Raw genomic sequence first — 115067 nt, 5'->3', positions numbered from 1 at the left:
CGACCAGGCGCTGCCAGTCGGCGTCGAAGTTCGGCGAAGGGCTCGAGGTGTTCAGCCGATAGATCGCGTACGTGTCCACGAGCACGACGTTTCGGCTGCTCAGCACGGCTACCGCGGTGTCCGCCGTGCCGGGGTGGGCCGGGTCGTACTTCTTGTGCCGGATCACCGCGAAGCCCTTCCAGCCCGACTCGTCGAGTGTCTTGATCGCGACGGTTTCGGTGTACGCCGGTTCCGACTTCTCGTCGTTGACGGTGGCCGGCACCGACACGTCGGCCTGGCAGCCGTCGGCGACCGCTCGCAGCGCCGTCTGGGCCGCGGTGGCCAGCGACTCGTCGCCGTAGACGAGCGCGGTCTGCTCCAAGGTCTGGGCGCCCTTCTGCCCCTCGTCCACGAAGGACGCCGCCACCACCTCGCCGCCGGGCGGCACGGAGGGGGCGGTGGTCGTGCCGCCGCAGATGCTCACCAGCCGGTTGGGGTCGGCGCTGGTCTGCGGCGCGGCCCAGGTCGGTCCGATCTCGTCGGCCTGCAGCAGGGCGCCGCGCATGGTGGTGGCGGTGATCAGCCCGGTCGGTTCCGGGGCCGGGTCGTCGTCGCCGGAGCAGCCGGCCACGAGCAGGAGGGCACAGGTCCCGATCACCAGAGCGCGCGCGAACATCGGGCCATAATCCCAGACCCGCGGGCCCGTCCGAGCGCGGTGCCGGAACTACTACGGGACCGATCGACACCATCGCGCTCAGTGAGCGCTCGGGTTAGGTTGTCGGGAGGGAGGGCTCCATGGCTGACATCGACGCGCTGGTCCGGCGGCTGCGCTCCGAGCTGGGCCCCGACCAGGTCATCACCGACCGGCAGGAGCTGCGGACGTACGAGTGCGACGGCCTCGCCCACTACAAGGTCGTCCCGGCCGTGGTCACGTTGCCGCACACCGCCGCTCAAGTCGCGGCCGTGGTCAAGGCGTGCGTGGCAGTGGGCGTGCCGTACGTGGCCCGCGGCTCGGGCACCGGCCTGTCCGGCGGGGCGCTCCCCCACGCCGAGGGCGTGCTGATCGTGACCGCCCAGATGCGCCGCATCCTCGAGGTGGCGCCGCAGGACGAACGGGCCGTCGTCGAGCCCGGCGTGATCAACTTGCAGGTCACGAAGGCGGCCACCCCGCACGGTTACTACTACGCGCCCGACCCGTCGAGCCAGCAGATCTGCTCGATCGGCGGCAACGTGGCGGAGAACTCGGGCGGCGCACACTGCCTCAAGTACGGCTTCACCACCAACCACGTGACCGGGCTGCAGATCGTCGCACCCGGCGGCGAGCTCGTCCGGCTCGGCGGGCGGGCGCCCGACCCGCCGGGTTACGACCTGATGGGCGCGTTCGTCGGGTCCGAGGGCACGCTCGGCATCGCCACCGAGGTGACCGTCAAGCTGACCCGGCTGCCCGAGACCGTGCGCACGCTGCTGGCCGCGTTCGGCAGCGTCGACCAGGCGGGCGCGGCCACGTCGGCGATCATCGGGGCGGGCGTGGTGCCGGCCGCCGTCGAGATGATGGACGCGCTGGCCGTCGAGGCCGCCGAGGCCGCGGTCGCCTGCGGTTACCCGCCCGGCGCGGCGGCCGTGCTGATCGTCGAACTGGACGGGCCCGCGGCCGAGGTCGAGGCGCAGTTCGAGCAGGTCACCGCGTTGTGCGAGGCGAACGGCGCGTTCGAGATCCGGATCGCGGCCGACGATGCGGAACGGGCACTGTTCTGGAAGGGCCGCAAATCGGCGTTCGCAGCCGTGGGCCGGATCAGCCCCGACTACATCGTGCAGGACGGCGTGATCCCGCGGACGGCGCTGCCCGAGGTGCTCCGGCGCATCTCGGAGGTGGCCACGGCCCACGGCGTACGGGTGGCCAACGTCTTTCACGCCGGGGACGGCAACCTGCATCCGCTCGTGCTGTTCGACGCCCGCGTCGAGGGTGAGGCCGAGCGGGCCGAGACCGTGTCGGGCGCGATCATCGACCTCTGCATCGAGTACGGCGGTTCGATCACCGGCGAGCACGGCGTGGGCATGGACAAGGCGAAATACATGCCGCGGATGTTCGGGCCCGCCGACCTGGAGACGATGCAGCTGGTGCGGTGCGCGTTCGACCCGCTGACCCTGTCGAACCCGGGCAAGATCTTTCCTACGCCACGGTTGTGCGGCGAGAAGCCCGGCTCCGATCTGCGGGAGCGTTTCCCGGGCGTGGAGGTCTTCTGATGATCGAGGATCTCACGCGCCCGGCGACCGGGGACGATCACGTCGGCGGGGTGCCGGCCCGCCTGGTCGCCGAACCGGCCACGACCGAGGAGGCGGCCGCGGTGGTGGCCGCCGCCCGGGATCTGACAGTGGTGGTGCGGGGCGGCGGCACGAAGATCCACTGGGGTCCTCCCCCGCGCGCGCTCGACCTGATCATCGACACGCGGCGGCTGGCCGGGATGGTCGAGCACGCCGCGGGCGACCTGATCACCGTGCTGCGGGCGGGCACACCGCTCGACGATCTCGACCTGGGCGATCAGCAGCTGGCCCTGGACCACCCGCCGGGGGCCACGGTGGGCGGCACGGTGGCCACGGCGACCAGCGGGCCCCGCCGCATGCACTACGGGACAGCGCGCGACCTGCTGATCGGCATCACCGTGGTGCGGCCCGACGGCACGATCACCAAGGCCGGCGGCAAGGTCGTCAAGAACGTGGCGGGCTACGACCTGGGCAAGCTCTACACCGGGTCGTACGGGACCCTGGGGCTGATCACCGAGTGCGTGTTCCGCCTGCACCCGCGGCCGCAGGCGCACGCGTACGTGCGGTCGACCGCCCCGGCCCAGGCCGTGCCCTCGATCCTGGCCGCCCGGGTGGCGCCGGCCGCGATCGAGGTCGACTCGGCCACGGGCGAGCTCGCCGTCCTGATCGAGGGCACGCCGGAGGGCGTACAGGAAAGGGCCGCACTGGTCGGGAAGCTGCTGGCGGGAGAGATCGCCGAGCAGCCGCCGGGGTGGTGGGGCGTGCCGCCGTGGAGCGCGGACGGGATCGGCATGAAGCTGTCGGTGCCCCTGTCGAAGGTGCCGGCGCTGCTCGACGCGGATGCGGACGTGCGCGGGTCGGCCGGCACGGGGGTGCTGTACGCCGCGGCGCGCGACATCACCGACGTGGAACGGTTGCGGGCCTTGTGCGTGCGCGGGGGTGGGCACGCGGTCGTGCTGACGGCGCCGGCGCCCGTCCGCGACATCCTGGACATGTGGGGACCGGTTCCGGGTCTCGCGCTGATGCGAAGGGTGAAGGACCAGTTCGATCCCGGGCACCGCTTCGCTCCGGGGCGATTCGTAGGAGGCATCTAGTGGTCGACGCGACGTGGGGAACCGGGGAACCGCCGCGGGATGTGCTCGGCCCGCTGGAGTCCGGGGCGTTCGACGACCACCATCCGCCGCGGGCCGAACTGGTCGCGGACTGTGTGCACTGCGGTTTCTGCCTGACCACCTGCCCTACGTACGTGCTGTGGGGCGCCGAAGCCGATTCGCCGCGCGGGCGCATCTACCTGATCAACGAAGGTCTCAACGGGGAGCCGCTGAGCGATTCGATGGTGTCCCACTTCGACAAATGCCTGGGCTGCATGTCGTGCGTGACCGCGTGCCCGTCCGGCGTGCAGTACGACAAACTCATCGAGGACACCCGGGCCCAGGTCGAACGGCGCTATTCGCGCGGACCGGCCGATTCGCTGCTGCGGAAGGCCATTTTCGCGGTGTTCCCCTATCCCCGCCGGCTGCGGCTGCTCCGCGGGCCCCTACGGGCGTACCAGAAAACAGGTCTGCAGAAACTGGTGGCCCGCAGCGGTTTGCTGGACCGGCTGGGCCCCACACTGTCCACCCTGGAATCGCTCGCGCCGCAACTGCGCAAAGTGCCCTCCCCACCGCGCCGGGTGGCGGCCCGCGGCACCCGGCGCGCAGTCGTCGGCATGCTGACCGGCTGCGTGCAGGGCGCATTCTTCCCCGAAGTCAATTCGGCCACCGTACGCATTCTGGCCGCCGAGGGCTGCGACGTGGTGATCCCGGCCGGTCAGGGCTGCTGCGGCGCGCTCAGCGCGCACAACGGGCGCCGCGAGGAAGCGCTCGGATTCGCCCGCCGGCTGATCGACACCTTCGCCCGTACGGGCATGGACTATTTCGTCGTCAACGCGGCCGGCTGCGGCTCGTCCCTCAAGGAATACGGCGAACTGCTGGCCGACGACCCGGTCTACGCACCCCGCGCCGCGGCTTTCGCAGCCAAGGTGCGCGACCTGGCGGAACTGCTGGACGAACTGGGCCCGGTGGCCCCGCGGCACCCGCTGCCGATCACGGTGGCCTATCACGACGCCTGCCATCTGGGGCACGCCCAGGGCATCCGCGCCCAGCCGAGGGCGCTGCTGCGCGGCATCCCCGAACTCGAGCTGCGCGAAATCGCCGACCCCGAGCTGTGCTGCGGCTCGGCCGGCATCTGGAACATCCTCAACCCGGTGCCCGCAGCCGAACTGGGCGACCGCAAAGCGGCGAACATCCTGGCCACGGGCGCCGCACTGCTCGTCACGGCGAACCCGGGTTGCCTGATGCAGGTCGCCGCCGCGCTACGCCGCCAAGGCACCGAGCTGGCCATGGCCCACACGGCCCAGGTCCTCGACGCCTCGATCCGCAACCTGGGCGCCGCCACCTTGGTCCAAGCCCGGAGCACATGATCACATTGGTGGGCGCCGATCACCTCCCCCTATGCTCCCAGCATGACCGACCCGCTGCCGATCATTGCTGGGCTCCACGCCGGTGAGACTTTCTCGTCCGGCTGGCGGGCCTTCGGACCGGCATCCGGTCAGCACCTCGCCCACCTCGAATACGAGATCGCCGGAGCGCTCGAGATCCGACTGGACACTCATCGGCTACGCAGCCTCGAATCAGGCATAGACATCGTCCTGGACGAAGCTGCCGGCACAGCTCCGCTCGCGGTGGAGATAAAGGTCTGGGGAACCAGGTCCTTCGGAAAGAACTGGCGCAACCGGGTGAACGAGCTGCTCGGCACGTCAGTCCGGGTCCGGCGCAGCTTTCCCGGCGGCACGCGCCTCGCCCTCGTGGCAATCCTGATCGACGACGAGGGGACGGCTTCGTCCGAGCGGCTGCCCTCGGGGGCGTCTCGGTCATCTCATGTCGCCCAGCAGCTTTCGGGAGTCCTGTCCGAGAGACGTGACGGAGCCGGCTTTGATCGAGTGATCCTCGGTTTGGCAGTCGAGCGCGGCTCGAGATGGGTCTCGGTCACGTCGGACGGCGCTCCCGCAGAACTGCGCGATTTCGCTGAAGCGATGGATCAGATCGCCGAGACCGCACGAGTCAAGAGCGATCAAGCTGCGCCGGATCCCTCCGGACCAGGAAACGAGGGTACTGGTCTCTCCCCGCGCATCCTGCTGGTGGCAGGCGAGTGGAAGTCGTCCAAAGGCGGCATATCAACCTTCAACCGGGACCTGGCGGTAGCGTTCGCCGAAGCTGGCTGCGAAGTACACGTCATGCTGCCGCAAACCGATCCCACTGAACGAGATCTCGCCCTGAAATCGGGAGTCACCCTAGTGGTACCGCCCACGGTGCCCGGACTCAGAGGAACCGAGGCGCTGCTGACTCGTCCCCGGTTCGAGTCCGATGAGTATGTGCCGGATGTGATCGTCGGGCACGGACGAATCCTGGGGCCTTACGCTTATGCCCTGCAAAGCTCGTTCTTCGGACAGGCGAAACGCGTGCATTTCGTCCACACCGATGCCGAACTGCTGGAATCGGCCAAGGAGAAATCCGGCGGCCCGTCGCGGATGCTCACCGCGGAGGAGCGGCAGCGTGTCGAGACCGAGTTGGCAGTCTCAGCCGACCTCGTCGCCGGCGTCGGGCCGTTGCTTGCCGAGTCCATCGAACACGCCATGCGAGGGTGGCCACACACAAGGCCGCGCGTCTTGAACTTCCTCCCCGGGTTGCGCGATTGGGGCGCGACAGTGGATCCGGCCGACGTCTCGCCCCGGCGACAAGTTCTGCTCGTCGCCAGGGCCGAGGACATGCATTCCAAGGGCATCCACATCGCCGTGTCGGCCATGTTGAAGGTTGTCGAACGCCTCCAGTCGAATCGGTACGGGAGACCGATCCTCGTGGTCAGAGGTGTACCCGCGGATGAGGCCGACGCGGTGAAAGCTCGGATCGACGAGATCCTGTCGCCTCACGTCGAAGTCGTCCTTCGCCGATACTCGACCGACGAGACCGCTCTGAAGCTGGATTTGTGGCAGTCGCGCGTCGTTGTCATGCCCTCCCGCCATGAGGGCTTCGGCCTGGCCGCCTACGAGGCGATCGCTGCCGCTGTTCCCGTCCTCGTCAGTGCGGACAGTGGACTCGCGAGACTGCTGATCGAAAAAGTCCACGACGGCGAGAGAGGTCTGCCGCGAGAAGTGTTGCCTGTCCGCGGCGACGACGACGCGATCGTTGAGACCTGGGCGAACGCGCTGGTTGAGACACTCCGTGATCCGGAGGCGGCATTCTCGCGAGCAGCTTTCGTACGCCGGGCGCTGGCCGCCGACATCAGTTGGGAAGACTCCGTGCAACAGGTCCTGTGCGCTTTGGGCAGTCACCGATCGCACAACTGCGCGGTATCGGCGGCTACCAAGGTGTAGCGCCGGGGTGGTGCTTACGTGCAGCACCCCGGTTGCTCACGTCATGCCCGCTCGATGGTGCTTCGTTCGACGCAGAACTCGTTGCCCTCGGGGTCCTGCATGGTGACCCAGCCCAGGCCGTCGGGGGTGCGGTGGTCCTCGAAGAGCTTGGCGCCCAGGGCGGTCAGACGGTCGACCTCCTCGTCGCGGGTGCGTTCGTCGGGCATCCAGTCGATGTGCAGGCGGTTCTTCACCGTCTTGGCCTCGGGCACCCGGATGAACAGCAGGCCGGGCACGGGCGCGGGGGCCTCGATCAGCACCTCGTCGTCGCCGGGCTCGTCGTCGTCACCGAGCGGCCAGCCGGTGACAGCGCTCCAGAAGCGGGCCAGCTCGTAAGGCTCGGAACTGTCGATCGTGAGGTGTCGCAGGATCATGGTCCCGATCCTAGAGATCCGGCTCCGCTCGTGTCGGCTGCGCTGTGAATGGCGAAGCACGGATACCGCAGTCCGAGCCACCGGCCGCCCGGACGGACTTGGGATCAGCGGCCCAAGGGGCGGTGACGGACGCGCCGGGCCCAGTCAGGGGCGCACAACGACGGGTTCCCCCGCCGCGCCGGCGTAGGCGCTCCGGCCGCCGGGGACGTCTCGCGGGCTGTGGCCAGACGTCCCCGGGCGACCGGAGCCGGGAGGAAACTCAGCCGATGGCGAAGCTCGGGTGCGGCGGCTGGTTGTAGGCGGTGTTCTGCCAGGCGAGGGCCTCGCGGTACTGGATGTCGTGCAGCAGTGTCAGTACCCGGCGGTCGGTCGGGATGGGGGTCGAGTAGATGCGCAGCGCGGTGTTGTCGGACGTGGGCCAGATGACCTCTTCGCGCCAGTCGCCGAGCAGGTCGCCGCTGAGTGACGGGGTCGCCTTGGTGCCGTTGCTGGAGTGCACACCCGACGCGGTGAGCAGGCGGGTGTCCGACGACGTGCCGTACTTGTCGATCCGGGTCTGGTCGAGCAGTTCGCGTTGCGCGTCGCCGTCCCACCAGATCACGAAGTTGGCCGAGCTCGGTTTGCGCGAGGACACGACGGCACCCGAGGGACTCCGTACGCCGTCGGCCGCCGACGACCACGACTCCGCGCCGGGGCTTGCGGCCCAGATATCGGCCGACACGCCGCGCCCGTTGTCCCCGTTCGCCGGTGTGCTCCACAGGATCTGTCCCGTACGGGCGTCGGCGAACCACGACGACGGCTTGCTGGAGTCCTCGTCGACTTTGAAGACCTCCAGGCCCGTACGGGACGGGTCGAGATCACCGACGTGCAGCGCGTCGCCGTGCCCGTACGTGGTGTTCCACAGTTTCGCGCCGTTGTCGTCGATGGCCAGCGACCCGTACACGATCTCGTCCCGGCCGTCGCGGTCCACGTCGGCCACGGAGAGCTGGTGGTTGCCCTGGCCCGCGGTGCCGCTGTTGGTCGAGCTGTTGCTGTCGAACGTCCACCGGCGGGTCAGCGTGCCGTTGCGGAAGTCCCAGGCCACGACGACGCTGCGGGTGTAGTAGCCGCGCGCCATGATCAGGCTGGGGCGGCTGCCGTCGAGGTAGGCCGTGCCGGCCAGGAACCGGTCGACCCGGTTGCCGTACGAGTCGCCCCAGCTCGACACCGTGCCGCGCGGGGGCACGTAGTCGACGGTGGACAGCGCGGCCCCGGTGCGGCCGTCGAACATCGTCAGGTATTCGGGGCCGGTGAGCACGTAGCCCGACGAGTTGCGGTGGTCGGCGCTCGCCGAGCCGATCACCTGCCCGGTGCCCGAGACGGTGGCGTCGGCGGTCTTCATGGCCACCTCGGCCCGGCCGTCGCCGTCGTAGTCGTACACCTGGAACTGGGTGTAGTGGGCCCCGGCGCGGATGTTGCGGCCCAGGTTGATGCGCCACAGCCGGGTGCCGTCGAGCTTGTAGCCGTCGACGTAGACGGGGTCGGTGACGCCGGACTGCGAGTTGTCCTTGGCGTTGAGCGGCTCCCACTTGAGCACCAGGTCGAGCCGGCCGTCGCCGTCGAGGTCACCCGTGCTCGCGTCGTTGGCGGCGTACAGGGAGCTGTTGGGGTTCTGGATCGGCACGTCCAGGTAGCCGTTGGCGAAGCTGAGCGACGGGCCCTCCGCGGCCTGCTCGGTGCCGCCGAGAACAGCCCGTACGGTGTAGGACGCGTTCGCCGCGGCGCCGGAGTCGAGGTAGTTGGTCGAGCCCGTGATCGGCGCCGCGTTGAGTTTGGTCGTGCCGCGGTAGACGTTGAAGCCGATGCCGGAGGGGTCGGTGGCCAGCCAGCGCCAGCTGACCAGGTTGGCCGAGCCGGAGCGGACGCTGATCACGCCGCGGTCGAGGCGTTCCCGCTGCTTGCCGTCCGCGGGTGCGACCGTGGTGGGCGGTGTTGTGGGGGGTGCAGTCGTGGGGGCCGTGGTGGGCGGTGTCGTCGGCGTGGTTCCGCCTGTGCAGGCGACGCCGTTGAGGCTGAACGAGGCCGGGGGCGTGGCGTCGCCGGTCGCGTTGAAGCCGAAGCTCACGGAGCCGTTGGTCGCTATTGAAGCGTTCCAACCGGCGTCGCGCACCGACACCTGGGCGCCGTTCTGGGTCACCGAGCCGTTCCAGAGCTGGCTGATCGCCTGGCCGCCGGGGAAGGCGAAGGTGAGCGTCCAGCCGTTGACGGGGTCGCCCAGGTTGACGACCTCGACGCCGGCGCCGAAGCCGCCCGGCCAGTTGCTCGCCACGGAGTAGCGCACCTGGCATCCGGCGGCCGCGTCGGCCCTGGTCGCGACCATGATCCCCGCGCCGGCGGTGGCGACGGCGAGGACGGCCGCGATCTTTCCTCTTCTGGCCACGAGTGGTGTCCTTAGATCGAGGGGGATAAATGGGAGCGTTCCCAGGGTGGCTTGTTGCCGCGCTGTGGTCAAGGTTGGAATGGGAGCGCTCCCATGTCATCATGCGGAAATCCACCGTTATCAATCAGCCCCCGAGGTGCCCATGCTCCGACTCCGAACGGCCCTCCCCCGCCGGTCCCGCCCAGCCGTCGCGCCCGCTCCGGCCGCCGCCCGGCCCCACCGGCCCGGCGAACAGCCCGGGCGGGCCGATGGTCGCCGGCGGCGGCTGGCCGTACTGGCCGCCGCGACCGCCCTCCTGTCCACCGGCGCGGTCAGCGCCGCCAGCCGGGCCGACGCCGCGGTCGGATGTCAGGTTCGCTACACGGTGTCGAACTCGTGGCAGGGTGGCTTCGGCGCGGCCGTCGACATCACCAACCTGGGCGACCCCGTCAACGGCTGGGCGCTGACCTTCGCCTTCCCGGCCGGCCAGACGATCACCCAGCTGTGGAACGGCACCGCCACCCAGTCCGGAGCCGGGGTCACCGTCCGCAACGCCTCCTGGAACGGCGCGCTGGCCACCAACGGCACCGCGAGCTTCGGGTTCAACGGCTCGTGGACCGGCAGCAACCCCGTACCGTCGGCGTTCGCCCTCAACGGCGTGGCGTGTACTGGCGCAACCGTGCCCACGACACCCCCGCCGACCACTCCCCCGACGACGCCACCGACCACCCCGCCCACCGGTTCCGCGGTCAAAATCATGGCGCTGGGTGACTCGATCACCGGCTCACCCGGCTGCTGGCGCGCCCTGCTCTGGCAGAAACTGCCCGCGGCCAAGGTCGACTTCGTGGGCACGCTCCCCGGCCAGGGCTGCGGTTTCCCGTACGACGGCGAGAACGAGGGTCACGGCGGCGCACTGGTGTCGGCCGTGGCCGCCCAGGACCAGCTGGTCGGCTGGCTCGCGGCGAGCAAGCCCGACGTCGTGCTGATGCACTTCGGCACCAACGACGTGTGGAGCAATTTCGCACCCGAGACGATCCTGGCCGCGTACACGAAGCTGGTCGGTCAGATGCGCGCGTCCAACCCCGGCATGAAGATCCTGGTCGCTCAGATCATCCCGATGAACGCTTCCAACTGCGCCGAATGCGGCCGGCGCGTCGTCGACCTGAACGCGGCCATCCCGGCCTGGGCCGCGGGCCTGTCCACCGCGGCGTCCCCGATCAAGGTCGTCGACCAGTGGACCGGTTTCGTCCCGGCCACCGACACGTACGACGGCGTCCACCCCAACGACGCCGGCAACGCCAAGATCGCCGACCGCTGGTACCCGGCCGTCAGCGCCCTGCTCCCGTAGGGCCGAGCCCGGTCCGGGCGGGTGCGGGTGACCGCGCCGACCTCCGGGGGCCCCGGCCTGTCGCCCCGGCGGCAGGCCGGGGGTCACCGCTCGAGCGATGTCACGGCCGGCCCGGACTCAGCGCCAGGCGCAGGTGACGTCCAAGTAGGGCGGGGCCGCCGCCGAGGAGGCCTGCGGGCCGGAGAGCTGGCGGCGGATCGTCTCGCCCTGCTGCAGGCTCTTCCCGCTCCACGTCCACCGGGTCTCCACCGTCGCGGCGGCCACGATCGCGCCGGTGCGCGGGTCGCGGGTGAAGCCGGCCGAGCCCGACACCAGTTCGGGGCGGCCGTCGCCGTTGCTGTCGGAACAACCGATCCCGGCCGTACGGGCCAGGGTCGACGCGGTCGCGAAGCTCTGCTCGATCAGGACCAGCCCGTCGGAGGTCAGCGAGAGCAGGCGCACCGCGGGGCCGGTGCGCAGCGCGACCTCCTCGCCCGGCTCACCGTCCAGATCGAGGCTGTCCAGCAGTTCCGGGCGGTCGAACGGCAGCAGCACGTCGGAGGTGCGGCCGGCGGCCAGCACCGCGCGCGCCGTCCAGCGGTCACCCCGCTGGTAGACGACCAGGGTGTCCGTGCGGCCGTCGCCGTCGAGGTCGGTGCGGGCGATGCTGCGGCAGACCGAGTCGGGCGGGACGAACGCGTTGGCCGGTGTCTCCCCGCAGGTCACCGGGCCCAGCCCGGCCAGTCTCCGGGCCTCCGCGGCCGGGAAGTCGCCGGGCGGGATGCCCGCGACCAGCGACGTCCAGGTGCCGTCGAGCGCGATGCACAGGCGGTAGTCGGTGCCGCCGGCCGCCGTCTGGCGCACGATGCCGACGTCCTCGGGTGGCAGGCCCAGGTCGGCCAGGCGGGCCGGATAGGTGAGCAGGCCGGAGTCGGCCAGGCCGTAGACGTAGCCGTCGCGTGAGGTCTCGTCGCACGGCCAGCGCAGCGGCGGGGTGGTCACCAGCGCGGCCACGGCGCCGGTCACGCGCGGGCCGGTGAGCCCGGTGCCGGCGTACGTGAGGCCGCTCGGCGGGAGCGCGTCGGTCAGCGTGTCGCGCTGGGCCGCCGCGTACAGGCGCTCCTGGGTGGAGACGACGGCCGCGGGAATGGACCCGCCGGGCTCGTTGAGGGCCTTGCGCGGGATGACCGGGCTGCGCCGGGCCACGACACGCCACTCGTCGGGCTCGGCCGGGCGGGACGCGACGACCCCGGTCAGGCCGCGGATCGCCGCGATCACGGACCCCCGGACGTCGGCCCGGTCGGCTCGGGCCTGATTCTCCGGGGCGCCCTCGCCGAGGACGGGCACGGCGTCGAAGGCGTCGCTCACGCAGGAGGCCAGCCGCCCGTCCAGCCCGTCCGGGGGCAGAGCCAGAGCGCACCGCACGGCGGTGACCGTGACCTCGGCCGGGACGAACGCGGAGCTCATCACGTCGACGAGGTATTCGGCCCGGGTGACGTCGGGCCCCGTACGGGCGACGAAGTCGATGCTGTCGTAGTTGCCGGGCAGCGACACGTCGAGCACGCCGTGACCGGGCAGGAACGTGTAGTCGCGGTCGGCCTCGGCCAGTTTGCGCCACGCGGTCTCGGCCGCGCTGGCCCGGTTGGGCTGGGCCACGGCGAGCGGGGGATAACCACCGAGCCGGGCGAACCGGCCGGATGCGGAACCGTTGGCCACGCGCATCAGGGCCGACCGGTCGGCGGCGCCCGCGGCCACGCAGGCCCTCGCGGCGGCGCCCTCGACGTGGGCGGTCCAGCGGTCGGAGGGGGTGGTGCCGCAATCCGGTTCGGGTGCTTCGTAAGCGCCTCCGCCTTCGCCGGTCGGGTCGGGCGCCGACACGACGGCCCGGCCCGCCGAGAAGATCGACAGGTGCCCGACGGTCGTGGTGATCGTGCCCGCGGTGCGGTCGACGATCCCGCCCTCGCTGCTCCACACCCGGTGGCCGTCGCGCGACACGACGGTGACCAGGCCGCCGTCCTCAGCCTCCGCGCGCAGCGGCAGGGTGATCGTGGCCGAGGTGCGCAGCGTGCCCGCGCCGAGCGTGATCGCGACCGGCTCGGCCAGCCAGGTGAGCCCGTCCGGGGCCTCGATGCTCGGGCGCGGCACGATCCGGACCTCGGTGTCGGCGGTGACCGCGCCCGGCGCGAACCGGACCGACACCCCGTCGCCGGTCATGACCGTGCCCCCGGCGGCCGCCGTGATCCGGGCGATCGTCGCCGGCGACCGCAGCGACCAGACGATGACGCCGCCCGCCGCCAGCAGCACGACCGCCGCCAGGGCGGCCAGGGCCACGCGCACGTTGCTCCTCCAGGATCCCGGGGGACCCACGGTAGGAAGCGCGCTCAAGTGCGGTGAACCTCCGGTCGGGCACGACCGTGCGTCTATTCGACGGCAAGTTCTCCCAGTTCGGACCAGCCGTCCTGATCAACAGTCTGACTGACGATCTTGGGTGTTTCCGACAGATACTGTGGCAGATCCCGCTGGGCCTGCTGGAAGTGGGCCGACCCGACGTGGGCCGCGCCCGCGTCGCCGTCGCGGAACGCCTCCACCAGCACGTACTCGTTGGCGTCGTCGAGGCTGCGCGACCAGTCGAACCAGAGGCAGCCCGGCTCGGCCCGGGTGGCCTCGGTGAACGCCCGGGAGATCTCGGGCCAGCGGTCCGCGTGCTCCGGCTTCACCGGGAACTTGGCGGTAATGAAGATCATGGTGATGCCTCCCCAGGTGGATCCCGTCCAGGGTGCGTAGCCGACGGCTCAGTGCGTGAGTTCGGGTTCCGATGATGACAGCGGCGTTTCGTCTTCCTCTCGCGGGCCGCGGTCGAGCTTCGACGGCCACCACATCCACCGGCCCACGTCCAGGTTGAGCGCGGTCACCAGCACCGAGCGCACGATCAGCGTGTCGAGCAAGACGCCGAAGGCCACCGCGAACCCGATCTCGACGAACGCGACCAGCGGCAGGCTGGCCAGCGCGGCGAACGTGCCGGCGAGCACGATGCCGGCCGAGGTGATCACGCCGCCGGTCGCGGCCAGGCCGATCAGCGCACCGCGCCGGGTGCCGTGCTGCACCGCCTCCTCCCGTACGCGGGTCATCAGGAAGATGTTGTAGTCGATGCCCAGGGCGACCAGGAACACGAAGACGAACAGCGGGAACGACGTGTCCTCGGCCGGGAAGTCGAACAGGTAGCGGAACGCCAGCACGCTCACGCCGAGCGCGGCCGCGAACGACAGCACCACCGTCGCGATCAGGATCAGCGGGGCCACGATCGCCCGCAGCAGCAGGCCCAGGATGACCAGCACGACCAGCAGCACCAGGGGAATGATCAGCCGGTTGTCGTGCCGGTTGGCGTCGTTGATGTCGACCACCACCGCGGTGTAGCCACCGACCTTGGCGTCGGCGCCGGGTATCGCGTGCAGCGTTTTCCGGGCCTGTTCGACCGTACGCTGGGCGGCCGCGCTGTCGGGCGGGTCGGCCAGCGTGCCGTCGATCAGCGCGAGACCGCCCTTCTGCACGGGCTGGGCGACCTCGCTGATGCCCGGCACGGCGGCGAGTTCCCGGCTCACCTGCTCGGCGCTCGACGCGTTGGCGACGACGGAGACGGGCTGGCCCCCACCGGCGGGGAAGTGCCGGGCCAGCGCCTCTTCGGCGACCGTGGACGGCTGCTCGGTGGTGAACTGCTCGGCCGAGGTCAGCCCGACCGCGTTGGACTGCAGCAGGCCCAGCGCCATCGCGCCCAGCACCACCGCGGTGCCGATCCAGACCGCACGCGGGCGGCGCGCGACCCGGCCCCCGAGCCGGGCCCACAGACCGGTCGCGGTCGGCTCGGCGGTGCCGTAGCGGGGGCGGACCGGCCAGAACAACCACCGGCCGCAGATCACCAGCAGGGCCGGCAGCAAAGTGACCATGGCGCCCAGGCCGACGGCGATGCCGATCGCGGCCACCGGGCCCAGACCGGCGGTCGAGTTGAGCTCGGCCAGCGACAGGCAGAGCATGCCGACGACCACGGTGGCGGCGCTGGCGATGATCGCGGGACCGGCCCGGTGCAGGGCGAACTGCATCGCCTCGTGCCGGTCGGAGTGGCGGCGCAGTTCCTCCCGATATCGGGCGACCAGCAAGAGCGCGTAGTCGGTGCCGGCCCCGAAGACCAGCACCGTGAGGATGCCCGCGCTCTGCGCGTTCACCGCCAGGCCGGCGTACTTGGCGAGCAGGTAGATGACCGCCTGCGAGCTGGTCAGGGCCACGCCCGCGGTGATGATCGGCAGAAGCCACAACACCGGGCTGCGGTACGTGACGAGCAGGATGATCGCCACGACGGCGAGCGTGGTGTAGAGCAGGGTGCCGTCGATGCCCGCGAACGCCCCGGCCGAGTCGGCGGCCGACGCCACCGGGCCGGCCAGGTAGACGTCGAGGCCCGGCGGTGCGCCGTTCTCGGCGGTGGCGGTGATCGCGTTGGCGATGTCGGGCAGCGCGTCCCAGCCGTCGTCGGTGATCTTGACGGGCACGATGACCTGGATGGCCGCCTTGTCCGTGCTCGGGACCGGCCCGATGATGCTCTCGTCGACGACGCTGTCGACGGTCTTCATGCCGGCCACGTCGGCCCGGGCCTTCGCGAGGTCGGCCGGCGTCAGCGGGCCGCCCGTCCGCTCGTAGACGACGATCGCCGGGGCGATGTCGTCCGGCTGGAACTGTCTCTGCAGGTCGGCGACCTGGGTTGCCTCCGCCCCACCGGGCAGCCATGCCGAATTGTCATTTTTCTCGACGCTGGTCAGCTTTCCCGCCAGCGGCGCCGTCAGAAGAAGAATGCCGATCCACAAGGCGAGCACGATCCACTTCGACCTACGGCCGCAGACCAGTCTCGCCACCCCACCCGTAGCCATCTCGAATCCCCCCGAGACACCGGTGCATGACGGGCGGAGCCTAAGCCCGCCCCGGTCACCGGCCAACACTTCTCAGGGTTAACTCAGGGGAATTCCAGCTCCGCAGGTCCACTGTGTCCAGCCAAAACGGCATACGTCCCTGGGTCGCGGGGGCCAAGGTCATTTCGGCATAATCTTTCGGGTGACCAATTGGGAATTCGCGCGGCTCGAGTACCGCGCCGCCGGCACGCTCGGCGCGGACCGGTTCATGGACTGGACGGCGACCTTCCACCACCCGGGCGGCGTGCTGCGCTGGGGAACCGACGAGCGCTTCGACGACCTGCGCCACCTGAACCGGGCGGGCGCGGCCGGCTGGCAGGCCTACGACCGGGCCGCCATGCACGTGCACAACGAGCCGCACCGGCTGAGCAGCGTCACTTATTCCATGCGGCGGCCCGTGCCGTAAAGCTAGTGTCTCCTGCGTGAGCAGGGAGACCGGACGCAAACTGATCGCCTCGAACAAGAAGGCGCGGCACGACTACGCCGTTCTCAAGACGTACGAGGCGGGTCTCGTGCTGGCCGGCACCGAGGTGAAATCGCTGCGGGAGGGCCGGGCGTCGCTGGTCGACGCGTTCGCCCAGGAGCACGAGGGCGAGATCATGCTGTACGGGCTGCACATCGCGGAGTACGGCTACGGCAGCTGGACCAACCACGCGCCGCGCCGCACCCGCAAGCTGCTGCTGCACAAGGCCGAGATCGTGAAGATCCTGGCCCAGCTGCGCGACGGCAACGGGCTCACTTTGGTGCCGCTGTCGATGTACTTCAGCGAGGGCTGGGCCAAGGTCGAGCTCGGCCTGGCGCGCGGCCTCCGGTCGTACGACAAACGCCAGGTGCTGGCCGCGAAGGACGCGCAGAAGGAGATCGCGCGCGAGATGGGCCGCCGTCTGAAGGGCCGCACCCGCTAACACCTACAGTGATCAAGTGGAATTCGGACTCGATACCTTCGGCGACGTCACCGTCGACGAGCACGGCCAGAAGCTGCCGTACGCGCAAGTGATCCGCAACGTCGTCGAGCAGGCAGTGCTCGCCGACCGCCTCGGCATCGACGGCTTCGGCCTGGGCGAGCACCACCGCGACGACTTCGCGGTCTCCTCCCCCGAGGTCGTGCTGGCCGCCATCGCCGCCCGCACCGAGCGCATCCGGCTGGGCACCGCGGTCACCGTGCTCAGCTCGGACGACCCGGTCCGCGTCTTCGAGCGCTTCGCCACGCTCGACGCGGTCTCGAACGGCCGGGCCGAGATCATCCTGGGCCGCGGCTCGTTCACCGAGTCGTTCCCGCTGTTCGGCTACGACCTGACCGACTACGAGCGGCTCTTCGAGGAGAAGGCCGACCTGATGGCCAAGCTGCTGTCCGAGGGCCCGGTCACCTGGTCGGGCACGGTCCGGCCGCCCCTGACCGAGCAGCAGGTCTACCCCAAGACCGAGTCGGGCCGCATCCGTACGTGGATCGGGGTCGGCGGCAGCCCCGAGTCGGTGGTCCGCGCGGCGCAGCACGGCCTGCCCCTGGTGCTGGCGATCATCGGCGGCGAGCCGGTCCGGTTCGCGCCCTACGTCGAGCTCTACCAGCGTGCGCTCAAGGAGTTCGAGCAGCCCGAGCAGCCGGTCGCCGTGCACTGCCCGGGCTTCGTGGCCGAGACGGACGAGGAAGCCGTCGAGCTCCTGTGGCCGCACGCGCGGAACATGCTCAACCGGATCGGCCGCGAGCGGGGCTGGCCGCCGCTGAGCCGCGACAAGTTCGAGATCGACGTCCGCGACGGCGCCTGGCACGTCGGCTCGCCCGAGACCGTCGCCCAGAAGGTCGCGCACACGATCAAGCACCTCGGCATCCAGCGCTTCGACCTCAAGTACTCGGCCGGCACGCTGCCCCACGAGCACATGCTGAAAGCCATTTCCCTGTACGGCGAGCAGGTCGTCCCGCGGGTGAAGGAGCTGCTGGCGTAGCCGCGCACGAGAAAGGGCCGGCTGAGCAGCCGGCCCTTACTGCTACGCGGTGTTACTCGTTGTCGGCGTTCTTGTCGTCGTCCTCGGCGAACTTACCGACCTTGTGCAGCTGGCACAGGGGGAGGTACTTGCCCTTGCACAGGTCGGCCTCGGGAATGTACTTGTCGTCCACCACGACCGCGTTGATGTTCTTGAGCGTGATCGGCTTCGGCGTCAGGCTGATGAAGGGGACGTAGCCGCCGGACTCGGGGTCCTTGATGACGCCGTCGACGCCCGGGTCCTCGCCCTTGAACAGCTGGATCGCCACGCGAGCGGCGTTCTGCGCCTCGTCCCGCACGGCCTTGTAGACCGTCATGCACTGCTCGCCGGTCAGCAGGTTCTGCAGGCCCTCGAGCGTGGCGTCCTGGCCGGTGACCGGCACGGCGCCGCTGCGCTTGTACTTGCGGAGCACCTTGATCACCGCGTCGGCGATGCCGTCGTTGGCCGCGAGCACACCGCTGATCTGCGGCGTCTGCTGCAGCATCTGCTCGAAGATCTTGCCGGCTTCCTCGGGGTCCCAGTCCGGCACCCACTGGGCCGGGCCCTTGGTGTACGACGCCTTGTCGTAGTTCTGGTTGAGCACGCTCTCGTAGCCCTGCTTGAACAGCGTGGCGTTGTTGTCCGAGGGGGAGCCGTTGAGCTGGGCGATCAGCGGGTTGCGGGCCCCCTTGGCGGTCAGGCACTTCTGCAGCCCGTAGCCCTGGTACTCGCCGACCTGCACGTTGTTGAAGCTGACGTAGTAGTTGGCGTTGCCGTTGAGGGTGAGGCGGTCGTAGTCGATCGTCGGGATCTTCTTCTCGCGCGCCTTGGCCAGCACCGCGCGGCCGCTCTCGGAGTCGAGGTTCGCGATCATCAGCACCTTGACGCCGCCGTTGATCATGCCGTCGGCGATCTGCTGGAACCGCGCGCGGTCACCCTGAGCGTTCTGGATTTCGACTTCGACCTTGGCCGCGTCGAACGCCGCCTGGAGGTACTTCGGGTCCTCGTCGCGCCAGCGGTTCGAGCTCTCGGTGTCGGGCAGGATCACCCCGACCCGGGCCTTGCCGTTACCGCCGCCCGTAGTGCCCCCGCCACTACTCGCGTCGCCGGAATCGCCGGAGTCGGTACACGCAGTCATGGTGGCCGACGCCATCAGGCCGACGACGGCGACGGCCAGCAGTTTCTTGCGCATTTGCGGAAGCTTCCTCTCCGGGTGGAACTTCGACCTGTGTAAGGCTCCGCACGGGTCGCCCAAGTATCAGGCAGACGCGGCGCGCCCGACAGGGGGTACGGCACCGGAGAGAAAAATAGTTCATTTCCCGTCCGTAAGCACCCTCGCGTTACGTTCGGTATCGGTAATTGTGATCTTTTGCTGGTCAGCGACCATGCCCGGGAGGAAAAACTGTCCATCAGGACGTTCACCCCGACCGGACGCCGCCCGAGGTCGTCCATTCGGTCTGGTGCGGCCTTAGAACGGAACACTTTCCGCCCGGCTCGAATACGCAGAGCAAATTAACGACTACCAGGAGCTAATTCCCGCGGCGCCGTTTCTACCAGGGGACGACGGCGTAGTTCTTCAGCAGCACCCCGTGCACCGGCTGCCCGGCCTCCCCCAGCCGTACGGGGTGATAGATCCGCGCCGCGGCGTCGACCACGTCCAGGGGTGGACGCCACCCGGCGGCGGCCCGGCGCACCCGGACCTCGGCCGGGTTCTCGTCGGTGATCCACCCGGTGTCGACGCCGCACATGTGCACGTCCTTGCGGGCCAGGTCGGGCGCGGCGACCCGGGTCAGCATGTTGAGCGCGGCCTTGCTGACCGACGTGTGGGGGTGCCTTTCCGGCCCCGGGTCACCGGCGGCGAACCAGCCCTCGCGACCGGTCACGTTCACCACGTACCGGCGCTGCTCGCCCGGCGCCGTCAATGCCCCGTGCAGCCGATCCACCAGCAGGAACGGCGCCACGACATTGACCAGCTGCACCTCGAGCAGCTCGACCGGATCGATCCCGCCGATCCGCGCGTTCCACGAGTTCGTGGCGCCGGCGACGATCAGCGCGCCGGTCGCGTCGGTGCCGGCGAGTTCGAGCGCGGCACCCCACTCCGGCGGCGCCGCGCCGGGGCGGTAACCCGGCACGGTCTCGACGGCCCGGCGGTCCCGCGCGGCCAGCAGTTCGGCCGCCACCAGAGGCTGGTAGGCCCAGTCGGGCCGGCGCACGGTCTGGGCCGCGTTGTTGACCAGGACGTCGAGCCGGCCGCCGCCCGCCAGCAGCTCCGCCAGCGCCAGCACCTGCCGCGGATCGCGCAGGTCGGCCCCGATGACGCGCAGCCGCGACCGCCAGTCACCGGCGTCCGGCTCCCCCGCGTACCGGCGCCGGGCATCGGCCGGGAAACGGGTCACCACGGTGACCGCCGCGCCGTCGCGCAGCAGCTTCAACGCCACCTGAAAGCCGATCTTGACACGGCCGCCGGTGACGACGGCCCGCCGGCCCGTCAGGTCGGTGCGCGCCTCCCGATGCCGCCGGTGCTCGTTGGCGCACTCCGGGCAGAGCGCGTGATAAAAGGCGTCGACCTCCCGGAACCGCCCGCGGCAGGCGTAACACCGGCGATCCCGCCGGGTCCGGCCGTTCCGCTCCGAAGCCGTCGCGGCCACGGGGACACCGTCGCCTCGATCCGGCGCCGCCGTCGCCGCGCCCGCCACGACCGCCCTGTCCCCCGCCGCGGTCCGCCGCCGCCGCTCGGCCCGGCGCAGCCGCTGCGCGTCCTTGACCAGCCCGTCCACCGCACGCTGCACCCGCAGCCGCACCGGGTCGTCGACCGGCAGCCCGCGAACCTCGTCCAGCACCCGCAGCGCGGCCTCGATCTCGTCGCCGTCCATCGCCACCCCCGGGTCGTCGCGGACGGTGGGCCGGGCCGGACTCGAACCGGCGTCCTCCGCATGAGCAGTGCGGCGCGTCAACCTCTGCGCTACCGGCCACCTCGCAGGGGTGGGACCCGACCGGACTCGAACCGGCATCCTCCGCCTTGACAGGGCGGCGCGACTACCCCTGCGCTACAGGTCCCACCTTGCGCGAGATCGTACCGGGCCCGCTCGGCGCCCTGCGAACGATTAACCACCCGTGTGGATCGCTCACCGGCCTCGCGCGTGGGTCACAATGCGGGGATGTCACTGACCAGCCGGGCGGCCACCCGCGATGATCTGGACGTGCTGAAGGCGATCATGGAGCCGGCCATTGCGGAGCTGCTCAAGGGCTTTCTCGACGCCGACCAGATCCGCAGCAGCGAAGCGATCATGGGGCTGGACACACAGCTGATCGACGACGGCACGTATTTCGTGATCGAGGTGGACGGTGTGCCGGCCGGGTGTGGCGGGTGGAGCCGGCGGGCCACGCTCTACGGCGGTGATCATTCGGCGAGCCGGGATGCGGCGCTGCTCGACCCAGCCCGGGATCCGGCCCGGGTCCGGGCCATGTACACGCATCCGGGGTTCGCCCGCCGCGGGGTGGGGCGGACGATTCTCGGGTTGTGCGAGCGTGCGGCCGCGGCCGAGGGGTTCACGCGGCTGGAGCTGATGGCCACGCTCGCCGGCGAGCCGCTCTATCGCAGCTACGGCTTTGTCGAGGTGGAGCGGACCGAGGACGCCCGTGGGGGCGTCCCCGTGCCGATCGTGCGGATGCGCAAGGACATTTACCGCCATGGTTCCGGGGTATGCCGCCACCCATGACCTTCCTCGGGCAGCCCCGCCCCCTCGCGAACATCTTCGGCGTGGAACTGTGGGAGCGGTTCTCGTTCTACGGCATGCAGGGCATCCTGCTGATCTACCTGTACTACGAGGCCTCGCGGGGCGGGCTCGGCATCGACGAGGGCACGGCGACGAGCGTCGTGGGGGCGTACGGGGGCTCGGTCTATCTGGCCACGGTGGTCGGCGCGTGGCTGGCCGACCGTTTGTTCGGCCCGGAACGGGTGTTGTTCGGCAGCGCGGTCCTGGTGATGGCCGGGCACGTCGCGCTGGCGCTGATCCCGGGGGTCGCCGGCGTGGCGGCCGGTCTGATCATGGTGGCGCTGGGCAACGGCGGCGTGAAGGCGACCGCGACCACGATCGTCGGCCTGCTCTACGAACCCGGCGACGAGCGGCGCGACGCCGGGTTCTCGATCTTTTACCTGGGCATCAACCTGGGCGCGTTCGCCGGGCCGCTGCTGACCGGGCTGCTGCAGCAGGAAGCCGGGTTCCACTGGGGGTTCGGGCTGGCCGCGGTCGGCATGGCGATCGGGCTGACCCAGTACGCCGTCGGTCGTCGCCGGCTGCCGGCGTCGGCGCACGAGGTCGCCAACCCTCTGCCTCGGGCCCGCGTGTGGCCTTTCGTGGCCGCGGCGGTCGTGGTGGCCGGCCTGATCGCGCTGCTCGCCGCGGCCGGGATCATCCGGGCGGACCGCCTGTCGTCGATCGTCGTGGTGCTGTCCGTCCTGGCCGCCGTCGCCTACTTCGTCGTCATTCTGTCCAGCCGGCGCATCGACGCCGGGGAGCGGAACCGCGTCGTGGCCTTCATCCCGATGTTCGTCGCCAGTGCCGCCTTCTGGTCGCTCTACCAGCAGCAGTTCACCGTGGTCACGATCTACTCGGACAAACGGCTCGATCGGAACCTGGGCGGCTGGGAGATGCCGGTCTCCTGGGTCCAGTCGATCAACCCGATCTTCATCATCGTCCTGTCCGGTGTCTTCGCCGCGCTCTGGACCCGCCTCGGCGACCGCCAGCCGTCGACCCCCGTCAAGTTCGCCGCCGGCACCGCCACCATGGGCGTGGCCTTCCTGCTGTTCCTGCCGTTCGCCGGCTCGGCCGGCGTTCCCCTGCTCGGCCTGACCGGCATCCTGTTCGTCTTCACGATCGCCGAACTGCTGCTCTCGCCCGTCGGCTTGTCCCTGTCGACCAAACTGGCCCCGGCGGCCTTCCGCACCCAGATGGTCGCGCTGTTCTACCTGTCGGTCGCCCTCGGCACCGCGCTCTCGGGCACGCTGGCCGGCTTCTACGACGAGGACCACGAGGTTCCCTACTTCGGCATCCTCGGCCTGATCGCCATCGTGCTGGGCGCCGCCCTGCTCACCCTGTCCCCGCTGCTGCGCCGGTTGATGGGCGGCATCCGATAACCCTTTCCCCGTACGTCCCGGGCCTTGGGTCAGCTCACTTCGAGCTGGGCAAAGAGCACGTGGATGTCGGAGTTGACCCAGTACTCGGCCAGCCGGTCGCCGGCGATGCGCAGCGTGTCGGTGCCGGTGAAGGCGATCGGCGTGCCCGGCTCGGCCGTGGCGCCCGGGAAGCCTCCGCCGTACGTGCCGGTCGCGGTCCAGCGGACGGCGAGCAGGTCGTCCTGCGCGATCGGGCCCACCTCGACGGCGAACGTGAGGCTGGTGAACGCGGCCCGGGTCTGCGCGATCCAGCCGGCCAGTCCCTCGGGGCCGGACAGGGCCGAGCCGTCGCCACCGCCCATCAGCGCGGCGTGCACCCGGAAGTCCGGCGTGAGCAGGCCGGCGGCCCGGTCGAGCTCGCCGTTCCAGAGCCGCAGCCAGCCGTCGACGAGCTCGGAAACGTTGGTGGTCATCGCATTCTCCCTGCTGTTCGAGGTCTTGTGCCACGAACGTAGCGAGATCGACGGGCACTTTGGCAGTGCCAGATTTACCTAACACTGTTAAGCAGGCCGTACACTGCCGCCATGAGCTCGCCGTTACGTCAGCGCCGCCGCACCGCGGCCACCCGCGAGATCCTCGACGCCGCACGCGAGCAGATCGGCGTGAGCGGGCCGGCCGGGCTGTCGCTGCGCTCGGTGGCGCGCAGCCTCGAGATGACCGTGCAGGCGCTCTACCACTACTTCCCGAGCCGCGACGAGCTGATCACCACGCTGATCACGGAGGCCTACCTCGACCTGGCCGAGACCGTGGAGGACGCGGTCGCCGCGGCACCCGGCTTCATCCCGGCGGCGACGGCGTTCCGCGCCTGGGCGATCGGGAACGCGCCCATGTTCCAGCTCATCTACGGCACCCCACTGCCGCACTACGAGGCGCCCGACAACGGCCGCACCACCGACGCCTCCCGCCGCCTGGCCTCGGTCTTCGTTCGTGAGCTGTTCGGCCCGTACGCTCCTGAGCAGCTCGCCCGGGCCGACGTGCCGCCACTGAGCGCCGCGCTACGCGACCGGCTGGACGATCTGCCGCCACCCGGCATCGGCACCCTGCCCGCCCCGGCCGTGGCCCTGTTCGTCAGCGTCTGGGGTCACCTGCACGGGCTGGTGACGCTGGAGGCGTTCGGGCACACGGCGTTCATCGGCCCCTTGCAGGCCGAGCTCTTCCAGGGCGCGATGCAGTCGCTGCTGGCCGACGTCCGGCGGCGCATCCCCGCTTAGGCCTCCGGCGGGGCGGCGGCCCCGGCCATCTCGGCGATCGCGACCGCGGCCCGGATGAACGGGTTGGCGGCCAGGTCGGCGATCGTGTTGATGCCGAAGGCCAGGCTCAGGCCCTGCGCCTCCTCGTCGCTGACACCGGCCAGGGCGGCGACCGGGGCGTTGATCAGCTCGCCGATCGCCAGGTCGCGGAAGGGCTCGTCGAGGAGGGCGTCGAGGTTCACGGACACGGGCATGGGCTGGCCTCCGGTGAAATCGAGTAGACGCAGCATTTCACAGTCCACAGTGGCGCGGAAGCGGGGCCACGACAGCGGAATTGGCTCCGGCCGGCCGGGGCCGGAGACCTTACGGTGAGCGGCATGACCGTGGGGTTTATCGGGCTCGGCGTGATGGGGACGCCGATGGCCGCCAATCTGGCCCGGGCCGGCGCCGGCCCGATCGTGTGGAGCCGTACCGACCGGGGCAACACGCCGCCGGGCGCGACCCGCGTGGGCACGGCGGCCGAGGTGTTCGAGCGGGCCGACGTGGTGATCCTGATGCTGGCCACCGAGCGGGCCATGGACGAGGTGCTCGACGGCGTCGACGTACGCGGGACACTGGTGGTTCACATGGGCACCACCGGCCCGGAGTATTCGGCCGCACTGGGCGAGCGGATCCGGGCGCGGGGCGGACGGTACGCGGAGGCCCCGGTCTCGGGCTCCCGCGGGCCGGCCGAGGCGGGTGAGCTGATCGCGATGATCGCCGGGGACACGTCGGGCCTGACACCTGTGCTGGAGCCGATGTGCAAGCAGGTCGTGGACTGCGGCGAGGTCCCGAACGCCCTGCTCATGAAGCTGGCGGTCAACACGTTCCTGATCAGCATGGTGACCGGGCTCGCCGAGGCGTTCCACTTCGCCACGGCGTACGGGCTCGATCCGGCCCTCCTGCGTGAGGTGCTGGACGCGGGACCGATGGCCAGCACGGTCTCCCGGGTCAAGGCGGCCAAGCTGGTCACCGGCGACTTCGCGGTGCAGGCGGCGATCCACGACGTGCTCAAGAACAACGAGCTGGTGGTGGCGGCCGCGCGCCGCGCCGGAGTTGCCTCCCCGCTGCTCGACGTCTGCCTTTCCCTGTACGCCGAGACGGCCGCCCAGGGCCACGCGGAGAAGGACATGGCGGCGGTCGTGCACGCGATAGCGGGGAGTCGATCACGCCCGTGACGGCGACTCACTAGGCTTTGCGGGTGGCGAAGTATTTCGACGTGCATCCGGACAATCCTCAGCCGCGCTCGATCCGGCAGCTGGCCGACATCGTGCGCGGGGACGGGCTGATCGCCTATCCGACCGACTCGCTGTTCGCGCTGGGCTGCCGGATGGGCAACAAGGACGGACTGGACCGCATCCGCGAGATCCGGCACCTCGACGACCGGCACCACTTCACGCTGATGTGTCATGACTTCGCGCAGCTGGGGCAGTTCGTGCAGATCAACAATGCGTCGTTCCGGGCGATCAAGTCGGCGACCCCGGGTCCGTACACGTTCATCCTGCCCGCCACCAAGGAAGTGCCGCGCCGCCTGCTGCACCCGAAGAAGAAGACGGTGGGCGTGCGCATCCCCGACCACGTCGTCGCGCAGGCGATCCTGGCCGAGCTGGGCGAGCCGCTGGTGTCGAGCACGCTGCTGCTGCCGGGCCAGGAGGAGCCGATGACGATGGGCTGGGAGATCAAGGAGGCCCTGGACCACGTGGTCGACGCGGTCGTCGACTCCGGCGAGGGCGGCACCGAGCCGACGACGGTGATCGACCTCTCCGGCGGCGAGCCCGAGATCCTGCGCGTGGGCGCGGGCGACCCGGCCCGGTTCGAGTAGGCCTTAGTTGTTGAGCGCGCCGTCGGCGCCGAGGGCGAGGATGACCAGCTCGCCGCGGTGGTCGGTGGCGGTCAGGCGCTGCTCGTCGAGGCGCTGCAGGGCGGCGATCCCGGCCCCGAACTCCCCCACCACTCCCGGCCCGATCGGCGGCCCCGTCCAGTCGACGGTCCACGAGTAGAGGCGGAACTCGTACGACGCGGCGACCACGACTGTCGTCTCGGGCGTGCCGAGCAGCGCGACCGTGCCCACCGGCTCGGGGGCGCGCAGAGTGATGCCGCGTTCCACCTCGTAGCCCGCCGGGTCGAGCCGGGCCACCCGTACGGCGTGGTGCGCCGCCGAGACGATCACCCGGTCGGCCAGCGAGTCGATCGCCCCGACGCGCAGGTCGTGCTCGACCACGACGGTGCGGTCACCCGCGTGCGGCGGCCCGGCGGTCACGACCCGGCCCTCGGCGGCCAGCACGCCGTCGCGGAACGGGCGGGTCGGCGCGGGCAGGGCGGGCAGCGACAGCCCGGCGGTGAGCGGGGTGCCCGAGGTGGCGTCGAGCAGGTAGGGCCGCCCGGCGAAGGTGGCCGTGGCCAGCACCGGGCCGCCGACCGCGAGCGAGCGGGAGCGGATGGTCGGGTCGGTGAGCCGCCAGTGCGGCCGGCCCGCCGTGTCCAGGGCGGTCACCGTGCCGTCGTACGCCCCGGTCAGCACGTGCCGCCCGTCGGCCGACCAGGTGATCGAGCGCAGCGGCGCGTCCCCGGCGCGCAGGGTGCGGATCGGGTCGAGGTGGGCGTTGCGCAGCTCGACCGCGCCGTCGCGGCGGGCCAGGGCGAGCGTGGTCGCGTCGGGCGACCAGGCGCAGGCCTCGACGGCGGGCGCGGCCCGGCCGGCCAGCGGCGAACGGTCCTGGGCGAGGTCGCGGACGGCCACGAAGCCGTTGACGCCGACCGTGGCGACCAGTCCGGTCGAGCTGACGTCGAGGCGTACGCAGTCGTCGAGCTCGCCCAGGTAGGTCTCGGCGAACGCCCGCCACACGGCCGCGCGCCCGTCGGCCAGCTGGCACAGCAGGTGCTGGCCGTCGGGCATCCACGAGACGCCGGTGACGGCGGCCGGGTGCCCGCCGAGCACCTTCATCAGATGCGGCGGGCGGTCGTCGACGACGCGCCACACCGCGGCGGTGCCGTCGGCCGAGCCGATGGCCAGCAGATCGGACGCGCCCGGGTTCCAGGCCGCGGCCAGCACCGCCGAACGATGGGCAAATTCGGTCATCGCCACGGGGCGGGACGGGTCGCTGGTCTCCCTGACGGTGACCTGGCCCCCCTCGGTGCCGCTGGCCAGCCGACGACCGTCAGCGCGGAACGCGACGCAGCTGACCGGCGCAGCCTGCGCCGACGAGGTCCCGGGAGTCACGCGACATATGCTGGACATCCGAACGCAACGAGTCAATACCGTAATCGGTCCTAAACGGTCGCTAGTCCAGGGCGTCAGGGCACCAGGCGCAGTCCGAGTGACTCTACTCGACGGTAAGGTCGCGGCCCCGCGGAGGGCAGGTCGCCGATCGCCCGCTCGATCGCCGCGCGCAACCGGGCCTCCTCCCCCACCCGGTCGCGGTGCCACGCCGCGCCCCAGATCCGGTGCAGCTGCCAGCCGAGTCCGGTGAGGACCTCGCCGGCGAGCCGGTCCCGGTCGCGGGCCGAGCCGATCGAGCCGTAGCGCGGACCGTCGCACTCGATGCCGAGGATGTAGCCGCCCGCGGGCGTGGGGTGGCGCACCCCGACGTCGATGCGGTAGCCGTCCAGGCCGATCCGGGCTCGCGCGCGATACCCCCACGAGCACACCGTCTCGAGCACCGCCACCACGAACGGGTCGGGGGCCGGCACCCGGCCGGGCAGGGCCGCGGCCCCCCGCTCGGCGTAGTCCAGGTAGGCGGCGAGGTGGCGTACGCCCTCGTTCGCCGACTCCGGGATGTCGCGCGACCGCACCGACGAGACGATCTCGACGCGGCGCCGGGCCCGGGTGATCGCGACGTTGAGCCGGCGCCAGCCGTTGGGCTGGTTGAGCGCGCCGAAATGGGAGCTGATCCGCCCGTGCTGGTCGCGCCCGTACCCGATCGAGAAGACCATCACGTCGCGCTCGTCGCCCTGCACCGACTCCAGGCTCTTGACGAAGAACCCGGAGAGCCGGTCCCCGTCGAGCAGCCGGTCCAGGCCCGGGTGGCGGGCGGCCGCGCGGTCCAGGGCGGCCTCGATCGCCTCGGCCTGCGCCACCGAGAACGTGACCACGCCGTACGAGAGCTCGGGCCGGGTCGTCAGGCACGACACGATGCGCTCGGCGACCATCTCGGCCTCGACCGGGTTGTCGCGCGACGTCCCCCGGCGGTAGACACCGCGGGCCGGGATGAGCTCGACGCCCGTCTCGGGATCGGCGTTCGCGCCCGGGAACGTTCGCAGCCGGCCCTCGTAGAACTGGTTGTTGGCGAAGGCGATCAGCGCCTCGTGCCGGCTGCGGTAGTGCCAGCCGAGCCCGCGGCTTTCGAAGGCACCGCACCCCTTGGCCAGTTCCAGGATGGACTGGAAGTCGTTGACGTCGCTGCCGTCTTCGTCGGAGTCGGTGCGGGTGAAGAACGACGTGGGCGGCAGCTGCCGGTCGTCGCCGGCCACGACCATCGCGCTCGCCCGGTACAGGCAGTTGATCGCGTCGGCCGGGGCGATCTGCGACGCCTCGTCAAAGACGACCACGTCGAATTCGAGGTCGGCCGGCAGGAACTGGCTGACCGCGAGCGGCGACATGAGGAAGCAGGGCTTGCCGGTCTGCACCGTCCGCCGGGTCCGCCCGATCAGGTCCCGTACGGCCAGATGGCGGGTCTCCTTCATGCCCTCCCGGCGCAGCAGCGTCACCTCGGCGGGCACCCGCCCCGCGGCCCGCCGCTGCTCGACCGCCGCCACGATCGTGGCCGGCGCCCGCCCGGTCAGCGCCGCGTCCAGCTCCCGGAACTCCTCGACCAGCCGATCACGTTCCGGCCCGCCGTACGGGTGCAGACGCTCGTCGTCCCGGATCACCGCGTCGGCCCAGGCCGCCAGCAGCGCCCGGTGCAGGGCCGGCCGCACCTGCTCGGTGGGCAGCCCGGCGCAGAACGCGATCGCCTCCGCGGTCAGCACCCGCCGGGCCCGGTCGTAGCCGAGCCACTGGTCCTGGCCGCCGGGGTCGTCGAGCAGCTCGGTCAGCAGCGGGCCGGCGTAGTCGTCGAGCAGCTCGCCGACCTCGGTCCGGCGGGCCGGCGTGAACGCCCCGACGACGACGTCCCGGGCGTCCTCCCAGGCCCCGAACCGTTCGGTGAGGGCCGCGGCGCCGCCGTCCGAATGCAGCGCCGCGGCCTGCTCCCCGGTGAGCGGCCGGTCGATCCCCGACGTGAGCCGCCGGGCCGCCCGGGCCCACCCCACCGCCTCTTCCAGGGCGTCGTCGTGCACGGCGGCCACGCCCAGGCCGGCCACCGCCGTCGCGTAGTCGTCGGCCAGCACCCGTTCCTCGTCGGCCGCGGCCCGGCGCAGGCGGGCCAGGCGCCGGACCTCGGCCACGTCGGCGTCGCGGCCGAGCGCGCGGGCGTAGGCGTGCAGCGCGGTGGCCGCCTCTCTCAGCGGACCGAGCTGGGCGCGGCGGCGGGCCGCGGCGTCCTGCGGCGTGTCCGCGGCCGACTCGCGCCGGGCCAGGGCGCGGACCTGGGCCGCCGTCCGGGCCAGGCGCGGGTCGGGCACGGGGCGGCAGAGCTGGTCGGCCACTGCCGGCAGCGCGTCGGGCGGGGTGAGCCGCACGATCTCACCGGCCAGCCGCAGGGCCTCGTGCAGCGGGGCGTCGCCGCGCCAGTACCGGCCGAGCAGGGGCGCGTACTGGTGCTCGGCCGCGGCCCGTTCGCGCCGGGCCCGCTGCCAGGCCACCGCGGCGCCGACGTGGGCCACGGCCTCGGCCGTGGGCACGGACGGCCTGCAGTACGCGGCCACGGCGTCCCAGTCGCGCCGGTACGCCCCCAGCAGCTTGCGCAGCCCGCGGTGCTCGTGGGTGAGACGGTCGGCCAGCTGCTCCACCGGCTGCTCGACGATCCCGTCAAGGAACCAGCGGCGGCACTCGGCCTCGGCCGCGGTCACCGCCTCGGCGCAGCGTTGCAGGGCGGCCGCGGCCACCGACACCCCGGCCAGCAGGCCCGGACCGAACCAGAACGGCTCCGGGCGGTGCGGGCGGCTCGCCAGCTCGGCCAAACCGGCGAAGCGGGTCAGGTCGGCGAACGTGACCACGGCGGGCAGGCCGAGCCGGGCCACCGTGGCGGCGACCTCCGCGCGCAGCTCGTCGAGGGCGTCCGCCTCCCCGGCCAGCCGGCGCACCGACTCCTCGGCCCCGGCCGCGGTCAGCGTACGGGGCTCGACCGCGGGCGGATCCAGGTCGGGCAGCTCGTGCCACTCGACCCCGGCCGCCTCCCGCACCGCGGCCCGGGCCCGGCGCGCGTCGGCCAGCCGGCGGGCGCGGCGCTCGGCGGCCCGCCCGATCGGTTCCAGGCTGCCCGCGGTCAGCCACTCGTCGGCCACCGCGGACGGCCGCCGCGCGGCGTGGGTCACCAGCATTGCCAGCGTGCCCACGGCCGACGGCCGGGTCACCGCGAACGCCTCGGCGATCGCGGTGTGCTTGTGCGCCTCCGCTGCCAGCGCGTGCAGCGCGTGCCCGGCCCGCCGCAGCGGCTCGCCCAGCGGCGCCCGCTCGGTGACCCCGCGCCACGCGAACGTCTGCGGCCCGGCCGCGGCCCGGCGGCAACGCGCCAGGTCGTCCGCCGCCTCCAAGGCGTCGTGGACGGCCTGCGCCGTCAGCTCCCGCGGCCGTTCGCACGGCGCCGGCACCTCGGGCAGGCCGGTGAGGCGGGCGCAGTCGCCCAGCACCTCGTGCAGCGTGCGGCCGAGCGGTTCGCGGCGCTCGTTCATCGCCGTCGCGTAGCCGTTGAGCAGCCCGCGCAGCTCCCGCAGCCGCCCGTCGTCCCGCGCCGGGGCCGGATCGATCGCCCGCGGGTCGAGCGAGCCGGCCAGCGCACGGGCCACTTCCTTACGGGTCGCCTTGTGGCTGTGCAGTTCCAGCAGATACGCCTCCAGTCCGGCGCCGGCCAGCCGGTTGCGCACGACCTCCAGGGCGGCCGCCTTCTCGGAGACGAACAGAACCGTCTTCCCGGCGTGCAGCAGACAGCCGATCATGTTTGCGATGGTCTGCGACTTGCCCGTGCCGGGCGGGCCGTCGAGCACGAAGCTCTGCCCCGCCAGGGCCGCGTTCACGCAGGCCCGCTGGGTCGCGTCGGCGTCGAGCACAAGCGGAAGATCTTCGCCTGTGTGCTGCTCAGTGGTTTCCCACCCGCCACCCCTCCACCCACCCGGGGAGATGCCTGAAGAATCTACATCTGCCAAGAGGGCCGGAGCGGGTTGTCCACAGGCGGAAACCGCGCCCGATTTCCCGGACAGTGCCTCCACCAACGGATGAACCACGATCCGGGCCTCGTTGTCGAGCAGGTCCCGATACATCGCCTCCTTGTGAAAGGTGAACCGCGACAGCAGCACGGTCTCCTCGACCACCCACCCGTCCCGGTTGTCGACGACGTCGCGCAGCTCGGCCAGGTAGGCCCGCACGTCCAGCCCCGCCAGCCCGTCCACCCCCGGCATGGCGATGCCCATCTGCCGCAGCCGGAGCATGAGGGCCGGGTTGACCACCGGGTCCTCCCCCCGCACCCGCAGCCGGGGCACCCCCGCCGGCCCGGGTGCCACCAGTTCGGCCGGCAGCAGCAGGACGGGGCTGGTCAGCGCCACGTCGTCGGGGTCGCGCCAGTGCAGCATCCCGATCGCCAGGTGCAGCGCGGCCACGCCCCGGTCGAGGAAGTCCTGGCGTGATTTGCGCAGCAGCCGCCGCAGCTGGGCGCCGAGCGTGACAGCGGTCAGACCGGTGCGGAACAGGCCGCCGGGTTCGGGCCGGGCGTCGGCGGGCAGGAATCCGTAGTCGCGGTCGCCGCGCAGGGCGGAGACGATGTCGGGGGCGGCCGGCCCGGCGATCTGCAGGGTGCCGCTCGTGGTGGGGCGGAAGTTGAGCAGGCGGTTGCCGGCGTCCAGGTTGACCAGCCCGTCACGCCAAGCGCGTACGGCTGCTCTGGGGGTTTCGGCCACCATGGTGGCCATTCCACCAAGTCGAGCCGGTATCGCGCAGGATAATCAGAAGTATCGCTCCTCGTCCGTTTTGTAATAATCATTCATGTCGGCGTGACGTCCCGCGGCGGCCAGCGTGACCCAGGCCGGGTTGCCCAGCAGCACCCGGCCCAGCCCGATGAGGTCGTATTCGCCCCGCGCGCGGCGGTCGAGCAGCTCGGCCATGCGCGCCGAGGAGGCGAAGTCGCGGGTCAGCCCGATCGAGCCGACGGTGATCGAGGGCAGGCCGGTCAGGTGTTTGGCCCAGCCGGCCAGGTTGAGGTGGCTGCCGTCGAAGATCGGCTCCCAGAAGCGGCGCTGCGAGGCGTGCAGGACGTCGGCGCCGGCCGCGCGCAGGCCTTCCAGCACGGTGGCCAGCTCGGCGGGGGTCTCGGCGATGCGGGCGCTGTAGTCGCGTTCCTTGAACTGGGAGAACCGGACGATCAGCGGCATGCACGAGGGGATCTCGGCCCGGATCGCCCGCACGACCTCGGCCGGGAAGTCGCGGTGGGCCAGTGTCGGGTTGGTCACCGGCCAGAGGAACTCGTCGAGCAGGTAGCCGTGGGCGGCGTGCACTTCGACGGCGTCGAAACCGGCCCGTACGGCGACACGCGCGCTCTCGGCGTACGCGGAAAGGAGGGTGTCGAAGTCGCGGCCGGTCATCGTGGCCGGCGTCCACGAGGCGTAGCCGTCGACGGGTTCGCGCCGGCTGCCCAGGTGCCAGAGCTGCGCGGCGATCCGGCCCCCGGCCGCGTGCACCTCACTCGTCACCTGCTTCCACCCGGCTTCGGCGGCGCCTTCGGTCAGCCGCGGCACGTCCGTCTGGTGACCGGCGCTGGGGTGGTCGACCAGCACGCCCTCGGTGATGATCAGGCCGATCCCGTGCTCGGCGCGGCGGCGGTAGTAGGCGGCGTTCTGCGCGGTCGGGATGCCGCCCGGCGACCGCTCGCGGGTCATCGGGGCCATCACGAACTGGCTGGTCAGCGGGAGCCCGACCAGGGTGACCGGCTGGACGAGGGCGGCGGTGGCGGCTGTCATGCGGTTACGCTAAAACTTGACATCCGTGTAAGGGTCAAGGCTTTTCCGGGAGGATTTCCGATGCGGATCGGCGATCTGTCCGCGGCCACCGGGGCGAGCGCCCGGAGCCTGCGGTATTACGAGGAGCAGGGTCTGCTGGCCAGCGCGCGCAGCGGCGGCGGGCAGCGGCACTACCCGGAGGGGGCCGTCGAGCGGGTCTCGCTGATCCAGTCACTGCTGTCGGCCGGGCTCAACAGCGCGACCATTCAGGACGTGCTGCCGTGCATCAACAACGAGGCCATCCGTACGCCGTGGCTGGCCGAGCGGCTGACGACCGAGCTCGACCGGGTGACCCGGCAGATCGACGACCTGACCCGTACGCGGGAAATCCTGTCCGGTCTGGTGGAGCAGTATCGCGTCGATTGACGAGCGGCCCGGCTGGGCATGGGGTGGGGGTGCCCGAGTCGATGGAAGCCGTTCGCAGACTGCTCGATCTGCGGCATCGGGGACGGGCCGAGGACCTGCCCGCCCTGCTGCACGACGCGGCCCCGCTGCTGGGCGCGGCCACCGCCACGGTGCTGCTGGTCGACTACGGGCAGTTGCGGCTCTATCCGCTGCGCGGGCGCGGCATGACGGGTGCGGCGCCGATCCCGGTCGACGGCACCGCGGCCGGTGAGGCCTTCCGGACCGCGCGGGTGACCACCTCGGACGAGTGTGTGTGGTTGCCGCTGCTGCACGGCGCGGAGCGGCTCGGGGTGCTCGAGCTGCGCACCCGGGCCGCCGACGTGGACGAACTCGAGGTGATCGCGGCGCTGGTGGCCGAGCTGATCGCGAGCCGCCGCGGTTACGGCGACGCGGTCGAGCACACCCGCCGGCGGGAGCCGATGCAGCTGGCGGCCGAGATCGTCTGGAACCAGCTGCCGCCGCTGACGTTCGCGGTGGACGGCACGATGGTCACGGCCGTCCTCGAGCCCTGTTACGACGTGGGTGGGGACGCGTTCGACTACGCCGCGAACGGGGACGTGCTGCACGTCGGTCTGTTCGACACGGTGGGTCACGGCATCGCGGCCAGCGCGCTCACCACGCTGACGCTGAACACGTACCGCAATGCGCGGCGCTCCGGGCTCGGGCTGACCGACACGTATCAGTCGATCGACAAGTGGATCCGGGCGCAGTATCCGGGCAGTTTCGTCACCGCGATCCTGGCCGAGCTGGACACGGTGACCGGCCTGTACCGCCGGATCAGCGCGGGCCACCCGGCGGAACTGCTGCTGCGCGGCGGCGAGGCGCGACCGGGACTGCCCACGCCGACAGCGCTGCCGCTGGGGCTGGGCACCATGCTGTCGCGGCCGCCGGGCGTGACGACCGAGCAACTCGCGCCGGGTGACGCGCTGGTGCTCTACACCGACGGGATCACCGAGGCGCGGGACAGCTCGGGGGCGCTGTTCGGTCTCGATCGGCTGACGTCCTTCGTCATCGAGCAGCTCGCCCTGGGGTTGCCTTCGCCCGAGATCATGCGCCGCCTGATCCACACCATCGTCAGCTATGAGCAGGGCGAACTCCGCGACGACGCCAGCGCCGCGATGATCAGGTGGAAGGGATAAGACTCAGGGAACCGTCAGCGTGGTCACAGGGAGTGCTGGACTTGACCACTTATCGTGGTAGAGGAGCCAGCCAAGGAGGCAAACGTTGAGCGGTTCCGTCAAGAGGTTCCTGCTGTCGATGCTCGCGTCGAAGTTGAACAAGCGGGGTCATCACGGCGGCTACGGCCACGGCGCGTACGGGCATCCCGGCGCCTACGGACACCCGGGCTACGGCCACCACGGTCATTACCGTCACCACGGGCACTATCGCCACCACGGTCACTATCGGCACCACGGGCACTACAAGCGCCGCCGCCTCTGGTAAAGCGCGGCCGAAGCGGGTAGTCCTGAAGAGAGCAGGGGCCGTCCGTCCGCTGTCCCCCGGCTTCGGACGGGCGTGCCCTGACACCTCCCCGGTGCGCAGCGCCAGCGCGCACCGGGGTCATTCTTGTTCAGAGCCCGAGCACCTCCACCGACACGGTCGCCACGTCGCCCGGCTCCAGATGCTGGGCCAGGCGCACCGCCCGCTTGATGGGCAGCACGTAAGCCCCGCCCCCGCCGCCCGGGAAAATGGACGTCTGCCAGTGGCTCGTGCCGACGGTGACCTTCACCCGCACGGAGCCGAAGCCGCGCCGGGTGCCGTCGGTGAGGTCACGGATCACATCGGACTCGGCCACCGGCAGGCTGACGAACGTCCAAGTGTCGCCCTTGCGCGCATCCCAGATCCACAGCTCGCTCTCGAAGTCGACGATCACGCGAGCCAGCATGGCATCGGGGTACGACAAAACGACGACTGCGGTCACAATGATCGCCATGCATCTGACGCCGCTCATCGACCCCGCCCGCCGCGAGCGGCTGGCCTGGCTGGCCGCGGGCGACGACGGGCGGCCCCTGGGCACCGCGTTCCTCTGGCTGCCCACCGCCGGGCACACGGCGGACGTGCAGCTCACCGTGCATCCGGCCGAGCGGCGCCGTGGCGTCGGCACCCGGCTCCTGCAGGCGCTGACGGCCGCGGCGGCCGAGCACGGGATGCACACGCTGCTCACCGAGCCGGTCCGGCCCGGCGAGGACGGCTTCTGCCTGGCGCACGGCTTCCGGCAGGTGCTCGCCCTGACGTACACGCGGCTGGCCCTGAGGGACGCCGCGCCCGTCGCCGAGCCGGTGCCGGGCTATCGGCTCGTGCACTGGGAGGGCAGGGTCCCCGGGGACCTGGCCGAGACGTTCGCCCGGGCCCGGCCCGCACTGGACGACATGCCGATGGGCGACGCCGCGTACGAGCCGCAGCCCTGGGACGTCGCCCGGCTGCACACGATCGCCGACGCGGTGGCCGGGCGCGGCGAGACGCTCTGCACGACGGCCGCGCTCGACCCGGACGGCGAGATCGCGGGTTTCACCGAGCTGGTGATACCGGCGTCCGGGTCGGGCGACGCCCAGCACTACGGAACCGCGGTGCTGCCCGCGCACCGCGGCCACGGCCTCGCGCGCTGGATGAAGGCCGCGCAGATCACCCTCGTACGGGAAAGGTTTGCCCGCCTGGACGGCCTGCTCGCCGACACCGCCGACGACAACACCGCCATGCGCCGCACGAACGAGTCGCTCGGCTACCGGCCGACCCACCGCAGCCTGCTCTACCAGCTCGCGCTGGCTACAGCAGCGTCCCCCACAGCGGCGCGGCCGGCCTGACCCGCAGCGGCATGCGCGCCTCGGCCGGGGTGCGGTCGCCCTTGCGCTGATTGCAGGCATAGCAGGCGGCGACCGTGTTGAGCCAGCTGTTGGCGCCGCCGCGCGAGCGGGGCAGCACGTGGTCGACGGTCGTCGCCGCACGGCCGCAGTAAGCGCAGCGCCGCCCGTCGCGGTTCATCACGCCGGCCCGCGACCACCCCGGTCCGCGGCTGTGCCGCCAGCGGGTGACCACGTACGAGACCAGGCGCACCACAGTCGGGACGGGCCAGACACCGATCACCCGATCGGGCCGCGCCTCGTGCACCTCGGCCACCTGCCGCACCAGCATCCGTACGGCGTGCCGCAGGCTCACCCGGTGCAGCGGCCCCAGGTCGGCGTTGAGAACGAGCACATCACTCACCGGGTCACCTCCCTCTACGACCGGTCAGGTGATCTCTACGGTAGGGACGACATCGACCTGGGACAACGCAATAACTCGGTGTGCGGGCCTCCCCTGTACGGGCCGGCTCGGTTCCTCCCGTACACCGGCCGCCTTGCTCTGCTGCCGGGTGCCGGAGAACGCGGCCACCAGCAGCAGGCCGAAGATCAGCAGGTTGAGCACCCAGCGCGGATCGCCGACGTGCAGGGCCGCGGCCAGGCCGGCGCGCTCGGTGGCGGTCAGTGGGGTGGTCGAGCGTTCGGTGGCGGCGAAGTCGAGGCGGTCGCCGGCAAAGGTGAGGTACGTCCAGATCCGCAGGACGAAGTAGGCGGCCGCGGCGGCGGCGATCAGGATGTCCTCGGTCCGGGGGCTGCGGCCGGCCCACCGCATGAGCAGCGAGATGGCCGTGGCCCACGCGGCGCACGGGCGCTGAGCGGCTCGGCCGGGGGAAAGGGCCGCGCTGAGGCAACAGCGCGGCCCCGGTCCTCAGCCCTTGACGGCGCCCGCGGTCATGCCGGCGACGATGCGCTTGTTGAAGAACAAGAACATGATCAGCGGCGGGATCGTGATCAGCAGGATGTCCATGAAGAGCAGGTTGTACTGCGTCGAGTACGAGCTGGAGAAGTTGTAGAGCGTCAGCTGCACGGTGGCGTTCTGGTCGCCGGGCAGGAAGTACAGCGGGTTGACGAAGTCGTTGAAAACCGTCACCGACTGCACCACCACGCACGTGATGATGACCGATTTGAGCAGCGGCAGCACGACCCGGAAGAACAACCGCAGCGGCCCGGCGCCGTCGATGATCGCCGCCTCGTCGAGCTCACGCGGGATAGTGGCGATGAACGCCCGGAACAGCAGGATGCAGAACGACAGGCCGAACGCGACCTCGACCAGGATCAGCCCGGGCATCGTCCGGAAGAGCCCGAGTTTCTGCAGCACCCAGATGGTGGGCACGACCGCGGGCGGGATGATCAGACCCGACAGGACCAGGAAGTTGATCAGGCCGGTCCAGCGGGTGCGCCGCCGTTGCAGCACGAACGCCACCATCGCGGCCAGCACCACCATGATGGTCACCGAGGCCACCGTCAGGATCGTGCTGTTGATGAAGGCGATGATCAGCATGTAGTCGCGGGCCTGCACGACGTCCACGAAGTTCTGCACGAACTGGAACTGTGTGGGCCACGAGAAGTCGAGCCGCGACGCCTCCTGCCGGCTCTTCAGCGCGGTCAGCACGATGAAGGCGAACGGCACCAGGAACACCACGACGGACAGCAGGATCGCGACCAGGCTGAGCGCGATGTTCTTGCGCGGCCGCCGATTCTCCACCACGGTCACAGATCCACCTCCTTGGAGTTCAGGTAGCGCGAGAGCGGGAAGATGATTGCGGTCACCAGCAGGAACAGCACCACGTTGCCCGCCGTCGACAGGCCGTAGAAGCCCGCTTGGTACTGCTTGTAGATGACCGACGCGATCACGTCGGAGGTGAAGCCGGGACCGCCCCGGGTCATCGCCCAGATCAGGTCGAACGACCGCAAGCCGCCGATCAGCGACAGCAGGATCACCGTGAACGTGGCCGGCCGGGCCAGCGGGAGCACGATGCTGCGGAAGTTCTGCCAGGCGGTGGCGCCGTCGACGCGGGCCGCCTCGAAGTACTCCTGCGGGATCGACACGATGCCGGCGATGTAGATCAGCGTGGCCAGGCCGACACCTTTCCACACGTCGACCAGCGCCACCGACACCAGCGCGTAGCCGGGGTCGGTGAGCCAGCCCGGCCCCTGGATGCCGAGCAGCGACAACGATTCGTTGATCAGGCCTTCCTCCGGGTCCATGAGGATCGTGAAGGTCAGGCCGACACCGATCGTGCTCACCAGCACGGGGAAGAACACCACCGAGCGCAGGTAGCCGCGGCCGATGATCTGCGAGGTGAGCAGCACGGCCAGGCCGAGACCGAGCACGACCTTGAGCCCCGAGGTGAGCACCGCGTAGACCACGGTGTGCCACAGGCCGGAGACGAGCGCGGGCTCACGGAAGAACGTGACGTAGTTGTCGAACCCGATGAACTGGGAGTCGAAGATGCTCCACCGGGTCAGGCTGAAGTAGAACGACGTCACCGTGGGCACCAGGAACAGCACCGCGTAGATGATGGCGGCCGGCAGGTAGAACCAGGAGGAGTACGGGCTCCGCTTGCGACCGGCGGCGGGGGCCGGCCCGGCCGCGCGGGTGCGCGGCCGGGCCTCCAGGCTTACCAACCCTCGAGTCCGAGCTGCTGGGCCTGCTTCTTCACGTCCTCGTCGTAAAGCTTGGCGGCCGCGTCGGCCTTGCGGATGCCGGAACCCACCTCGACGCAGATCTGCTCGAGGGCCGGGCCCTTGACCGGGGACAGGAACTCCAGGGCCAGGCTGGACGCGCCCTGCTTGTCGATGTAGGTCTGCATGTCCTTGACGGCCTGCGGCACCGAGTCGGGCAGCTTGCAGCCGGTGACCGCGTACGGGCCGGTCGGGGTGGACGCCTGGCCCATCGAGGCACAGCCGTCGGGGCTGGCCACGAAGCCGAGGAACTTCTTGGCCGCTTCGAGCTTGTCACCGGTGGTGCTGCTCGGGATGTAGAGCCCGTTGGGCGCCCACACGGTCAGGCCGTTCCTGGCGGCGTCGCTGCCGGGGATGGCGAACAGGCCGATCTTGTTCTCGCTGCCCGGGTTGTCGGCGATCAGCTGGCTGACCATGGCCGACAGGATCGGGTACTGCGCGCCCTCACCCTTGGCCAGCTTGTTCAGGCCGTCGGTGAGCTTGGCCGACGCGAAGTCCTTGTTCACGTACCCGGCGTCGTGCACCTGCTGCAGGTGGTCGAAACCGGCCTTGGCGGCGGGCGTGGTCGCGTACTTGGCCTGGTTCTTCGTGTACTGGTCGGCCCAGCCGGGGCTGGCCGCCTCGACGTTGTGGTAGTCGCCGAGGATGAACAGCTGCGAGGTCCACGTCTCGCCGTACGTCTGGATGACCGGGTCGACGCCGGCCGCCTTGAGCTTGGCGTTGTTGGCCTGGAACTCGTCCCACGTGGTCGGCACCTTCAGGCCGTTCTTGTCGTACACCTCCTTGTTGTAAAGGATCGCGCCCGCCATGTAGTTGCCGAACGGCACGCCGTAGATCTTGCCGTCCGAGCCGACCGCCTTCTTGAAGTTGTCGTCGAGCTGCCCGGCGAAGTCGTCCACCGCGGTCAGGTTCTTCTGCGGGGCCAGGGCCTGCATGAGCGAGCCCGAGTTGTACATGAACACGTCGGTCATGTCGCCGGTGGAGAGCCGGGTCTTGACGATGTTGTCGCCCTCGGTGCCCTGCGGCCGGGTCTCCACGTTGACCGTGATGTCGGGATTCTTGGCGGTGAAGTCCTTGGCCAGCCCTTCCGCGATCTTCACCGTCTCGGGCTGGTTGTCGGTCAGGAACGAAAGGGTGACCTTGCCGCCGCCGCCCTCCTCGTCGCTGCTGCCGAGACTGCCGGCGCTGCACGCGCCGAGGGCCAGCGTCGCCGCGGAGAACACGGCGAGACCTATCTGACGTCGCTTCATGACGTTGACTCCCTTATTCGTGATCGGAGGAGAGGAGGGTCTGCAGGCGGGCCGCGAGCACGTCACCGCCGGGGATGAAGCCGTGCGCGGTGGCGGCGCCGGCGAGCTCGGTTGCGGGGGCGCCCAGGTAGCGCTCGAGCCGCCCGGCCAGGTCGGCCTCGTCAGTGGCGACACCGGCCTCGGCGGCCAGCGCGACGACCTTGTCCCAGCTGGGCTTGTGGTCCATCAGCTGCCGGATGCTGGGCTCGGCGGGTCGTGCGCCTTCCTGCCCGTACGGGTCCTGGACGGTCCAGTCGTGCCGTCCGTGGCCCACGACGATCGGCTCGGCGCGCCCCGGCACGTGCACCGTCGCGGTCGCGCCGACCGGCACCACCACGTCCAGGCGCAGCTGACCGCCGTCCCGCGTCCAGGTGACAGAGGCTTCCCCGTACGGGGTGAGGTGCCGCGCCGTGGCCCGGTTCAGCTGCCCGGTGGGCAGGGGCCGCACCTCGATGCGCCGGTAGCCGGGCTCGGCGGGGGCCAGTCCGGCCACGCGCCGGTGCAGCCAGTCGGCGACCGCCCCGAGCGCGTAATGGTTGAAGGACGTCATCTCGCCCGGGTTGATCGAGCCGTCCGGGAGCATGCTGTCCCAGCGCTCCCAGACCGTGGTGGCGCCCATCGTCACCGGGTAGAGCCAGCTCGGCACGCCGGTCTGCAGCAGCAGCCGGTACGCCAGTTCGGGCTCGCCCGCGTCGGCCAGCGCGTCGGTCATCAGCGGCGTGCCGACGAAACCGGTGCTGATCCTGAACCCGGCCACCCGTACGAGGTCGGCCAGCCGCTGCCCCGCCTGCTGCCGCTGCTCCGGGGTGGGCAGCAACGCCCACTGCAGAGCCAAGGCGTACGCGGTGGGGGCGTCGCTGAGCACCCGGCCGCCGCCGGTCACGTACTCCCGGGCGAACGCCTCCCGCACCCGGCCCGCCAGGTCGCCGTACTCGCGGGCCACGTCCCCGTCGCCGACGGCCAGCGCGGCCTGCGCCACGACCTGGGCCGAGCGGGCCAGGTGGGCGGTGGCGATGACGTCAGGGTCGGCCTTGGCCCGGAACGGGTCGGCGGGCGGCGCCGTCGGGTCGAGCCAGTCGCCGAACTGGAAGCCGCCCGCCCACAGCAGATCCGAGCCGGCCAGCGCGGCCATCTTGTCGACCCAGGCCCGCATGCTGGGCAGCTGACGCTCCAGCAGGGCGCGGTCGCCGGTGCGCTGATAGATCACCCAGGGCACGATGGTGGCGGCGTCGCCCCAGGCCGCGGTGGCCGGGCCGGGCTGACGCAACACATCCGGCACCACGTACGGGACCGAACCGTCTTTCTGCTGCTCGGCGGCCAGGTCGGCGAGCCAGTTGGTGAGGAAGCCGGCCGAGTCGAACAGGAACGAGGCGGTGGGCGAGAAGACCTGGATGTCACCGGTCCACCCGAGGCGCTCGTCGCGTTGCGGGCAGTCGGTGGGGACGTCCACGAAATTGCCGCGCATGCCCCAGACGACGTTCTCGTGGAAACGGTTGAGCAGGTCGTGGTCGCTCTCGAACCACCCCGTACGGCGCAGGTCCGACCCGACGACGACGGCCTCGATGTCCTCGGCCCGCAAGTCGCCCACGCCGGTCACCTCGGCGTACCGGAAACCGTGGAACGTGAACGTCGGTTCCAGGATCACCGTGTCGGGGCCGTCGACGATCCACTCGTCAGTGGCCCGCGCGGTGCGCAGCGGACGAACACCCAGCTCGCCGTCCTCGAGCACCTCGGCGTGGCGAATCACGACCGGGTGGTTGCCGGGCGCGCCGCGGACGGTCAGGCGGACCCAGCCGACCACGTTCTGCCCGAAGTCGACAAGCGTCCTGCCGGACGGCGACCGGAAAACCTCGACGGCGGGCAGAACGTCGGTGACCCGGATCGGCGGGCCGTCCGGCGCCACGAGCAGGCTCAGGTCGGCGTCGACCACGTCGACCGGCGACTCCGGGCCGAGCTCGCGGCTCAAGTCGGCGCGCTGTCCGTTGTAGAGGTCGTCGTCGACGATGGTGCCTTCCCGCGCGGTCCACGTCCCGTCGCTGGCCAAGGTGTGCACCTGGCCGTCGGCCGTCTCGGCCTCGAGCTGGGCCAGCGCGGCGAGCCGGTCGCCGTAAAGGCTGTGCTGGTTGCGGAAGCCCAGGTAGCCCCGCCACCAACCGTTGCCCAGGTTGACCTCCAGCCGGTTCTCACCCGCGGTGACCAGGTCGGTGACGTCGTACGTCTGGTAGCGCAGCCGGTGCTGGTAAGCCGTCCAGCCGGGAGTGAGCACCTCGTCGCCGACCCGCTGGCCGTTGAGGCTCGCCTCGTAGAGACCGTGCGCGGTGATGTAGAGGCGGGCCTTGACCACGTCGCTGCCCAGCGGGAAGGTGCCGGTCAGCATCGGGGCCGGGCGGCCGAAAGCGCCGATCTCGCGGGGGCTGACGAAGCGGGCCGTCCAGTCGGCGGGCTCGAGCAGCCCGGCCTCGGCCGTCGCCGGCTCGCTCCACTCGCTCCAGCTCACGCCAGTGCTTTCGCCAGTTCCGGCGTCGCCCTCGACCAGGCTGTCGGCGGCGCTACCACCCGCGTTTCCGGCGCTGCCCGCGTTTCCGGCGGCGCTGCCACCCGCGTTTCCAGCGGCATTGCCACCCGCGTTTCCGGCAGCGCCACTGGCCGCGTGTCCGGCGGCGCTGCCACCCGCATCTCCGGCGGCGCCACTGGCCGCGTCTCCGGCGGCGCCACTGGCCGCGTCTCCGGCGGCGCCACTGGCCGCGTCTCCGGCGGCGCCACTGGCCGCGTCTCCGGCGGCGCTACTGGCCGCGTCTCCGGCGGCGCTGGCTACGCGGACTCGTACGGTGGCGGCCTCTCGGCTCTTGAGGGGCGCGGCGGGCCATGGCACCAGCACCTGCTCGGCCGACTCGGTCTCGAAGGTCTCGGTTTTGCCACCGCGGATGATCTCGAGCTGGTAGCGGGTCTGACGGTAGCCCTCGGGGGCCCGCGCGACCTGCCAGGAGATGCGCGGAGTGGGCGTGCCGAGGCCAATCATGCTGCCGTGATGGTGGTCGAACCGCAGAGCGTGGGGGGCGGTAATGTCCGGCATGTCACTCCTGTTGCTTTTACCGTCTTTGCCCGTGAAACGATTCAAGAACCGACGGGGCACCAACGCGGTCATTTTGTTTCGGCTTGGTGGCGAGAACGTTTCGCCGTGTCCCCGATCCTGCGTTTCGGTGTGGCCCACGACATAGCCCGAGATGAACCGGAGCTAGCACGAAATTCACCTGAGCACCGCTCAGCCCAGCTTGGTGATGGCCGGGGCAGGGCCTACGGTGAGGCATGACCGACGACCCCCCGGTCGAGAACACCCGGACATTGCTGCACTTCATCGACGGGTCACTGGCCTACGCGGGCCACTACCTGCACGAGGGCCTGCATCCGGTGCACACGCACAGCTTCGTCGAGATAGCCGTGGTGATGTCCGGTTCCGGCGTCCACCACAGCCTGGCCGGCCGCCGGCAACTCCGCGTGGGCGACGCGATGCTGCTGCGCCCGGGCGTCTGGCACGGCTACGAGGATTGTGACCACCTCGACCTCTACAACTGCTGCTTCTCGACCGAGCTGCTGCGCCGCGAACTCTCCTGGACCAGACAGGACCCCCAACTCGGCCACCTGCTGTGGACCGGCCCGTACGCGGGCCAGCGCCGCGGCATCCTGACCACGCACCTACCCGGCGACGCCTTGACCGCGTGCCTGGAACACCTGGACGGCCTGCAAAAACTCCGCACCCAGCCGGCCCCCGACCACCGCGGCGACGTGGTCGGCCGCCTGACCCTGTTCCTGAGCATCCTGGCCCGCGTGGTCGCCGCCACCGACGCACGCTCCGACGCCGCAGCCGGCACCCACGCCGCGGTGCTGGACGCAATGCACATGATGGAGGACCGCCCCGCACACCAGTGGACGCTGACCGAACTGGCCGCCGAACTGCACCTGGCCCCCGGCTACCTCGTCCGCCTGTTCAAGGCGGCCACGGGCCTCCCGCCCATGGCCTACCTGTCCCGCTTCCGCGTCGAACTGGCCGCAGCCCGCCTGCTCCACACCGACCAGCCGATCAACCGCATCGGCGAGTCAGTCGGCTGGCCCGACCAGAACTACTTCGCCCGCCGCTTCAAGTCCCACTACGGCCTGACCGCCTCGACATACCGCACCCGCTTCACCCAAGCCCACAAGTCCTGAGCCACCCGCTGCACTCCCGCAGCCCCCACCCACCCTCGCGCGGCCCCGCCCACCCTCGCGCGGCCCCGCCCACCCTCGCGCGGCCCCGCCCACCCTCGCGCGATCCCCGCCCACCCTCGCGCGGGACCGCCCACCCCACGCCACCACCGCGCAGCGAACGCCAACTTCGCACAGCCATCGCCAACCGCGCTAACCCCGCTCCCGCACGATCGTCGGCCACCGCACTCCACACGAGGCGCATTCAACGCCACCCTGCGCGATTTCTGCGCACCCAACGCCCTTACTCGCGCAGCTAACGCCATCCCCGGCGGCCAACGCCATCCCCGCGCAGACACGCACACCTGACGCCCAGACTCGCGCGACCAACGCCCACACTCGCGCAGCCAAGGCCAGCACTCGCGCAGCCAACGCCCACACTCGCGCAATTGACGCCCACACTCGCGCAGCCAACGCCCACACTCGCGCAGCCAAGGCCAGCACTCGCGCAACCAACGCCCACACTCGCGCAACCAACGCCCACACTCGCGCAGCCAAGGCCAGCACTCGCGCAACCAACGCCAACACTCGCGCAATTGACGCCCACACGCGCGCAACCAACGCCCACACCCGCGCAACCAACGCCGACTCCGGCGCAGTCGACGTCATCCCCGTGCGGCTGACGCCAACTTCGCGCAATCAACGCCAACTCTGCGCAGTCACCGCGGGGCTGTGCCAGGAGCGGTGTTTCCGGCCCGACACGCCGGGCTGAGGTTCGCGCAAGATGGCGTCGACGATCGGTTTGAAGTCGTCCAGCCTCGACGTCCGCGGCGGCGTCGGCTCGCGCGGCTGGGGCAGAGCTGACTGCAAAGCCGCGCGGATCGTGCGCCGCCTCACCTGATAGTTGCCGGCCTCGCCCGCACCGACATGCCAGCGCCCGAGTCGCGGGCGGATCGCCGCGAACAGGTCGACCTTCGGCAGCAGCGGGCTCCCGTCAGACCTGCCGATGCTCCACCAGGTCAGGTGGGTCCGAAACTGGTGAGCGTCGAATCCACCCGATCGAGGTGGGGCCGGAACTGATCAACAAATCGCTGGCCTTCGACCGTCCAACCACACCTAGCGAGGTAGCTGATGCGACTCGCGATGTTCGCGCGAACGGTTGGGACGCGGTGTGCTGAAGCGTCAGCGGAACCGGTCGACGGTGACGGGAATCAGTCCCTGCTGCCGCATCTGCGCCGTCAGACCACGCAGCAGGACACCGACCGCCTCGTCGCGCTCGCCAGCCAGATCGCAGGTCACATCCAGGCCCCAGGCAGCGCCGGCGGCGACTCGACGGAGGTCCCAGCGGAAGCAATCGCCGGACACCTGGCGATGCACCGCTCCTAGGATCCGAACCTCGGGATCGACAAGGTCACCGACAACCGGCATTTGCCACCCGCTGCTGAGCGCATCAAGGCCGTCTTGAGTCAACTCATTGACAAACAGGATCCTATAAACCCGCGTCTCGCGAAATCCCGGGGCGGCCTCCGGCCCGCTCAGACGCAGCGGACGCGGCGGCTGGGCAGGAAGTTCACCGAACTGTGCCCGCAACGCAGCCTCGTCCGGCAGACCGACACCACAAACGCTTCGATAGAACTCCGCTGCTGCCGCTCGGCCAACAGCGACTACCTGGAGCCGTAAGGCGGCATCAAGCCGCAACCTGCGGCTGGTGTCCGCGCCGTCGCGCCAGCTGCTCTCCCGCCGGCTTCGGACACCACTCACCAGCCCCGCCGAGGAGTGGTCCGGTGCTGGCAGCAACTCCTCAACCAGCAAACTGTCCGGTTCGCCGATACGGTCGTGGACCAGGTAATAGTGCAGGGTCGGTGAAGCATCGACTGGCTGCCGCGCGAGAGTCGTCGTCACAGGTCGATGTTCCGGCACGGCGGCGCGTCAGCTCGCGCAGGCTCGCCGGGCACTTCCAGATCAACAAAGTGGTGGGTCCCTAGCCGGTGGTGTCCGAGGTGGGCGTGGGTGCGGTTTCGAGCAGCTCGGGGTGGGGCGGGACGGCGGCCAGCAGCAGCGACAACGCGGCGAAACTCGTGCCGGCCACGAACAACAGCAGAAACGCCGGTTGCCCGATCCAATCCCACAGCTGCGGCCCGCTCGCCCGCGGCCAGCCCTCTGTTTGCGAAGCCACCCGCCGGATCGCCGCCAGTGCCGGCCCCCACCAGAGCAGCAGACCGACCGCGAACGGGAACATCACGGCGAGGCGGGCCGGATGGCCGGGACGACCGGTGCGGCGGCTGGCCCAGCCGAAGACCAGGAACGCGGCCACCGCCGCAACCAGTCCGCCGAGCGCGCCGCCGACCCTGGCCCCGGCCGGGGTGACACGCTCCAACGCCACTGACACCGTCGCCTCCTGCGCGTCGGGGGCCGGGTAAACGTCGAGGGTCAGCACCAGGTCGTCCCGGGCGGCCGTGAAGTTGTTCCACGGCTGGCACCTCTCGGAGCCGCAGCCGTCCACTTCCGTGCGTGTCGGAGTGTGCACCGTCCAGCCGGTCGCGGCCAGCCGGTTGGCGGCGTACGCGGCCTGCGCCTCCAGGTCCGCACCGCGGGGCAGCCCGGCCCATCCGGTAGCAACCGCCGCCTGGTATTCGCCGCCGCGCCCCAGCAGCAGGTCGTCGGTATCCGCCCAGCGCAGCGGGCGGCCTTCGAACACGAACGGCGACGACGGCGGCGGCTCGCCCGGACCCACCGCGGCGCCGGGTGCCACGTCGGTCAGCAAAGCCCGGGTCCACGACGGCGACGGCAGCGAACCGCCCGTGTGCCAGCCCACCCACGAACCGGCCGCCGCGCCGAACATGCCCCCGATCACGGTCACGAGGAGCGCCCAGACCACGACCGTACGGCTCGCGGATCGCCCGAGACGGGTCCGCAATCCATGGATCGCCAGGTTCGCCATCTCCCCAACCGTCGGCCGCCGGTTCTCCGTGAGCAGCGGTTCGAGCAGTTCGGCACCGTGCCGCCGGCGGTAGTCCTTCGGATAGGCGGCGAGCATCCACCCGTACGGCATCAGGCCACCCCCGGCCGCATTGCCACGCCCAGACGCTTCTCGGCGGCGGCCGCGAGATCGCGCAGGCGCACGGTTTCCGCCCGTAACGCGGTAAGCCCGTCGGAGGTGAGCCGGAAGTACCGGCGCCCCCGCCCGTCGACCAGTTCTTCACGGTCGAGCACGACCAGCCCTTCGGCGGCGAGGCGTTCCAGCGCGGTGTAGAGCGTGCCGGTCAGCAGTTTGACCCGCCCACCGGAGACCGCGCCGACCTCCTGGATGATCCCGTAGCCGTGCCGTGGCCCCTCGGCCAGCGCGGTCAGGATGAGAAAGGTCGGCTCCCGCATCGCTTTCATGATGCGGAAGCATAGGTAAATGATCAACCTATGGCAAGAACAGCACGTCGAGCTGGGCGTCGAGCGCCGCCAGAGCCTGGTCGGGGGTCAGCTGGCCGCCCAGCAGGTAAACTCCCAGACCCTCCATCAGCGCGAGCAGCGCCGTCGCGGCGGGCGTGCCGTGCGGGTCGGGCAGCAGTCCGGCGATGAAGTCGACCAGTTGCGCCGTGCCCGGGCGCAGGCCCTGCCCGGCTTGGGGACGTACGGCGGCATAGGCCAGGAAGGCCAGCGCCACCCGGCCGTCGTCGCGCGCGGCGCCGGAAAGCGGCAGCAGGGCCGCGATCATCGTGCGCAGCAGCAGCCGCGGGGGCGGAGAATCACCCAGCGACGTCACCGCGGTGCGGATCCGGGATTCGGCGCGGTCGGCCACGGCGGCCAGCGCGAACGCCATCATCTCGTCCTTGGTGTGGAAGTAGTGCTGCACCATCCCCACCGAGACGCCGGCCGCCGCGGCCACGTGGCGCAGGCTCACGGCCTCCAGTCCCTGGTCGGCGGCTACCTTCATGAGCGCGTCGGCGATCAGGCGGCGGCGGGCGTCGTGGTCGACGATCTTCGGCATGGCGCGCGGCTCAGGCGGCGACGGCGTCGAGGTGCGTACGGGCAACCCGGACCAGACCGTCGGCGTCGTCGGCGTACAGGCGCAGTTCGGAAACCGGCTCCCCCGGGCCTCGCGGCACGTCGAACGTCAGCGGGCGCCGCAGCCGGACGTCGATGCTGGTCTGGCTTCCGACCACGATGTGCAACGCTCCCTCCTCGAACTGCACCGCGCGGCTCGACGGCATCGAACGATAGCGCTTGCCGATGGACTCGATGTCCGACCACGGCACGGTCAGGTCGATGCCGGGGCCCATCCGCACCCGCAGCCCGTCGTCGAGGAGCAGGTGGGGGTGCCGGATCAGGCCGCCGAGGAAACCGAGCATCCACAGCAGACCCCACACGCTGATGGCCAGCATGATCCAGCGGGCCGGCCCCCACGGCACCACGTGTTTGATGATCAGGTCGAGGACCGGGATCTCCACGATCGACAGCACGAGGAACACCCCGAGGATCGGCTTGACGACCCCGAGATACCCGTACGCCTGACCGCCGTGCCGATCGACCGGCCGGCGCGTCACCCACAACGCCAGGTTGCGCCAGGTAGCGGCCTCCGCAGCCGCGGCGCGCCGAAGGATACTCATCGTGCCTCCTGAACAGTGACGGTGCCGGCCGCCGCGTCGACCGTGACGATCTGCCCCGTACGCAGGCGGGTCGTGGCGCCGGGCACGCAGATGACCGCGGGCAGGCCGTATTCGCGGGCGACCGTGGGCCCGTGCGCCATCACCGCCCCCGTCTCGGTGACGAGCGCGGCCGCCGAGAGGAACAGCGGTGTCCACCCCGGGTCGGTGGTCGCCGTGACCAGCACTTCCCCCGGTTCGAGGCGGGCCGTGGCCGGATCGTGCACGACCCGTACGGGACCAGTGGCCCGCCCCGCCGAAGCGCCGACGCCGGTGAGCGCGCCGGGAGTCCCGGGCGTCGTGATCACGGTTTCGACGTCGGTGCCGTCGGAGAACAGCGCGACCGGCACGGATCGACGCCGGCACTCGCGCTCGTACCAGGCACGACGCTCCGCCACCAGCTCCCGCAACCTGCTCGACGTGCCGCCCGCGCCCGCATCCGCCTCGTCCAGCGTCAGGAACATGATGTCGTCGGCCCGGTTGAGCTGCCCGGACGCCACCAGATCGGCCCCGGCCGCGAGCAGGTGCCGGCGCATCTCGGCGAGCCGGTAAAGCCCCGCGAACTTTCCGGCCTCGCGCAGCCCGGCCAGCCGCCGCGCCCGCCCGAGCAGAAAGATCGCGAGCCTTCCCCGTACGGGCCGGCGCCGCCGAGCCCGCACAGCCAGCTCACCCAGGGTGGCCTCAGCCCGCTCGGCGGCCCGGGCGAACCGCACGTCGGGCGCCTGCTCGGGATCGGTCACCCGCATCAGGTTGCCCAGCGCCGCCCGCACCGGCGCCGGATCCTCCGCCCACCGCGGCACCCCCAGATCCACCTCGGCCGCAGCCCGATGCCCGTACGTGCGCAGAAACTCCGTCAGATCAGCATCGTCGGCGTTGGTTGCCGTACGGGCCACCGACCACAACGCGAGGTCCATCTCGATCGTCACGTTGTGCGGCATCCCACCCAGCACCGCATGAATCTCCCCCGGCCGCGCCACACCTCCCAGCAACCGCGGCGGCAACGCACTGGCCACCATCCCCGCCACGATCGGCCAAACGATCGCGTCCGCCCCGTGCCCCTGATCGTCGTGCTCGCGCACCAGCCGCAACCGCTCAGCAGCGCTCAACACCCGCCCGCCGTCCCGCGTCCCGAGCCGGATCCGCTCAACTTCAGCCAGCAACCGCACACGAGCCTTGTCCGGATCGACCAGCGCCCCGAGCACCCCACGCACCGCCCGCGCCACCGGCGGCACCCTCCGCCCCGATCGCTTGTCCGCCACTTTCCGCGCACTACCACTCGACTGCGCACCTTTGCTCGACTGTGCGCGTTTGTGCGTTCGCCGCCGGTGCGGGGCGAAGCGGGGGTCGTCGAGCACGTGTCGCATCACCGCCTGGGCGCGCGGGCCGAAGTCGACCGCCATGAGCGGGATCAAGCGGCGGCGGGCGACCGGGTCCCGTACGAGGTCGCTCATGTCGCCGTAGAGCCGGCCGCCGATGCCGGTGATCTCGACGCGCAGACCGAGCGGCACAAGCATGGCCTTCACCAGATCTTTCAGCGTGTCCAGGCCCATCGGGGTGACCGGCTGCAGCATGCCCTGCACGTGGCCGAACTCGAGATAGACGCGCGGCGGGCCGTCCGTCCGGGGCGGCTGGGCGAACAGCGTGGTGATCGGCCGCGACTGCAGGATCCACAGCTCGCCGTCCTTGTCGCTCGCCCACTCGACGTCCTGCGGCGTGCCGAAGAGCGTTTGGAGTCGTTCGCCCAGCCGGCGCAACCGGTCGCCGTCGTCGAGCACGCGCCGATCCACCTCGGTCGTCCCGCCGACAACCGCCTCACCGCTGGCCGCCGACTCCACCAGCATCTCGGTGCGGTTGCCGGTGACCGGATCGGCCGTGAACAGCACGCCGGCAGTCTCCGCGGCGACCATCCGCTGCACGACGACGCCTATGACAGTCCCGCCCGCCCCGACGTCCGACCCGCCCGGGTCCGCTGTGACGCCCCGCCCCACTGCCCCGCTCGGCTCCGCCGCGACACGCCACCCGGCCCCGGCACTCGGCTCGCCCGGCGCGGCCCCGGTGCTGCGCCCGGCCGACGCCATCCCGGTGAGCGGCTCGGGCGGTGCGGACCCAGGGGTTGTCCCGGTTGCTGCAGGGAGGTTGCGGGGGGCCGGTGCTTGCGGGCCGGTGTTGTTCGCGTATGCGGTGGCTCGCGCGGTGGTGGCGGAATTGCGGCAGTGCTCGATTGCGGCCAGCAGTTCGTCGGGGCCCCGCACGTCGAGGACGGTGTCGAACATTCCGGCGTAGCTGGCGTCGGGGGCGTCCTCCACCGCCGCGCTCGAGCGCACCGCCACCAAGCCGGCGCCCAGGGCCTCGTACGCGGAAAGTATGTGATCGCGGTCGAGCGGGCCGGTTGTCACGCAGAAGCCGGGTGGCACGTGCTCGCCGGCTCGGATCAGTGCGCCCAGGCCGACCGCCTTGCCTCCGGCCTCGCTCAGCATGTCGGCGGTGACGTCCCGCAGGTCCACGATCGGCATCGGCCCTCCCCGGTTGGCAATACGACTGCACCGTAAAGATAGCCGCTTTACAATACGACTGCAACGTAAAATCATCGCCTCAATTCGTGACAGAGCCGGAACCACGGGCGGAGCCGGATCGTCAAACCGGACATGACTCGTCTCCGCGGCACCCTGATCGCCGCCGCCGTTCCCCTTTTCCTGCTCGCTGCCTGCGCGCAGCCCGGCACCGACGCCGGCGCTCCCGTGTCCAGTTCCCCCGAGAGCGCCTCCCCCAGCGGCGACGGTCTCGTGGCACGCGTGGAGTCCTTCGGCGGTTTCGTGCCGCCCGACAGAACCATCGGCACCCTGCCCGCGCTCAGCATCTACGCCGACGGGCGGGTGATCACCGAGGGCCCGGTCCCGGCCATCTATCCCGGCCCGGCGCTGCCCAACCTGCAGGTGCTGACGTTCGACGCCGCCCAGGTCCAGCAGATCGTCCAGGAGGCCTCGGCCGCGGGGGTCAAGCCCGGCACCGACTTCGGCCGGCCCAATGTCGCCGACGCGCCGACCACCCGGGTCACCGTGACCACCGACCAGGGCGTCCAATCGGTCAACGTGGTCGCCCTCAACGAGGCCCAGGTCAAGGACCCGCTGCTGACCGACGCGCAGCAGAAGGCCCGGGCCACGCTGGCCGCCTACGTCAAGAAGCTGCAGGATCTCGCCTCGGGCGACGGCTACACGGCCTCGAAGCCGTACGAGCCGACGTCGCTGGCCGTGCTGGCCCGCCCGTGGACCAAGCAGAGCGGCGGCGAGCCCGCGCAGGCCGACGCCGCGTGGCCCGGTCCGGCACTGCCCGGCGACTACGTCAACCCCGCGATCAAGATCGGCTGCGTGGTCGTGACCGGCGCCGACCTCGACAAGGTGATGACCGCGGCCAGGAAGGCCAACCAGATGACCCCGTGGACCGCCGGCGACCAGAAATACCTGATCAACTTCCGGCCGCTGCTGCCCGACGAGAAGGGTTGCGCGGAGTTCAAGGGGAACCGATGACTCCTCTCGGAGAGCCGTTCGATTCCGGCCGCGACGCGGTCGCGGGGGACGACGGAATCGATCGCGGGCCGGGGCGGGCCGAGCCCGTTCCGGCCCGTCAGGGCTGCCGCCCCACCCAGACCGCTCCACGCGACCCGCGCCGCAACCTTCCCTGATCGACGGGAACGGGCCCGTATTGCGGACGGGAAGTGGCCTGAATCGATCCTAGGCTGAGCGTATGGACATGAAGATCGAGCTGATTCCCGTCCCGGTGACCGATGTGGACCGGGCCAAGGCGTTCTACGAGAAGGTGGGCTTCAACGCCGATCACGACCATCGCGTGCAGGAGGGGCTGCGGTTCGTGCAACTGACGCCGCCCGGGTCGGCCTGCTCGATCGTGATCGGCGACGGCATCACCGAGAAGACACCGGGCACGCAGGAGATCCAGTGCGTGATCGCCGACGCCGAGGCCGCGCGGGCCCGCCTGGTCGAGGCCGGCATCGAGGTCAGCGACGTCGACAAGCAGCCGTGGGGCAGCTTCGTGTATTTCCGCGACCCGGACGGCAACAGCTGGTCGTTGCAGGCCATGGAGTCCCGCCCCAACGGATGAGCCTGGCCGGAATCCGTCGGCATCTGGCAATCGAGGTTCTTCTGCGGTGACGGTGGCGCTTCTACGGTCGTGCGCATGCTCCGATACGTCATGCCGGTGGTCATCGCCCTGGTCTTCATCGTCGTCAACAGCCTGATTTCCGAGCCCCACCGGCAACGCTTCAACGCGCTGCTCATCGCGGGCGCGGGCGGCACCTACATCAGCGGGGGCGAGTTCGGGCTGGGGGAACTGGCGTTCGCCGCGGTCATGGTCGCGGTGGCGTACCTGGGCCTGCGCTCGTGGACGTTCATCGGGGCCGGCTGGCTCCTGCACACGGCGTGGGACATCCTGCACCACCGGCGCGGCGCTCCGCTGATCCCGTCGTTGCACGACTCGTCGTTCGGCTGCGCCATCTGCGACCCGGTGATCGCCCTGTGGTGCTTCACCGGCGGCCGCTCGGTGGTCAGGTAAGCCCGGACCCGGCTGATCGCGGACCGCCGGTCAGTCCGGGGTTCCGAGGCCTAGCGCGGACCGCCGGCCAGCTCGGCCTCGATGGTCTTGCGGGTGGCCTCCGGGTCCAGGGACTGGGCGGCCACCTCGTCGAACAGGCTGCGGTAGCGGGTGACCTCGGCCGGCTGTTTGAGCAGCTGGTTGGTGGGGCGCAGGCCCTCGACGAAGACGACGTTGAGCTCGTCCGCCTGGTCGAACTGCAGGATCGTGGTGGACATGCGCAGCGCGCAGTGGCCGTACGGGAAGAGGCGAACCGTCACGTTGGGCCGCTCCGACAGGGCCAGCACGTGACGCAACTGGTCGTCGCGGACGGCCCGGCCGCCGATCTGGCGGTGGATCACCGACTCGTCCAGCAGGGCCACCATCTGCAGGGGGCGGTCACCGGTGAGGCGGCGCTGCCGGGCCAGGCGCAGGGCCACCGCGCGGTCGACCCGGGCCGCCGAGCGGGTCATGGCCAGCACCGCCCGCATGTACGGCTCGGTCTGCAGCAGACCCGGGAAAAGCATGGGCTCCCAGGTCAGCACGGCCGCCGCCTCCGACTCGAGGCTCACGTACGAGTCGGGCTGCACCAGGTCGCGATACTCCGACCACCAGGCACGTTGCCGGGCCGAACGGGCCAGGGCGAGCAGCGCGTCGCCGTAGCTGCGGTCGCTCACCCCGTACAGGGAGAGCAGGTCTTTGACGTCGCGCGGGGTGACGGTGACCCGGGCCGTCTCGATCCGGGTGACCTTGGCGGCGTGCCACTCGAAGCGCTGGGACACCTGTTCCTGGGTCAGCCCGGCGGCCTCACGGCACCGCTTCAGCTCCGCCCCGAGGCGTCGGCGGCTCAGCGTGGGTCCGGGCACCGCGCCATGGTAGAGCGCCGGATGACCGTCCGGCACAGCGGGCGTGGCGCCGCCCGGAAGCGGCGCCACGCGACGTCGTCACTGCACGCCGAGGAGATCCACCACGAAGATCAGGGTCTCGTTCGGCTTGATCACACCGCCGGCGCCCTGCGCGCCGTAGCCCAGGTGCGGCGGAATGGTGAGCCGGCGGCGACCGCCGACCTTCATGCCGGCCACGCCCTGGTCCCAGCCGGCGATGACCTGACCGCCGCCGAGCGGGAAGGCGAAGGGCTCGCCACGGTTGTAGGAGGCGTCGAACTCACGGCCGGTCGAGTGCGACACGCCCACGTAGTGAACGTTGACGTACTGACCGGGCGTCGCTTCGGGCCCCTCGCCGACGGTGATGTCCTCGATGACGAGGTCGGCCGGGGGCGCGCCCTCGATCGGGCCGACGTCGGGCTTGTCCATGGGGAAACTCCATTCTTTGACAGTCGAGCCCCATGCAATCACAGCGCCGGTCACACTCGGTCGCCGACGTGCTGAACGACTCAGGCGTGTTCTGCGTACTACGGGGACGTGAGAATCGATCACCTGGCCGCCGGAGCGCTCGCGGTGGCCGCCGCCACGGCGCTGAGCCCCACGGCGGCGCATGCTCACGGGGCTCCCACGACGCCGATCAGCCGCACCGCGGCCTGCGCCGCCGGCGGCGAGGAGACCGGCAGCGCGGCCTGCAAGGCGGCCCGCAAGGCCAACGGGGGCGGGTTCGGCACCTTCGACAACTTGCGCATCGCGAACGTGGGCGGCAAGGATCGGCAGGTCGTGCCGGACGGCAAGCTGTGCAGCGGCGGGCTGGCCGACTTCCAGGGTCTCGATCTGGCCCGTGACGACTTCCCGGCCACCAAGGTCACTTCGGGCCAGACCTTGAAGATCAACTATCGGGCGACGATTCCGCACGCGGGCGAGTTCCGGGTTTTCCTGACCAAGCCCTCGTACGATCCGGGGCAGCGTCTCACCTGGGACGACCTGGGCAGCAAGCCGCTCGCGACGGTCACCGACCCTGATCTCGACGACGGGGCGTACCGGCTCGAAGCGACTCTGCCCGAGCGCACCGGGCGGCACATGCTCTACATCGTCTGGGAGACGTCGAAGACCCCGGACACGTATTACTCGTGCTCGGATCTCGTCTTCCCGGAGAAGGTGGCGGCTCAGCCCTCGGTCACAAAAGCGGCCAAGGTGACGCAACCGCCCTCGCGGAAGCCGACAACAGGACCGACGACAGGACCGACGACACCGACGACACGACCGACTGCCGAGGCCGGGCCGGAGACGAGCGAGGCGCCCCCGGCCGCCCTCAACCCGGTGAGCATCCAGAAGAACGACACCAGCAAAGTGACGCTGGGTCACTGGATCGTCGCCGGAGCGCTACTGGTTGGTTTCGTCACTGTTGCGTGGGCAGGCACCGGAGCATTTCTCCGCAGACGACGCGAAAACCGTTGAACCGTAACGGCTGACGTCTCGTACTGATGGGCGTCGACATCGCACACAGCATTTTCCCAGCCTCCCCCCAAGGATTCAGGAAAGGCCGAGATGAGCCGAGTTCGTTACGGTCAGCGAGGCGTGAACCGCCGCCGTGTCCTGGCGATCGCCGCCACCGCCGGTGTGGGCGTCTCCGTGGCCGGCGTGGCCGGGCTGAGCCTGGCCGGCGAGAACGACGAGACGCCGAAGGGCGCCGGCCCGCTGGTCCTGTCGCTGCGCGACGCCGAGAAGGGCACGTTCGACGTGTTCGTCGGCGGCTCCAAGAGCACGCTCACCGACAAGAAACTCGCCGCCAAGCTGCTCAAGTCGGCCAAGGCCTGAGGGGAGACAACACCGTGTCATCGCACCGCGAAGCTCCCGAGATCAGCAAGGACCCGGTCGCCGACAGCTCCGACCTGTACGCGTTCGTCAGCCCGGATGCCCCGGACACCGTGACGATCATCGCGAACTACGTCCCGCTGCAGCTCCCCTCGAGCGGCCCGAACTTCTTCGAGTTCGGCGACGACGTGCTCTACGAGATCCACATCGACTCGAACGGGGACGCGCGCCCCGACCTGACGTATCAGTTCCGGTTCCGCACCGAGCTGCGCAACGACAAGACGTTCCTCTACAACACCGGCCCGATCGACGCCCTTGACAGCGAGAACTGGAACCGGCGCCAGTTCTACTCGGTGACCAAGGTCGACGCGTACGGCAAGAGCACCGTGCTGGCCAAGAAGGTGCCCTGCCCGCCGTGCAACGTCGGCAAGCTGTCGATCCCGGACTACGACGGTCTGGCCGCCGACGCCGTGGCCAAACTGAAGACCGGGGAGAAGGTCTTCGCCGGTCAGCGCGCCGACGCGTTCTTCGTCGACCTGGGCGCCATCTTCGACCTGGGCACGCTGCGGCCCTTCCAGGACAAGCACCTGGTCGGGCAGACGCTGTTCAACTACGCGGGCAAGGCCGTCAACGCCACCGACAAGCTCAACGTGCACAGCATCGCGATCCAGGTGCCCCTGAGTGCCGTACGGCGGGACGGCAAGAAGAAGGTGCGCGGGCGTGACCCCGAGGCCGTGATCGGCGTGTGGACCTCGGCCAGCCGCCGGCAGGTGCAGGTGCGCAACGGCGACAAGCGGAACGACGACGTCGTGGTCGGCCCGCAGGTGCAGGTCTCGCGTCTCGGCAACCCGCTGTTCAACGAGGTCATCGTGCCGATGGCGGAGAAGGACAAGTGGAACAGCCTGTCCCCCGCGGAGGACAAGCGGTTCGCCCAGTTCGTCGAGAAGCCCGAGTTGCAGACGCTGTTGCCGGTGCTCTATCCGGGCCTGTTCGACAACTTGGCGGCGCGCGACAAGACCGGCAAGGCGCGCGCCGACCTGGTCGCGATCCTGCTCACCGGCATCCCCGACGGGATCATCGAGAACTTCCAGAACAACACGGGCGAGGTGCAGGCCGACATGCTGCGGCTCAACACCGCGATCCCGCCGTCGAAGGAGCCGAACAAGTTCGGTGTGGTCGGCGGCGACCTGGCCGGTTTCCCGAACGGGCGGCGCATCGCCGACGACGTGGTGTCGATCTCGATCCGGGCCATCGCCGGGGTGACGCTGCCGCTGGTGGAGAAGGACTTCGAGCCGGACGCCGCGGCCGCGCTGGTCGAGCAGGGCCTGAGCATCAAGGACGCCAGCGCCGGCCTGCTCAAGAAGTTCCCCTACCTCGGCACCCCCTTCGACGGATTCGGCAACCCCTCATGAGCACCCACACGCACACGCACGAGACCACCGGGCACTCCTGGCACAGCATGACCCCGTCGGGCCAGGGCACGGTGATGCTCAACATCGGCAACGGCATCGGCGCGCTGATCATCAACACGCCGGGCCGGATGCACGGCCGCGAGATCGAGGTCAGCCCGGTCGACGACCCGGCCCGGCGCACGCACGCGGCCGTCCGCGCCCGCTACGTGTGGGGCGGCGTCTGCTACAGCGTCGTGCTCGACAGTCTGCCCGAGGGCCGTTACACGGTGTGGGACAACCCGGTCACGCCGATCGGCGAAGTCGATGTCCCCAGCGGCGGCGTCGCCGATTTCACCTGGCCGGTGACTGCCGCCGTCGGCTAGAAGGTGCCCGCGCCCGTTGGGGTCTAGTCTGGACGCCATGGCTGGCGGCCTGCAGACCCGACCGGACGCGTCCGCCCACTTCTCGCTCGCCACCACCGATGTGGACGAGGCCAGGGCGTTCTGCCGTCGCATGTTCTACGGTCCCCTCGAGGTGAACCCGGTCGGTGACCGGTCCGGGTTCGCCTTCCGAGGGGACGTCGTGTCGCTGGGCCCGATCACGGTGGGCGAGATCAGTTACGGCTGCGACATCCACGTCGCGATCGCCGATCTCGAGACGTCCTATCACGTGCTCGCGCCGCTGACCGGCATGTTGCGCTCCCGGCATCGAGGCACGACCGTGCTGGCCGACGAGACACGGGCCGCGGTCTACCGGCCCGTCGGCGACATCAGCCTGGACTGGCCGGGTGACTGCCGGCTGCTCAGCGTCAAGGTCGACCGGGGTGCCCTGGAGCGTGAGCTCGACGCCGCCCTCGATCAGCAGGTGGTGACGCCGCTGCTGCTGGGCGACAGTTTCAACGTGATCGACGCCCCGGGCCGGACGTGGGTCGCCCTGGTGCGCCTGCTCTTCGGCGAGCTGCGCCGCGGTGACGGGCTCTCGTCGCAGCCGCGCATGGCCACCCGGTGGCGCGACATGGTGGTCAGCGGCCTGGCCCTGACCGTCGAGCACCCGTACGGCGAGGAGCCCGCGGGCATGCAGGGCCCCAACCGTCCCCGTACGGTGAAACGGACCTTGGACGCCATGCACGCCGAGCCGTGGCGGCCGTTCACCGCCACCGATCTCGCCTCGATCGCCGGGGTGGGCGTGCGCGTGTTGCAGGAGTCGTTCCGGCAGCACGTCGGCATGTCACCGCTGACGTATCTGCGCCGAGTACGCCTCGACGGGGTGCACGCCGAACTGTCCCGCTCCGACCCGTGGCAGGTGAACGTGTCCGAGGTGGCGTACCGCTGGGGGTTCACGCACCTCGGACGGTTCGCCGGGGCCTATCGGGACCGGTACGGCGAGTCCCCGTCGCAGACCCTGCGGGACCGCAAATAGCTGAAGCTCGACTCGCCATCCGCAGCCCCGAACCGGAGTCACAGTTCGACTTTCTGCCCCTTGCCGATGACGACCACTCCCCCGTCCGACACGGTGTAGAGCTTGCGGTCGCGGTCGAGGTCGACGCCGATCTGCGCGCCCTCGGGGATGACCACGTTCTTGTCGATGATCGCGTTGCGGATGATCGCGCGCCGGCCGACCGACACGCCCTCCATCAGCACCGAGCCCTCGACGTGGGCCCACGAGTTGACCCGCACGTTGGGCGAGATGACCGAGCGCTCGACGAGCGAGCCCGACACCACGACCCCGGGCGAGATCATCGACTCGATCGCGCGGCCCTGCCGGTCGTCGTAGCCGTGCACGAACTTCGCGGGCGGCCACGAGCCGTAGTTGGTGAAGATCGGCCAGTCGTGGTTGTAGAGGTTGAAGATCGGCTCGGTCGCGATGAGGTCCATGTGGGCCTCGTAGAACGAGTCCAGCGTGCCCACGTCGCGCCAGTAGCCGCGGTCGCGGTCGTGGCTTCCCGGCACCTCGTTGTCGCGGAAGTCGTAGACGTTGGCCTCGCCCCGCTCGACCAGCATGGGGATGATGTTGCCGCCCATGTCGTGCTTGCTGTCGGGGTCCTGCGCGTCGGTGGAGACGGCGTCGATCAGCGCGCGGGTCGTGAAGATGTAGTTGCCCATCGACGCGTAGATCTCGTCGGGCGAGCCGGGCAGCCCGTCGACCTCTTTCGGCTTCTCACGGAAGGCCCGGATGCGCTTGCCGTCCTCGGCCACGTCGATGACGCCGAACTGGTCGGACATCGACTTGGGCTGCCGGATGCCGGCCACCGTGACGGAGGCCCCCGAGGCGATGTGGTCGTTGACCATCTGCCTCGGGTCCATGCGGTAGATGTGGTCGGCGCCGAACACGATCACGTAGTCCGGCTTCTCGTCGTTGATCAGGTTGAGGCTCTGCCAGATGGCGTCGGCCGAGCCGGCGAACCAGCGGGGGCCGAGCCGCTGCTGCGCGGGGACGGGGGTGACGTAGTTGCCGAGCAGGGTCGACATGCGCCACGTCTTGGAGATGTGCCGGTCCAGCGAGTGCGACTTGTATTGGGTCAGCACCACCATTTTGAGGAATCCGCCGTTGGCCAGATTCGACAGCACGAAATCGATCATGCGGTAGATGCCGCCGAAGGGGACCCCGGGTTTGGCCCGGTCCGCCGTCAGGGGCATGAGGCGCTTACCTTCACCACCGGCCAGAACGATCGCAAGCACCTTGACAGCCATGGAAGGACGCTAACTTTCCGCCAGCCGGAGCGCCAGCCGAAGAAGGGAACTCGCCGTGGGCTTCCCGGCGACGCACAGGGTAACTGATCTTGGTCCCCGAGCGCGAGAGTTCGGTTCAGGGATTAGGCTGCGGACGTGGCCCAGAGATTGCGCGTTGACCTCATTTCCCGCGAATATCCGCCGGAGGTGTACGGCGGCGCCGGCGTCCATCTGGAGTATCTGACGCGCGATCTGCGCAACCTGGCCGACGTGCGGGTGCACTGCTTCGGCGCACCCCGCGACGAGCCCGGCGTGACGGCGTATCCCGAGCCCGCCGGGCTGGCCGGGGCGAACGCCGCGCTGCGCACGATGGGGGTCGACCTCGAGATCGCCGCGGGCGCCCGGGGCACCGACATCGTGCACAGCCACACCTGGTACGCGAACTTCGCCGGGCACACGGCCAAGCTGCTGCACGGGGTGCCGCACGTCGTCACCACGCACAGTCTGGAACCGCTGCGGCCGTGGAAGGCCGAGCAGCTGGGCGGCGGTTACGCGCTGTCGTCGTTCTGCGAGCGGGTGGCCATCGAGAACGCCGACGCGGTCATCGCCGTCTCCGGCGGCATGAAGCGGGACGTCATCACCGCCTACCCCTCGGTCGACCCGGACAAGATCCAGGTCGTCTACAACGGCATCGACACCTCGATCTACGCGCCTAACCCGGGCACCGACGTGATCGAGCGGCTGGGCATCGACCTCAATCGGCCCAGCGTCGTCTTCGTCGGCCGGATCACCCGCCAGAAGGGCCTGCCCTACCTGCTGCGAGCCTGCCGCTCGCTGCCCGCCGAGACGCAGATCGTGCTGCTGGCCGGGGCGCCCGACACCAAGGAGATCGCGGCCGAGGTCGAAGGGCTGGCCGACGAGCTGCGCGCGGCCCGCGACGAGCGCGGCGTGATCTGGGTGCAGGAGATGCTGCCCAAGCACGAGGTCGTGCAGGTGCTCACGCACGCCACGGTGTTCGTCTGCCCCTCGATCTACGAGCCCATGGGCATCGTCAACCTGGAGGCGATGGCCTGCGAGACGGCAGTGGTGGCCACGGCCACCGGCGGGATCCCCGAGGTGGTGGCCGACGGCGAGACCGGTCTGCTGGTGCCGATCGAGCAGCTGCAGGACGGCACGGGCACGCCGGTCGACCCCGACAAGTTCGTGGCCGACCTGGCCGCCGCGATGACCGAGCTCGTGCAGGACCCGGCCCGCGCCCGTGAGCTGGGGCTGGCCGGGCGTCGCCGCGCGGTCGAGAAGTTCAGCTGGGCCCGGATCGCCGAGGAGACCCTGGCGGTGTATCGGACCGTTCTCTGACAACAGGGCACACTGGTCCCATGCTCCGCCTCCCCCGCCCACCCGTGAAGCTGACCCTCGCCCTCGCCTCGGTGCTGTTCGCGACGGCGGTCCTCGGCCTGGGGTTGCTGCGGGCGGCCACCTACAAGCCCACCGCGGCGGCCGGCGCGCCCTGGCCGTCGGCCTCCTCGGCGCCCGCTCCGGGCACCCCCGGCAAGTGCGGCACGGTGCCGGTGAAGGCGGCCCGCGAGCTGCGCGGCATGTGGCTGACCACGGTCAACAACATCGACTTCCCGAGCCGCAGAGGGCTGTCGCAGGCGCAGGTCAAGGCGGAGTATCAGCGCTGGCTCGACCTGGCCGTGGCGCAGCGGCACAACGCGATCTTCGTGCATGTGCGGCCCAGCGGTGACGCGTTCTGGCCTTCGGCGTACGCGCCCTGGTCGGAATGGCTGACCGGCAAGCGCGACGGCAAGTCGCCCGGCTGGGACCCGATGGACTACATGATCAAGGAAGCGCACGCCCGCAATCTGGAGTTCCACGCCTGGTTCAACCCGTATCGGGGCACCCAGCCCGGTCCGGCCGGCCCCGGCGCCGACTTCGCCAAGCTCGCCCCCAACCACCCGCTGATCAAGCATCGGGAGTGGGCCGTCGCGCACCCGGCCGGCCAGAGCACGGCCCGGCTCTACTTCGACCCGGGCATCCCGGCCGCCCGCAAGTTCGTCGAGGACTCCATGCTCGAGGCGGTGCAGAAGTACGACGTCGACGGCGTGCACTTCGACGACTTCTTCTACCCCTACCCGGCCGGGGGCGACTTCCCCGACGACGCCAGCTACGCCAAGTACGGCGGCGGCAAGCCGCGGGCGCAGTGGCGGCGGGACAACGTGGACACCCTGGTCCGCGAGATGGACGAGCGGATCAAGGCGCTCAAGCCGTGGGTCAAGTTCGGGATCAGCCCGTTCGGCATCTGGCGCAACTACGCCACCGACCCCGACGGTTCGCAGAGCAAGGGCCTGGAAGCGTACGACGCGATCTTCGCCGACACCCGCAAATGGGTGCAGCGGGGCTGGCTCGACTACATCGTGCCCCAGCTGTACTGGACGATCGGCTTCGACAAGGCCGATTACGCCAAGCTGCTGCCCTGGTGGACCAAGCTCACCAAGGGCACGCAGGTGCAGCTCTACATCGGCCTGGCCGACTACCGCATCGGCGAGGAGGGTGACTGGAGCGATCCGGCCATGCTCGACCGCCAGATGGTCCTGAACGACAAGTTCGGCGTGCAAGGTCAGGTGCACTTCAGCGCCAAGCAGATCCGGGCCGACCGGCTCGGGGCGGTCACCCGCTATCGCGACAAGCACTACGCCTCGCCGGCGCTGCTGCCCCGCATGGCCCGGCTGCCCGTCGCGGCCCCGCCCGCACCCCGGCTGGCCTCGGCCGCCCGCTTCGACAAGGGCATCCGGTTCCAGGCCACCACCGACGACGCGACGAGCTGGGCCCTCTATCGGGTCGCGGGCGACTCGGCCGCCCTGGTGGCCACCGGCCGGGCCGGCATCGAGGTGGTCGACCCGGCGCCGCCCGCGGGCCCGGTGACGTACTGCCTCAGCGGTCTTGACCGTTCCGGCAACGAGGGGCCGATCAGCACACCGCTCACCGCGTCCTGACGGCCTCTTCGGCGAGCTCCCACAGCCGGTCGGCGGCGGCGGGGTCGACCGACCACTCGGCCACGCCGGTCGACGGCTCGGGGCCGCCCGGCACCACCGCGGCCTCCTGGTTGTCCTCGTCGAAGTAACGCCCGGTGACGCCCTCGAGCAGCGGCGACACGGCCAGCAGGACCTCGCCGGCGGCACCCTGCTCGGGTGTCTTGAAGCCCTCGGCGTGGATCAGGTTGCCGTCGTCGTCCATCGCGCCCATCGCCCGCATGGTCGCGGGGTCGAGGTGACGCTGCAGGTTGGTGTGGATGCGGCCGGGCGTCATGGCGTTGGCCGTGACACCGGGCCGGTGGCGGCCGAGCGCGACCGCGAGCAGCACCTCGGCCGCCTTCGACTGGCTGTAGGCGACCCAGGGGTCGTACGGGCGGCTCTCGAAGTGCAGGTCGTCGAAGTCGACGCCCGCCCGCAGCTGGGCTCCGGAGCTCACCATGACGATCCGGGCCTCCGGCTTCAGGGCAGCCTTGCTGATCAGCCGGAAGTGGCCGAGGAAGTTGATCGCCAGCTGCGACTCCCAGCCGATCTTGGTGAGGCGGCGCTCCGGAACGGCCATGACGCCGGCGTTGGCGATGATCACGTCGAGCTCGTCCGTCGAGAACGCTTCCACCGAGTCCATATCAGCAAGATCAAGTTCCCCTCGTACGGGGGTGACGACCTCGGCGCCCCGCTCGCGCAGCGCTGTCGCGGCGGCGCGGCCCAGACCGGACGTGCCGCCCGTGATCAGGATGCGCCGGCCGGTCAGGTCGAGGCCGGCCAGCACCTCGGCGGCGGTGGACTCGGCGGTGAAGGGAGTGCGGATCCGTGTCATGACTCGAGAATGCGTCACCGTCGTTGGACTGTGAATGGTTCAGGGTCCAAGATAGTTGCGTGAGCGTCCACGCCGATCCCCTCGAAGACGTGCTGGCCCTCGTCGGCGCGAGCAGCAGCTTCTCCGCCGGACTGGTCGCGGGTGGCGACTGGGCGGTGTCGTTCGCGCCCACGCCCGCGGTCAAGTTCAATGCCGTACGGCGGGGACGGTGCCTGCTGCTGGTGGCGGACGTGACCTACGAGCTCAACCCCGGCGACTGCTTCCTGCTGACCCGGCCGGTGGCGTTCACGCTGGCCAGCGACCTGACGTGGCCCACGATCCCGGCCGCAGTGATCTTCGCCGGGGGCACCGGCCGGGCCGGCACGGGCGACGACGTGTTCCTGCTCGGCGGGCGCTTCGACTTCGGCGAGCGGGCCCGGGAGCTGCTGCTCGACGCGCTGCCGCCGGTCGTGCACGTGCCGGGGGCCAGCCCGTCGGCGGCCACGGTGCGGTGGGCGCTCGAACAGATCGAGACCGAGATGCGGGAGCGTCCGCTCGGGGCGGCCCTGGTGGCCGAACATCTGGCGCTGGTCATGCTGATCCACGTGCTGCGCCTGCACGTGTCGCTGGCCCCGCCGGACTCCGGGTGGCTGGCCGGGCTGGCCGACCCGGTGGTCGGCCCGGCGCTGCGGCTGCTGCACGGCGAGCCCGCGTACGCGTGGACGGTGGCCGAACTGGCGTCGCGCGCGTCGGTGTCCCGCTCGACCATGGCCGCCCGCTTCCGCCGCGTCGTCGGGCAGGGGCCGCTCGAATACCTGACCCGCTGGCGGATCGAACTGGCGGCGGCCCGGCTGCGCCGCGACGACGGCACCGTGGCGGCGATCGCGCGATCGGTGGGGTACGGCTCGGAGAGCGCGCTGAGCAACGCGTTCAAGCGCCTGACCGGGTTGTCGCCGCGGGCCTACCGCGCTTCCCGCACCCCATGAGCGCACGGTCCAGCCGGGATACTCGACGCATGAAGTCGATGAGCATCCGGCTACGCGAGATCGCCCACGAGACCGTGGCCATCACCGAGCGCGGCGACTATCCCGGCGTGGAGCGCGCGGTGGCGGGGACCCGGCTCTACCTCCCGGACACCCCGCTGCCGCCTCCGCCCGGCCCGCGGACGGCTGCCATCACCGTGACCGGCGAGACGACCCTGGCCGCGGCGCGCCGGCTCGGCGGTGACGTGGCGGCGCTGGTCTTCGCGTCGGCCCGCAGCCCGGGCGGCGGCTTCCTCAACGGCCGGGAAGCGCAGGAGGAAAGCATCGCGCGCAGTTCGGCGCTCTACCCCTGCCTCCGGGCGGCGGGCGACTTCTACTCCTACCACCGTGCGCACAAAGACCTGAGCTACAGCGACCGGGTGATCTACTCCCCGGGCGTGCCGGTGTTCCGCGACGACGACGGCGAACTGCTCGACCAGGCGTACGAGGTCTCGTTCCTCACCGCGGCCGCGCCCAACCTGACCGAGATCGTGCGGCAGCAACCGTCGCTGGCGCCCGGTGTGCCCACCGTGCTCGAAAGACGGGCCGCGCGGATCCTCGCGATCGCCGCCGCCCACGGTCACCGGCGGCTCGTGCTGGGCGCCTGGGGGTGCGGCGTCTTCGGCAACGACCCGGCCGTCGTGGCCGACATCTTCGCGCGGGTGCTGCGCGAGTGCGCGTGGTTCGACGAAGTGGTGTTCGCGGTGTACGGCCCGGACCGGATGCGCGCCGCCTTCAGCTCAAGTCTGCGTACATGATGTGCAGACCCACGCGACCCTCGACGGGGTGGGCGAAGGCGCCGGGGACCGTGCCCACGACGGAGAAGCCGAGACGCTCGTAGATCGCGACGGCCGACTTGTTGGACTCGGCCACGGCGTTGAACTGCATGCCCGCGTACCCGTGCTGCTTGGCCCACTCGAGAGCGAACCGGCACAGCGCCGTGCCCACGCCCCGGCCCCGGCTGACCGGGGCGACCATGAAACTGGCGGTGGCCACATGCGAGCCCGGGCCGGGCTTGTTGGGGCCGACCTTGGCCGTGCCCAGCACCTCGTCGCCGTCGACCGCGACCACCGTCTCGCCCGGCGGCGCCTCGAGCCAGATCGCGCGGGCCTGCTGCTCGGTCAGCGCAGGGTCATAGGTGAACGTGTCGGCGGCGCGGACCACCGCCCGCACGATCTCCCACACCTGCGGCCAGTCGGACTCGGTGAACTGCCGGATCAGCACGATGCGCACGATACCCAGTCTTCTCCGTCGCGGTGGGTAATTTTCTCAGGCCCCTGTCAGCCCGCGCCGGGCACGATCCGGGGCATGACAGCAGCCACTCTGGTGGTCGCGGTGTCGCGGCCGTGGTTCTGGCCCGTCTCGTGGGTGCCGGCCTACCTGGGCCTGGTGCTGGCCGACCGGCAGCTCACCCCGGTCGACCCGCCCCGCACGCTGCTGGCCCTGCTCGTGCTGGGCCCGCTGGTGTGGGGGGCCGTGCTGACCCAGAACGACCTGCACGACCTGCCCAGCGACCGGGTCAACCCGCGCAAGGCCACCGCGCCCCTGGTCACCGGCGAGGTCGGCCCCGCGACCCTGCGCCGCTGGTACCGCCGGATCGCAGCCGCCGCGCTGCTCACGGCCCTGTTCATCGGCCCGCTGTTCGTGCTGGGCGTGGCCGGGGTGCTGCTGCTGGGCTGGGCGTACAGCGCTCCCCCGCTGCGCCTGAAGACCCGCCCCGGCTGGGACGTAGCGGTCAACGCCCTGGTCGTCGGCGTGGTCTCACCCGCCGCGGGCTGGGCCGTCACCGGCGACCCGCTGGACTTCCCGTGGCAGTTCGCGCTGATCGGCCTGCTCTTCGCGGCCGCCGTCTATGTGCCGACCACGGTCACCGACCTGCCCGCCGACACCGGCGCCGGGGACACCACGTTCGCCGTACGTTTCGGAGCCCGTACGGCGTACGGGGTGGGTCTGGCTCTTTGGGTCTCGGCCCTGGCAGTCGCGCTGCTGTGCGCCGCCACCGACACTGTGGTCCCCCGCTCGACCCTCGGGCCGCAGCTGGTCACCGTTCCCTTGCTGGTGACCGCGTACGCGATCCTGACCCGGCGCCCCACCATCCCGCGGATGGCCGCCCTGTCCCTGGTCTTCGCGATCCCGACGGCCGGTTTCGCGCTCGCCATCACCTGACCTCGGCGGGACTTTCCCCCACGTCACCGCGGCGCCTGACGCGGTGAGCCGGGACCACGGAGGGCCGATGCACCCGTGGACTGACAAGCAGCACAGCAGCTGCACATCGCGCTGACCCAGCTCTTCCCCACCAGCGCGCTGATCCGTCGGGTGGCCGGGACCGCTGGGGTCGACCAGGCCGATGTCAATGCCGAGCAGGCGAACGCCCACGCCTGCTCGGAGGTTCTCGACTACACGGGTCGCAACGGGCTGACGCGGAACCTGGTTGCGGCCGCCTTGGAGGAGACGCACGAAACCAGTCCGCACGCGGGCTCCTGAACGACCTCGCCACGACACCGAGCGCGACGCCGGCTGAGCGTTGACCAGAGCGGTGGCCGGTCCGCCGGCAATGCGGGCCGGCCACCCTTACACGGGGGCGGAGTTGATGCTTATTTGACCGAGCCCAGGGACAACCCTTGCACGAGTTTGTCCTGGGCGGCGAAACCCGCCACGAGCACCGGCAGTGAGACCACGAAGGCGGCCGCGCACAGCTGGGCCAGGAACAGGCCCTGGCTGGTGACGAACGAGGTCAGGAAGACCGGCGCCGTCTCGGCCACCGTGGCCGTCAGGACGCGGGCGAACAGCAGTTCGTTCCAGCTGAAGATGAAGCAGATCAGCGCGGTGGCCGCGATCCCGGGGGTGACGACGGGGGCGATGACCGAGCGCAGGGTCTTGGTCAGGCCGGCCCCGTCCATCGATGCGGCCTCGAGCATTTCGACGGGCACTTCGGACAGGAAGGAGCGCATCATCCACACCGCGATCGGCAGGTTCATCGAGGTGTAGAAGAGGATGAGCAGCCAGATGTTGTCGAGCAGGCCGGCGTTCTGGGCGAACAGGTACAGCGGCAGCAGACCGGCTACGACCGGGAGCATTTTGGTGGACAGAAAGAAGAAGAGCACGTCGCTCCACTTCTTGACCGGTTTGATGCTCAGGGCGTAGGCGGCGGGCAGGGAGAGCAGGAGCACCAGCAGGGTGGAGACGACGCTGGCGGTCAGCGAGTTGAGCAGCGGCGGCCACGGGCTGGCGCCGCCGGAGAAGAACTCGCGGTAGCCCTCGAGGGTGAGCGGCGCGAAGACGGCCGGCGGGTTGGTGGCGGCGTTGGCCTCGGAGTGGAACGAGGTCAGCACCATCCAGACGACCGGCAGCACGAAGAGGATGCCGACGACCCACGCGAGCAGGCTGAGCCAGACGTTGGCGCCTTCGCGGCGCTTCTTGACCGGGCGGCCCCGCTCGTCGCGGGTGGCCGGGACGGGCGCGGTGTCGGTGACGCTGCTCATCGGCCGGCCTCCTCCTTGAAGAGCGACGAGACCGTACGCAGGGCGAACGTCGCGATGATGATGGTGCCGAGCACGACGACGACCGCGGCGGCGGACGCCCGGCCGTAGTCGTGGGCCTGGTAGAAGATCTGGTAGATCGTGTACGGCAGGTTGGCCGTGCCCAGGCCGCCGGACGTGATCGTGAAGACCGCGTCGAAGTTCTGCACGATGTAGATCGAGCCCAGCAGCGCGCCCAGTTCCAGGTACTGCCGCAGGTGCGGGAGCGTCATGCTGCGGAAGATCTGCCAGTTGTTGGCGCCGTCGATGCGGGCCGCCTCGATCACGTCGAGCGGGCGCCCCTGCAGGCCGGCCAGCAGGATCAGCATCATGAACGGGGTCCACTGCCAGACCAGGGCGAAGATGACCGCCCACAGCGGCATGTTGCTGATCCAGTCCGGCTGCGGCGGGTTGTCCGAGCCGAACAGGCCCCAGATCCAGGTCAGCGCGCCGTTGAACAGCCCGTACTCGGGGTTGTAGAGGGCGTGCTTCCAGATCAGCGCGGCGGCCACCGGGACCACCAGGAACGGCGCGATCATCATGGTGCGCACGGCGCCCCGGCCGCGGAACTTGCGGTCGAGCAGCAGCGCGATGCCCAGGCCGAGCAGCAGGCTGATCAGCACGACACCGGCGGTGAGCAGGATCGTGGTCCAGACCGCGTCGCGCATGTTGACGTCGGTGAAGACGCGGGCGAAGTTGTCGAACCCGGCGAAGCCGACCTCGTCGGGGTAGTAAGCGTTCCAGTCCATGAACGAGATGACCAGCGTGGCCACGAACGGCAGCTGCGTCACGATGATCATGAAGATGAGCGCGGGCAGCAGGGGCGCGCGGCGGGCCCAGGCCGAGGCCCGGCGGGCGACACCCGGTGGCGGTGTCTCCGCGGCGCCGACCTCTGACTTCTCGGCAACCGAAGTCATGGCTAACCCTCCTCCCGGGACTTGTAGCGTTCGGCGACGTCCTCGGCCAGCCGCTGGCCGCGGTCCAGCGCCTCGTCGACGCTCATCTGGCCGGCGATCGCCGAGCTCACGTACTGCGACGCCTGGGTGCCGAGGTCGGTGAACTCGGGGATGTCGATGAACTGGATGCCGATCGCGGGGCGTTCCTGCAGACCGGGGTTGCGCGGGTCGGCGGACTCGATCGCCGCCTTGGTCGGTTCGGCGAACGAGGCCGCCACGCCGAGGTAGTCCTGGTTCTCGTACGTCGAGGCGCGCTTGCCGGCGGGGACGCTGGACCAGCCGACCTGCCGGCCGACGAGTTCCTCGTACTGCCGGCTGGACGCCCACGAGATGAACTTCCAGGCGTTGTCCTTCTTGTCGCTGGCCTGCTGGATGCTCCACGACCAGGCGTACAGCCAGCCCGAGCTGTCGGTCTTGACCACCGGGGCCGGCGCGTAGCCGATCTTGCCCTTGACCGGTGAGTCGTCGGCCTCCAGAGAACCGGCGGCGCTGGTGGCGTCGTACCACATCGCCACGTTGCCCTGGATCAGGTTGTTCAGGCACTCGGTGAAGCCGGCCTGGGGGGCGCCGTTCTCGCCGTGCGCCCGTACGAGGTCCACATAGAACTTGGTGGCCTCGGTGAACTCGGGCCCATTGACCTTGGGTGTCCAGTCCTTCTCGAACCAGGTGCCGCCGAACGTGTTGACCACGGTGGTGAGCGGCGCGAAGATCTGACCCCAGCCGGGCTGGCCGCGCAGGCAGATCCCGCGCATGCCGGGCTGCTTGTTGTCGACCTGAGCGGCGATGTCGGCCACCTGCTGCCAGGTCGGCTTCGCGGGCATCTGCACGTTGTTCTGGTCGAGCACGTCCTTGCGGTACATCAGGAACGAGGACTCGCCGTAGAAGGGCTCGCCGTAGAGTTTGCCGTCGTCAGCGGTCAGCGACTGCGTCATCGGTTTGAGGATGTCGTCCTGGTCGAACTGGGTGTCGGCCCGGACGTAGTCGTCGAGCGGGGCGATCCACTTCGACTTGGCGTAGATCGGGATCTCGAAGTTGCTCAGCGAGGCCACGTCGTACTGCCCGGCCTGGCTGGAGAACTCCTGGCTGATCTTGTCGCGGACGTCGTTCTCGGGCAGCACCGTGAAGTTCACGTTGATGCCGGTTTCTCTGGTGAAGTTGTCCGCGGTGAGCCGCTGCAGATCGATCATCTGCGGGTTGTTCACCATCAGGACGTTGATGCTGTTGGGTCCTCCGCCGCCCGGCCCACCGCCCCAGCCGGCGCACCCGGTCAGGGTGAGCACGACGGTGGCGGTGGCGGCGAGCACGGCGCGCGTGCGCCTGCGTGACATCCGGCCTCCCCGGCGAGGCTTGATCGGTTTCGGCGCCACCACCCGAGAGTGTGACGCCAGTAACACACCGGCCTCAGTAGATGCCTGAGATCGACAGGATGTCAACCATTCGTCACGCTGTGTCGGGCCGAACGGGCATCGTCGCTTCCCCCGAACGTCCTATGTGGAGACCACCCGGGCCCGGTTGCCGAGGACCTCGACGACGTCGCCCGGGTGCAGCTGGCGGCCCCGGCGGGTGTCCACCTCGCCGTTGACCGCCACGTCGCCCGAGGCGATGAGGATCTTGCCCTCGCCGCCGGTGTCGATGAGGTCGGCCAGCTTGAGGAACTGTCCGAGTCTGATCATGTCGCCGTCGATCGGCACGTCACGCATCCCGACATCATCCGGCAAAACTTTTCCGTGAGCGTTGAACCTTTGCCGCCTGTGATCCGAACTACCCCTCGTGAGGTACTCCCAGCTGGCCCGCCGCGCGGGCGTTCCGGTCGCCGCCGCTGTCCTCGGTGCGCTCGTCGCCACCCCGGCCCTGGCCGACGTGACGGTGTCGCCGACGACCGCTTACCAGGGCGGCGCAGAGAACCTGACTCTTCACGTCACGAACGACGGCGCCCAGCCGATCCATACGATCACGGTGAAGTTCCGCGACGACACCCCGCTGGCCGAGGCCTATCCGCTCTCCGTGCCGGACTGGGCGCCGAAGATCACGATGCGCAAGATCTCGACGCCGCTGACGACCGTGCACGGCGACAACAAGACGACCGACGTCGCCGCTTCGATCACCTGGCTCGCGATGCCCGGCAAGGACCTGCAGCCCGGCAAGAGCACCGACCTGGCGGTCGCGGTGGGGCCACTGCCCCAGCTCAGCTCGATCCAGCTCGACGTGGCCACCACGCTGCCCGACGGCAAGGCCGGCCCGGCGCTGACCTCGCCCACGCTGACGCTGACCCCCGACCCGACCGGTCAGAAGGCCGCGCACGCACACAGCATCAACGGTGGCTCCGGCACGACCGCCGGCGAGCAGGCGGCGCAGGAGGCCGAGCTCTTCCAAGCCGCCATCGAGGAGGCCGGTCGCGGCCCGTCGATCTGGTCGATCGGCGGCTGGGTGGTCGCCGGCCTGGCCCTGCTGGGTGGCGCTTTCGTGATGTGGCGCAGCCGGCACCGCGCCGACGAGGAGCCCGACGACTCCGCGCCGGAAGAGGAGCCCGCAACCGAGGAGAAGGAGCCCGTCGCCGCGGGCAGCGGCACCAGCAAGTGGGCCTACAAGGGCTGACGCAAAGACGCTCCCGCGCTGGTGGACGCGGGACGACAGTCGTGTTGACGCGCGTGGGGCGCGGCGCACGACCGGCGGGTGGGGTCAATGGGCATGATCCACGATCCGCGAACGGGGGGCGGGAGTTCTTCTTCCGCCCCCCAATACTGTGCTCAGACCGAGACCGTACGCGGGGAGTTCAGCGCCTCGACGATCTCGCGCTGGACCCGCTCGGAATCCTCGTGCGGCACCTGGCACGTGCCGGCCGCGATGTGCCCGCCCCCGCCGTAGCGCAGCATGACCTCGCCCACGTCCACCGGTGACGTGCGGTCGAGGATCGACTTGCCGCAGGCGAAAACGGTGTTGAGCTTCTGCCGGCCCCAGATGATGTGCACCGACACGCGCGAGGTGGGGAACAGCGCGTACACCATGAACCGGTTGCCCGCGTGGATCACCTCCTCCTCCCGCAGATCGACCACGACGACGTCGCCCTCGAGGTGACTGACCCGCTTGAGCTGCTCCACGAAGAGGTCGTGCTGCGCCCGGTAGAGCTCGGCGCGCTCGGCCACGTCGGGCAGCGCGAGGATCTCGCGGACGTCGTTGTGCTGGATGCAGGCGTCGATGAGCTGCATCATCAGGTCGTAGTTGGAGATCCGGAACTCGCGGAACCGGCCCAGCCCTGTCCGGCTGTCCATCAGGAAGTTCAGCAGCGTCCAGCCCTGTGGTTCGAGGATGTCCTCGAGGGCGTAGTCGGCCGAGTCGGCCTGATCCACCGCGTACATGAGCCCGTTGGAGACGTCCGGGAAGCGCTCGCGGCCGCCGTAGTACTCGTAGATCACCCGGGCCGCCGAGGGTGCGTCGGCATCGATGATGTGATTGCTGAGGTCACCCTCGTTGCGCAGCGTCTCGGAATGGTGGTGGTCGAACACCATGTGAGCGCCGGGTGCGTACGGGAGGTTGGTGAGAATGTCGTTCTCGGTCACCTCGACCTGGCCGTCCTGCACATCCTTGGGGTGCACGAACGTGATGTCGTCGATCATGTCGAGGTGGCGCAGCAGCACCGCGCAGACCAAACCGTCGAAGTCGCTGCGGGTTACGAGCCGGTACTTCACTGAGTCCCCCTCTGTGCCGGTGGGTACACCCCAGTTTGCCACTTATGTCGCTGTATTCCGGGTCGCATCGGGGGATGGATGTGAACCTTTCCGGCTCGACGCTGCGTAGAGTTTTCCCGGACGGTCCCAACGGTCGGAGGACACGCAATAACCATGGACAACGCCCCTCAGCTCATCCAGGAGCGCAGCGCCCCGCCCGCCACGCTGGTGATCTTCGGCGCCTCGGGTGACCTCACGCGCCGCAAGCTCCTCCCGGCCGTGGAGAGCCTCGCCCGGCACAATCGCCTGCCCAGCCAGTTCGCCCTGGTCGGCGTGGCCCGCACGCCGATGGGCGACGAGCAGTTCGCGGACAGCGCGCTGGGCGACCGCAGCCTGCTCGACAAACCCCAGCTTCAAGGCGGAATCCGGTATGTTTCGGGCGGCTACGACGACCCCGACACCTACAAGCGGCTGGCCGAGACCCTCGACGGGCTCGACGCCGAGCGCGGCACCTCCGGCAACCGCCTGTTCTACCTGTCCACCCCGGCCGAGGCCTTCGAGCCGGTGATCAACGGGCTGGCCGGCGCCGGGCTCAACCACGCGCGTGAGGGCTCCTTCTCGCGGCTGGTCATCGAGAAGCCGTACGGGCGGGACCTGCCGAGCGCCCGTGAGCTCGACGCCGTCGTGCACGGCTCGTTCGACGAGCCCCAGGTCTTCCGCATCGACCACTACCTGGGCAAAGACACCGTGCAGAACGTGCTCGCGCTGCGCTTCGCCAACTCCATCTTCCAGCCGATCTGGGACCGTTCCTGGGTCGACCACGTGCAGATCACCGTGGCCGAGACCCTCGGCGTGGGCACCCGCGGCGGCTTCTACGAGCACGCCGGCGCGATGCGCGACATCGTGCAGAACCACGTGCTGCAGGTGCTCGCGCTCGCCCTCATGGAGCCGCCGGCGTCGTTCGAGGCCGAGGGCCTGCGCAACGAGAAGGTGAAGCTGCTCCAGGCGATCCGGCTGCCCACCAACCGCGACATCGCCGACCTCGCCGTGCGCGGGCAGTACACGCGCGGTGGCACCCGGAACGACCTGATGGCCGGTTACCGCGAGGAAGTGGGCGTCGACCCCCTTTCCCGTACGGAGACGTACGCGGCCATGCGGCTCAACGTCGACAACTGGCGCTGGGCCGGCGTGCCGTTCTACGTGCGTACGGGAAAGCGGTTGCCGGCCCGGGTGACCGAGGTGGCCCTGCAGTTCCAGCGGCCGCCGCACCTGCCGATCCCGCAGGACCAGCTGACCGGGCTCGAGGCTGACGCGCTCATTCTGCGGATCCAGCCCAACGAGGGCATCTCGCTGCGCTTCGGGGCCAAGGTGCCGGGCCACTCGTTCCGGGTGCGCACGGCGTCCATGGATTTCTCGTACGAGCAGACGTTCGCCGAGGAGTCCCCCGAGGCCTACGAGCGGCTGCTGCTCGACGCGCTGCTGGGCGACCCCACGCTGTTCATCCGCAGCGACGAGGTCGAGCAGTCGTGGCGCGTGGTCGACCCGATCATCGAGCACTGGGCGTCGGACAACTCGCCGATCCCGACCTACGAGGCGGCCTCGTGGGGCCCGGCCGACGCCGACCGGCTGATCGGACGCTCGGGCCGGGCCTGGAAGAACAGCATTTAAGCGGACTTGCGCGCGGCGAGGGCTTCCAGAGCTCTCGCCGCGTGGTCGTTCATGTTCGTCTCGGAGTGGATGACCTCGAGGACGCGGCGATCCGTGTCGATCACGAAGGTCATCCGCTTCGTGCTGAGCGGGCCCAGCGGCAGCTTGCGCTTGACGCCCATGGCCGACGCGACCTTGCCGTCGGGGTCGCTGAGCAGCGGGTAGTCGAAGCTGTGCTTGTCGGAGAACTGCTTCTGCTTCTCCGGCTTGTCCCGGCTGATGCCGACCCGCTGCGCGCCCGCCTCGCGGAACTCGGCCCCCAGATCGCGGAAGGTGCACGCCTCGGCGGTGCAGCCCGTGCTGAGCGCGGCCGGATAGAAGAACAGCACCACCGGGCCCTCGGCGAGCAGCGCGCTCAGCCGGCGCGGGACGCCATTCTGATCTTCCAGCTCGAAGTCTTCGACGACGTCACCTGCGTTAATGCTCACAGCAGCAACTTACTCCCCAGTAGCCGATTCGGCCATCGGGGCACCACTCCCCTAGGCTGAGACTCACCCCCCGACAGCTACACCGAAGGCGACACCACGATGCAGGTCTCGGTCGCGCACCACCCGCCGAACACGGCCGTGCTGGTGCTGCGTGGTTCACTCGACATCGACACCGCGCCCGTTCTCAAGGCGAACCTGACCCGGCTCGTCGACCGCCCCTCACCCCGGGTGGTCGTCGACGTCTCGGGGCTGGATTTCTGCGACTCCATGGGGGTCGGGGTGCTGGTCACCGCGCACGGCCGCGCCACCGAACGCGACGGGTGGGTGCGACTGGCCGCGCCGTCCGGCTTCCTGCGCCGCCTCTTCGACACCCTGGGCCTGACCGACTACCTGGCCCTGTTCCCGGACGTGGAAACGGCTCTCAAGGACTGAGCCTCAAGAGCCGTTACTGATCCCGTGCGCTCGATCGCGCGTGGCCGCTCGAAGCGGCCACGCGCTCCTCGTTGAGACGGGTATTAGCTGGTCACGCCGAACACGATGCGGCCCAGCGTGTCCTCGATGCCGGTGAAGCCCTCGGCCGGCAGGAACGTGCTGTCGCCGAAGTCGACGTCGACGTCGTCGGCCGTGCCGCCGACACCGTCCGGTCCGACACCGAACAGCGTGCCGAAGCCGGTGCCGCCCGCGTCCATCAGGTTGGGCAGCTCATCCTGGTTGTCGGTGTGGAAGTTGCCGAAGAAGTGCCCGGCCTCGTGCGCGATCACGTTGCTCAGGCCCTGGGCCACGAACGCGAGGCGGTTGCTCTCCGGCCCGATGTACGTGTTGAGCGAGGCCGGCGTCGAATCGGCCGGTGAGCTCAGCACGTCCAGCAGCACCAGAGCGGTCTCCTCGGTCTCGAAGTTGCCCGGGTCGATGCTCTGCGCGATGCCGATGGTGTCGACACCCGACTCGTCGATCGTGCCGCCCACGACGACCCGGCTGACGTTGGCCTTGCCCCACGTGTCGGCGTTGTCCTTGCTGTTCGCGATCTTGATTTTGAACTTGCTGTTGAGGCCGCTCTCCTCGAGGTCACGCTTGATGTTCTCGGTGACCCCGGCCACGACGGCGTCGATCAGCGCGTCCTCGTCGGCACGGGTCAGACCCCAACTGGTCAGGAACGCCGCGAGCGGGCTCAGGTCCCGGTTGCCCGCGCCGCCGAACACGCCGGTGTTGACCCGCGCGCCGTCGAAGTCCAGGTAGAGCGTCTGCACCGGCTTGGCGCCCTGCAGCACCGGGCGGTAAGCCTCGACCGTGATGTCGTACGCCCCGGAACCGCTGGCCACGCCGACGTAGTGCCAGCCGGCCTTGGTCGCGACGTAATCGGTGACCGCGTTGCCACCGGCGGGCAGCGGCGAGTCGACCGGGTAGATGTACGACGCGTCCTGACGTGAACCGTGCGCCTCCCGCGGCACGGTGTCGTAGACGGTCAGGTACGTAGCCGAGCCGGTCACCGACGCGCCGAGCACGTCGCCCGCCTTCAGCTTGATCGCGAAGAAGTCCTCGTCGACGCCGCCGACGGTGGTGGTCAGCGTGTACGGGCCCTCGGTGGGCGGGGTCGGGTCGCCGATGCCGCCGCCGCTGCCCGAGTCGAACGGGTCGGCGGGCAGGCCACCGTACGCCGCGACGGCCGCGTAGAAGACGCCGGTCGCGGGCACCCGGTATGTGATCTTGCTGTCGAAGCCGCCGAAGTCGTCGTTGACCGCGAGCAGGGTGCCGTCCGGCGCGAACAGCTGCAGGACGGTGTCCAACGGCCCGGTCGGGGTCGCGGTCTGGATCGTCAGGACCTTGCCGGCCTGTGCGGTGATCTTGAAGAAGTCGAAGTCGTTGCTGCCGTCACCGGTCTGCCGCCCGTGCGGCCCGTCACCGATCTGCGAATTGACCACGGCGCCGCGCCGCGTGCCGGCGCCGATCCCGGTGTCACCGGCCAACGTGATCGAACCGTCGTCCTCGGGCGCCGGGGCGACCGTCGGCGTGGCCACTGTCTCATTGTCCAAGCTGCCCAAGATGCGGATCTTCGAGAACTGACCCGAGCCGGTGCCGTAGCCGGTGATCCGCTGCGCGTTGACGGGGATGTCGTTGCCGCCGGAGGTGCCGGGCAACTCGTCCTCGTCGACCACGACCGCCGGGGTGGCGGCGGCCTTCGCGGCCTTTGCCTCCTTCGCCTTGGTCCGGGTCGCGGCCTTGGCCTTGGACTGGGACTTCATGTAGTTGACCCAGCCCGAATAGTCGACCTTGGCCGGGTCGGGCACCTCGGCCAGGAACGGGTTCGGCCCCTTGGGCTTCGCCCCGTACGGCGCCTTGGGCGCGATCCCGACACCCGCGGCGAGCGAGGCCTGATCGGCCGGGCTCAACTCGGTGGGCGCCGGTTTCGGTTCGGCCTGAGCGGCCCCCGGAGCCATCAGAGCAAGCCCCAGAACGGCGACAGAGACGGTCGCGATGCTTCTTCGCATCAATTCCCCCTTCAGCCCATCGGCGGCCCCCCGGCCGCGGACGGCACCACCGAACCTACTGAAGAAGATCGTCGATATCTACATGTGTCTATAAGATGTAACGACTCTTTACGAACCGTCAGGGTGGGGCTTGCGAGAACCCAGGACCGGCCGCACCGCACCGCTCGCCGCCGCCGGACGACCAAGGACTGACGGCTGTTGCCGACCGTGACCGCGGGGGGCCCGAAAACTCCGCGCGCAGCCGAACCTGCTGATCCTGCGTGAACGCAGCCGGTTCCGGCACCGGCCTTCGGCGCCTGCTTTCCACGCCCGAATCCGCGAACTCATCATTCGGCGGATCAGGCCGGTTTCCTGGGTGACGCTTCGGCGGCTCACATTTGCTTGGCGGGCTTCAATGATGACTTTGGTTGCCGTATGACTTCGGTTGCGGTGACCACTTGCGGCCGCTTCGGGCCTGCGGCTAGCTGCAACTCGCCATTCGGTGGTTGCGGTCAGATCGGGGAAATTGAGCCGCTGCGCGGGATCGAGTCGGGCATGGGTCGAAGGCGGAGTTCGGAACGGACTTAAGCAGAGGCCGACAGGTCTGGGTTGCTGAGAACGGGCATCGAGGGGCGAGCGGCGACAAAGGCAATGGCACCTGTGGGAAGGGCTGAGAATCTCGCGGTGGGCAGCGGCAGGCGGCGGGCGGCGGCCAACGGGCAGCGGGCAGCGGGCAGCGGGCATCGGGCGACGAGCGGCGAGCGACGGGCGACGGGCGACGGGCGACGGGCGACGGCGGCAGCCTCACGAGGCCTGGTCAGGCCGGCCGAGCCTCAGGCAAGTTCGGCCGGCAGAATTCCCTGGCGTACGGCCGCGACCAACGCCGCGTGGTCGCTCTCCACCTGGTCGGCGTAGGAGCGGGCGAAACGGCACAATGCGTCGGCCATCTTGTCGCTGCTGCCGATGTAGCCGGAGATCATCGAGGCTCCGCTGGTGCGGGCGTGGGATTTGGCCAGCAGGTAACCGCAGATGCCGGCGTAGTCGGCCAGGGCGCGGGCGTCGATGTCCTCGACGACGATGGCGCCTTTCATGTCGCGGAACTGCCGTACGTAGAACTGCTGGTCGCCCACGGTGGCCCAGCCCAGCAACGGGTCGGAGACCGTCTGCAGGGCCTGCTGGTATTCGACCACCCGTTGGCCTTGGTGGCGGTGCCAGGCGGCGTCGCCGTGCTGGTGGTGGGCGATCACTGAGCGGCGGGCCTGTTTGAGTTGCAGGAAGACCACGTCGGAGGGGCTGCTGCCTTCGCACAGGGCCACGTAGGCGCGCAGGCCGACGGAGCCGACGCCGACGACTTTGTGGGCGATGTCGACGATGCGGTAGCCGGCCAGGATGCGGGCCCAGTGGGGTGGCAGCGTGTTCAGGTAGCCGTCCAGGGCTTCGGCCAGCTGTTCGGCTTCCAGCTCGCTGGGCCGGGTGATCAGCGGTGGTTCCTCGACGAGCTTGGCTGTGCCGTCGCGGCGTTCGGTGAACCGGGGTAGCGCGCGGTCGCTGGTGCGGCGGCGGGCGCGGCGGGCGGCGCGGTCGATCTCGGCGCGGAAGCTGGCCCGGGTGGCCGCGGAGCGGAGGCGGTCCACGTCCATCTGGTCGAACGAGCGGGCCAGCAGCGGCAGTTCGGCCAGGTGCCCGATCTGGTCCTGGTATTCCTCGACGCAGTGGTGCACGGCTTCGGCGCAGGCGCTCTCCTTGAAGCCGTTCTGCCGGCCGGCCACGTACACGCTGGTCACGAGCCGGCGCAGGTCCCATTCCCAGGCGCCGGGGTGGGCCTCGTCGAAGTCGTTGAGGTCGAACACGAGCTCGCGTTCGGGTGAGGCGTAGAAGCCGAAGTTGCCCAGGTGGGCGTCGCCGCAGATGACGGGGGTGATGCCGGTGGCGGGCAGGGAGGCGAAGTCGTCGGCCATCACGTTGGCCGAGCCGCGCAGGTACGCGTACGGGGATTGGATCATCCGGCCGACGCGGACGGGCACGAGCCAGGCCTGGCGGCCCAGGTTGGCGTGCATGATCTGGGTGACCGGGTCGACCCGGCCGTCGGGAACCGCCCAGTGGGCCATGTCCGAGCGGTGTGCGCGTTCGCGCAGCGACCGGCCCACCTCGTACCGCTCGGCGCGGGGCCGGGCCTGCATCCGCAGGGAGGCGAAGCCTTCGTCGACGGCGGCGTCGAGGACGACATGTCCAGTTGCTGGTTCCATCACGGCCACCATAGAGGGACGCAGTTGAGACTTCAGTACCTCCCAGGTGGGTTAACGCTCGTTCAACGGATGGTGTCAGCGCGCCGACACGAGGCCGAACGTCGAAGGCGGGACCGACGGGAAGACCTGCGACAACGAGCCGAAGCCGCAGCGCTTCTGCAGGATCTCACCGATCACAGCCCGGTAGTCGGTGGTGGCGGCGAGGTCACCCGCCACGAGCGCGGCCGGGGCCAGCCCGGGCCACTTGGCGTACACCCGGCCGCCTTTGACCCCGCCGCCGAGCAGCAGCATCGCGTTGCCGTGCCCGTGGTCGGCGCCGCGGGAACCGTTCTCCTGGACGCGCCGGCCGAACTCGCTGATCGTCAGCAGCGTCACCGACTTCATGCCCTCGGGTCCGAGGTCGGCCGCGAACGCCGCCAGGGCCGTGGCCAGGTCGGTCAGGTTGTCGTACATGCGCTGGCCCTTGGCCGCCGTGCCCAGACCCTCGTGCATGTCCCAGTCGCCGCAGTCGACCGCGGCCGTGGCCAGGCCCACGCCGGCTTTGATCAGCCGGGCCACGTCGCGCAGGGCGTTGCCCAGCTCGGTGGCCGGGTAGGTCGCGGCGGGCGTGTACGGGGTCGCGCGCACACCCGCGGTCGCGGTCAGCGCGCCGTCGGCGGCCAGGGCGGGAGCCGACAGCAGCTGGGGCGCGTCGGCGTACATGGCCCGCAGCGCCGCCGCCACGGGACGTTTGGCCGAGTCGCCGGCCAGCGTGAACTTGTCGACCGCGGCCATCGACACCGCCGGGGTGGGCCCGGCGAACAGGCGGTTGGGCATGGCGTGGCCGACCGACACCCCGGCCAGGGCGCCCGCGGCACCGGACGCGCCGAGCATGCGCTCCAGCCAGCCGCTGCGGATCGAGGTGCCGGGGGCCGCGTTCTCCATGGCCTCCATGGCGGCGAAGTGGGAACGGGTCGGGTTGGGCTGGCCCACCGCGTGCACGCCGGCGAGCTGCCCGCTCTGCCACAGCGGCAGCAGCGGGGCCAGCGCCGGGTGCAGGCCGAACGTGCCGTCCCCGGCGATGACCTGCGCCTTGGGCACGCCGATGGTGGGGCGCGCCTTGTAGTAGTCGGGGTCGCCGATCGGGGCCAGCGCCGACAGCCCGTCGAAGCCGCCGTGCAACGAGAGCACCACGAGCGTGTCGCCGGTGTAACCCGGGGCCGCGTACGCGAGCTGGGTCGACACGCCCGCACCGGCCAGACCGGCCAGGGTGGCCGCGCCGAGCAGGCCCCGGCGCGACAGGGTCGCCTCTCCGCAGTCGAACATGATGGTCACCTCACCTGGAACGAGGGCGCGTCGAGGACCAGCGCGATCAGGTACGGCGCGTGGCCGGCGAGCGACTTGTCGGATGCGGTCAGAGGACTGGTCGGCAGCTTGCCCGCGACACTGAGCACGGCGGCCGTGTGCGAGGCCGGCAACTTGGCCCCGATCAGCCGTACGGCCAAAGCGTCGACCAGCGCCCCGTAGCTGCCCGGCAGCGTCGGAACCAGCGACTTCAGCATGTCGGCGGGACGGGTGAACCAGCTCGGGTACCAGCCCGCGGCCAGGTTCAGGTGGTTGTTGCAGCGCATCAGGAAACCGGACGGCGACGCCCAGGCCGCGGCCACGTCGGGGTAGCCGTTCGGCGGGGCCCACCGGAACGGCGCGTTGCCCGCGTAGACCAGGCCGTTGTAGAGCGCGTCGAGCAGCTGCAGGCCCGACTTCTCCGGTCCCAGCCCGAGCGTCCGGATCGTGGCGGTCAGGTCCTCCAGGGGCGTACGGGTCTTCTGACCGATCGCGGCCGCGAACTCGGGCGAGGTGAACAGGGCCTTGAGCACCGGCTTGATGGCCGTCTTGTGGTCCAGGTAGACCTTCGCGAGCTTGGTGACCAGTGAGGCCGGCGCGACGTCGGCCACGAACCGCTGGCACAGCTTGGTGGCCAGACGCTGCGCGGTCGCCGGGTGCATGGCCAGGTGGTCGGCGAACGCCATGGCGGCCGACTCCCCGGCCGCGGCGGTGGCGTTGGCGTGCTTGAAGCCGAGGATCGACACCTCGCCGGTCATGTGCAGCTTGGGGTCGTACAGGAAAAGGCCGTTGGTCTTGTTGACGGTGAGACCGGTGAGCAGGCGCGCGCCGGCGTAGACGTCGGCCTCGGAGTAGACCAGCCCGACGGTGTGCAGCTCCATCAGCTCGCGCGCGTAGTTCTCGTTGGGACGCGACTTGGTCGACGAGCGGTTGTCGAGGTAGCTGAGCATCGCCGGGTGCTTCATCGACGCCTTGAGCATGTCGGCGAAACGACCGAACGCGTGCTTGCGGATGACCTGGGCGTCGTAGTCGGAACGGCTGTCCCAGGTCTGGCTCGACGGCGCGGCCACGTGCAGGTGGTTGGCGAAGAACGCGACGGTCATTTCGAACAGCTGCCGGTTGCTCCACGCGGCGCGGGCCACGGCGGCCCGGCCCAGCTGCTTGAAACCGTCGTACGAGTTCTTGGCGATCCTTCCCCGTACGGCGGGAATGCTCGCACCGGCCAGCGGCAGCCGGCTCATCAGCTCGTCGCAGACCGGGTCGCTGATCCTGGCCGGGTCGAGCTGGCGGTCCAGCCAGGCGGAGGCGCCGAGCGTACGGGCCTCGGCCAGCAGCTCCGGGGTGGGACCGAACGTGGCCCGGCGGACGAGGTGCGCGATCGGGTCGTCGCTGACCAGGGAAGCGGCGGCGAGCGGGGCGGTGGCAGCCTCGGCCGGAGCCGCGACGGCGATGGCGGCGACAGTGGCGGCACCGGCGGCGGCGAGGAGCGTGCGTCGGGTCGTCATGCCCGACCCTTCGACCCGTACGGGGTCCGTGTGTGCTCCTGCAACCATGACTAACGGAGCCGCAATCCGCCCGCACCCGTACCGCGGGGACGAACTCGGACGTACGCTCAAGCCTGTGGATCAGGCTGAATCGGTACGCACCCCCGCCTCCTGGGTCGTTGTCGGGCTCGACAACGGCGGCACCTGCAACAACGCCACCGTCCTGGACGCGACCGGTCGATATCTGGTCGACAACCTGGTCGAAAACCCCAGCCTGGTCACCGAGGGCCCGGAGTCGGCGATCGAGCAGCTCGCGGCGGCCTTCCACAACATCCTCGACCTGACCCGCACGCCGCTGACCCTCGTACGCGCGGTCGGGCTCGACACGCCCGGCCCGGCCAGCGCGACCGGCGTCATCTCGTCCAAGGGCGCGACCAACTTCAGCATGGTCTCGTGGCACGGCTTCGACATCCGCAGCGCGCTCGAGGCGCGGATCGGCCTGCCCGTCTTCTACCTCAACGACGCCAACGCCGCCGCCCTCTACGCGCACCACCGGCTCTTCGGCGCCGAGGCGATGACCAAGTCGTCGGCCGCCGCGATCGTCGGCACCGGCCTGGGCGGCGGCGTGGTCGTCGACGGGCGCGTGGTCAGCGGCGCGGCGGGCATGGCGGGCGAACTCGGCCACGTGCAGATCCCGCTGCACGGCGTGCTCGAAGTGGGCCAGCCCGTCCCCGAATGCAACTGCGGCTTCGCGGGTGACGTGGAGAGCATCGCCTCGCTCACCGGCATCAAGAAGAACCTGCTGCCGTACTGGCTGACCCGCTTCCCCGACCACCCACTGGCGGCCCTGCCCCTGCCGCAGGCGGCCAAGCAGCTGCGCTCGTACGCCGAGAAGGAGGACCCGCTGGCCCTGGCGGTCTTCGAGCAGCAGGCCAAGGCGATCGGCAAGCTGTTCACCATCGCGGCCAACTTCACCGACCCCGACGCGTACCTGCTGGGTGGCGGGGTCGTGGAGGCCGCACCCAAGTTCCGGCAGTGGTTCCTCAACACGGTCCGGGACAACACCCAGCTGCGCGCCGAGCAGTCCGCCGCGGCCACGTTCGCCCTGGTCGCCGACCTCGACATGGCGGGCGCCCGGGGAGCCGCCGTGGCCGCCCTGGAAGCCGTGCAACCCGCCTGATCTTGCCGCGGGAGGCCGGGTACACCATCCTGTCCCGATGACCGGTGGACGGCGGGCGTTCTTCATCGCCGGCGGCTACGCGGCCCAGGGCCTCGGCTACGCCGCCCTGGTGACGGCGTTGCCGCAGCTCAAAGAACGCCAAGGCGTCGACGACACGTTCGTCTCGGTGATCCTGCTGCTGGTCTGCGTGGCCGCGGCCGGCGGCTCCGTGCTGGCCGACCGGGTGGCGGCCCGCCTGGGCAGCCGCTACGCCCTGGCCGGCGGTCTGCTCACGGTGGCCGTGGGGCTGGGCCTGACCACCGTACGGACCCCGGTCGTGCTTTTCACGGCGGTGCTCATCCTGTACGGGGTGGGGCTGGGCGCGGTCGACGCCAGCCTCACCATGCAGGGCGTCCTGGTGCAGGCCAGGCTGGGCCGCAGCGTGCTCAACCGGCTGTTCGCGGCGTACACGGCCGCCGCCATCGCCGCGGCCCTGCTGATGTCCGCGTTCGCGGCCGGCGGGGCCGGCGCCTCGGTGGCGGTCGGGGTGGCCGCGCTCTTCGCTCTCCTCTACGTCGTGTCGGCCTGGCGTTTCCTGGAACCCGCGCGCACCGTCCTCGAAGGCGTGGAACGTCCCGCCGAACGCACCCGCCCCATCATCTGGATCTGCGGCGCGTTCGTCCTCACCGGTTTCCTGGCCGACTCCGCGGTCAGCACGTGGAGCTCCATCTACCTGGACGACTCGCTGGCCGCCCCGGCCGCCGTGGTCCCCCTCGGCTACGCCGCCTACCAGGCCACGGTGCTGCTGTCCCGCCTGGCCGGCGACCACCTGGTGCCCCGCATCGGCCGCACCGTGGCCGTGACCGGGGCGCTGCTGGTCTGCGCCTTCGGATGCGCCCTGGTCACGGTCGTGCCGACCATCGGGGCGGCGATCACCGGGTTCGCCCTGACCGGCCTGGGCGTGGGCCTGCTGATCCCGCTGGCCTTCAGCGCCGCCGGCGAAGCCACCCCCGGCCACAGCGACGCGGTGCTGGCCCGGGTCAACCTGTTCAACTACGCCGGGGCGCTGCTGGGCGCGGTGGTGATCGGAGCCCTGTCCGAACCGATCGGGCTGCGGTGGGCGTTCCTGGTCCCCGTTCTGGGCCTGCTGCTGACGCTGCCGGTGGTGCGCGCCCTGCGCCACCTGCCAACCGCGGCGTCGAGCCACCCGGCCATCGTCCCGAACTGACCGCCTCCTCGGTGCCTGCTCCCGGCCAGTGATTGTTGCCTTCGCTTACTCGTACCTGTTTGCTCGGCAGGCCGGACGACCCGAACGGCGCATACGGTGCGCGGGCGTCCCGGCTTGACCGGGCCGGTCTTGCCGGCAGGCCCAGCGCTCCACCTGCTGGAGCGGCTCGCGTAAGCCGCCCTCGCCCTACCTGGGCCGCGCCGCCGACCTGCTGGACACGCTCGTGGTCGTGTCGGCGACAACCCGGACGCAGGCTGGTCCGGCCCCGGTTCGGGAGCGGATGATCACTGCGCGCATGATGGGCGGATGGGTGCGTCGGAGGTGAGGCGGCGATGAGCGGCCGGGTGGACATTGCCAATGCTGAGTTGTCCGAGTTCTGGACGGAACGGCACCTCTGCACGTTCACGACGTTGCGGGCTGACGGGTCGCCGCATGTGGTGGCGGTAGGGGCGACGCTGGATCCGGCGGGCGGGCTGGCCCGGGTGATCTCGTCGGCCACGTCGGCGCATGTGCGGCATGTGCGTAACGGGCAGGTACGGGTGGCGATCTGCCAGGTCGACGGGCCGCGGTGGACGACCGTGGAAGGGCTGGCCGTCGTACGGGACGAGCCGGAGGCGGTGGCCGAGGCCGAGAAGCGCTACGCCGCCCGCTACCGCCAGCCGCGGCCCAACCCGGCGCGGGTGGCCATCGAGGTGACGATCACGAAGATCCTCGGGTCGAGCCGGTTCGTGTCCTGAGCCGCCGCCCCAGCCCGAGCACCGCGTTCGCCGACGGCAGCAGCACCTGTGTCGCCACCGCGTACGGGAAAGGGTTGGCCAGGCGTCTCTGCCAGCGCAGCGGCGGGCGCGCCTCGTTGACCGCCCGGGGTGCGTACGAGAGAAGTCTCGCCTGGTAGATCATGAGTGCCCGGTCGATCGGGTGGGTGGCGAGGTCGTCGGCGAGGTGGACGGCGTCGAGGATCGCGGTGCTCGCCCCGGCGCCGGCGGTGGGTGGCATGGGATGAACGGCGTCGCCGAGCAGCGTGACCCGGCCCGGCGGCCACGGTTCGAGGGCCGCCGGGAAGTGGAACGGGAAGGCCGCCACGCTGCCGGGCTCGGCGTTGTCGATCAAGGTGTGGAAGTCGGCGGTCCAGCCTGCCGCCAGCCGGTGCGCCGACGCGATCAGGTCAGTGCCCCCGGCTTCGGCCGCGGCGAGCGACCAGACCACGTACGGGGCTTCGGCCGCGGCGTCATCGACGCGCCGGGCGTGGTCCTCGTGGGGCCGGCCGCGGTCGTCGCCGGACCGGTCGTGCAGGCTGAGGAAGGCACCGACACCGTACGGGCCGATCATGAAGGCGAGGCCGTGACGCAGGTCGGCCGGGATGCGCTGCGGCAACGGTGAGCGGCCGGCGATCGCGGCGACGCCGGCGGGGCGCGCGGCCGGGCGGCCCAGCAGGTGCCGGGCGGTGCGGGAATGAGTGCCGTCGGCCGCCACCAGCAGGTCGGCCTCGGTGCCGTCGTCGAGCCGGACGCCGGTCGGCGAGGACGTGAAGCCGGTGACCGGAGTTCCCCAGCGGACGGTGTGCTCGAGGCCGCGGGCGAGCACGGTCCGTAACGGACGCCGGCCGATCATCAGGATGTCCCCGGAGTGGCGGACGGGCAGGCGAAGGCGGGTGTGGCCGCGATGGTCGAGGACGGCGAACTGACGGAACGCGTCGTTGCCGGACCCGCACTCACGCAGCGCACGCAGCGACGATTCCGGGAGCACCTCGGCCAGGGCGGTGAACGCCTCCTCGGTGAGGTGCAGCCGATAGCCGTCCGTGTCCTGCGCGTGCCGGTCGCGTTCGAACAGCACGCAGTCGAAGCCGCGGCGGCGCAGGGCATGGGCCAGCGTCAAGCCGCCGATGCCGGCGCCGGCGATCGCGATCCGGGGCGTCACCACACCCCCAGTCTCCCTTAAGCCGGCGCTCGTCGCCTTTCGTGCCGGGCGGCCCTCAGATGCGGCCGTCGGAAGTGAACGGGCCCACCTTGGCCGGGAGGACCAGGCCCGCGGCGGCCAGGCGCATCAGCAGGTCGTGAAGCTGGCGGCGGGTCAGGGTGTCGTGCCGGCCGGGCTCGGGATGCGGCAGGCCCAAGGCGCGGGCGGCCTCGACGGCGCGGGTGCCGATGGCGGCCTCGACCGCCCACAGCCGGTGCGCCCGCATGGCCAGGTGGGCCGAGGCGGTCAGCTCGCTGTGCAACCGCAGCAGGCGGCGCAGGTCGGCGGCGAGTTGTTCGATCGGCGGACCGTACGGCGCCGGCGGTCGGGGTCTTGCCGCCTCCCAGCGGTCGGCGACGGCGCCGCACCACTTCGGCGCGTAGATAACGAGCGCGCCGAGCAGCGTCGGCGTGGCCACGATGAGGGCGAGCTTCGCTACGTCCCAGAAGTCCACTGATGCTCCCTGCGAACGGCACGACATGGCCGTACCACTCGACCATCCGCCCGAGGACCAGCACCGTCAACCCGATTGGCCCGTACGACGCACACCGCGTGCGCCGTGCGCGAAACCCGGCACCCGGTTCAGCGAACGCGGCCCCTGGGGACCAGGCGGGAGATCGGCATCGGGGGCGCCGGCAGGGGTGGGCCGTCATAGCCCCGGACCTCGCCGAAGCGCGGAGTGTGGTCGGACCAGTCGGCTCGCATCTGGACGATCTCGTCATGATCGCGGCCGACGAAGTTCCACCACATGACGATGCGTTCCTCGAACGGCTCGCCGCCGAGCAGCAGCAGGCGGGCCGGGGACTCGGTGGCGACGCGAACCTCCGCCCGGCTGGAGCCCAGATAGAGCAGCGGCCCGGGTTTCAGCGTCGCGTCGTCGACCGTCGGGGCACCGTCGAGCGCCAGCACGGCGTACTCGAAGTCGGGTCTCAGGGACAATGTGGACTCGGCGCCCCGGGTGAGGGCGAGCTCGGCCCCGACCAGGGGTGTGTGGCTGCGCGCGGGAGACGTGACGCCGGCGAAGCTGCCGATCAGGACCGTGGTGGTGAGGCCGCCCGCGGTGACGACGGGCAGGTCGGCGTGGTGGGCGAACTCGGGCGGCACGTCACGCGCGGCGTGCGGCAACGCGACCCACAGCTGGACGCCGTGCAGGACAGGGGTGTGCTCGACGGGTGTCTCCTCGGAGTGGGAGATGCCGCGGCCGGCGGTCATGATGTTGAGCTGGCCCGGGCGGATCACCTGCAGGCTGCCCAGGCTGTCGCGATGCAGAACCTCGCCCGCGAGCAGCCACGTCACCGTCTGCAGCCCGGTGTGCGGATGCGGACCGACCCGCATGCCGTCGGAACCGTCAAGATCATGAGGCCCGTACGCATCTAGGAAGCACCACGCGCCCACCATGCGCCGCTGGCGGTTGGGCAGCGTGCGGGTGACGGCGAAGCCGCGAGGGCCACCCAGCGCGACCGGGGCGCCCTCAAGCAACTCCATGGCGGCCGGCGCGGTCAAGCCGACCTCGGGATCTGCTTCGAAGCTACTCACGGGAGAAAGCTACCGCCCCGGTGTGACAAAAGCGCTGCGACAAGAACGGCGGCGGGGGGCTACCCCGCCGCCGCCTCGTCCCGGCTCAACCGCGCGGCACGACCTCACACCGGCATGGGGGGGCAGGACGATGTGAGCGTTCGCGTTGAGTGTGCGCGGTGGCGGCCATCTGGAACGGGGGCGGCGGCCGCCGGCCGGGGAGTTGAAAGTCTCGATGTGTTCGGGGTGCTCATCTACCGTGACACCGCTCGGTACCTTGATCCGTTTCTCGGCAGCGTGTGCTTCGCCACTGCCTCGCCCGTACGAGTGCCCTCGGTTACCCGTCCGTATCGTCAGAACGGGTTTAAGACTTGCTTAAGTTCGGGTCGCGACGGCCGGTGACGGCTTGTCCCGGGCATCGAACGATCTGTAGATCAGCCGACAGTGTTTGAACCGTTCGCCAGGGCCACGCGTACTCTCCGCCGAGGAAACAAGCCCGGCGGAGCGACGAGCCGGGGCCGCCGCGCGGTCCCGACCCGGCGGCGATGCCGCGGGAAGCGCTCCGGGGGTGGTGGCGCGGCTCGCAAATCCGTGGTTAACCTTCCACATCCACCGCGTGGGAGGGGATCAACCGGGCACGCGTGACGAACGGGGGGCGAGGCATGCGGCGATGGGGTGAAAGGCACCTCCCCTGCCGTCGTGCGCACGCTCCGGGAGCCGCGGCATGAGCTTCGAGGACGACGAATACTGGGAAGAGGAGTACTCCGAGTATTCCATCGTTCCCAACGCCGCGGTCGTGCAGGAGCGCCCGTACGAGCGTCGCGACACCCCGGATCCGGTGATCCCGACCCGGCGCGGCCAGGTCGACGAGCTCGCCGCGCGCCGTCAGCGCCGGGCCACGGGCAACTCCGGCGGCGGGGCGCCGCGCAAGCCGCAGGGCGCGTTCGACTCGGAACGGCCGAGCTGGCTCGACGACCCCGACTTCGTGCCGATCGACACGTCCCAGCCCAACCTGGCCGGCGACGACCTGGACGACGTCGACTTCAACCGGCCCGAACTGGGAGCCGACTTCGACGCGCCCGACACGACGTACACGCGGCGCGACGACCGTTACGACCTGCACGACGACATCGACGAGCCGTACGATCACCGCGACCTCGAGGCGTACGGGCACGGGCCGAACCCGGGCGTCAAGACCGTCAGCCGCAGCGACGACGAGGGGCGGCCCGCCGGGCGGTGGCGGCGCTCGCAGCCCTCCCAGCCTGCGCAGGCGCCGCGCTCGCAGCCGCCGCGCTCGCAGCCTTCTCAGCCGCCTCGCTCGCAGCCCTCCCAGCCGTCTCGCTCGCAGCCTTCTCAGCCGCCTCGCTCGCAGCCCTCCCAGCCGCCTCGCTCGCAGCCCTCCCAGCCGCCTCGCTCGCAGCCTTCTTCGCGGCCGCGGCGACCCGAGGACGAGCGGCCCGCCGCCTCCGCCGGGCGGGCCCGCGTGCCCGAGGCCCGGCCGCAGGACGACCGCCACGATCTCTACCGTCGCCCCGATGCCCCGCGCCGCCGCGACGAGGCGTACGAGTACGACGAGCGCCGCCGCCGGCCACACCCCGACGAGGGTGTGCGCCGCTCGGGCGAACGCGCCGCGATGATCTGGGACGAACAGCCCTTCGAGCCGGCGGACGCACGCGATCGGCGACGCCCCGACCCGCGCCGCGAGTACGACTACGACGAGCGGCGTCGTCACCGCGACTACGAGGAGCGGCCCGACCGGCGCCGCGAACCCGACTACGACGAGCGCCGCCCGTGGCCCGCCGAAGCCGACGACCGCCGGGGCTGGGCCCCGCCCCGCGAGGAGGCGCCACGCACGATCGAGGGCGAGATCCTCGACGATCGCCGCCCGCGCACCATCGAAGGCGAAATCGTCGACGACCGTCGTCACCGCCCCGCCTGGGCCGACGTGGTGCCGGTGGGCGGCCAGGGCTGGACCACGGAGGAGGACGAGCAGGCCTGGGTCCAGGAGCAGCCGGAAGCCCCGCGTGTGGTCAGCAAGGCCACCCCGCCCGCCGCGCCCCGGGTCATCGGCAAGGAGGAGCCGCCGCCCGCACCACGCGTGGTCAAGAAGGCGGAACCGCCGGCGGCACCCCGGGTCGTCGGCACGCATGCGCCGACCCCGGCCGCCCGGGTGGTCAGCCCTCCCCCGGTGCCTGCCAACCCGGTGAGCCGGCCGCCGGCTGCGTCGCCGCCGCCGGCCCAGACCCCGGCCGCGGCCCCGGCTGCCCGCGCTGCCGCTGCCGTGCCGCCGCCGCAGCGTCCGGAGCAGGGCGTTCCCGGCCAGGGGGTGCCGGAGCAGGGCGCCGGTCGCGGTCCGATGACCCAGCCGCCGGGGCGGGTCTCCGTGCCGCCGCCGGTCCCGAGCCAGCCCGCGCAGGGCCGTGGCCCGGCGCCGGCGGACGGGCGCGGCGCGGTGCCGGTCGACGGGCGCAACCTTCAACCGGCCGACGGGCACGGCCCGATTCAAGCCGACGACCGCGGCCCGGTGCCGGCCGACAGCCGCAGTGGCGCTTCCGCCGTCGGTCACGGCCCGCTTCCGGCTGACGGCCGGGGCCAAACCCCGATCGACCGGCGCGGGCCAGTTCCGGCCGACGGTCGCAGTGGCAATCCGAGCAGCGGGCGCGGCCCGGTCCCCGACGACAGCCACGGCTCGACGCCCGGCGATGGCCGCGGATACACCCCGGTCGATGGTCGTGGCGGTGTTCCGCAGCAGGGACGCGGGGTTGTGCCGCCCGGAGCGCGGCCGCAGGGTCCGGGCGATCCGTCGCTGGCCGAGACCGATCCGCGGCTCGAGATGCCGCGCTCGCGGCGCAGCCCACGGACAGCCCACGTCTTCCTCTCCGAGGGCGAAGACCCGTGGTCGATGGTCGCTGACGAGGCGCCCCCCGCCGCGCTGCCCAGCGGCGGTTTCGGCCGTCCGGTGTCGCCGGCCGCTCCCCCGTATCCCGGTGCCGTTACACCCCCGGCCGCTCACGGGCCGGCTCCGGTGCAGGGTGCGCCGGCTCAGCCCACCGTCCCGCCGGCTTCGGTTCCGGCCGCCGCCGGTCCGGTCCCGGGTGCTCAGGTGCCGCCGCGTCAGGGCGCTCCCCTGCCACCCGGGTACGTTCCCACTCCGGGCGCCCCGCTTGCGCCCGCAGCCGCCGACCAGCACGGAGTCGCCCCCGAACATGGGGAGTCGCGTCCCGGCACCGCCGAGCAGCAGCTTGCCCAGCCGGGTCCGGCCGCCCATGGTTCACAACAGTCCCCGGCCGGGCCACAGGGCTATGCCGTTCCACCACAGGCTGCTTCCGCGGCGCCGCAGGCACCGGCCCCGCCCGCGTCGGCCCCGGTCACTCCGGCGGCCCCGCGCGCCGTGCCGCAGCCACCGGCTCAGCACGGCGGGTCGTTCGCTCCGCCGGTTTCGCCCGCCGCCTCGGGTCCCGCCGCCCCGCGCCCGTCGGTGGTGCCCGGCGAACCCGCTGGCTTCCAGGGCAGGCCCACTGACGACGAGCCGGCCGTTCCCGGCCAGGACCGTCGTACGGCTTCCCCGACGCCCGACCACGGCAACCAGTGGCCCGACGACCAGCAGGCTTCCGCCCCGTCCGTCCCGGTGCAGCGCGGCCCCGCCCCACAGCCGGCCCTCGAGGAGCACGCCTCCCAGCACAAGACCGGCGGCGACTTCTTCCGCCGCGCGGTCGACAAGCTGTTCGGCCACGGTTCCGACAAGCAGGACCCGGCCCAGGCCCAGCAGCCCTCCGCCCCGCCCGAGGCGCGTCAGCAGACCCAAGGTCGCCCGCGTCCCGACCGACACGAAACCACCGACCCGTACGCCCCGGGAGCGCACACCCCCGGCCAGCACGCCCCGGGTCAGCACAGCCCAGGTCAGCATTCGCCGGGTCACCACAACCAGGGCCAGCACGCTCCGGGCCAGCACAACCCCAGTCAGTACCCATCCGGTCAGCCGTCCCCGGGCCAGCCGTCCCCGGGTCGACCGTTCCCGGAGCAGCCCTTCCCGGCGCAGCCGTTCCCGCACCAGCCGGCCTCGGGTCAGCCGTTCCTGCAGCAGCCGGCCTCGGCGCAGCCGTTCCCGCACCAGCCGGCCTCGGGTCAGCCCGTCCCGACGCAGCCGTTCCCCAGTGAAGCGGCCCCTGAGGAACGTGGCGCCGGGTGGCATGAGCCTGATCAGCCCGGCTTCGAACAGCAGAAACAGGACCGGCCTGCGTCCGATCGACAGGCCCCCGGGCAATACGGTCCTGGCCACGCGTCCGGCCCGCAGTTCCCGGCCGAGCAAGCGCGCGGTTGGTCGGCTCCGAGCGAGCAGACGCCCGGCTTGCAGGTCCCGGACCAGCAGGCCCCCCGCCGACGGGCGCAGGACCAGCACGACCCCGGCCGGCGGACACAGGACCCGCAGGTCACCGGCCAGCGGGCACAGGACCAGTACGACCGCAGCCAACTGGCACAGGACCCGCAGGTGACCAGTTCGCGGACACAGGACCCGCGGGTCACCAGCTCGCGGGCACAGGACCCGCAGGTCGCCAGCTCGCCGACACAGGACTATCGCGACCCGTCTCAGCCGTCGCAGGATCGGCGCGACCCGAACGAGCCCTTCGCCGGCCGGCGCACGCCTGACCAGCAGACCCACGACCGCCGCAACCCGACCGAATCCCTTCACGAACAGCAGGTCTGGGCGCACGACGAAGATGGCCGCGGCGCTGACCAGAGCGCCGCGGCTCAGCACGAGGGCGGGCGGCCGGGATCGCAGGAGCGGGCGGCAGTCGAGCAGCTTCTGGAGCGGCACGCCGCGGGCCGGCAGGGCCGGGAGACAAGTGCGCCCGACCAGCCGATGCCCCACCGGAGCGGGTGGGAGCCCGCGGACCCGGGTCAGCCCGCCGAGGACCGGCCGGGGACGGGTTCGCACAGGCCCGACCACCACGGCGTCGTGCACCATGCGCCGGGACAGCACGAAGCCGGCCAGCACGAAGCCGGGCGGCAGGGGTCCGACAGGCGCGGGCTGAGCCCGTTCACGCCGGGTCAGCGGCCGGGCGGGCAGGGCGGGGACGAGCCCCGGCCCGGACCGCAGGCACAACCCGAGCAACACCGCGACGCGATCCCCGCCCAGCACGGGCCGGAGCAGCAGCGCGACATGATCCCCGGGCAGCACGGGCCCGATCAGCACCGCGTCGCGCTCCCCGGCCAACACGCGCAGCGCAACGCGGGTCCGGCCCCGCACCGGCCGGAGCAGCACCGCGACGCCATCTCCGCTCAGCACGGGCTCGATCAACAGCGCCACGCGATCCCGGGCCAACACCCACCGGAGCAGCAACGCAACGAGGGTCTCGCCCAGCGAGGCCCCGACGAGCAACGCGACGCGACACCCGCCCAGCACGGGTTCGATCTGCAGCGCGACGCGACACCCGCCCAGCACACGCCGGAACAGCAGCGCCACGCGGCCACCGGTCAGCAAGGCACCGACCAGCGCCGCGACGCGATCCCCGCTCAGCACGGGCTCGATCAACAGCGCCACGCGGCCCCCGGCCAACACGGGTCAGAACAGCAGCGTGACACGATCCCCGGCCAACACGGGCCGGAACAGCACCGCGACACGATCCCAGGCCAACACGGAATGGAGCAGCACCGCGACACGATCCCGGGCCAGCACGGGCTCGAACAGCGGCGCGAGACGATCCCCGGGCAGTACGGACCTGGGCAGCAGCGGGACGTGGGAGCTAGGCCGGGGGTCTTCGCGCCGCAGGTGCGTGGGGCGCAGGAGCCGGGGTCCGGCGAGGAGCATTCGCCGTGGGCGCCGCCTCAGGATGGTGGGCGGCCCACCTCGTTGGCTTCGGCGCCGGTGAGTGCGCCGGCCGCCAGCCGCGCTCCGGCCGCGCCGCAGAGCCCGGCGGCCCCGCACAGCCCGGCCGCCCGGCACAACCACGCCGCACCGGGGAGCCCGGCCGCCCCGCAGGCTCAAGCCGCCCCGTACAACCAGGCCGCACCGCAGAGCCCAGCCGCCCCGCAGGCTCAAGCCGCCCCGTACAACCAGGCCGCACCGCAGAGCCCAGCCGCCCCGCAGGCTCAAGCTGCCATGTACAACCAGGCCGCGCCGCACAGCCCGGCCGCCCCGCACAGCCCGGCCGCCCGGCACAACCAGGCAGCCCCGCAGAGCCCAGTTGCCCCGCAGCCTCAAGCCGCCCCGTACAACCAGGCCGCACCGCAGAGCCCGGCCGCCCCGCAGGCTCAAGCTGCCATGTACAACCAGGCCGCGCCGCACAGCCCGGCTGCCCCGCACAGCCCGGCCGCCCGGCACAACCAGGCCGCACCGCAGAGCCCAGCCGCCCCGCAGGCTCAAGCCGCCCCGCGCAACCAGGCGGCCCCGCACCCGACGGACCTGCACGACCCGGCGGCCCCGCCCAGCCAGACGGCCCCCCACAGCCCGGCGGCCCCGTACAGCCAGACCGACTCGCAACACCAGGCCGCCCCATACAGCCAGGCGGCTCCGCACGACCAGGTGGCCCCGCACGACCAGGCGGGCCCGCACGGCCAGACGGGTCTGCACGACCAGGCGGGCCCGCGCAGCGGGGCCGACCTGCACGACCAGGCAGCGCCGCAGAGTCAGACGTATTCGCACAGGCGGGCGGGACTGGAGGGTGCAGCTCCGCAGAGTCCGGCGGCTCCGCATGTTGCGGGTCCGATCAGTCCGGCTGTTCCGCGTCAGGTCAGCCCGGCCGAGCAGCCGGCGGGGGTCACGCAGTTCGATCTGCCGCTGGGTCCGCCCGCGGCCGGTGTGCCGGGTGTTCCGGTGCAGCGGGGACCGGTTGATGAGCCTCCGGTCAAGAAGTCGCGGCATGACGGGGGCGAGCGTGATGATGCGGCGCCCGGTGATCCGAACAAGTTGGGGGCGCACGCGGCGCCGTACATGGATTCGGACGGCACGTTGCACAATGTGCGGCCGATCGGGCGGCTTGTCGTCTCGGGGGCGGATGCTCCGCAGCGGACGGCTGACACCGAGTTCGGCGGCATGTGGTTCGGCTCGAAACCGGGCAACCAACCCGGCGAGCGGGCCGACGATCGGGCCGGCGACCAACCGGGCAACCAACCCGGCGAACAGCCCGGCAATCAACCCGGTGAGCAGCCCGGCAATCAACCCGGTGAGCAGCCCGGCAATCAACCCGGCGAACAGCCCGGCAATCAACCCGGTGAGCAGCCCGGCGAACAGCCCGGCGAGCGGGCCGGCGAGCAGCCCGCTGGAGCTGGGAGAACAGCGCAGCCCGAACCGGCGGCCCCCGACGGCGTAGTGATCGATCTGGATGTAACAGACCTGTTCCAGGGCCGCACGCCGGCGGCTGAGGGGGAAGCGCTCGATCCCCCCGCCGTACGGGCGAAGACCGACGACCATGTGGCGGCCCGCCAGCCCGAGCCGGCGGCCGCGCAGGAGCGCCCCGCGTTGTCCGCGGCCGATCTGGAGGCGATTCGCTGGCGGCTCGACGGTGGCACCCTGCGGGAGGTCGTGGACGACCGCGACGCCCTGCGTGAGCTGGGTGAACGTCTGGACGGCCCGCTCGCCGACGAGGTCGACAACGTGGCCAAGGCGGGTCTGTTGAGCGTCCGCGCCGAGGTGTATCGCCTGCTCGGGGAGCTGGGCATGGCCGCGGCGGCCAGCCGGCTGGCGCTGGCCCATGCCGAGTCGGCCGGTGACGTGCAGTCCGAGGTGATCGCGCAGGCCGAGCTGGCCCACGTTCTGCGGTTGCGGGGCGATTTCAAGGAGGCCGACCGCCTGTTCGCGAAGGCGATCGGCGCCGATGTGCCCGACACGTTGCGCAGCGTGGTGCATGAGAACGCCGGGCGGTGCTGTTTCGATCAGGGGCGGCACATGGAGGCCCTCGACCATTTTGCCCGGGCGGTGCGGCTGGGCGGGCCGGAGGACGCCGATCTGGCGGCCCGGGTCGGGGTGTGCCTGGAGGCCGTCTACATCCACGTGCTTCGTGACGGCTGGGGCCCGTACCCGCGGACGCGCGAGGCGATCCTCGGGCTGCCGGCGGACGCCCTGGACGAGCGCACCGCCGAGCAGCCGATCATCCAGCCGCGCTGACCGCGTGCCGGGGTGTCGGCGGGTGGGCCATCGCCGTGCGTCCCCGGCCGCCCTGTTTGGCTTCGTAGAGCGCGGCGTCGGAGGCAATCCGCAGCTCGTCGGCCGTCGCGGCGTGGTCGGGCCGCAACGCGATGCCGATGCTGAGCCCGAGGGTCCCGCAGGGCAGGTCGTCGACGGCTTCGACGGCCGCGCGCACCTCGTCGGCGGTGCGCCTGGCGTTGAGCCGGTCGGCTTGCAGGAGCAGGGCGAATTCGTCGCCGCCGAGGCGGGCCACCACGTCGGTGTCGCGCCGGGCCGCCGTACGGAGGCAGGAAGCCACGACCTGGATCGCGCGGTCACCCACGCCGTGACCCCACGTGTCGTTGACGCTCTTGAAGTGGTCGATGTCGATGGTCATCAGGGCCAGTGGTTCGTTCGACGCGAACGCGCGTTCCAGTTCGAGGTCGAAGGAGCGCCGGTTGGACACGCCGGTGAGCGGGTCGGCCAGCGCCTGCGATTCGAGCACTTCGCGCAGGCGGTCGTTGCGGTTGCGCAGCGAGGCCACGACGATGGCGGTCAGGCTGAGCGCGACGGTCACCGACACCCAGTCGGACAGCCCGGCCGACGGTCCGCGCACCTCGAACGCGACCGACGCGTGCCCGGCTGAGACCAGGGCCAGGATCACGGCGGTGACGCGGTGGCTGAGGAAGTTGGCCGCGTAGAGCACCGGCCACAGGTAGAACAGCTGGGAGCCGGCGCTGGCGTCGTGTGAGGCCAGGTTGAGCCCGGCGATGGTGCCGACGGCTACGAACGGCACGAGCAGCCAGAACACGCGCGGGACGGATTGGGGGCGTTTCCAGGCGAACAACCCGCCGACGGCCATGAAGGCGATGGTCAGCGAGATGGCTACGACCCAGGGCACCGGGTGCGTGTCGGGCAGCACGATGCCGGTGAGGAACACGACCGGCGCCGCGGCCAGCATCAGGTACGCGACGCTGCGGGTTGCCCCCTGCTCGTCGCGGAGCTGATAGCGCACCGTGCGACCACCCTCCCTCTTCTCACAAACGTTCGGCGGCCTGCGGTGAGACCTGAGCGCGGGGTTCCCGGCGGGCCAGGGTCACGCCCGCGCTGGCCAGGGTGACCAGCACGAGGGCGACGATCTCGACCGGGCCCAGCCGCTGGTTCAGGATGAGCAGCCCGGCCAGCGCGGCGGCGGCCGGTTCCAGGCTCATCAGGATGCCGAAGACACGGGTGGGGATGTGGCGCAGGGCGTGCATTTCGAGCCCGTACGAGAGAACCGACGACAACACGGCCACCGCGACCACACCGACGAGCAGCCCGGGGTGGGCGATCACGCCGGTGACCCCGGCCGTGCCGAAGGGCAGCACGAGCACCGCGCCCACGGCCAGCGAGACGGCCAGCCCGCCGGTGCCGGGGACGAGCGCGCCCAGGCGGGCGCTCAGCACGATGTAGGCGGCCCAGAACAGCCCGGCCAGGAACGCCAGCAGCAACCCGCTCAGCGGGGCCGTCCCGCCGCTGTCCAGGCCGAGCAGCAGCACCCCGGCGGCGGCCAGCCCGGCCCAGAGCAGGTCGGCCAGGCGGCGGGTCTGCACGAGGGCCAGCAGCAGCGGGCCGAGGAATTCGACGGTCACGGCCATGCCCAGCGGCACGGTCCGCAGGGACAGGTAGAAGATCAGGTTCATTCCGGCCATCGCCACCCCGAGCAGGGCCGCCGCGCGCCAGGCGGCTGCGCTCCACCCCCGTACGGCCGGGCGGGTCACGGCGGCCAGGATCAGCGCGGCGAAGGCCAGGCGCAGGAACGTGACACCGCCCGCGCTCAAATCGTCGAACAAGCCGCGCGCGATCGAGCTGCCGACCTGCACGGAGGCGATGGCGGTGAGCACCAGCAGGGGTGCGGGCGGCGTCCTCATTCGGTGCGCAACGCGACGACGGGGTCGAGCTTGCCGGCGCGCTGGGCGGGCACGACCCCGAACACGATGCCGACGACGGCGGAGACCCCGAACGCCAGGGCCAGCGACCACCAGGTGATCGCGGCGGGCACCGGTGAGAAACGGTCGACCAGCAGCGCCGCGGTGACGCCGAGGGCCATGCCGAGCACCCCGCCGATGGTGGTCAGCAGGACGGCTTCGAGCAGGAACTGCACCCCGATGTCGCGCGGACGCGCACCGACCGCCTTGCGCAGACCGATCTCCTTGGTTCGTTCGCGCACCGAGACGAGCATGATGTTCGAGACGCCGACCCCGCCGACGAGCAGGCTGATGCCGGCGATCGCGGCCAGCACCCCGGTCAGCACGCCCAGGATGTCGCCGAGCACGCCGAGGATCTGTTCCTGGGTGACGGCGCTGAAGTCGGTGTCCGGGTGGCGTTCGGTCAGGGTCCGGACGACTGCCGTGGAGAGTTCGTCGATGCGGTCCCGGTCGGGCGCGCGGATGGCCAGGCCGTCGATGCGGTCGGTGCCGAGCAGGCGTTGCGCGGCGGCGACGGGGACGTGCACTTCGCTGTCGCGGTCGACGCCGAGGCTCTGCCCGAGCCGCTCGAACGTGCCGATCACCCGGAACCGGACGCCGCCGATCGTGACCTGCCGGCCGATCGGGTCGCGGTCGCCGAACAGCGTGGCCGCCGTGCCCGCGCCGAGCACCGCGACGCGGCGGCCGGTGCTCACGTCCGTACGGGTCAGGTAGGTGCCCCGGTCGAGTCGGCGCACGAAGACCGTCGGCGTCGTCTCGAGCACTCCTTGCATGCTGGCGAACGCCGACCGGGAACCGGCGCGCACCGTCTCACCCGACGCGATCGTGACGGCGACCCGGTCCCGGTCACCCACGACTCGCGCCACCGCGTCGGCGTCGTCCATGTTCATCGTCGACGCCGCCGGCGCCGAGCCCGCTTCGAGCCGGCCCGGCACGACCAGCAGCAGGTTGGAGCCGAGCCCTTCGACCTGCTGCTCGATCTGCTGTTTGGTGCCGGTGCCGATGCCGACCAGGGCCACCACGGCGGCGACCCCGATGATGATGCCGAGCATGGTCAGCATGCTGCGCAGCCGGTTGGCGCGCAGGGCGTCGAGGGCGACGCGCCAGGCCTCCGCAAGTCTCACTGGACGATCACGCCGTCTTTCATCACGATCTGCCGTTGCGCACGGGCCGCGACCTCGCGGTCATGGGTGACCAGCACGACGGCGACCCCGTCGTCGTTGAGCGATTCGAGCAGCGCCAGCACCGACTGGCCGGTCGCGGAGTCCAGGTTGCCGGTGGGCTCGTCGGCCAGCAGCACCGACGGGTCGGTGACCAGGGCCCGGGCGATCGCTACGCGCTGCTGCTCGCCGCCGGACATCTGGTTGGGCCGGTGGTCGAGGCGATGCGCGAGGCCGACGCGTTCGAGCATGGCCGTCGCGCGTTCCCGTCGTTCGCGCCGCCCGGCCCCGCGGTAGACGAGCGGGAGGGCGACGTTGTCGCGGGCCGTCGTACGGGAAAGCAGGTGGAAGGACTGGAAGACGAAGCCGATGGTCTCGTTGCGCAGCTTGGCCATCTCGGCCGGGTTGAGCGTCGACACGTCGCGGCCGCCGATCAGCAGCGTGCCGCCGGAGGGCCGGTCGAGCCCGCCCAGCAGGTGCATCAGGGTCGACTTGCCCGAGCCGGAGGTGCCGACGATGGCCACGTAGTCGGCCGGCTCGATGGTCAGCGACACCCCGCGCAGCGCGGGCACCGAGACGCCGTCGAGCTCGTACGTGCGGCTGATCCCGGTGGCGACGATGGCGGGCGCGGTCATGACGCCTTGTCGCCGGGGCGGATCTCGTCGGCGCCCGCGACCGCGATCCGCTCCCCCGCGGTCAGCCCGTTCGTGACCTGTACGACGTCTTCGCCCTGCACCCCGAGCGTCACCGGCACCCGCTGGTAGCTGCCACCCCGTACGGCCCAGACCGTGTCCTTGCCGTCGACGTTGATGATCGCCGAGGCGGGCACGGTGACCGCGTCGTCGGCCTCGCGCACCTGCAGCCGCACGACGGCACTCATTCCCGGCCGCGGCGTGGGGGCCGGTTTGCCGTCGGCGTCCTTCCCGCCGGCCAGATCCAGCCGCACCTTGTACGACACCCCGCCCCGGCTCGACGTCGTCGGCAGCAGGTCAATGGCCCGTACGGTGGCCGGATAGCTCGCGCCCGTGGCCGCGTCGAGCTCGACGGTCGCCTTGACCCCGGCCTTGACCAGCAGCACGTCGGTCTCGTCGACCTCGGCAGTGAGGCCGAGCTTGCTCACGTCGACCACGGTCAGGATCGGGGTGCCGGCCGCCACGTAACCCCCGCGCGGCACCGCCTCGTCGACCCCGGGCAGCGTGGAAGTGGGCCCGGCGGCCGCCAGCGGACCCTGAGCCAGCAGGTCGCTCAGCGCCGGGGTGCTCGCGCTGGACGTGCCCCCCAGCTGCACCACCCCGGCCACCGGCGCGCGCAGCGTGAGCGCTTCCACCGCGGCGTCGGCCAGCTCGTACGCCTGCTGGGCCTGCAGCCGTTGTGCGGCCGACAGCGAACTGACCGCCTCGCCGAGCGACGCCACGCCCCGCTGCACCGAGCGCAGGGCGGACCCGGCGGCCTCCGAGGCGGCCTCGTACTGCTGGCGGGCCGCGTCGACCTGCTTGAGCAGCACCTCACGCAGCGCCGGGTCGGTGATCTTACCGGCGGCCTCCCGGGCGTCCTGGAAGGCGTCCGCGGCCTGTTTGTCGGTTTTCTTTCGTACGGCGGTGAAGCCCGACGTGCCGCCGATCGAGCCGCCGCCGCTGTTCTCGGCCTGTTCGAGCGCGCGTTCGGCGGAGCGGCGCCGCGCCTCCAGGTCGGGGGCGTCGATCACGGCCAGAACCTGCCCCCGGCCGACCCGCTGCCCCGACTCGACGCGCAGGTCGTCCAGGGTGCCGGCGGCGGGCGCGCTGACCGTGGCCGCGGCCCGGGCGGTCACCGAGCCGGGCGCCTCCACGATCTCGGCCACCGTGCCCCGGGCGGCCGCGCCGAGACGCACGTCGGTCTGCTCGTCGTCGCAGGAGGCGGCGGTCGACGAGATCAGGAACAGGCCGGCCGCGGCGAGGACCAGGGAGCGCGGGGGTTTGGCAGACACGCACGCCACTCTATGCCGACCCGCGGGGTGAACCGTCCGGGCGGCCGGATCCGTAATACCGCACATGCTCTTAGCCGACGAGTTGACCGTGGTGCATCACGACGACACGGTCAGCCGGTTTCTGGACGTGCGCTACACGCTGGGCCGCGAGGGCCTGCGGCTGATCACCGCGGGTGGTGGGGAGCGGTTGATCCCGCGGCACGAAGTGCTGACCACCCACGTACAGAAGCGGGCCGCCTTCTAGGGGCGGCCCGCTGGTGTTCGTACGTTCTTACGTGCCCGGACGACGCCCGATGACCTTGACCGTCATGCCGATCTTGCCGGTGCTGTAGTACGTCTGGGCGTCCTGCTTGAGCAGGTTCACGCAGCCGTGCGAACCGCGCCACTTGTCGTGGATGTAGGTGGTGGTCTGGTGGAAGCCCATCCCGCCCTTGAAGCGCTGCCAGTAGGGCAGCCACACCTCGTACGGGTCGGACCATTCCTTCTTCGTCCGCTTGTTGATCTTGAAGGTGCCGGCCGGCGTGCGGTAGCCCTTCATGCCCGTGCGGACGACCGTCGGGTTCGTGTAACGCTTGCCGTTCTTCATGATCCAGGCGGTCTGCTCGGTCAGGTTGACGCAGAACGTGACGCCTGACTTCTTCGCCTTGCAGGCCTCGACCTTGGTGCGGCCGAGCCGGGCGGCCACGTCGTACGTGGTGGGGCCGGCCAGACCCTGCGCGGGCTGAATGCCGTAGCGCTGCTGGAACTTCTTGATGGCCGCGCAGTCGGCAGGAGACTGCTTACCGTCGACCGTCGTCTTGCCGAAACCGCCGAGCTTGTGCAGCCACCACTCGACCTGCTTCTGATATTTACCGGTCGCACACCCCGCGGCGGCGGCCTTGCTGACCGTCGTGGTCACTGCCGCACCGGCACCCGCCGGTGACAACGCCACGGCGCCCAAACCGCCGCCGACCAGGGCCGCCAGAACGACCCCGGTGAGGCGGGCGCCAACCCGTCTCACATTCACTGTGTTCCTCCCCAGAAACTTGTCCGCACATAGAAGCACAGCGAAGCGACGCACAACTCCCGCGGAGGGAGCGTGGCGCGAAACCGGTAGGCCACATCGACGCCCGGCGAGGCGGGTTGAGGCTTTTTGTGCTGTATTACGCGCGTAGTACGCTGGGCGGGTGCCGTACGAATGGGAAGAGTGGGCGCTGGCCGCCCTGCTCGGCATCGAACCCCGGGAAGTGCGGCAAGCGCTGGAAGCCCGCCGGCGATGGCCACGACAGGCGATCAGCGACACCGGAGTGCCCGTTCTGACTGTCTGGAGCCGCACGGCGGTGGGCCGGCCACTGATCGTGGCGGTCTACCACACCGCCGGTCACACGTGGAAAATCATCGGTGCGCGCGACATGACAGCAGCGGAACTGGCCGAGTTCAGCAGGTGGGAGGAGACCCGATGAGTCACGACGACGCGACCCCGCAGACACCCGACGAGCTCGCCGCCTTCATGGAGGGGCTCACGTTCGCGCCGCCCCCCGCCCCGCAGGACGAACAGGCCCTGCTCGACTCCCTGCCCGCCGCCGGGTCATCGGTAATGGTGGTGCGCTCCCTGCGCCTGCCGATCGAACTCGACCAGGCCGTGGCGTCAGCCGCTCAGGCCGCGTCGGTGCCCAAGACCGCCTGGATCCGCCAGGCGATCGAAATGGCGCTGGCCGTCCAGGCCGACGACGACCAGCCCATCTCCCGGGCCGAAGCACTACGCGCCTTGACGCTGCTCCGCCCGGCCCGCCACGTCGCCTGACCCGGCACCTCTGAACTCACCGGACGCCCCTGGTCGGTGCCGCCCGCTCCGGGCACCCTCAGGGTTCACCTGCCCCACATCGCCTGCAGGGTTTACTGCCCCGGCGGCCCGGCGCCGCCCCGGACGCCTTCCCGATCAGGCCCGCATCGCCCACCCCTATGCATGTGCCGCCGGCCCTCGCGCCGCTTGTTCCGGGCAATCCCACAATCCACCTGCCCTGCGCTGCCGCCATCGGACCGCCCCCGGATCCGCCCGCCCTGGCCGGCCCCACGCCGGCTGCCCGAATTTACCTGCGCGTGCAGCTCCACGCCGCCTGCTCCGGACGCCCCACTATCCACCTGCCCGCCCGCCCCGCGCGCTCCCACCGGACGGCTCGCCCAGGCCAGCCGACGCCGCCCACCCGGGCCTCTCCTAGGAGATCCCACCTGCCGCGGCCAACCCCGATCGCCTCCCGCACCCCTGGGACCCGCCTACCGCGTCCACTCCCACACCGCCTCCACCGGACTGCCTGCCCTAGCCAGCCGCTTCGGGCGCCCCAAAATCCGGCGGGCCCCGCCGCGTGCTCCGGACCGCCCCATCCGACCTGGCCAGCTGCACGCCAGATGCTTCGGGCGCCCACAAAATCCGGCCGGCCCCCGCCACCCACTCGAACCGGCCCCACCTGACCCGGCCAGCCGCACGCCAGACGCTTCAGGCGCACCCAAAATCCGGCCGACCTCCGCCACCCACTCGGACCGCCCCACCCGACCCGGCCAGCCGCAGGCCAGACGCTTCAGGCGCCCCGCGGGATCGGCCCGCCCCACACCACCCATTCGGACCGCCCCACCTGACCCGGCCAGCCGCACGCCGACTGCTTCGGGCGCCCACGGGATCCGGTTGACCCACGTGGCGTGCTCCGGTGCCTGCCTCACTCGACCAAGCTTGTTGACGCCGCTCAATCATGTCGATTCCGGTTCGCCTTCGGCTTACTGATGTGTCGTTTCCCTGCTGCCAATGAATGCCTCTTTTATTGGCATGATCGAATGCTTACAGTTGGCCTTCTCGATGCGGAAAAATATACGCATGGAGCGCCAGTTGTCTTTGTTCAGCCGGTCGGAAACTGCTGCGATGCGGGACCGGACGGCGGCGCGTAACTATTCGCCGAGCAAGGACAAATTCCGGCGTGAGCACAAACGTCGCCGCGATTGGGGTTTGCGACGGCGGCACGCCGACAAGCTCGCCCGCATTCGGGCGGAGCGGCCGGCATGGCCCGATGTCTACGCGGCATCGAAGCGGCCCTCGGCTCGCAAGACACCGGCGAAGCTCGCGACGGCAACCTCGCGGCGGCCCAAGCCGAGCCAGCCGACCCCGGCGGACCAGGCGACCCAACCGACCCCCGCACACCAACCGACCCCGGCGGACCAGGCGACCCAACCGCCCCCCGCACACCAACCGACCCCGGCAGACCAGGCGACCCAACCGGCCCCGGAGGACCAGCGGACCCAGCCGAAGCTCGAGGACGAACCGACCCAGCCGAAGCCCGCGGCCAGTCGAGCCGCCGAACCCGGCGGACCAATCGACCCTGCGGATCCCAGCGGCTCAGTCGACTCGACGACCCCAGCGGATCAATCGACCCGGCAGCGAATCGGGCCCTCCGCACCTCGATCACGGTTCAAGCCTCGGGTGTGCGCGGCCGGGCATCAAAGCGCATGTGGCCGGGGGGGCGGTGGCGGGGCGTGTGACGGCTTCCTGTTCGGCGTAGCGGGGCGGCACGGCTTTGGAGCGCCGGACTTTGCCGGCTCAGTACGAAACGGGCGGCGAGAAGGGCATGGTGGGCTGTCTTCTACAGGCGGGGCGGACAGCGCTGGATCGCCCGTGGTGGCTGGCGTGCGCTCGGTGGGTCTCGGCGGTTGCTCGTGGTGGATTGTGAGCGCTCGAGGGGCTGATGAATTACTTTGGTTGCGGCTGGTGGGTGGTTGCGGTGACTACTTGATGCCGTTTTCAGGCTTCGGCTGGTTGAAACTCATCATTCTGTGGCTGAGCTTCGAGACTTTGAACCATGAACTGCTCCGGCGACCGGAGAACGGCCGCAAGAGGTCGCCGTTACCAGCCGCCGACGGGACCACACTGATCTGCTATGAACCATGTACCTGGTAGCTCAGGTGCAGTACTCGGGTTCCTTGGACCACGGAGGGATCTGATAACAGCCGGTGGGTGTTGACGGAGCCGAAATAGCGCTTGCCGGAGCCGAATATCACGGGTACGACGTCCATGCGTACCTCGTTGACCAGGCCTGCCGCGAATATTTGAGCTCCGACGTCGCCGGCTGCGACCTCCACGGTTCGATCGCCGGCCAGGGACTGTGCCTTGGCCACGGCTTCCGTGATGCCGCCGACGAAGTGGAACGGGGCCTCGGGGTGCCAGCCGGAGGGCCGGCCCCGGTGTGTGACGACGACGACGTGGTCGATTCCGCTGGGGGGTTTGCCGTCCCAGCCGTCTGTCATGTCGAAGACGCGGCGTCCGGTGATCGTCACCCCGATCGAGTTCCAGTAGGACCGGGTGTAGTCGTACGACGCCTGGGACACCTTCAGCACACCGCTGTCGTCCAGGGGGACGTCACCGCTGGTCAGCCAGTCGAACAGCGGGCCGGGCCGGTCATGGTCGTCGGCGATGAAGCCGTCCAGCGACACTGAGCTGTACATGACCACCTTGCCCACGGGGTTCTCCTCCGGTTCGGGGCCCCCAAGGTAGCGTGCGGCCGGCTGTCGTTCTTGTAGAAAATCAATCGGCGGGCAGGGACCAGCCTTCGATCGCGTGGCCGGGGTGTTCGCGCTGGAAACGCCGGCGGATTTCCGCGTACGAGGTGGGTGTGAGCCCGGTGAAGGCTCGGAACTCGTGGCCGAAATGGGCCTGGTCGAAGTAGCCCGCACCCCCGGCGATGTCGGCCCAGTCGATGGAAGCGGTGAAGTCGATGGCGAGCAGGGTGGCGGCGAAACGCTGGGTGCGGGCCAGCCGTTTGGGCGTGACCCCGATGAGGTCCTTGAACCGGCGGGCCAGGTGGGTGGGGCTGACTCCCGCGGCCGCGGTCAGGTCGCCGATCGCCACCGTCCCGCCGGTCGTGGCGATGACGCCGCTCGCGTGGCGGACCAGCCCCAGGCCTGCCGTACCGCGCAGCCGCCGCATCAGTTCCTGTTCGAGCACCGTCAGCTGCTCGTGCGGCCGGGCCGCCGCGGCCAGCCGGTCCCGCAGTCCGGCCACGGCGGGCCGGCCCCAGACCTGCTCCAGCGTCACCGGCCGGTCGCACAGTTCGGCCGCGGGCATGGGCAGGAACGGCGCCGGCCCCCACGGCTTGAAGTGCACGCCCACCGACCGGGTCCGGGGCGGGTAGCTGAACTCCCAGGCCCGGGTGGGCGTGGTGACCACGCAGCCGTCGGCGTACTCGGTCGTTTCCCGGCCGGTGCCGCCGCGGATGCGGAACGGTTCCCCCAGGTTGACGATGAGCAGCGCCGACGGCGCGGGGGGCAGGCTCAGCCGGGCGTACGGGGGCGCACCTTCCAGGTAGTAGAGGTCATCGATCAGCCCGTCCAGCGGCGGCCGCGCCGGTCGGGACACGTACTCCATGCGCACAGCATCGCCGATACCGGCCCGGTGGTCAGGCGTCGGGGGTGGCGAAGTCCTGCACCCAGTACGGGGTGTCGTCGCGGGCGATGGCCAGGCCGATGCCCATCTGGTGCAGGCGGCAGTCGAGGATGTTGCGGCGGTGGGAGGGGCTGCGCATCCAGCCGTTCACCACTTCCCAGGCGCTGTCGGCGCCGCGGGCGATGTTCTCGCCGTAACGCTTCCAGCGGTAACCCGTGTCGGCCACCCGGTCGCCGGCGCTGTCGCCGTTGGGGGATTCGTGGGCGAAGTAGCGGCGGCGGGCCATGTCGGCGGCGTGGTCGTTGGCCGCTTCGATCAGGCGGCGGTCCAGGGTCAGGGTGCCGCAGCCGCTGCGGCGGCGATTGTGGTTGATCAACGTGAGGACGCGCTGCTGCACGGGGGCGGCGGGGCTGGCCGAGACGTCCCGGGAGGTGACTGCCCGGCGCGCGCCCGCCATCACGTCGGCGGCGGGCCGCTGAGCCGTGTGCGCCCGGCGCTGGGCCGCGGGAGCGTGACGCTGGGCCGCGGGAGCCTGGTGCTGGGCCGCGGGAGCCCGGTGCTGCGCTGTGGCAGCTTGCTGCTGGGCCGCGGGCGCCTGGCGCTGGGCCGACACGCGGGGGCGCTGCTGAGCCGCGAATCCGGGCTGAGCGGGACGTAAGGCCGCCGAGTCCGGTTCCTGGGCCGCGGAGTTCGAATCCGGATCCGCGGGGGCGGCGCCGTGCCGCCGTACGGGAGCCTCGTCTTGATCCGGCTCGGCGTCGCCGTCGTCGAGGGACGGCCGCTCGTGGACGCCGCGGTCGGTGAACGGGTCCTCCCACGAGTCGTCGCCCGCCGTGTCGTGCGACGACGAGTCCGACCCGAACAGGTCCGGCCACCAGAAATTGCTCCATCCGGCGTCCGGCCGCTCGTCGGCGCCGGCTGACGTCGCCACGACGCCACCCGCGAGCAAGAGCGCCGAAGCCGCCGCACAGACCACCACGAGTGGTTTCCGCATAACCCCGTAAATCCCATCGCTGCCTGTGGCGCCCGGCCGTTCCGGGCCGCCTACGTCGGGGGTCAACGTCACAGTCCGGCCAAGGTCACTTCCCGGCGTACGCCCGTTATCGGCACCCAGCGGCCGCCGTCGCTGCGAAACCGCGTACGACCAGGCAACTCCGCAGCACACACGTCGCACAGCCGCACAGACAAACCGGACAGTTCATTCGTACGGGGTAAGTCCGGTGTGCTGTCTTCGGTGTCCGCCCGGTGGTCCCGAGGCGGGGGCCCGGACTGGCAACCTCGTCGCGGTGCGCAATCGCTACCTGGATCTTCTCCGTGCCGCCGCGATCGTCCGGGTGATCGTCTACCACCTGTTCGGATGGCCGTGGCTCTCGATCGTGCTGCCCGCCATGGGCGTCATGTTCGCGCTGGCCGGCTCGTTGACCGCCGCCTCGCTGGAGAAGCGGGCCGCGAGCACGGTCGTCACGTCCCGGCTCCGGCGCCTGCTCCCCCCGCTGTGGCTGCTGGGCCTGGTCGTCGTGCCGGTCATGCTGGTCGCCGGGTGGGCCCGCGAGAGCGACGGCGAGCACCCGTTCAGCTTGCCGGGGTTGCTGTTCTGGCTGCTGCCGATCGCCGACCCGCCCGGCAGCGACCAGGCGATCGACGCGTGGGAGCCGCTCTGGTACATCCGGGCGTACGTCTGGTTCGTGCTGCTCTCCCCTGTGCTGTTCGCGCTGTGGCGCCGGGTCGGGTGGGCCGCCGTCGCGGCGCCGCTGGTGATCATGGCCGGGCTCGATCTGACCGGGTTCGAGCTGCCCGGGACGGCCGACGCCGCGCTGTGGGACTTCGTCACGTACGGGGCCTGCTGGGTCGCCGGCTTCGCGCACCACGACGGCCGTTTGGCCCGGCTCAAGCCGTGGCTGGCCTACCCGGTCGCGCTCGTCATGGCCGCGGGTGCGCTGTGGTGGGCGCGGGACGAGGGCAGCTTCGACCTCAACGACATCTCGGAGTCGCAGGCGTTGTGGTCGCTCGCGTTCGTGCTGATCGTGCTGCGCTGGCAGCCGCCGATGGGCTGGCTGGAACGGGTCAAGCCGCTGGACCGGGCGGTCACGCTGGTCAACGCGCGGGCCGTGACCATCTATCTGTGGCACAACATCGCCATCGCCGCCGTGTGGCCGGTGCTGACCGTGCTCGCCCTGGACGATCTGGGTGACCGGCTGGGGGCGGCGACCGACCTGGTCGCGGCGTTCGCGCTGACGCTGGCGGCGATGCTGGTGTTCGGCTGGGCCGAGGATCTGGGCGCGAAGCGGCGGCCGCGGCTGTGGCCGTCGACGGCGGTCCCGCGGGCCGAGCCCCCGAAGGAGCCCGAGCCGGCGTTTCCGGCCCCGTCGGCCGGTCACCGTTCCAGCGCCGCGGCCGCGATGACCCGTACGCCCAGGAACTGGCCGCCGCAGCCGGAACAAGCGCCGGCACAAGCGGCCCCCACGCCGTACGGGGAAGAAGAGCCCCCCACGCCGCAGTGGAATCGCGGCACCGCACACGACCCGGGTCTGCCGGTGGCGGGCCGCCGCGCCGACCCGCTGGACGAGGGGTAGCCGACCCGCTGGACGAGGGGTGGCGGCCGTTGTGAAGGAATCTCGGCTATCCGGGATGAACTCTCGCTAACCTGAGCGAATGCGGCAGTACGGACAAGCGCCCGCGCACTCCGACGAGGGCGCCGGGGTCGTCTCGCTCGTCTTCCGGGCCGGCCCGCTGCTCTGCGCGCTCCGCCTCGACGAGGTCATCGAGACGATGCGGCCGCTGGAGACGCGCGCCCTGGCCGGCACGCCTGCCTTCGTCCGCGGGATCACCGTGCTGCGCGGCGTCCCCACCCCCGTGATCGACGTGTCGCGTCTGCTCGGCGGCGGCACCGCGGAGGCCGAGCGTTACCTGGCCGTGCGCACCGAGCGCGGTGCGGTGGCGCTGGCCACCGGCGAGGTGCTCGGCATCCGTGCGGTCGAGGCGGAGCCCACCGGCGGTCACCCGGCGCTGCTCGGCGGTGGCAACACGCGGCTGGTGGCCGGGGTGGGCACGATGGGCACCGAGCCGCTGCTGCTGTTGCAGAGCATGCGGGCCGTGCCGGACGAGGTCTGGGAAGCAGCCGCCGCCGCGGGCGTGCCGTCGTGAGCCGGCCCGGCCGGCCCGGCCGTTTCCGGGAGCTGCTGGCCAAGCGGCTGGGCTGGACGTTCGCCGACAACGACGCCCGGCAGCTGGAGGACCTGCTGCGCGACCGGGCCGCCCAGCACGGCATGCACGTCGAGGACTACCTGACCCGGCTGGACGCGCGGCCGTGGGAGGCCGAGGTCACCGAGCTGGTCGAGCGGCTCAGCATCACCGAGACCTACTTCTTCCGGCACGGCGAGCAGTTCGCCGCGCTGCGCGAGGACGCCCTGCCGGAGCGGATCGCGGCCCGCTCGGCCCAGCGCACGCTGCGGATGCTGTCGGTCGCCTGTTCCTCCGGCGAGGAGGCGTACTCGCTGGCCATCGCGGCCCGGCAGGCCCGGCCCGATCCGGACTGGCTGATCAGCGTGACCGGCGTCGACGCCAACCCGCAGGTGCTCCGCAAGGCCGAGAAGGCTTGGTATTCGACGTGGTCGCTGCGGGAGACCCCGGACACGGTGCGCCGCCGCTGGTTCCGGCAGGCCGACAGCGGCTACTGGGTGGTCGACGAGATCCGGCGGCTGGTCCGGTTCCAGCGCACCAACGTGGCCGCGCCCGACGACGACTTGTGGCGCCCCGAGCAGTACGACGTCGTCTTCTGCCGCAACTTGCTGATGTATCTCACCCCTGATGTCGTGTCGGCGCTGGTCGAGCGGATGACCCGGGCCCTGGTGCCGGGCGGGTTCCTGTTTCTGGGCCACACCGACTCGCTGGGCAGCAACCCCGCGGGGCTCGAGCTGCGGCACAGCCACCACTCGTTCTACTACCGCCGGCACGGGGGCCCCACCCCGCTGCAGCGGATCGCGCCGGCGCCGGCGGCCAGTTCCCCACCGGTTCCCTCGTACGCGGTCCGGCCCGAGCCGGTCGTGCCGGAGGACGTCTATCCCCGCGCGCTGGATCTGCTGCGGCAGGAACGGTTCACCGACGCGCTGGAACTGCTCACCGCATCCGGGCCGGGCCCGCTGGAGCCCCGCGACCGGCTGCTGCACGGTGTGCTGCTGGCCCACACCGGGCGGCTGGACGAGGCGGTCGCGCTGGCCCGCAAGCTCAGTGACGACAACGGTCTCAACCCGGACGCGCATCAGCTGCTCGGGCTGTGCCTGGAGGACGGTTCGGCGGTGGCCGAGGCGATCGGGCAGTACCGGCTGGCGGCGTACCTGGATCCGGGTTTCGCCCTGCCCCGGATGCGGCTGGGCCAGCTCGCCCGGCGCCAGGGCGACGACCGCACCGCGGCGGGCGAGCTGGAACGCGCGCTGGACCTGCTCGCGCAGGAGGACGACCGGCGGATCACCCTGTTCGGCGGCGGCTTCGGGCGGATCGCCCTCACCGTGCTGTGCCGCTCCGAGCTCGACGCCTGCGCGGTCCGCCCGTGAGCGCGGGAAGCGTCAGCCGGCGGCTGCACCAGCTGCGGGAGGACTTCGACCAGTCCTTCGCCGAGCCCGCGCGCAGCCACGACGAGGAACACCTGGAGCTGCTCACGATCCGGGCCGGTGGCCGCCCGTACGCGATCCGGCTCTCGCAGACCTCGGGCGTGCACCCGGACCGCCCGGTCACCCCGCTGCCCGGACCACAGCCCGCCCTGCTCGGCCTGGCCGGGTTCGCCGGGGCGGTGGTGCCCGTCTACGACCTGGCCGCGCTGCTCGGTCATCCGGTCGCGAACGTGCCGCGCTGGCTCGTCCTCGCGGCCGGCACGCCGCAGCTCGGCCTGGCCTTCCACTCCCTGGACGGGCACGTGCGGGCGGCCACCGCCGACATCATCCGCGAGTCGGGCGCCGAGGCCCGCGGCGCGCGCCGGGGCAGCCTGCGCGGGCTCGTCGACCTGCCCGGCGGCAGCCGCCCGATCATCGACATCCCGGCCACCCGGGCCCTGGTGCACGCATTGGCCGGGCACGCCCCGGCCGCAGACGAGGAGAACGCCGCATGATGGCCGGACGCACTTTCGGCAACAAGCTGGCCGCCGGTTTCGGCCTGACCCTGGCCCTGACCCTGCTGATGACGGCGACCTCCGTGCTGGCGCTGCGCTATGTGCTGAGCACCAAGGACACCGTGATCTCGTCAGCCCGGGTCAACCTGGTCGGGGCCGAGGCGCTCAGCGCGGCCATGGAGTCACGGATCGCCGACTACCGCGGCTATCTGCTCACCCGCAGCGGCGAATATCTCAACGGCACGAACGCCGACCGCAACCGGTTCCTCGACCAGGTGTCGCTGCTGCGCACGACGATGACCGACCCCACCTCGAAGGAGCTGCTCGAAGTGGTCTCGGAGGCCGAGGCCAAGCACGCCGCGATCCTGGCCCCGGTGATCGAGCAGCGCTCCCGGATGGCCACCCTGGAGAACATCGACCAGCTCGCCGGCAACGAGCAGGTCAAAGCGGCGCGGATCGCCGTGCAGAAGGCAATCGCCGAGCTGATCACCCGGCAGGCGGCTGTGGTGGACAGCCGCCGGGACGCGTCGACGAGGCGGGCCGGCGAAGCGATGTGGTTCATCGTCGGGATCGGGGCCGTGCTGATCGCGGCGGCCGCCCTGGTGGCCTGGAAGCTCAGCCGCGACCTCAAGCGTGAGGTGGGCGCCGCGGTCGGGCACATCCAGAGCTCGTCGGCCCAGCTCGAGGCGGCCGCGGCCCAGCAGGCGTCCGGCGGCCGCGACCAGGCCAGCGCGATGAACGAGATCACCACGACGATCAGCGAGCTGCTCATCACGTCGCGGCAGATCGCCGACAGCGCCCAGCGCGTGTCCAAGATCGCCGAGGACACGGCGGAGGCGGCCCGCACCGGCGACGCCACCATCGACCAGACCCGGGCCTCGATCACGGCCATCCGCACCCAGGTCGACCAGATCGTGCAGCACATGCTGGCCCTGGGCGAGAAGTCGCAGCAGATCGGCGGGGTCGTCGAGCTGGTGTCGGAGCTGGCCGAGCAGACCAACATCCTGGCCATCAACGCCACCATCGAGGCCAGCGGGGCCGGCGAGTGGGGCCGCCGGTTCGCCGTGGTCGCCGAGGAGATCCGCAAGCTGGCCGACCGTACGGCGGGCTCGGCCAAGGAGATCCGCGCGCTCATCGAGGACGTGCGCGGGGCCGTCAACACGACGGTGATGGCCACCGAGATCGGGGCCAAGGCGGTGGACGCGGGCTCCCGGCAGTTCGACGACGCCACCAGCTCCTTCCGCAAGATCGCGGGCCTGGTCGCCACCACCAGCGACGCCACCCGCGAGATCGAACTGTCGACCAAGCAGCAGACCACCGCGGTCGAGCAGGTAAACGTGGCCGCCTCGGACACCGCCCGGGTCACCCGCGAGACCGAGGCCAGCGCGGTGCAGACCAAGCAGACGGCGGCCCACCTCAGCACCCTCTCCGGCGAGCTGCTGGACCTGGTCGGAACCGGACGCCACTGATGGACAGCATTGTCTCGTCATGCCCTCCTGGCCCGCGCCTGCCAGGCCGTCAGGCGGTCCCGCTGAGTGCCGCTCGGTGCAGTCGGTCATGACCAGCGATCCGCTGCGCTACTTCCGGATCGAGGCCCGCGAGCTGATCGACCAGATCAGCGCGGGGGTGCTCGACCTGGATCAGCAGCCGGGCACCGACCAGGTGGCCCGGCTGCTGCGGTTCGCGCACACCCTCAAGGGCGCGGCCCGCGTGGTCAAGCAGCAAGACATCGCGGACCGGGCCCACGAGTTCGAGGAGGTGCTGGTCCCGCACCGCGACGAGAGCCCGCCCGCGCTCCCGGCCGACGAGATGCGCGAACTGCTGCGCCTCAACGACGAGATCGCGGGGTTCGTGGACGCACTGTCGGGGCCGTCGCCGACTGCTCCCGTGCCGTTGCCCGGGGCCGCACCACCGGTCGATCTCGGGCCGCCCACACCGACGGCCGTCGCACCGGCGCCGCCCGAGCCGATCCGCACCGTGCCCCTCAACGAACCCACCAACCAGGCCGAGGTGGACCAGGCGAACGCCGCCGCCGAGCTGGCCCGGGGGGCCGAGGCAGCCTCGGGCCGGGCACCCGAGCGGGCCGCCACAGCCGACCTGGACGAGCTGCTGGACGCGATCGGTGAGGCCAGTTCGCGGATCGCGCCGCTGCGCGACGGCGGCCGCACGCTGGCCAAGCTGCACCGCACCGTCGAGCACCTGGGCGACCGCATGCGGGTGGGCCGCACGACGGTCACCGACGCCGCCGCCCGTACGGCGGTCCGCCGGCTCGCGGGTGAGCTGGGCGCGCTCGGCCGGCGCCTCACCGA

Annotated in this window: 101 protein-coding genes, 2 tRNA genes and 2 pseudogenes (2 of these 105 only partly in view); 50 read left to right on the top strand and 55 right to left on the bottom strand. The window is 71.1% G+C overall.

Translation table 11 applies throughout. The annotated features are described in order from the left end of the window. Positions 1 to 655, bottom strand: the 5' portion of a protein-coding gene (locus BKA14_RS04405; RefSeq protein WP_184949651.1) for a hypothetical protein. It extends 26 nt beyond the left edge of the window; 655 of the gene's 681 nt are visible here — the first part of the coding sequence; the start codon lies at positions 653 to 655; its stop codon lies off the left edge, out of view. A gap of 119 nt (positions 656 to 774) precedes the next feature. Between BKA14_RS04405 and BKA14_RS04400 the strand changes: the two genes are divergently transcribed. From BKA14_RS04400 to BKA14_RS04385, 4 genes are read left to right on the top strand one after another with little or no spacing between them, the layout of a single operon-like run. Then, positions 775 to 2223: an FAD-linked oxidase C-terminal domain-containing protein gene (locus BKA14_RS04400; protein ID WP_184949650.1), complete on the top strand. Its 1449-nt coding sequence runs from the start codon at positions 775 to 777 to the stop codon at positions 2221 to 2223. After that, on the top strand, positions 2223 to 3335 hold the full coding sequence (locus tag BKA14_RS44900) for an FAD-binding oxidoreductase (protein ID WP_184949649.1): 1113 nt from the start codon (positions 2223 to 2225) through the stop codon (positions 3333 to 3335). Before BKA14_RS04400 ends, BKA14_RS44900 begins: the two co-directional genes overlap by 1 nt. Further along, on the top strand, positions 3335 to 4702 hold the full coding sequence (locus BKA14_RS04390) for a (Fe-S)-binding protein (protein ID WP_203722027.1): 1368 nt from the start codon (positions 3335 to 3337) through the stop codon (positions 4700 to 4702). The genes BKA14_RS44900 and BKA14_RS04390 overlap by 1 nt, the downstream gene beginning before the upstream one ends. Positions 4703 to 4744: 42 nt before the next feature. Next, a complete protein-coding gene (locus tag BKA14_RS04385; RefSeq protein ID WP_184949648.1) occupies positions 4745 to 6652 on the top strand; it encodes a glycosyltransferase family 4 protein in 1908 nt (635 codons plus the stop codon). Positions 6653 to 6693: 41 nt separating this feature from the next. Here the strand turns inward: BKA14_RS04385 and BKA14_RS04380 are convergent, their stop codons facing one another. Further along, entirely contained in the window at positions 6694 to 7065 is a 372-nt protein-coding gene (locus BKA14_RS04380) for a VOC family protein (RefSeq protein ID WP_184949647.1), read from the bottom strand. A 259-nt stretch (positions 7066 to 7324) separates the two neighbouring features. Next, on the bottom strand, positions 7325 to 9484 hold the full coding sequence (locus BKA14_RS04375; RefSeq protein ID WP_460885222.1) for a rhamnogalacturonan lyase family protein: 2160 nt from the start codon (positions 9482 to 9484) through the stop codon (positions 7325 to 7327). Positions 9485 to 9626: 142 nt separating this feature from the next. On the opposite strand from BKA14_RS04375, the gene BKA14_RS04370 reads away from it, so the two are divergent. Beyond that, the gene (locus tag BKA14_RS04370; protein ID WP_184949646.1) at positions 9627 to 10811 is read left to right on the top strand and encodes a cellulose binding domain-containing protein; all 1185 of its coding nucleotides are present in this window, start codon (positions 9627 to 9629) and stop codon (positions 10809 to 10811) included. 117 nt (positions 10812 to 10928) lie between these two features. Here the strand turns inward: BKA14_RS04370 and BKA14_RS04365 are convergent, their stop codons facing one another. The 3 genes from BKA14_RS04365 to BKA14_RS04355 all read right to left on the bottom strand — a co-directional run bounded on the left by BKA14_RS04365 (position 10929) and on the right by BKA14_RS04355 (position 15703). Next, a complete protein-coding gene (locus BKA14_RS04365) occupies positions 10929 to 13127 on the bottom strand; it encodes a hypothetical protein (protein ID WP_184949645.1) in 2199 nt (732 codons plus the stop codon). Positions 13128 to 13210: 83 nt separating this feature from the next. Beyond that, positions 13211 to 13534 carry a putative quinol monooxygenase gene (locus BKA14_RS04360; protein ID WP_184949644.1) on the bottom strand — a complete coding sequence of 108 codons (324 nt, stop codon included), beginning with the start codon at positions 13532 to 13534 and terminating at the stop codon, positions 13211 to 13213. Between the two features lie 48 nt (positions 13535 to 13582). Beyond that, positions 13583 to 15703 (bottom strand): MMPL family transporter, encoded by a 2121-nt coding sequence (locus BKA14_RS04355; protein WP_184949643.1) that lies wholly within the window; start codon positions 15701 to 15703, stop codon positions 13583 to 13585. Between the two features lie 181 nt (positions 15704 to 15884). On the opposite strand from BKA14_RS04355, the gene BKA14_RS04350 reads away from it, so the two are divergent. From BKA14_RS04350 to BKA14_RS04340, 3 genes are read left to right on the top strand one after another with little or no spacing between them, the layout of a single operon-like run. After that, entirely contained in the window at positions 15885 to 16148 is a 264-nt protein-coding gene (locus BKA14_RS04350) for a hypothetical protein (protein ID WP_133877323.1), read from the top strand. 16 nt (positions 16149 to 16164) lie between these two features. Beyond that, on the top strand, positions 16165 to 16647 hold the full coding sequence (smpB, locus tag BKA14_RS04345) for an SsrA-binding protein SmpB (RefSeq protein WP_184949642.1): 483 nt from the start codon (positions 16165 to 16167) through the stop codon (positions 16645 to 16647). Positions 16648 to 16663: 16 nt separating this feature from the next. Further along, positions 16664 to 17683 carry an LLM class flavin-dependent oxidoreductase gene (locus BKA14_RS04340; RefSeq protein WP_184949641.1) on the top strand — a complete coding sequence of 340 codons (1020 nt, stop codon included), beginning with the start codon at positions 16664 to 16666 and terminating at the stop codon, positions 17681 to 17683. 52 nt (positions 17684 to 17735) lie between these two features. Here BKA14_RS04340 and BKA14_RS04335 read toward each other — a convergent pair whose 3' ends face one another. The 4 genes from BKA14_RS04335 to BKA14_RS04320 form a co-directional block, all read right to left on the bottom strand. Continuing rightward, positions 17736 to 18893: a sugar ABC transporter substrate-binding protein gene (locus BKA14_RS04335; protein ID WP_184949640.1), complete on the bottom strand. Its 1158-nt coding sequence runs from the start codon at positions 18891 to 18893 to the stop codon at positions 17736 to 17738. A 358-nt stretch (positions 18894 to 19251) separates the two neighbouring features. Then, complete coding sequence (locus tag BKA14_RS04330) at positions 19252 to 20574, bottom strand: SDR family NAD(P)-dependent oxidoreductase (RefSeq protein WP_184949638.1); 1323 nt, start codon at positions 20572 to 20574, stop codon at positions 19252 to 19254. Positions 20575 to 20600: 26 nt separating this feature from the next. Continuing rightward, positions 20601 to 20672 (bottom strand) — tRNA-Ser (locus BKA14_RS04325). 13 nt (positions 20673 to 20685) lie between these two features. Then, positions 20686 to 20758, bottom strand: a tRNA-Asp gene (locus tag BKA14_RS04320). Between the two features lie 143 nt (positions 20759 to 20901). Here BKA14_RS04320 and BKA14_RS04315 point away from each other — a divergent pair. Continuing rightward, positions 20902 to 21420 carry a GNAT family N-acetyltransferase gene (locus BKA14_RS04315; protein WP_239092500.1) on the top strand — a complete coding sequence of 173 codons (519 nt, stop codon included), beginning with the start codon at positions 20902 to 20904 and terminating at the stop codon, positions 21418 to 21420. Next, positions 21417 to 22838, top strand: coding sequence for a peptide MFS transporter (locus BKA14_RS04310; RefSeq protein ID WP_239092501.1), 1422 nt, complete (start codon positions 21417 to 21419; stop codon positions 22836 to 22838). The genes BKA14_RS04315 and BKA14_RS04310 overlap by 4 nt, the downstream gene beginning before the upstream one ends. 29 nt (positions 22839 to 22867) lie before the next feature. Here BKA14_RS04310 and BKA14_RS04305 read toward each other — a convergent pair whose 3' ends face one another. Beyond that, positions 22868 to 23290, bottom strand: a complete 423-nt coding sequence (locus tag BKA14_RS04305) for an ester cyclase (RefSeq protein WP_184949635.1) — start codon at positions 23288 to 23290, stop codon at positions 22868 to 22870. A gap of 111 nt (positions 23291 to 23401) precedes the next feature. Here BKA14_RS04305 and BKA14_RS04300 point away from each other — a divergent pair, with 111 nt between their 5' ends. After that, a complete protein-coding gene (locus BKA14_RS04300; RefSeq protein ID WP_184949634.1) occupies positions 23402 to 24088 on the top strand; it encodes a TetR/AcrR family transcriptional regulator in 687 nt (228 codons plus the stop codon). Here BKA14_RS04300 and BKA14_RS04295 read toward each other — a convergent pair. Then, a complete protein-coding gene (locus BKA14_RS04295) occupies positions 24085 to 24321 on the bottom strand; it encodes a hypothetical protein (protein ID WP_184949633.1) in 237 nt (78 codons plus the stop codon). The two genes, BKA14_RS04300 and BKA14_RS04295, sit on opposite strands and share 4 nt — an antisense overlap. Before the next feature lie 81 nt (positions 24322 to 24402). Here BKA14_RS04295 and BKA14_RS43550 point away from each other — a divergent pair. The 3 genes and pseudogenes from BKA14_RS43550 to BKA14_RS04285 form a co-directional block, all read left to right on the top strand. Then, positions 24403 to 24876: pseudogene (locus BKA14_RS43550) on the top strand (NAD(P)-dependent oxidoreductase); the annotation flags it as partial. Beyond that, a complete protein-coding gene (locus BKA14_RS43545; protein ID WP_311776120.1) occupies positions 24865 to 25284 on the top strand; it encodes an NAD-binding protein in 420 nt (139 codons plus the stop codon). The pseudogene BKA14_RS43550 and the gene BKA14_RS43545, both read left to right, overlap by 12 nt. A 23-nt stretch (positions 25285 to 25307) precedes the next feature. Then, a complete protein-coding gene (locus BKA14_RS04285) occupies positions 25308 to 25928 on the top strand; it encodes an L-threonylcarbamoyladenylate synthase (RefSeq protein WP_184949630.1) in 621 nt (206 codons plus the stop codon). A 3-nt stretch (positions 25929 to 25931) separates the two neighbouring features. Here BKA14_RS04285 and BKA14_RS04280 read toward each other — a convergent pair whose 3' ends face one another. The 3 genes from BKA14_RS04280 to BKA14_RS04270 form a co-directional block, all read right to left on the bottom strand. Further along, positions 25932 to 27326 carry a WD40 repeat domain-containing protein gene (locus tag BKA14_RS04280; RefSeq protein WP_184949628.1) on the bottom strand — a complete coding sequence of 465 codons (1395 nt, stop codon included), beginning with the start codon at positions 27324 to 27326 and terminating at the stop codon, positions 25932 to 25934. Between the two features lie 74 nt (positions 27327 to 27400). Continuing rightward, positions 27401 to 32107: a PDDEXK-like endonuclease domain-containing protein gene (locus BKA14_RS04275; protein WP_184949626.1), complete on the bottom strand. Its 4707-nt coding sequence runs from the start codon at positions 32105 to 32107 to the stop codon at positions 27401 to 27403. Positions 32108 to 32140: 33 nt separating this feature from the next. Next, entirely contained in the window at positions 32141 to 33151 is a 1011-nt protein-coding gene (locus BKA14_RS04270; RefSeq protein WP_184949624.1) for an oxidoreductase, read from the bottom strand. 60 nt (positions 33152 to 33211) lie between these two features. Between BKA14_RS04270 and BKA14_RS04265 the strand changes: the two genes are divergently transcribed. From BKA14_RS04265 to BKA14_RS04255, 3 genes are all read left to right on the top strand, one after another. Then, positions 33212 to 33556 (top strand): MerR family transcriptional regulator, encoded by a 345-nt coding sequence (locus tag BKA14_RS04265; RefSeq protein WP_184949623.1) that lies wholly within the window; start codon positions 33212 to 33214, stop codon positions 33554 to 33556. A 41-nt stretch (positions 33557 to 33597) separates the two neighbouring features. Next, the gene (locus BKA14_RS04260; protein ID WP_221477221.1) at positions 33598 to 34734 is read left to right on the top strand and encodes a PP2C family protein-serine/threonine phosphatase; all 1137 of its coding nucleotides are present in this window, start codon (positions 33598 to 33600) and stop codon (positions 34732 to 34734) included. A gap of 85 nt (positions 34735 to 34819) precedes the next feature. Then, entirely contained in the window at positions 34820 to 35038 is a 219-nt protein-coding gene (locus BKA14_RS04255) for a hypothetical protein (RefSeq protein ID WP_184949620.1), read from the top strand. A 127-nt stretch (positions 35039 to 35165) separates the two neighbouring features. Here the strand turns inward: BKA14_RS04255 and BKA14_RS04250 are convergent, their stop codons facing one another. After that, positions 35166 to 35468, bottom strand: coding sequence for a DUF1905 domain-containing protein (locus tag BKA14_RS04250; RefSeq protein ID WP_184956546.1), 303 nt, complete (start codon positions 35466 to 35468; stop codon positions 35166 to 35168). 58 nt (positions 35469 to 35526) lie between these two features. Here BKA14_RS04250 and BKA14_RS04245 point away from each other — a divergent pair, with 58 nt between their 5' ends. Beyond that, positions 35527 to 36396 carry a GNAT family N-acetyltransferase gene (locus BKA14_RS04245; RefSeq protein WP_203722036.1) on the top strand — a complete coding sequence of 290 codons (870 nt, stop codon included), beginning with the start codon at positions 35527 to 35529 and terminating at the stop codon, positions 36394 to 36396. On the opposite strand, the gene BKA14_RS04240 is transcribed toward BKA14_RS04245, so the two are convergent. The 6 genes from BKA14_RS04240 to BKA14_RS04215 all read right to left on the bottom strand — a co-directional run bounded on the left by BKA14_RS04240 (position 36359) and on the right by BKA14_RS04215 (position 43479). Continuing rightward, positions 36359 to 36796: an HNH endonuclease gene (locus BKA14_RS04240; RefSeq protein ID WP_184949619.1), complete on the bottom strand. Its 438-nt coding sequence runs from the start codon at positions 36794 to 36796 to the stop codon at positions 36359 to 36361. The two genes, BKA14_RS04245 and BKA14_RS04240, sit on opposite strands and share 38 nt — an antisense overlap. A gap of 24 nt (positions 36797 to 36820) precedes the next feature. Then, positions 36821 to 37204 (bottom strand): hypothetical protein, encoded by a 384-nt coding sequence (locus tag BKA14_RS04235; RefSeq protein WP_184949618.1) that lies wholly within the window; start codon positions 37202 to 37204, stop codon positions 36821 to 36823. A gap of 96 nt (positions 37205 to 37300) precedes the next feature. Beyond that, positions 37301 to 38146 carry a carbohydrate ABC transporter permease gene (locus tag BKA14_RS04230; protein WP_239092502.1) on the bottom strand — a complete coding sequence of 282 codons (846 nt, stop codon included), beginning with the start codon at positions 38144 to 38146 and terminating at the stop codon, positions 37301 to 37303. Further along, positions 38143 to 39060: a carbohydrate ABC transporter permease gene (locus BKA14_RS04225; protein ID WP_184949617.1), complete on the bottom strand. Its 918-nt coding sequence runs from the start codon at positions 39058 to 39060 to the stop codon at positions 38143 to 38145. The genes BKA14_RS04230 and BKA14_RS04225 overlap by 4 nt, the downstream gene beginning before the upstream one ends. After that, positions 39054 to 40367, bottom strand: a complete 1314-nt coding sequence (locus BKA14_RS04220) for an ABC transporter substrate-binding protein (RefSeq protein WP_184949616.1) — start codon at positions 40365 to 40367, stop codon at positions 39054 to 39056. The genes BKA14_RS04225 and BKA14_RS04220 overlap by 7 nt, the downstream gene beginning before the upstream one ends. A 13-nt stretch (positions 40368 to 40380) precedes the next feature. Beyond that, positions 40381 to 43479: a family 78 glycoside hydrolase catalytic domain gene (locus tag BKA14_RS04215; RefSeq protein WP_260416392.1), complete on the bottom strand. Its 3099-nt coding sequence runs from the start codon at positions 43477 to 43479 to the stop codon at positions 40381 to 40383. 233 nt (positions 43480 to 43712) lie between these two features. Here BKA14_RS04215 and BKA14_RS04210 point away from each other — a divergent pair, with 233 nt between their 5' ends. After that, the gene (locus tag BKA14_RS04210) at positions 43713 to 44609 is read left to right on the top strand and encodes a helix-turn-helix transcriptional regulator (RefSeq protein ID WP_184949615.1); all 897 of its coding nucleotides are present in this window, start codon (positions 43713 to 43715) and stop codon (positions 44607 to 44609) included. 1158 nt (positions 44610 to 45767) lie between these two features. Here BKA14_RS04210 and BKA14_RS04205 read toward each other — a convergent pair. From BKA14_RS04205 to BKA14_RS04180, 6 genes are all read right to left on the bottom strand, one after another. Further along, on the bottom strand, positions 45768 to 46487 hold the full coding sequence (locus BKA14_RS04205; protein WP_184957294.1) for a hypothetical protein: 720 nt from the start codon (positions 46485 to 46487) through the stop codon (positions 45768 to 45770). 79 nt (positions 46488 to 46566) lie between these two features. Then, positions 46567 to 47637, bottom strand: a complete 1071-nt coding sequence (locus tag BKA14_RS04200) for a hypothetical protein (protein WP_184949614.1) — start codon at positions 47635 to 47637, stop codon at positions 46567 to 46569. Next, positions 47637 to 47960, bottom strand: a complete 324-nt coding sequence (locus BKA14_RS04195; protein ID WP_184956542.1) for a PadR family transcriptional regulator — start codon at positions 47958 to 47960, stop codon at positions 47637 to 47639. The genes BKA14_RS04200 and BKA14_RS04195 overlap by 1 nt, the downstream gene beginning before the upstream one ends. 37 nt (positions 47961 to 47997) lie before the next feature. Beyond that, positions 47998 to 48567 (bottom strand): TetR/AcrR family transcriptional regulator, encoded by a 570-nt coding sequence (locus BKA14_RS04190; RefSeq protein ID WP_184949613.1) that lies wholly within the window; start codon positions 48565 to 48567, stop codon positions 47998 to 48000. 10 nt (positions 48568 to 48577) lie between these two features. Further along, positions 48578 to 49186, bottom strand: a complete 609-nt coding sequence (locus BKA14_RS04185; RefSeq protein ID WP_184949612.1) for a hypothetical protein — start codon at positions 49184 to 49186, stop codon at positions 48578 to 48580. Further along, positions 49183 to 51735, bottom strand: a complete 2553-nt coding sequence (locus tag BKA14_RS04180) for a PEP/pyruvate-binding domain-containing protein (RefSeq protein WP_184949611.1) — start codon at positions 51733 to 51735, stop codon at positions 49183 to 49185. Before BKA14_RS04180 ends, BKA14_RS04185 begins: the two co-directional genes overlap by 4 nt. Before the next feature lie 132 nt (positions 51736 to 51867). On the opposite strand from BKA14_RS04180, the gene BKA14_RS04175 reads away from it, so the two are divergent. The 4 genes from BKA14_RS04175 to BKA14_RS04160 all read left to right on the top strand — a co-directional run bounded on the left by BKA14_RS04175 (position 51868) and on the right by BKA14_RS04160 (position 53785). Continuing rightward, the gene (locus BKA14_RS04175; protein ID WP_184949610.1) at positions 51868 to 52746 is read left to right on the top strand and encodes a hypothetical protein; all 879 of its coding nucleotides are present in this window, start codon (positions 51868 to 51870) and stop codon (positions 52744 to 52746) included. After that, positions 52743 to 52901, top strand: coding sequence for a hypothetical protein (locus tag BKA14_RS04170; RefSeq protein ID WP_184949609.1), 159 nt, complete (start codon positions 52743 to 52745; stop codon positions 52899 to 52901). The genes BKA14_RS04175 and BKA14_RS04170 overlap by 4 nt, the downstream gene beginning before the upstream one ends. A gap of 62 nt (positions 52902 to 52963) precedes the next feature. After that, positions 52964 to 53335, top strand: a complete 372-nt coding sequence (locus BKA14_RS04165; protein ID WP_184949608.1) for a VOC family protein — start codon at positions 52964 to 52966, stop codon at positions 53333 to 53335. Positions 53336 to 53410: 75 nt separating this feature from the next. Further along, positions 53411 to 53785, top strand: a complete 375-nt coding sequence (locus BKA14_RS04160) for a DUF6010 family protein (protein WP_184949607.1) — start codon at positions 53411 to 53413, stop codon at positions 53783 to 53785. A 50-nt stretch (positions 53786 to 53835) separates the two neighbouring features. Here the strand turns inward: BKA14_RS04160 and BKA14_RS04155 are convergent, their stop codons facing one another. Further along, entirely contained in the window at positions 53836 to 54669 is an 834-nt protein-coding gene (locus tag BKA14_RS04155; RefSeq protein ID WP_184949606.1) for a helix-turn-helix domain-containing protein, read from the bottom strand. A 78-nt stretch (positions 54670 to 54747) separates the two neighbouring features. Then, positions 54748 to 55116, bottom strand: a complete 369-nt coding sequence (locus BKA14_RS04150) for an FKBP-type peptidyl-prolyl cis-trans isomerase (RefSeq protein WP_184949605.1) — start codon at positions 55114 to 55116, stop codon at positions 54748 to 54750. A gap of 108 nt (positions 55117 to 55224) precedes the next feature. On the opposite strand from BKA14_RS04150, the gene BKA14_RS04145 reads away from it, so the two are divergent. The 5 genes from BKA14_RS04145 (at position 55225) to BKA14_RS04125 (ending at position 59312) form a co-directional block, all read left to right on the top strand. Beyond that, positions 55225 to 56145 (top strand): lytic polysaccharide monooxygenase, encoded by a 921-nt coding sequence (locus tag BKA14_RS04145; RefSeq protein WP_184949604.1) that lies wholly within the window; start codon positions 55225 to 55227, stop codon positions 56143 to 56145. Positions 56146 to 56265: 120 nt separating this feature from the next. Next, positions 56266 to 56505, top strand: a complete 240-nt coding sequence (locus tag BKA14_RS04140; RefSeq protein ID WP_239092504.1) for a hypothetical protein — start codon at positions 56266 to 56268, stop codon at positions 56503 to 56505. Between the two features lie 14 nt (positions 56506 to 56519). Then, positions 56520 to 57914: a DUF4331 domain-containing protein gene (locus BKA14_RS04135; RefSeq protein WP_184949602.1), complete on the top strand. Its 1395-nt coding sequence runs from the start codon at positions 56520 to 56522 to the stop codon at positions 57912 to 57914. After that, complete coding sequence (locus tag BKA14_RS04130) at positions 57911 to 58276, top strand: phospholipase (protein WP_184949601.1); 366 nt, start codon at positions 57911 to 57913, stop codon at positions 58274 to 58276. The genes BKA14_RS04135 and BKA14_RS04130 overlap by 4 nt, the downstream gene beginning before the upstream one ends. Positions 58277 to 58313: 37 nt before the next feature. Next, positions 58314 to 59312, top strand: coding sequence for an AraC family transcriptional regulator (locus BKA14_RS04125; RefSeq protein WP_184949600.1), 999 nt, complete (start codon positions 58314 to 58316; stop codon positions 59310 to 59312). Between the two features lie 38 nt (positions 59313 to 59350). On the opposite strand, the gene glgC is transcribed toward BKA14_RS04125, so the two are convergent. Then, positions 59351 to 60583, bottom strand: a complete 1233-nt coding sequence (glgC, locus tag BKA14_RS04120) for a glucose-1-phosphate adenylyltransferase (protein ID WP_184949599.1) — start codon at positions 60581 to 60583, stop codon at positions 59351 to 59353. A 135-nt stretch (positions 60584 to 60718) separates the two neighbouring features. Here glgC and glgA point away from each other — a divergent pair, with 135 nt between their 5' ends. Next, entirely contained in the window at positions 60719 to 61918 is a 1200-nt protein-coding gene (glgA, locus tag BKA14_RS04115; RefSeq protein ID WP_239092505.1) for a glycogen synthase, read from the top strand. A gap of 20 nt (positions 61919 to 61938) precedes the next feature. Then, a complete protein-coding gene (locus tag BKA14_RS04110; RefSeq protein WP_184949598.1) occupies positions 61939 to 63555 on the top strand; it encodes a glycoside hydrolase family 10-like protein in 1617 nt (538 codons plus the stop codon). On the opposite strand, the gene BKA14_RS04105 is transcribed toward BKA14_RS04110, so the two are convergent. Continuing rightward, the gene (locus BKA14_RS04105) at positions 63542 to 64408 is read right to left on the bottom strand and encodes an SDR family NAD(P)-dependent oxidoreductase (protein ID WP_184949597.1); all 867 of its coding nucleotides are present in this window, start codon (positions 64406 to 64408) and stop codon (positions 63542 to 63544) included. The two genes, BKA14_RS04110 and BKA14_RS04105, sit on opposite strands and share 14 nt — an antisense overlap. 59 nt (positions 64409 to 64467) lie before the next feature. Here BKA14_RS04105 and BKA14_RS04100 point away from each other — a divergent pair, with 59 nt between their 5' ends. Next, a complete protein-coding gene (locus BKA14_RS04100; RefSeq protein WP_184949596.1) occupies positions 64468 to 65373 on the top strand; it encodes an AraC family transcriptional regulator in 906 nt (301 codons plus the stop codon). 29 nt (positions 65374 to 65402) lie between these two features. Beyond that, complete coding sequence (locus tag BKA14_RS04095) at positions 65403 to 66167, top strand: TIGR02452 family protein (RefSeq protein WP_308441153.1); 765 nt, start codon at positions 65403 to 65405, stop codon at positions 66165 to 66167. Here the strand turns inward: BKA14_RS04095 and BKA14_RS04090 are convergent. Further along, the gene (locus BKA14_RS04090) at positions 66145 to 66633 is read right to left on the bottom strand and encodes a GNAT family N-acetyltransferase (protein WP_184956539.1); all 489 of its coding nucleotides are present in this window, start codon (positions 66631 to 66633) and stop codon (positions 66145 to 66147) included. The genes BKA14_RS04095 and BKA14_RS04090 overlap by 23 nt on opposite strands. An 84-nt stretch (positions 66634 to 66717) precedes the next feature. Here BKA14_RS04090 and BKA14_RS04085 point away from each other — a divergent pair, with 84 nt between their 5' ends. Then, on the top strand, positions 66718 to 67575 hold the full coding sequence (locus BKA14_RS04085) for a UbiA prenyltransferase family protein (RefSeq protein ID WP_184949595.1): 858 nt from the start codon (positions 66718 to 66720) through the stop codon (positions 67573 to 67575). 99 nt (positions 67576 to 67674) lie between these two features. Then, positions 67675 to 67893 (top strand): effector-associated domain EAD1-containing protein, encoded by a 219-nt coding sequence (locus BKA14_RS45485; protein ID WP_221477529.1) that lies wholly within the window; start codon positions 67675 to 67677, stop codon positions 67891 to 67893. 110 nt (positions 67894 to 68003) lie between these two features. On the opposite strand, the gene BKA14_RS04080 is transcribed toward BKA14_RS45485, so the two are convergent. The 4 genes from BKA14_RS04080 to BKA14_RS04065 all read right to left on the bottom strand — a co-directional run bounded on the left by BKA14_RS04080 (position 68004) and on the right by BKA14_RS04065 (position 71583). Further along, positions 68004 to 68891, bottom strand: coding sequence for a carbohydrate ABC transporter permease (locus BKA14_RS04080; protein WP_184949594.1), 888 nt, complete (start codon positions 68889 to 68891; stop codon positions 68004 to 68006). After that, positions 68888 to 69844 (bottom strand): carbohydrate ABC transporter permease, encoded by a 957-nt coding sequence (locus BKA14_RS04075; RefSeq protein WP_184949593.1) that lies wholly within the window; start codon positions 69842 to 69844, stop codon positions 68888 to 68890. The genes BKA14_RS04080 and BKA14_RS04075 overlap by 4 nt, the downstream gene beginning before the upstream one ends. A 2-nt stretch (positions 69845 to 69846) precedes the next feature. Beyond that, positions 69847 to 71211 carry an ABC transporter substrate-binding protein gene (locus BKA14_RS04070; RefSeq protein WP_184949592.1) on the bottom strand — a complete coding sequence of 455 codons (1365 nt, stop codon included), beginning with the start codon at positions 71209 to 71211 and terminating at the stop codon, positions 69847 to 69849. Between the two features lie 159 nt (positions 71212 to 71370). Then, positions 71371 to 71583 carry an RNA-binding S4 domain-containing protein gene (locus BKA14_RS04065; protein WP_184949591.1) on the bottom strand — a complete coding sequence of 71 codons (213 nt, stop codon included), beginning with the start codon at positions 71581 to 71583 and terminating at the stop codon, positions 71371 to 71373. 70 nt (positions 71584 to 71653) lie between these two features. On the opposite strand from BKA14_RS04065, the gene BKA14_RS04060 reads away from it, so the two are divergent. Next, complete coding sequence (locus BKA14_RS04060; protein WP_184949590.1) at positions 71654 to 72478, top strand: DUF1775 domain-containing protein; 825 nt, start codon at positions 71654 to 71656, stop codon at positions 72476 to 72478. A 152-nt stretch (positions 72479 to 72630) separates the two neighbouring features. Here BKA14_RS04060 and BKA14_RS04055 read toward each other — a convergent pair whose 3' ends face one another. Further along, entirely contained in the window at positions 72631 to 73569 is a 939-nt protein-coding gene (locus BKA14_RS04055; RefSeq protein WP_184949589.1) for a DHH family phosphoesterase, read from the bottom strand. Between the two features lie 153 nt (positions 73570 to 73722). On the opposite strand from BKA14_RS04055, the gene zwf reads away from it, so the two are divergent. Further along, positions 73723 to 75216, top strand: coding sequence for a glucose-6-phosphate dehydrogenase (gene zwf, locus BKA14_RS04050; protein WP_184949588.1), 1494 nt, complete (start codon positions 73723 to 73725; stop codon positions 75214 to 75216). Here the strand turns inward: zwf and BKA14_RS04045 are convergent. After that, complete coding sequence (locus BKA14_RS04045) at positions 75213 to 75683, bottom strand: peroxiredoxin (RefSeq protein WP_275412372.1); 471 nt, start codon at positions 75681 to 75683, stop codon at positions 75213 to 75215. The genes zwf and BKA14_RS04045 overlap by 4 nt on opposite strands. A 99-nt stretch (positions 75684 to 75782) precedes the next feature. Here BKA14_RS04045 and BKA14_RS04040 point away from each other — a divergent pair, with 99 nt between their 5' ends. After that, positions 75783 to 76115: an STAS domain-containing protein gene (locus BKA14_RS04040; protein WP_184949587.1), complete on the top strand. Its 333-nt coding sequence runs from the start codon at positions 75783 to 75785 to the stop codon at positions 76113 to 76115. 83 nt (positions 76116 to 76198) lie between these two features. On the opposite strand, the gene BKA14_RS04035 is transcribed toward BKA14_RS04040, so the two are convergent. From BKA14_RS04035 to BKA14_RS04020, 4 genes are all read right to left on the bottom strand, one after another. After that, positions 76199 to 78169, bottom strand: coding sequence for a PPC domain-containing protein (locus BKA14_RS04035; RefSeq protein ID WP_184949586.1), 1971 nt, complete (start codon positions 78167 to 78169; stop codon positions 76199 to 76201). Positions 78170 to 78981: 812 nt separating this feature from the next. After that, complete coding sequence (locus BKA14_RS04030) at positions 78982 to 80394, bottom strand: DUF2252 domain-containing protein (protein ID WP_184949585.1); 1413 nt, start codon at positions 80392 to 80394, stop codon at positions 78982 to 78984. 75 nt (positions 80395 to 80469) lie between these two features. Then, positions 80470 to 81699 carry a DUF1501 domain-containing protein gene (locus BKA14_RS04025; protein WP_184949584.1) on the bottom strand — a complete coding sequence of 410 codons (1230 nt, stop codon included), beginning with the start codon at positions 81697 to 81699 and terminating at the stop codon, positions 80470 to 80472. Between the two features lie 5 nt (positions 81700 to 81704). Beyond that, a complete protein-coding gene (locus BKA14_RS04020; protein WP_184949583.1) occupies positions 81705 to 83222 on the bottom strand; it encodes a DUF1800 domain-containing protein in 1518 nt (505 codons plus the stop codon). Between the two features lie 115 nt (positions 83223 to 83337). Between BKA14_RS04020 and BKA14_RS04015 the strand changes: the two genes are divergently transcribed. The 3 genes from BKA14_RS04015 to BKA14_RS04005 all read left to right on the top strand — a co-directional run bounded on the left by BKA14_RS04015 (position 83338) and on the right by BKA14_RS04005 (position 86325). Then, positions 83338 to 84381 (top strand): ROK family protein, encoded by a 1044-nt coding sequence (locus BKA14_RS04015; protein WP_184949582.1) that lies wholly within the window; start codon positions 83338 to 83340, stop codon positions 84379 to 84381. 37 nt (positions 84382 to 84418) lie between these two features. Further along, positions 84419 to 85588, top strand: coding sequence for an MFS transporter (locus BKA14_RS04010; protein ID WP_184949581.1), 1170 nt, complete (start codon positions 84419 to 84421; stop codon positions 85586 to 85588). A 332-nt stretch (positions 85589 to 85920) separates the two neighbouring features. Then, a complete protein-coding gene (locus tag BKA14_RS04005) occupies positions 85921 to 86325 on the top strand; it encodes a pyridoxamine 5'-phosphate oxidase family protein (RefSeq protein WP_184949580.1) in 405 nt (134 codons plus the stop codon). On the opposite strand, the gene BKA14_RS04000 is transcribed toward BKA14_RS04005, so the two are convergent. The 3 genes from BKA14_RS04000 to BKA14_RS03990 form a co-directional block, all read right to left on the bottom strand. Beyond that, positions 86288 to 87508, bottom strand: a complete 1221-nt coding sequence (locus BKA14_RS04000; protein WP_184949579.1) for an FAD-dependent monooxygenase — start codon at positions 87506 to 87508, stop codon at positions 86288 to 86290. The two genes, BKA14_RS04005 and BKA14_RS04000, sit on opposite strands and share 38 nt — an antisense overlap. Positions 87509 to 87560: 52 nt before the next feature. Further along, the gene (locus tag BKA14_RS03995; RefSeq protein WP_184949578.1) at positions 87561 to 87998 is read right to left on the bottom strand and encodes a hypothetical protein; all 438 of its coding nucleotides are present in this window, start codon (positions 87996 to 87998) and stop codon (positions 87561 to 87563) included. Positions 87999 to 88126: 128 nt separating this feature from the next. After that, positions 88127 to 89080: a pirin family protein gene (locus BKA14_RS03990; RefSeq protein ID WP_239092506.1), complete on the bottom strand. Its 954-nt coding sequence runs from the start codon at positions 89078 to 89080 to the stop codon at positions 88127 to 88129. A gap of 703 nt (positions 89081 to 89783) precedes the next feature. Between BKA14_RS03990 and BKA14_RS03985 the strand changes: the two genes are divergently transcribed. Continuing rightward, positions 89784 to 97163, top strand: coding sequence for a hypothetical protein (locus BKA14_RS03985; protein ID WP_184949577.1), 7380 nt, complete (start codon positions 89784 to 89786; stop codon positions 97161 to 97163). Here the strand turns inward: BKA14_RS03985 and BKA14_RS03980 are convergent. The 5 genes and pseudogenes from BKA14_RS03980 to BKA14_RS03960 form a co-directional block, all read right to left on the bottom strand. Next, positions 97147 to 98178, bottom strand: a complete 1032-nt coding sequence (locus BKA14_RS03980) for a GGDEF domain-containing protein (RefSeq protein WP_184949576.1) — start codon at positions 98176 to 98178, stop codon at positions 97147 to 97149. The genes BKA14_RS03985 and BKA14_RS03980 overlap by 17 nt on opposite strands. Positions 98179 to 98200: 22 nt before the next feature. Then, complete coding sequence (locus tag BKA14_RS03975) at positions 98201 to 99073, bottom strand: EamA family transporter (RefSeq protein ID WP_184949575.1); 873 nt, start codon at positions 99071 to 99073, stop codon at positions 98201 to 98203. After that, positions 99070 to 100254 (bottom strand): ABC transporter permease, encoded by a 1185-nt coding sequence (locus tag BKA14_RS03970; protein WP_184949574.1) that lies wholly within the window; start codon positions 100252 to 100254, stop codon positions 99070 to 99072. Before BKA14_RS03970 ends, BKA14_RS03975 begins: the two co-directional genes overlap by 4 nt. A 2-nt stretch (positions 100255 to 100256) precedes the next feature. Next, positions 100257 to 100925 (bottom strand): annotated as a pseudogene (locus tag BKA14_RS03965) (ABC transporter ATP-binding protein); the annotation flags it as partial. After that, positions 100922 to 102256 (bottom strand): efflux RND transporter periplasmic adaptor subunit, encoded by a 1335-nt coding sequence (locus tag BKA14_RS03960; protein ID WP_239092507.1) that lies wholly within the window; start codon positions 102254 to 102256, stop codon positions 100922 to 100924. The gene BKA14_RS03960 and the pseudogene BKA14_RS03965, both read right to left, overlap by 4 nt. A 64-nt stretch (positions 102257 to 102320) precedes the next feature. Here BKA14_RS03960 and BKA14_RS03955 point away from each other — a divergent pair, with 64 nt between their 5' ends. Then, a complete protein-coding gene (locus BKA14_RS03955) occupies positions 102321 to 102500 on the top strand; it encodes a hypothetical protein (RefSeq protein WP_221477217.1) in 180 nt (59 codons plus the stop codon). Positions 102501 to 102527: 27 nt separating this feature from the next. Here the strand turns inward: BKA14_RS03955 and BKA14_RS03950 are convergent, their stop codons facing one another. After that, positions 102528 to 103256, bottom strand: a complete 729-nt coding sequence (locus BKA14_RS03950; RefSeq protein ID WP_239092508.1) for a L,D-transpeptidase family protein — start codon at positions 103254 to 103256, stop codon at positions 102528 to 102530. Positions 103257 to 103422: 166 nt separating this feature from the next. Between BKA14_RS03950 and BKA14_RS03945 the strand changes: the two genes are divergently transcribed. Together BKA14_RS03945 and BKA14_RS03940 are read left to right on the top strand one after the other, a co-directional pair. After that, positions 103423 to 103698 carry a hypothetical protein gene (locus BKA14_RS03945; protein ID WP_184949570.1) on the top strand — a complete coding sequence of 92 codons (276 nt, stop codon included), beginning with the start codon at positions 103423 to 103425 and terminating at the stop codon, positions 103696 to 103698. Further along, positions 103695 to 104039 carry a hypothetical protein gene (locus BKA14_RS03940; RefSeq protein WP_184949569.1) on the top strand — a complete coding sequence of 115 codons (345 nt, stop codon included), beginning with the start codon at positions 103695 to 103697 and terminating at the stop codon, positions 104037 to 104039. The genes BKA14_RS03945 and BKA14_RS03940 overlap by 4 nt, the downstream gene beginning before the upstream one ends. 2114 nt (positions 104040 to 106153) lie before the next feature. Here BKA14_RS03940 and BKA14_RS03930 read toward each other — a convergent pair. The 3 genes from BKA14_RS03930 to BKA14_RS44895 form a co-directional block, all read right to left on the bottom strand. Continuing rightward, a complete protein-coding gene (locus BKA14_RS03930) occupies positions 106154 to 106735 on the bottom strand; it encodes a dihydrofolate reductase family protein (RefSeq protein WP_184949567.1) in 582 nt (193 codons plus the stop codon). A 64-nt stretch (positions 106736 to 106799) separates the two neighbouring features. Continuing rightward, positions 106800 to 107639, bottom strand: coding sequence for a helix-turn-helix domain-containing protein (locus BKA14_RS03925; protein ID WP_184949566.1), 840 nt, complete (start codon positions 107637 to 107639; stop codon positions 106800 to 106802). A gap of 31 nt (positions 107640 to 107670) precedes the next feature. Continuing rightward, positions 107671 to 108588, bottom strand: coding sequence for a CAP domain-containing protein (locus tag BKA14_RS44895; protein WP_184949565.1), 918 nt, complete (start codon positions 108586 to 108588; stop codon positions 107671 to 107673). 355 nt (positions 108589 to 108943) lie between these two features. Between BKA14_RS44895 and BKA14_RS03915 the strand changes: the two genes are divergently transcribed. From BKA14_RS03915 to BKA14_RS03890, 6 genes are all read left to right on the top strand, one after another. Further along, positions 108944 to 110230, top strand: a complete 1287-nt coding sequence (locus BKA14_RS03915; RefSeq protein WP_184949564.1) for an acyltransferase family protein — start codon at positions 108944 to 108946, stop codon at positions 110228 to 110230. 79 nt (positions 110231 to 110309) lie between these two features. Further along, entirely contained in the window at positions 110310 to 110801 is a 492-nt protein-coding gene (locus BKA14_RS03910; RefSeq protein WP_184949563.1) for a chemotaxis protein CheW, read from the top strand. Continuing rightward, complete coding sequence (locus BKA14_RS03905; protein WP_184949562.1) at positions 110798 to 112207, top strand: CheR family methyltransferase; 1410 nt, start codon at positions 110798 to 110800, stop codon at positions 112205 to 112207. Before BKA14_RS03910 ends, BKA14_RS03905 begins: the two co-directional genes overlap by 4 nt. Continuing rightward, positions 112204 to 112758 (top strand): chemotaxis protein CheW, encoded by a 555-nt coding sequence (locus BKA14_RS03900; RefSeq protein ID WP_184949561.1) that lies wholly within the window; start codon positions 112204 to 112206, stop codon positions 112756 to 112758. The genes BKA14_RS03905 and BKA14_RS03900 overlap by 4 nt, the downstream gene beginning before the upstream one ends. Beyond that, a complete protein-coding gene (locus BKA14_RS03895) occupies positions 112755 to 114227 on the top strand; it encodes a methyl-accepting chemotaxis protein (RefSeq protein ID WP_239092509.1) in 1473 nt (490 codons plus the stop codon). The genes BKA14_RS03900 and BKA14_RS03895 overlap by 4 nt, the downstream gene beginning before the upstream one ends. A gap of 88 nt (positions 114228 to 114315) precedes the next feature. Next, positions 114316 to 115067: the start of a hybrid sensor histidine kinase/response regulator gene (locus BKA14_RS03890; protein ID WP_184949560.1), read on the top strand. The gene runs 1441 nt beyond the window's last position; the window shows 752 of its 2193 coding nt (coding positions 1–752); it begins with the start codon at positions 114316 to 114318; its stop codon lies off the right edge, out of view.

It is taken from the genome of Paractinoplanes abujensis (assembly GCF_014204895.1).
GTDB lineage: Bacteria > Actinomycetota > Actinomycetes > Mycobacteriales > Micromonosporaceae > Actinoplanes > Actinoplanes abujensis.
Note: the sequence above shows the minus strand (reverse complement) of the source record. Positions and strands in the feature narration are given on the sequence as shown.

Coding starts and splice junctions, on each gene's coding strand:
- BKA14_RS04110 (WP_184949598.1), top strand. CDS start 61,939: ATGCTCCGCCTCCCCCGCCCACCCGTGAAGCTGACCCTCGCCCTCGCC.
- BKA14_RS04200 (WP_184949614.1), bottom strand. CDS start 47,637: ATGCCGTACGGGTGGATGCTCGCCGCCTATCCGAAGGACTACCGCCGG.
- BKA14_RS04160 (WP_184949607.1), top strand. CDS start 53,411: ATGCTCCGATACGTCATGCCGGTGGTCATCGCCCTGGTCTTCATCGTC.
- BKA14_RS04195 (WP_184956542.1), bottom strand. CDS start 47,960: ATGCGGGAGCCGACCTTTCTCATCCTGACCGCGCTGGCCGAGGGGCCA.
- BKA14_RS04095 (WP_308441153.1), top strand. CDS start 65,403: ATGAAGTCGATGAGCATCCGGCTACGCGAGATCGCCCACGAGACCGTG.
- BKA14_RS03975 (WP_184949575.1), bottom strand. CDS start 99,073: ATGAGGACGCCGCCCGCACCCCTGCTGGTGCTCACCGCCATCGCCTCC.
- BKA14_RS03985 (WP_184949577.1), top strand. CDS start 89,784: ATGAGCTTCGAGGACGACGAATACTGGGAAGAGGAGTACTCCGAGTAT.
- BKA14_RS04035 (WP_184949586.1), bottom strand. CDS start 78,169: ATGCGAAGAAGCATCGCGACCGTCTCTGTCGCCGTTCTGGGGCTTGCT.
- BKA14_RS04025 (WP_184949584.1), bottom strand. CDS start 81,699: ATGTTCGACTGCGGAGAGGCGACCCTGTCGCGCCGGGGCCTGCTCGGC.
- BKA14_RS04105 (WP_184949597.1), bottom strand. CDS start 64,408: ATGACACGGATCCGCACTCCCTTCACCGCCGAGTCCACCGCCGCCGAG.
- zwf (WP_184949588.1), top strand. CDS start 73,723: ATGGACAACGCCCCTCAGCTCATCCAGGAGCGCAGCGCCCCGCCCGCC.
- BKA14_RS04335 (WP_184949640.1), bottom strand. CDS start 18,893: ATGCGCAAGAAACTGCTGGCCGTCGCCGTCGTCGGCCTGATGGCGTCG.
- BKA14_RS04370 (WP_184949646.1), top strand. CDS start 9,627: ATGCTCCGACTCCGAACGGCCCTCCCCCGCCGGTCCCGCCCAGCCGTC.
- BKA14_RS04380 (WP_184949647.1), bottom strand. CDS start 7,065: ATGATCCTGCGACACCTCACGATCGACAGTTCCGAGCCTTACGAGCTG.
- BKA14_RS04190 (WP_184949613.1), bottom strand. CDS start 48,567: ATGCCGAAGATCGTCGACCACGACGCCCGCCGCCGCCTGATCGCCGAC.
- BKA14_RS04300 (WP_184949634.1), top strand. CDS start 23,402: ATGAGCTCGCCGTTACGTCAGCGCCGCCGCACCGCGGCCACCCGCGAG.
- BKA14_RS04385 (WP_184949648.1), top strand. CDS start 4,745: ATGACCGACCCGCTGCCGATCATTGCTGGGCTCCACGCCGGTGAGACT.
- BKA14_RS04245 (WP_203722036.1), top strand. CDS start 35,527: ATGCATCTGACGCCGCTCATCGACCCCGCCCGCCGCGAGCGGCTGGCC.
- BKA14_RS04130 (WP_184949601.1), top strand. CDS start 57,911: ATGAGCACCCACACGCACACGCACGAGACCACCGGGCACTCCTGGCAC.
- BKA14_RS04220 (WP_184949616.1), bottom strand. CDS start 40,367: ATGAAGCGACGTCAGATAGGTCTCGCCGTGTTCTCCGCGGCGACGCTG.
- BKA14_RS04125 (WP_184949600.1), top strand. CDS start 58,314: ATGGCTGGCGGCCTGCAGACCCGACCGGACGCGTCCGCCCACTTCTCG.
- BKA14_RS44900 (WP_184949649.1), top strand. CDS start 2,223: ATGATCGAGGATCTCACGCGCCCGGCGACCGGGGACGATCACGTCGGC.
- BKA14_RS04400 (WP_184949650.1), top strand. CDS start 775: ATGGCTGACATCGACGCGCTGGTCCGGCGGCTGCGCTCCGAGCTGGGC.
- BKA14_RS04170 (WP_184949609.1), top strand. CDS start 52,743: ATGACTCCTCTCGGAGAGCCGTTCGATTCCGGCCGCGACGCGGTCGCG.
- BKA14_RS04295 (WP_184949633.1), bottom strand. CDS start 24,321: ATGCCCGTGTCCGTGAACCTCGACGCCCTCCTCGACGAGCCCTTCCGC.
- BKA14_RS04275 (WP_184949626.1), bottom strand. CDS start 32,107: ATGGCCACCATGGTGGCCGAAACCCCCAGAGCAGCCGTACGCGCTTGG.
- BKA14_RS04270 (WP_184949624.1), bottom strand. CDS start 33,151: ATGACAGCCGCCACCGCCGCCCTCGTCCAGCCGGTCACCCTGGTCGGG.
- BKA14_RS03910 (WP_184949563.1), top strand. CDS start 110,310: ATGCGGCAGTACGGACAAGCGCCCGCGCACTCCGACGAGGGCGCCGGG.
- BKA14_RS04030 (WP_184949585.1), bottom strand. CDS start 80,394: ATGGAACCAGCAACTGGACATGTCGTCCTCGACGCCGCCGTCGACGAA.
- BKA14_RS04065 (WP_184949591.1), bottom strand. CDS start 71,583: ATGCGTGACGTGCCGATCGACGGCGACATGATCAGACTCGGACAGTTC.
- BKA14_RS04005 (WP_184949580.1), top strand. CDS start 85,921: ATGAGCGGCCGGGTGGACATTGCCAATGCTGAGTTGTCCGAGTTCTGG.
- BKA14_RS04330 (WP_184949638.1), bottom strand. CDS start 20,574: ATGGACGGCGACGAGATCGAGGCCGCGCTGCGGGTGCTGGACGAGGTT.
- BKA14_RS03955 (WP_221477217.1), top strand. CDS start 102,321: ATGCTCTTAGCCGACGAGTTGACCGTGGTGCATCACGACGACACGGTC.
- BKA14_RS04185 (WP_184949612.1), bottom strand. CDS start 49,186: ATGAGTATCCTTCGGCGCGCCGCGGCTGCGGAGGCCGCTACCTGGCGC.
- BKA14_RS04180 (WP_184949611.1), bottom strand. CDS start 51,735: ATGCCGATCGTGGACCTGCGGGACGTCACCGCCGACATGCTGAGCGAG.
- BKA14_RS04020 (WP_184949583.1), bottom strand. CDS start 83,222: ATGACGACCCGACGCACGCTCCTCGCCGCCGCCGGTGCCGCCACTGTC.
- BKA14_RS04080 (WP_184949594.1), bottom strand. CDS start 68,891: ATGAGCAGCGTCACCGACACCGCGCCCGTCCCGGCCACCCGCGACGAG.
- BKA14_RS04085 (WP_184949595.1), top strand. CDS start 66,718: ATGACAGCAGCCACTCTGGTGGTCGCGGTGTCGCGGCCGTGGTTCTGG.
- BKA14_RS04175 (WP_184949610.1), top strand. CDS start 51,868: ATGACTCGTCTCCGCGGCACCCTGATCGCCGCCGCCGTTCCCCTTTTC.
- BKA14_RS04355 (WP_184949643.1), bottom strand. CDS start 15,703: ATGGCTACGGGTGGGGTGGCGAGACTGGTCTGCGGCCGTAGGTCGAAG.
- BKA14_RS04165 (WP_184949608.1), top strand. CDS start 52,964: ATGGACATGAAGATCGAGCTGATTCCCGTCCCGGTGACCGATGTGGAC.
- BKA14_RS04310 (WP_239092501.1), top strand. CDS start 21,417: ATGACCTTCCTCGGGCAGCCCCGCCCCCTCGCGAACATCTTCGGCGTG.
- BKA14_RS04210 (WP_184949615.1), top strand. CDS start 43,713: ATGACCGACGACCCCCCGGTCGAGAACACCCGGACATTGCTGCACTTC.
- BKA14_RS04040 (WP_184949587.1), top strand. CDS start 75,783: ATGCAGGTCTCGGTCGCGCACCACCCGCCGAACACGGCCGTGCTGGTG.
- BKA14_RS04305 (WP_184949635.1), bottom strand. CDS start 23,290: ATGACCACCAACGTTTCCGAGCTCGTCGACGGCTGGCTGCGGCTCTGG.
- BKA14_RS04070 (WP_184949592.1), bottom strand. CDS start 71,211: ATGTCACGCAGGCGCACGCGCGCCGTGCTCGCCGCCACCGCCACCGTC.
- BKA14_RS04215 (WP_260416392.1), bottom strand. CDS start 43,479: ATGCCGGACATTACCGCCCCCCACGCTCTGCGGTTCGACCACCATCAC.
- BKA14_RS04010 (WP_184949581.1), top strand. CDS start 84,419: ATGACCGGTGGACGGCGGGCGTTCTTCATCGCCGGCGGCTACGCGGCC.
- BKA14_RS03895 (WP_239092509.1), top strand. CDS start 112,755: ATGATGGCCGGACGCACTTTCGGCAACAAGCTGGCCGCCGGTTTCGGC.
- BKA14_RS03940 (WP_184949569.1), top strand. CDS start 103,695: ATGAGTCACGACGACGCGACCCCGCAGACACCCGACGAGCTCGCCGCC.
- glgC (WP_184949599.1), bottom strand. CDS start 60,583: ATGGCTGTCAAGGTGCTTGCGATCGTTCTGGCCGGTGGTGAAGGTAAG.
- BKA14_RS04360 (WP_184949644.1), bottom strand. CDS start 13,534: ATGATCTTCATTACCGCCAAGTTCCCGGTGAAGCCGGAGCACGCGGAC.
- BKA14_RS04075 (WP_184949593.1), bottom strand. CDS start 69,844: ATGACTTCGGTTGCCGAGAAGTCAGAGGTCGGCGCCGCGGAGACACCG.
- BKA14_RS04235 (WP_184949618.1), bottom strand. CDS start 37,204: ATGCGGTGGGCCGGCCGCAGCCCCCGGACCGAGGACATCCTGATCGCC.
- BKA14_RS04150 (WP_184949605.1), bottom strand. CDS start 55,116: ATGGACAAGCCCGACGTCGGCCCGATCGAGGGCGCGCCCCCGGCCGAC.
- BKA14_RS04265 (WP_184949623.1), top strand. CDS start 33,212: ATGCGGATCGGCGATCTGTCCGCGGCCACCGGGGCGAGCGCCCGGAGC.
- BKA14_RS04260 (WP_221477221.1), top strand. CDS start 33,598: ATGGAAGCCGTTCGCAGACTGCTCGATCTGCGGCATCGGGGACGGGCC.
- BKA14_RS03925 (WP_184949566.1), bottom strand. CDS start 107,639: ATGGAGTACGTGTCCCGACCGGCGCGGCCGCCGCTGGACGGGCTGATC.
- BKA14_RS43545 (WP_311776120.1), top strand. CDS start 24,865: ATGTGCAAGCAGGTCGTGGACTGCGGCGAGGTCCCGAACGCCCTGCTC.